Here is an 85,260-nt window from a genome sequence, read left to right on the forward strand (position 1 = left end):
CGGGGCTCCACCTGACGGCGCCCGCGCGCTGCAATGGACCGATGACCACCCGCGCACCCGCCCGCCACGAGCACCCCCCGGTCACGGTCGGCGCCGGGCCGCTCACCGTCGAGGACGTCGTCGCCGTCGCCCGGAAGGGTGCCCGCGTTCACCTCGACGAGGGCGCCCTCGCCGAGGTCCGCCGCACCCGGGAGGTCGTGCGCTCGCTCGCCGACGACGCGAAGCCGCACTACGGCATCTCCACCGGCTTCGGGGCGCTCGCGACCCGGCACATCCCGGTCGAGCTGCGCCACCGGCTCCAGCGCAGTCTCGTCCGCAGCCATGCCGGGGGCTCGGGCCCGCAGGTCGAGCGCGAGGTCGTCCGGGCGCTGATGTTGCTGCGCGCGGCGACGCTCGCGACGGGGCGCACCGGCATCCGCGAGGAGACCCTGCGGGCGTACGTCGCGATGCTCGATGCGGGCATCACCCCGGTGGTCCACGAGTACGGCTCGCTCGGCTGCTCCGGTGACCTCGCCCCGCTGGCGCACTGCGCGCTGGCGCTCATGGGGGAGGGGGACGTGCGCGACGCCACCGGCACCTCGATGCCCGCCGCCAAGGCCCTGGCCGCCGCAGGCATCGCCCCGGTCGAGCTCGAGGAGAAGGAGGGCCTCTCCCTCGTCAACGGCACCGACGGCATGCTCGGGATGCTCTGCCTCGCCGTGCACGACCTGCGCTCCCTGCTCGTCGTCGCCGACATCGCTGCCGGGATGTCCGTCGAGGGCCTGCTCGGGAGCGACGACGTGTTCGCGGCTGACCTCCAGTCGCTACGACCCCATCCCGGTGTGGCGGCGAGCGCACAGAACATCCGGACTGTGATGGCGCACAGCCCGATTCGTGCCTCGCACCGTACCGATGCGTGCACGCGCGTCCAGGACGCCTACTCGCTGCGCTGCGCGCCGCAGGTGGCCGGCGGCGCTCGGGACACGCTCGAGCACGCGGCCCGGGTCGCAGCCGCCGAGCTGGTTGCCGCCGTCGACAACCCGGTCGTCACGACCGACGGCAGGGTCGAGTCCAACGGCAGCTTCCACGGAGCGCCGGTGGCCTACGTCCTCGACTTCCTCGCCGTCGTCGCCGCCGACGTGGCCTCGATGTCCGAGCGACGCACCGACCGCTTCCTCGACCCCGCCCGCAGCCACGGCCTGCCGGCCTTCCTCGCCGACGACCCGGGCGTCGACAGCGGCCACATGATCGCCCAGTACACCCAGGCGGCCGTCGTGTCGGAGATGAAGCGCCTGGCCGCCCCCGCCAGCGTCGACTCGATCCCGAGCAGCGCGATGCAGGAGGACCACGTGTCGATGGGCTGGTCGGCGGCCCGCAAGCTGCGCCGGTCGGTCGACGGGCTCTCGCGCGTCCTTGCCGTCGAGGTGCTGACGGCCGCCCGCGGCATCGCCCTCCGTGCGCCGCTCGAGCCGGCCCCGGCGACCGGAGCCGTCGTCGCGGCGCTGCGGTCGGCCGGCGCCGGCGTGCCCGGTCCGGACCGCTTCCTCGCCCCCGAGATCGACGTCGCCAACCGGCTCGTCGTCGACGGCACGGTCCGGCGGGTCGTCGAAGGGGTCACCGGGCCCCTCGCCTGACTCCCCCTGCACTCGAACGTCTGTGTACCCGCCGCGCACCGTGCGGCGGGTACACACACGTTCCGGGGGAAGGTCGGCGCTCGCGTACCGATACGGTTACGTAACCGAGCGGGTACTTAAGGCCCATGGACGCCGTTCTCCAGGCCATCGCGGACCCGAGCCGTCGCACGATGCTCGACACCCTCCGGGACCGTCCGGCGTCGGCCGGCGAGCTGGCGGAGGCCCTACCCATCGCCCGGCCGGGCGTCTCACGGCACCCGCGGGTGCTCCGGGAGGCCGGCCTCGTCGACGTCCGGCAGGAGGCCCAGCGGCGGATCTACACCCTGCGTCCCGAGACCCCCGTCGAGGTCGACGACTGGCTCGAGGGCTACCGGGCGCTCTGGCGCACCCGGCTGGACGCGCTGCACACCGAGATCGCACGAGGAAAGAGGCAGCCATGAGCACGACGAGCACCACGGGGACGATGCACGCGCAGGACGACGAGCGCGGGCTCGTCCGCGTCGAGGACGTCTACGACACCGACGTCGAGGACCTCTGGCGGGCCTGCACCGACCCGGAGCGGCTCGCCCGGATCGACGTCTGCGAGGCGCCGCACCACCTCCTCCTCACTCAGATGCCCGGCACCGACGAGGAGACCGAGCTCGAGGCGTGGCTGACCCCGGAGGGCTCCGGGACGCGGCTCGTCGTCGAGGAGCGCGGGGTGCCGCGGGGTGCGCTGGACTTCTACGGCTCGGGGTGGCAGGTGCACCTCGAGGATCTCGGCCGGTCGCTCGCCGCCGACGGCTCGGCGCACCCCGAGGGCTGGTCCTCGGCGGAGGCGGCGCCGTCGTGGAAGCGCCGGTGGGAGGCGCTGGTGCCCGAATACGAGGCCCGCGAGGTCACCACGACCCCCTGAGCCGGCGCCGACGCGGGTTGCTTGCCTCCATCAGATGTGCAACAGTAATGTTGCACATCGGACGAAGGGGCAACGCATGGCACACGTCATCGAGAAGAGCATCGACATCGACACGAGCGCGGAAGACCTCTGGCCGCTGGTCAGCGAGCCGGGCTGGTGGATCAACGACGGCGAGTACGTCGACCACGTGCTCGACCGCCGCGATGACGGGATCGTCGTCGTCACCGATCCCGTGCACGGAGCGTTCCCGCTCGTCGTCGTCGAGGAGGAGGCGCCGCGCTACGTGGCCTTCCGCTGGCTGGCCCGCACCGACTCCCCGTCCATCGACGGGCCCGGCACCCTCACCGAGTTCCGGGTCGAGGACCGCGAGGGCGGCGTCACGCTGCGGGTGCGCGAGAGCGGGTTCGAGTCGCTCGACGAGTCGGGGGCCGATCTGCTGAAGACGGTCGCCGACAACACCGAGGGCTGGGAGACCGAGCTCGCCGTGGCCAAGCGCCACGCCGAGAGCCGTCGCGCGGCGTGAGCGCACCGATGGTCGGGGCCGCCGACGCCGTCCTCTTCGCGGCCCTCGGCGACCAGACGCGGCTCGGTCTCCTGGCCGCCCTCGGGACCGGCGGGGCGGCGACGGCGACCCGGCTCGCGGACCCGTTGCCCGTCACCCGGCAGGCGGTGAGCCGGCACCTGCGCGTGCTCGAGGACGCGGGCCTCGTCGTCACGTCCAAGGCCGGCCGGGACGTGCTCTACGAGGTCGACGTCGACGTCCTGCGCGAGCGGGCCGACTGGCTGGCGTCGGTCTCCCGGGCTTGGGACCGTCGCCTTGAGGACCTCAGGCAGCGGGCCGAGCGCCGCGACCGGTGAGTTCCGCCGCCGCCGCCGGTCGGGCGTCGAAACCCGGTGGGCCGGTTCCGGTCCGGGTGCCAGGGTGTGCGGCGACCTCACCTCGTGAGAGGACGTGCCACGACCCATGGCCCTGCGCTGGTACACCCTCGTCGTCGACAGTCACGACCCTCGGCACCAGGCGCGATGGTGGGCGCGAGCGCTCGACTGGTCCGTGCTGCACGAGTCGGACGCGCAGTGCGTCGTCGTCCGTCGTGGGAGGACGACGCCTACGTGGAGCGCACGCGCTGGCAAGAGATGGGCCCAGGCCTCGTCTTCGTTCCCGTGGGCGTCGGTCACCAGGTAGCGGGGCGGACGAAGGCCGCCGCCGGTCGCCCCAGCCACTGGGTGAGGCGCACGACGAGGTCGATGTCGGCGAGCCGCGCCGCCTTGAGGTTCGTGAGCCGGGCCGGGCTGCAGCCGACGACCTCGGCGAGCCCGGCCCAGGTGAGGTCCCGTTCCCGGCGGGCGTCGTTCAGGGCGGCGTGCAGGGCCGCCAGGTCGAACCGGAGCCGGTGGTCCGCGTCGGTCTTCGGGAGGTCGGTGTCGCCGACATCGACGACTGCGCCGGTGAGGAAGTCCTCCGGGGCGCGGCCGAGCCAGCGCAACATGAAGAGGACGTACTGGCAGGACGTCCGGCCGGGGTCCTTGACCCGCTGGACGGCGCCGCCGCAGATCGGGTGGTCCGTCGTGCGCGCCTCGTTGAGCCCGGCCGACTGCTGCCACAGCTCGTCGGCCAGGTCGTACCAGCCGAGGCCGCCCGCCTCCCGTCGCTCGTCGAGCGCGGCATACAGCGCCTCGCGGTCGAAGGTCGGCAGGGCGGTGTCCATCCACCCCACCGTACGCGGATCCGGTGGGCAGACCCGCTGGCCGGCCTCGCTCCTTGCCCTCGTGCACCACCGGACGTCGGGCAGCCGGTGGGCGCTGACGCCGGGCGAGCCGTCTGCCGGCCGTTGTCGCTCAGCCGCCGGGGACGGTGCGTACCGCGCGGACGACGAGGTCGTCGTGATGGCCGGCGCCGGCACCGCCGGCCACCCACCGTGGCCGCCGCTGCGGGCCGGTGACCGACCAGCCCTCCCCGAGCGCCTGCGCGGTGACGTCCCCGGGCGCGAGCAGCGCCTCGGGGTCGAAGCCGTGCTCGAGCGCCCGCTCGCGGTCGACGTCGGCGTGGTGGACGACGAGCAGCGTGCCGCCGGGGGCGACGAGCGACGCGAGCCGCCGGACCGGCCGGGTCTCCAGGTCCAGCGCCGGGTAGAACACCGAGACGAGGTCGAAGCTGCGGGCCGGCAGGTCGGCGTCGGCGAGCCCGCCGCGCACCCAGGTCACCTCGGCCCCGGCCGCCCCGGCGGCCGTGCGGGCCCGTTCGAGGGCCACGCCGGACGGGTCGAGGGCGGTCACGGTCCAGCCGCGGGTCGCGAGCCAGACGGCGTCGGCACCTTCCCCGCACCCGACGTCGAGGGCGCGGCCCGGGACGAGGTCGGCGACCTCGACCGTCAGAGCCTGGTTCGGGTCGCCGCTCCAGACCCGGTCCAGCTCGGCGTAGCGCGCGTCCCACACGCTCTCGTCGTCGCGCAGCTCGTAGCCGTGCTCGTGTCTCGTCATGCCCCGAGTGTGCGGTCCCGGTCCCGCGCGGCCCATCGCCCGTTGCCGTTCCGGCAAGGCGCTGCGTCTCGGATGCCAGACGGCGCCGCCCGGCGTCCTCTTCACGGCCGCGCCGCGCACCGCGACAGTGGGAGGACGCGACGAAGGAGACCCCGACATGGACGGCGCCCGCCCGGTCCGCGCACCTCGCGGCACGACCCTGACCGCCCGCCAGTGGAGCACCGAGGCCCCGCTGCGGATGCTCATGAACAACCTCGACCCGGATGTCGCCGAGCGCCCCGACGACCTCGTCGTCTACGGCGGGACGGGACGGGCCGCGCGCGACTGGCGCTCCTTCGACGCGATGGTCCGCACCCTCACCGACCTGCGCGCGGACGAGACGATGCTCGTCCAGTCCGGCCGCCCGGTCGGCGTCATGCGCACCCACGAGTGGGCGCCGCGGGTGCTCATCGCCAACTCCAACCTCGTCGGCGACTGGGCGACCTGGCCGGAGTTCCGCCGCCTGGAGCACCTCGGCCTGACGATGTACGGCCAGATGACCGCCGGCTCGTGGATCTACATCGGCACCCAGGGGATCGTCCAGGGAACCTACGAGACCTTCGCTGCGGTCGCCGAGAAGCGTTTCGGCGGAACGCTGTCCGGCACGCTGACGCTCACCGCCGGCTGCGGCGGGATGGGCGGCGCCCAGCCGCTCGCGGTGACGCTCAACGGGGGCGTGTGCCTCATCGTCGACGTCGACCCGGCCCGGCTGCACCGGCGCGTCGAGCATCGCTACCTCGACGAGGTCGCCGACTCCCTCGAGGACGCGGTCGAGCGGGCCGTGCGGGCCAAGGACGAGCGACGGGCCGTCTCGGTCGGCGTGGTCGGCAACGCCGCCGAGGTCTTCCCTGAGCTGCTGCGCCGCGGCGTCCCGATCGACATCGTCACCGACCAGACGAGCGCCCACGACCCCCTGAGCTACCTGCCCGAGGGCGTCGCCCTGGAGGAGTGGGCGGAGTACGCCGAGAAGAAGCCCGAGGAGCTCACCGACCGGGCCCGGGCGTCGATGGCACGGCACGTCGAGGCGATGGTGGGCTTCCTCGACGGCGGCGCCGAGGTCTTCGACTACGGCAACTCGATCCGCGACGAGGCGCGGCTCGGCGGGTTCGACCGCGCCTTCGCCTTCCCCGGCTTCGTCCCGGCGTACATCCGGCCGCTCTTCTGCGAGGGCAAGGGGCCCTTCCGCTGGGCGGCGCTCTCCGGTGACCCCGAGGACATCGCGGCCACCGACCGGGCGGTCCTCGACCTCTTCCCGGACGACGACCGCCTGCACCGCTGGATGCGTGGTGCCCGGGAGCGCATCTCCTTCCAGGGCCTGCCGGCGCGCATCTGCTGGCTCGGCTACGGCGAGCGCGACCGGGCCGGCCTGGCGTTCAACGACCTCGTCGCCTCCGGCGCGGTGCGCGCACCGCTCGTCATCGGTCGCGACCACCTCGACGCCGGCTCCGTCGCGAGCCCGTACCGCGAGACCGAGGCGATGGCCGACGGCTCGGACGCCATCGCCGACTGGCCGCTGCTCAACGCCCTCGTCAACACGGCCTCCGGTGCGAGCTGGGTGTCGGTTCACCACGGGGGCGGGGTCGGCATCGGGCGGTCCATCCACGCGGGGCAGGTGTGTCTCGCCGACGGGACGCCGCTGGCGGCGGAGAAGCTCTCGCGGGTGCTCACCAACGACCCCGCCCTCGGCGTGCTGCGGCACGTCGACGCCGGGTACGAGCGGGCCGAGGAGGTCGCGGCCGAGCGGGGCGTGCGCGTGCCGATGCAGGACCCCTGACCCCTGACCCACCCGCCTCGAGTGCGCTGGTGGTCGCCCCGGCGACCACCAGCGCACTCGAGGCGGAAAAGTCAGCGGGGGTCGGTGACGTCCGCGAGGTCGGCGTCGAGCACGGCGACGAGCGCGTCGGCCCCGACGGTCGCGGCCACGCCCGGGGCGCCGGCGCCGATGGACACCGTGCGCCCGGTGATCGTCGCGTCCGCGACCACCGGGAGGCGCCGCAGGGCCCCGAAGGGCGTGATCGTGCCGCGCGCGTAGCCGGTGACCTCGCGGGCCACCTCGGCCGAGGGCATCGAGAGACGGTTGACCCCGAGGTGCGCGCGCAGCTTGGGCCAGGAGATCTCCCGGTCACCCGGGACGAGGACGAACAGGTGGTCGCCCTCCCCGCGCCGGACGACGAGGGTCTTCAGGACCGAGCCCGGCTCCAGGCCCCGCAGCCGGGCCGCCTCCTCGAGCGACCCGACCGGCCCGTGCGCGGAGATCTCGTACGCGATCCCCGTCTCGGCGATGGCCCGTCGGGCGCGTTCGGCTCCGTCCACCGCACCAGGGTAGGACGCCCCCGACCGCTCGTCGCAGTGTCTGGCCGCCGAGACAACTGCCCCGCACCGCAGCCCCCGCCGCGGGGCGCGAGTTGGTCCAATGGGTGCCATGTCCACGAGGCCGGCATCCCCGGAGGCGGCGCTCGCCTTCCGCCGGATGTGGCTCGAGCTGGAGGGCGTGGGCCTGCACCCGACGACCGGCGGCTACCGCCGCTACGCCTGGACGCGCACCGACCACGACCTGCGCGAGTGGTTCGCCGGGGAGGCCCGCACGCGAGGACTGGACCTCACGACCGACCGGATGGGCAACCAGTGGGCCTGGTGGGGCGACCCGGACGCCGCGGTCGCCGCGGGCGACCCGGGCGTGGTCGTCGGCTCCCACCTGGACAGCGTCCCGGACGGCGGCGCCTTCGACGGCCCGCTCGGGGTCGTCAGCGCCCTCGCCGCGCTCGACGACCTGCGTGCCTCGGGCGTCCGGCCGAGGCGCCCGGTCGGCGTCGTCAGCTTCGCCGACGAGGAGGGCTCGCGCTTCGGCGTGGCCTGCGCCGGCTCCCGCGTCATCACCGGGGCGATGTCGCCCGAACGCGCCCGGGGGCTGCGCGACCTCGACGGCGTCACGATGGCCGAGGCGATCACCCGGGCCGGCGGCGACCCCGAGCACCTGGGCCGCGACGAGGAGACCCTGGCCCGGGTCGGCACGTTCGTCGAGCTGCACGTCGAGCAGGGTCGCGCCCTGGACCGCCTCGGGCGGGCCGTCGGGGTCGGGAGCGACATCTGGCCGCACGGCCGGTGGCGGATCGACGTCCCCGGTGAGGCCAACCACGCCGGCACGACCGCGCTCGAGGACCGCGAGGACGCGATGCTCGGGCTGGCCGCGGCGGTCATCTCGGCCCGCCGCGCGGCGCAGGAGCACGAGTGCCTCGCGACCGTGGGGAAGGTCGAGGTGGTGCCGGGCGGCGTCAACGCCGTCGCCAGCTGTGCCACCGCCTGGCTGGACGCGCGCGGGCCGGATGCCGAGGCCGTCCGGCGCGTCGTCGACGACGTCCGCGACGTCGTCGCCGACTTCGACGCCCTCGTCACCGAGGAGTCCTGGACGCGGGCGACCGACTTCGACCCGGTGCTCACCCGGCGCCTGGCGACGCTGCTCGGCGGGGCCCCGGTCATCGCCACCGGCGCCGGCCACGACGCCGGCATCCTCGCCAACGCCGGCATCCCCACCTCGATGCTGTTCGTGCGCAACCCCACGGGTGTCAGCCACAGCCCGGACGAGTGGGCCTCGGCCGACGACTGTCTCGCCGGCGTGGGCGCCCTCGCCGACGTCGTCGCCGACCTCGCCGGCGCGCCCGCGAGGTGAGCGCCTTCTGGTGCGAGCACGCCGTGCTCGCCGGTGGCCCGCGACGTCACGTCCGCGTGGTCACGGCCGGCGGCCGGCTCACCGAGGTGCGCCCCGGGGCCACCGCGCAGCCGGGCGACGTCGTGCTGCGCGGGCTCGTCCTGCCGGGGCTGGCCAACGCCCACAGCCACGTCTTCCACCGCGCCCTGCGCGGGCGCACGCAGGGCGACGGTGGCAACTTCTGGACCTGGCGCGAGGGCATGTACGCGCTCGCCGACCGGCTCGACCCGGACTCCTACCGGACCCTGGCGACCGCGGTCTTCGCCGAGATGGTGCTCGCCGGCTACACCGTCGTCGGCGAGTTCCACTACCTGCACCACGGCCCGGGCGGGAGGCCCTACGACGACCCCAACGCCATGGGCCGGGCGCTCGCCGAGGCGGCGCAGGCGGCCGGCATCCGGCTGACGCTGCTCGACACGCTCTACCTCGCCGGTGGGCTCACCGGAGGTGGGCACCGGCCGCTCGATGCCACCCAGGAGCGCTTCTCGGACGGCTCCGCGCAGGCGTGGGGCGAGCGCGCGAGCGTCCTGCGGGCCGACGACCGGTGCCGGGTGGGGGCGGCGGTGCACTCCGTGCGGGCCGTCCCCGCCGGCGACCTCGCGGTCCTCGCCGAGGTCGCCGGCGGTCACGGCTGGCCGGTGCACGCCCACGTGAGCGAGCAGCCGGGCGAGAACCTCGCCTGCCAGTCCTTCTACGGTCGCACCCCGGTGCGGCTGCTCGCCGACGAGGGCCTGCTCACGGCGGCGACGTCGCTCGTCCACGCGACCCACCTCGAGGACGAGGACGTCGGTCTCGTCGGCCGGGCGGGCGCGACCGCCGTGCTGTGCCCGACGACCGAACGCGACCTCGCCGACGGCATCGGCCCGGCCCGCCGCCTCGTGGATGCCGGTGCGCGGGTCGCCGTCGGCTCCGACGAGCACGCCGTCGTCGACCCCTTCGAGGAGCTGCGCGGCGTCGAGATGCACGAGCGGCTGGCGACCCTCGAGCGCGGCCGGTTCGCCCCGGGGGAGCTGCTGGCCGCCGGGGCGGCCGACGGCTACCGGTCGCTGGGCTGGCCGGAGGGCGGGCGCCTGGTCGAGGGAGGTCTCGCCGACCTCGTCGCGGTGCGCACCGACAGCCCCCGCACCGCCGGGTGTGCCCTCGACCAGCTGCTCTACGCCGCGACCGCCGCCGACGTCACGGACGTCGTCGTGGGTGGCGAGCACGTCGTCGCGGATGGACAGCATCGGGTGGGGGACGTGGGCCGGCTCCTCGCGGAGGCGATCTCGGCGGTGCGCCGGTGAGTGGGGGCGTGGCGCACCTCGTGACGGGCATCGGCCAGCTCGTCACCTGTGCCGGTCCGGACGGCGCGACGCCGGTCGCGGACCGCTCCCTCGGTGCCGCCGACCGGCTCGGGCTGCGCACGGACGCGGCTCTCGTCGTCGAGGACGGGGTGGTCGGCTGGGTCGGCGACGCCTCGGCGGCACCCGCCGCCGACACGATGACCGACCTCGCCGGGCGGGCCGTCCTGCCCGGGTTCGTCGACAGCCACAGCCATCTCGTCTACGCCGGCGACCGCTCCGCGGAGTTCACCGCGCGGATGGCCGGCGAGCCCTACGACGGCGGGGGCATCGGGGTCACGGTGGCGGCGACCCGCGCGGCCGGGGAGGCCGAGCTGCGCGCCCTCCTCGCGCGGCGCGTGGCGCAGGCCCGGGCGCTCGGGACGACGACGCTCGAGGTCAAGAGCGGCTACGGGCTGGACGTCGAGCACGAGGAGCGGGCCCTGCGCCTGGCCGCCGAGGTGACGTCGGAGACGACCTTCCTCGGGGCGCACGTCGTCCCGCCGGGGGCCGACCGTGGGCGCTACCTCGACCTCGTCACCGGCCCGATGCTCACCGCCTGCGCCCCGCACGCCCGCTGGGTCGACGTCTTCTGCGAGCCGACCAGCCCGCACGCCTTCACCGAGGAGGAGTCGCGCCGGGTCCTGCTCGCCGGCCGGCACGCCGGGCTGGGGCTGCGGGTGCACGGCAACCAGCTCGGTCCGGGCCCCGGCGCCCGGCTGGCCGTCGAGCTCGGCGCGGCCTCGGTCGACCACTGCACGTTCCTCACCGACGCGGACGTCGACGCCCTCGCGCAGGCGGCCGGCACCACGGTCGCCACGCTGCTGCCCGGGGTGGAGTTCTCGACCCGGATGCCCTACCCCGACGCGCGACGGCTGCTCGACGCCGGGGTCTCGCTCGCGCTCGCCTCGGACTGCAACCCGGGCACGTGCAACACGGCCTCGATGCCGTTCGTCGTCGCGCTCGCGGTGCGGGAGCTGGCGATGACGGCGGCCGAGGCGCTCGTGGCCGCGACGGTCGGCGGCGCCCGCGCCCTGCGCCGTGAGGACGTCGGGCGGGTGGCCGTCGGTGCCCGGGCCGACCTCGCGGTGCTCGACGCGCCGTCGCACGAGCACCTGGCCTACCGGCCCGGGATGCCCCTGGCGGCCGCCCTCGAGCTGCCCGGCGGGGGCGAGGGGGTCAGACCGGCTCGGCCTTGATGTCCTTGGGCAGGTGCCCGGCGGAGTGGCGGTAGTACTCGGCCGCCTTGCGCTCGGCGAGGGTGCGCGCGGCGCCGACGGCCAGGCCCATCGCGGCGGCGTACGCGAGCGCCTTGACCACCGGCGCGTCGGGGTTCTTCGGGTTGATCTCGTCCTGGCCGGTCTTGGCCCACACGAGGTTGACGACCTTGGTCGCGAGGATCCCCGCGAGGATCGGGCCGCCGGTCCCGAGGATCTTCCAGGCGATCGTTCCCACGAATGACTCCTTGGCATCGGCGCAGGTCAGGCGGTCGCCCGACCCGTCCTCGCCACTGTAACCCGCACGGCGCTATGCTCGGGAAGTCCAACGACAGGGGAGCGCCCAAGCGCTGAGAGTGCGGTTCGCCGCAGACCCTCGAACCTGAACCGGTTAGCACCGGCGGAGGGAGTCGGGAATCTCAGGCGTGCTCGTCACCGACCGGTGACGGCACGCCTCCTCCTGGTCATCGATGACAGGAGAGACCCAGCATGACCACCATCAGCACGCAGGCGCCGGCCCGCCGGCGCTCGATCACCGCGACCCGCCCGCTGCTCGGCTGGCGTACCGTCGACATCCTCACGATCGCCTTCCTCGGCGCGGCCCTCGGCGTCGCGTTCTGGGGGTGGGGGATCTTCTACAACGGGCCGATCACCGCCCTGAAGATCGGGTACGCCCCGGCCATGGGGCTGTTCACCGGCCCGTGGCTGCTCGCCGGCGTCATCGGCGGGCTCGTCGTGCGCCGCCCCGGTGCCGCACTGTTCTGCGAGGTCGTCGCGGCCCTCGTCTCGATGATCCCCGGGACGGAGTGGGGAGCCACCGTCCTCGTCTCCGGGGTCCTCGAGGGTCTCGGGGCCGAGATCGCCTTCGCGCTGCTCGGCTACCGCGCCTTCGGCCTGGCCGCCGCCGCCCTCGCCGGGCTGCTCAGCCAGCCGCTGGAGTGGGTGTTCGAGGTCTTCCGCTTCCCGTCCTCGTGGGCCGACGTCCCGATCCTGTCGGTGTTCGCCGACGGCGGGGGCTGGGCCGCCGAGTGGCTCATGCGTGACAAGCTCGCCTACCTCGGCTTCATGGCGGTCTCCGGCATCGTCCTCGCCGGTGCCGTGGGGTGGCTCGTCACCCGCGCGCTCGCCCGCGCCGGCGCGCTCGGCGCGTTCCCGCCGGGGCAGGAGGAGCGGGAGTCGCGGGCCGTGTGAGCCCGATGACCGTGACCACCACGACCCGGGGGCGGGTCGAGGTCTCCGGGCTGACGTGGCGTCCGTTCGGGCGCCGCGAGCCCGTCCTGCGCGACATCGACCTCACCCTGACGCCCGGCGAGCGGGTCCTGCTCGTCGGGCCGTCGGGGTCGGGCAAGTCGACGCTGCTGCGCGCCCTCACCGGGCTGCTCGGCTCGGCCGAGGCCGGTGAGCTCACCGGTGGGGTGACCCTCGACGGGGCCGCCCCCGGGGCGCGCCCCGGGGCCGTCGGCCTGGTCCTCCAGGAGCCCGGGGCCGGCGTCGTCGCGGCGACCGTGGGCCGCGACGTGGCGTTCGGGCTGGAGAACGTCGGCGCCCCGCCGGCGTCGATGCCGCCGGTCGTCGCGCGCTCGCTCGCCGCCGTCGGGCTCGGCGACCTCGACCTGGAGACCCCCACCTCGGCGCTCTCCGGCGGGCAGACCCAGCGCCTGGCGCTCGCAGGCACCCTGGCGCTCGACCCCGCGGTGGTCCTGCTCGACGAGCCCACGGCGATGCTCGACCCCGGGTGCGCGGCCGAGGTCCGGGCCGCCGTGGCCGCGGTGGCGGCGCAGGGCGGACGCACGCTCGTCGTCGTCGAGCACGTCCTCGCGCCGTGGGTCGACCTCGTCGAGCGGCTCGTCGTGCTCTCCGGGGACGGCCGGGTGGTCGCCGACGGCCCGGTCGGCGAGGTCCTCCACGCCCGCCGGGAGGAGCTGCTCGACATGGGCATCTGGGTGCCCGGGGCGCCGGCGCCGACGCCGCTCGAGGTCGACCCGGCGTTGTGCCGCCCCGAGCCCGCTGCCCTCGCTGGTGACGCGCCGCCGCTTCGGGCCGTGCCCTTCGCCGTGGAGCGCACGACCCGCCTGCTCGACGGGAGCGCCCGCACCGCGCGCGCCGCCGAGCTCGCCGAGCCGCTGACCGCCGAGCGGGGGAGCCTGACGACGCTCGTCGGGCCGAGCGGCTCGGGCAAGTCGACCCTCCTGGCGGCCCTCGCCGGCTTCCTCGACACCGCTCCGCAGGCGGCGGTGACCGTGCAGGGCCCCGGGGGCCCGGACGCGCCGGGTCGGCTCCGCCCGGCGCAGCTCGCGGCCGCGCTCGCCTGGGTGCCCCAGTGGGCCAGCTCGACGATCGTCGCCGACCGGGTCCTCGACGAGGTGTGCGCCACCTCGCGGGCCCTCGGCCGCGACGACCCGGCCACGACCGAGCGCGCCCGCGGGCTGCTCGAGGCCCTCGGCCTCGGGCCGCTCGCCGAGGCCGACCCGCGTGAGCTGTCCGGGGGAGAGCAGCGACGCCTCGCCGTGGCCGCGGCACTGCTGCACGGGCCGCCGGCGCTGCTCGCCGACGAGCCGACCGTCGGTCAGGACCGGCACACCTGGGCCGCGGTCGTCGGGCTCGTCGCGGCCTACCGGCGCGGCGGGGGCGCGGTCGTCGCCGCCACCCACGACGCGTCGGTCGTCGAGCGGGCCGACGCCGTCCACCGGGTCGAGGCACCGCCGCGCCCGGCCCGTCCGCCGGCCGGGCGCACGCCGCTCGCGGCCCGCTGCGGGCCGTTGGCGCTGCTCGCGGCGGCGGTGCTCGGCATCCCCGCGGGCGTGCTCTCGCCGCACTGGCACACCACGCTCGCCGTCCTCGCCAGCCAGGCCGTCCTGGCGGGGGTCGCCCTCGCGGCGCCGGGGGAGGGGCCGGCGCCGCGAGGGCGAGCCCGCACCGTGGGCCTGCGCCTCGTCCCCGGTGTGCTCGCCGCGCTCTCGGTCGGATGGTCGACCTGGTGGCTTGCCGGGCACGACGTCGACGCCGCGCTCACCGTGGCCCTGCGGGTGCTCGCCATCGTCGTGCCCTCGGCGGTGCTCGTCCCGTGGCTGGACCCCGACCGGCTCGGTGACCACCTGGCACAGCGCCTACGGCTGCCCGACCGCCCGGTCGTGGCGACGGCGGCGGCGCTGCAGCGGGTGAGCTCCTTCGGCGCCGTGTGGAGCGAGATCGCGCGTGCGCGCCGGGTGCGGGGCATCGGGGTGAGCTCCGCTCACCCGGCCTCGGTGCTCGCGCACGTCTCCGCCCTGACGATGGGCCTGCTCGTGCGGACCCTGCGGGCGGCCGCCGACCTCGCGGTCGCGATGGACGCCCGCGGCTTCGCCACCGCCCAGCGCCGGACGTGGTGGGCGCCTGCTCCGTGGCGCCGGGCGGACACCGCCCTGGTCGTGCTCGCCACCGTCCCGCTCGTCGTCGCCGTCGTGGCCCGCTGAGCGCGGCGGGCATACTGGTGGATCGTGTCCGCCGAGCCCGTGACGACCCCCGACGCACGGGTCCGCATCCCGCGCGAGATATGGGTCCTCATCGCGGCGGCCTTCGTCATCGCCCTGGGGTTCGGGCTGATCACGCCCGTCCTGCCGACCTTCGCGCAGAGCTTCGGCGTCGGCGCGACCGCGAGCAGCGTCGTCGTCAGCGCGTTCGCGGCCTTCCGCCTGCTCTTCGCCCCCGCGGGTGGGCGGCTGATCGCCCGGCTCGGGGAGCGCCCGGTCTACCTCGCGGGGCTCGTCATCGTCGCGGTCTCCACCGGGGCCACCGCGTTCGCGGGCAGCTACTGGCAGCTCCTGCTCTTCCGGGGCCTCGGTGGCGTCGGGTCGGTGATGTTCACCGTCTCGGCGGTCGCGCTCATCGTCCGGCTCGCGCCCCCCTCCATCCGAGCGCGGGTGTCCTCGGCGTACGCGTCTGCCTTCCTCATCGGCGGCGTCGGCGGGCCGGTCGTCGGTGGCCTGCTCGGCGGGCTGGGGCTGCGCGTGCCCTTCCTCGTCTACGCCGTCGCGCTGCTGCTCGCGGCCTCGATCGTCTTCGTGTTCCTCAAGGACGCGTCACTGCGCCCCCGGGAGGGGGCACCCGTGCTGCCGGCGATGACGGTGCGCGACGGCTGGCGGGACAGCGCCTACCGGGCGGCCGTCGGGTCGGCGTTCGCCAACGGCTGGGGCAACTTCGGGGTGCGCAACGCGATCCTCCCGCTGTTCGCGGCCGCCGTCATCGTCGACCGGAGCCTCGACGCCGCGACCCGCGAGACCCACCAGTCGCTCGTCGCCGGCGCGGCCCTGGCCGTCTTCGCGGTGGGCAATGCGGTCGGGCTGACCATCGCCGGGCGTACCTCGGACCGGCTGGGCCGCAAGCCGTTCGTCCTCGCCGGGCTGCTCGTCTCCGGGGTCTTCACCGCCGCGACCGGGCTGGCGAGCGACCTGCCGACGCTGCTCGCCTTCTCGGCCGCCGCCGGTCTCGGGGCCGGCTCGCTCAACCCGGCCCAGCAGGCGAGCCTCGCCGACGTCGTCGGCCGCGAGCGCAACGGCGGCCCGGCGCTCGCCGCCGTCCAGATGGCCCAGGACACCGGGGCGATCGTCGGGCCCGTGATCGCCGGCACGATGGTCGACCACGGCAGCTTCGGGCTCGCGTTCGGCGTCACCGGCGGCATCACGCTGCTCGCGGTGCTGCCGTGGCTGCGGGCCCGCGAGACCCACGAGGTGGTCCGGGCCCGCTGACGCAGCGGCCGGCGGCTCAGGGCTCGCGCGCCACCTCGTGCACCTCGCGGGGCATGACGAGCGCGGAGAGGAAGAGGGCCAGCGAGATCGCCGCCGCCACCACCCACACCGTGTCCAGGGCGGGGCCCAGCACGTCGGCGGGCAGCGACTCGAGGTCGCTCGGGGCGTGGCCGAGGCGGGCGCGCACGACCGTGTTGGCCACCGCCCCGAAGGCCGCCACCCCGACGGCGCTGCCGAGGGAGCGGGCGAAGATGGTCGCGCCGGTGGCGACCCCGCGGCGCGCCCAGGGCACCGAGGACTGGGCCGCGACGACCGACGGGCTCGCGACGAGGCCGAAACCCAGGCCGAGGACGAAGCACGGTGCCGCGAGGAGCAGGACCGGCCCGTCGGGACGCACGAGGAGCAGCCCCGCCCCGCCGAGGACGGCGACGCCGGCCCCGAGGAGCATCGTGCGGCGGAAGCCGACGCGCAGGTAGAGCCGACCGGCGGAGGCCGCGGCGATCGGCCAGCCGACGGTCATCCCCGCGAGTGTGAACCCGGCGACGACGGCCCCGGTCCCGAGCACCGCCTGGGCGTAGAGCGGGACGTACGAGGTGAGCCCGAGCAGCAGGACGCCGACGACGAGGGAGGCCGCCATGGCACCCGAGACCGCCCGCTGGGAGAACACCCACAGCGGCAGGACCGGCTCGGCCGCGCGCCGCTCCACCGCGACGAACGCGCCGAGCAGGACCACCGCGCCGGCGACCAGCGCCGCCGTCGCCACGGACCCCCAGGGCCACAGCACGCCGCCCTCGAGGAGGGCGACGAGCAGGGCCACCGTGCCCGTGAGCAGCAGAACGCTGCCGAGCACGTCGAACCGGGCCGGCCCGCTCGCGCTGCGCGGGCTCTCGGCGAAGCGCCGGGCGAGCATCCAGGCCGCGAGCGCACCGAGGGGGAGGTTGACGAGGAAGATCCAGCGCCACGAGAGGTAGTCGGCGAACACCCCGCCGAGGGTCGGGCCGACGAGCGAGGAGACGGCCCACACCGACGCGACGTACCCCTGGACGGTGGCCCGCTCGGCGACCGAGTAGATGTCACCGATGATCGTCATCCCGATCGGCTGGATGGCACCGGCGCCGAGGCCCTGGACGGCGCGGAACGCGACGAGCGCCCCCATCGACCAGGCGAGGCCGCACAGCAGCGAGCCCGTGAGGAAGAGGGCGATGCCGGCGAGCAGCATCGGCTTGCGCCCGACGAGGTCGGCGAGCTTGCCGTAGACCGGGATCGAGACCGCCTGGGCCAGGACGTAGACGGAGAACAGCCACGGGAACTGCGAGAGGCCCCCGAGGTCGCGGACGACCGCGGGGACGGCGGCGGCGAGGATCGTGGCGTCGATGGCCACGAGGCCGGTGCTGAGCATCACCGAGAGCAGCACCGGGCCCCGCTCGCTGCGCAGGCCGACGCTCGCCCGCGGGACGCGGGCCGTCGTGGGGGTCGTCACCGCAGGGCCAACCGGCACGTGCGGGGGCGCATTCCCCCAGGTCCGAGGGGTGGACGGCCCCCTACCAGCTCGTCTCGACGCACGAGCGGGCGCCCCGGGGCTCGACCTGGAGGGTGGCGTGGTCGATCCCGAACTCCTCGCGCAGCCGCGTACCGGCGTCGGCGAGGACGGTGCCGGGGTCGGCACCGTCGGCGCACACGAGGTGCGCGGTGGCGACGTGCATCCCCGAGGTGAGGGTCCACAGGTGCAGGTCGTGGACGTCGACGACGTCGGCCACCGACCGCAGCGTGGCCTCGGCCTGCTCGGGGTGGATGCCGGCCGGCGCGTGCTGGCCGAGGACGGCGAGCACCTCCCGGCCGAGCAGGACGGCCCGGACGGCGACGAAGATGGCGATGGCCAGCGCGATGACGGTGTCCCACACCGCGTTCCCCGTGACGCTGACGAGGATGCCTGCGGCGACCACGCCGACCGACCCGACGGTGTCGGCGACCACCTCGAGGTAGGCGCCCTTGACGTTGAGGCTCTCGCCGGCGCCACCGCGCAGCAGGGCCATCGCGGCGAGGTTGACGGCGAGCCCGAGGGCTCCGACGACGAGCATGGCGCCGGTCGCCACCGTCGGCTCCTCACCGGCCCGACCGACCGCCTCGAGGACGATGTACGCCGAGACCCCGAGCATGAGCAGGACCGCCAGTCCCGAGGCGAACACCTCCGCCCGGTAGGAGCCGAAGGTGCGTCGGCCCGTGGCGTCCGGACGGGTGGCGATCCGGGTGGCCACCAGCGCGGCACCGAGGGCGACGACGTCGGCGGCCATGTGGCCGGCGTCGCTGAGCAGCGCGAGCGAGCCGGCGACGAGCCCGGTGACCAGCTCGACGACGAAGAAGGCGGTGACGAGGACGACCGCGACCTGCAGCCGCCAGCGGTGGGCCCCGCCGGCGTGGCTCCCGGGCGACCCGGTGGGCCGAGGCGCGTGCCCGTGGCCGGCACCCATGGCTCCCCTCCTCCAGGCGGTGGACGTCGTCCCCCTCGACGCTACCCCCCGCGTTACCGTGCCGCGATGAGCGCTCCGCCGTCCGAGACCGAGCAGCGCGTCCTCGCCGCGCTCGACGAGGACGCCCTCGTGGAGACCCTCGCCGAGCTCGTCCGCGTCCCGAGCGTCACCGGCTCGGCCGAGGAGGGGGAGGTGCAGCACCTGCTCGCCGAGCGCTACCGGGCGGCGGGGCTCGAGGTCGACCTGTGGGCCGAGGACCTCGACGAGCTGCGCGCCGACCCGGCCTTCCCGGGCACGGAGGCGCCGCGGGAGGAGGCCTGGGGCCTCGTCGGGACGACCCCCGGGGAGGGGGAGCCCGCGCTCGTCCTCAACGGGCACGTCGACGTCGTCCCCGTCGGCGACCGGTGGTCGTGGGCGCACGACCCGTTCGCGGCCGAGGTGCAGGACGGCCGGCTGCACGGGCGCGGCGCGTGCGACATGAAGGCCGGGGTCGCGGTGAACCTCGCGGTGGCGCAGGCCCTGGCACGCTCCGGCGTGCGGACCGAGCGCCGCCTGGCCCTGCACTCGGTGGTCGGCGAGGAGGACGGTGGTCTCGGGGCCTTCGCGACGCTCCGGCGCGGCCACACGGGTGAGGCGGTCGTCATCACCGAGCCGACCGCCGGGCGGCTGCTCACGGCCAACGCCGGCGCCCTGACCTTCCGCATCGAGGTCCCCGGCCGGGCGGCCCACGGCAGCACGCGCCTCGAGGGGCAGTCGGCGCTCGAGTCCTTCCTCGTCGTCCACGAGGCGCTGCGCGCGCTCGAGACGGCGCGCAACGCCGACCCGGACCCGTTGTTCCAGCAGACGCCCCTGCCGTACGCGATCACCGTCGGCACGGTCCACGCGGGTGACTGGGCGAGCAGCGTGCCCGACCTGCTCACCGCCGAGGGACGGCTCGGCGTCGTGCTCGGCGAGAGCACGAGGACCGCCGCCGCGGAGCTCGAACGGGCGGTCGCCGAGGCGGCCGCCGGCGACCCGTGGCTGCGGGACCACCCGCCGCGGGTCACCTGGCCCGGTGGGCGGTTCGCCTCCGGCCGGCTGCCGGAGGGGCACCCGCTCGCCGACGAGGTGGCCGGAGCGGCGGCCGCGGTCGGGATGCCGCTCCCGAGCACCGGCGCGGCGCCGTACGGCTCCGACCTGCGCCTCTACGCCGGCGACGGGGTACCGACCCTCCAGTTCGGGCCGGGGGACGTCCGCCTGGCGCACTCGACCCGCGAGTCGGTCGACCTCGCGCAGGTCGTCGCGGTCGCGCGCGCTCTCACCGTGCTCGCGGTCCGCCGGCTCGAGGCGCACTGAGCCGGAGCACCCCACTGGCCCGGTCGGTCACCGCGGAGAATGGAAGAGTAGAGCCATGAGCGACGCCGAGGTGACGATCGACGGGCTGCCGGAGCACTACGCCACGAGCACGCCGCAGGCGGAGGACGCCGCGGACGTGGCGGCCCTGCTCGCCGACCACCAGCGGGCCGCCAAGGGCTCGGCCGCGGTCGACCCGCAGGCCGTGCTGGGCCAGCTCGTCGGCATCGGGTCGTGGACGCGGCGGCAGGTCCTCGTCCGCGACCTCGACCACCACCTGCTCGCGTGGCTGTCGGTCCACGACCGGGCGGGCGGGCGCACCCTCGTCGAGCTGACGGTCACGCCGTCGCTGGCGGAGCCGGAGGCCTCCGCGCTCGCCGGCCGGCTCTTCGCGTGTGCCGAGCGGTACGCGCAGGACATCGCGACGATGCGCGGGCTGCGGGCGACGCTGCTCGACTCCGGTGCGTACGCCGACGACCCGCGCCAGCAGCGCTGGCTGGCCGACGCCGGGTACGAGCAGACCCGCACCTGGCTGCAGATGACCCGCCCGGTGACGCCGGAGGAGGCGAGTGGGCTGCCCGGCCCCCGCGAGGGCGTGGAGATCCGGCCGGTCGACCGCCACGAGGACGGGCTCCCCGTGGCCCAGGACCTCCAGGCGGTCCACCGGGTGCTCGAGGAGTCCTTCCAGGACCACTTCAGCTCCTACCGCGAGAGCTTCCCCGAGTTCGTCATGCGGCTGCGCGAGGACCCCGGCCACCGGTGGGACCACTGGTGGCTCGCGACGGTGGAGACCGACGACGGGCCCCGCCCGGCCGGCGCGGTGGTCTCCTCGGTGCTGCGCGCCGACGCGGACGGCGTCGAGGGCAGCTACGTCGACTACATCGGGGTGCACCGCCGCGCCCGCGGGCGCGGGGTCGCGAAGTCGCTGCTGCGCACCGTCATCGCCGACGCTGCCCGCCGCGGGCGCAACCGGGTCGGCCTCGAGGTCGACGCGGACAGCCCGACGGGGGCCGACGGGCTCTACGCCTCGATGGGCTGGGTCACCGACTACCGCACCCAGTCCTGGCACCGCGACATCGGTCTGTGAGCGGCCGGGGGCTCAGTCGGCCTTCCCGTAGAGACCCGCGAGCGTCGACCCGTCGGCCCAGTGGATGTTCTTGATCGGGTTGACCGAGTCCCGGTAGGTGTAGGAGCCGCTCTCGTACACGGCCCACAGGTGGGCGTTGCCGTTGGAGGTGCCGTAGGCGAGGCCCTCGATCATCGACGGGGCGCGCATGCAGAACGACGTGCCGTCGGTGATGTCGGTCGTCAACGAGGTGGGGCGGACCCAGACGTTGCTGCGGTCCGAGCGACCCTCGGAGGTGCCGAAGACGAACTTCTTGCCGATGACGGCCATGCCCTGGGTCTTCCTCGGCACCCAGCGCTTGGTGTCGGTGTAGCGCAGCGAGCCGTCGTCCCTCGGCTTGTAGCGCCACATGTGCTGGTGGGAGTCGGAGTCGAAGTCGCCGATCCAGACGCTCCCGCCCTGCCGGCCGAGGAAGGAGGCCTTGCCGCGCACGCCGTGGCTGTCCTTCGGGGTGACGGTGCTGCTCGAGTTCGCTCCCTTGAGGTGGTTGCGCACGACCTTGGCCGACCAGTACCGCACGCGGCCCTCCCCACCGACGTAGACGTACCCGCCGGCCATGGCGATGCCGCCGGCGTGCGTCGTCGGGATGAGCATCCGGCCGAGGCCGGTGCCGCGGCGGTCACCGCTGAGGACGACACCGAAGATCGCGCTGGGGCCGTCGGGGTCCTTATTGCCGTTGCCGTCGTGGTAGGCGGAGATGAGCAGGATGTCCTCGCTCGTCCCGTTCCAGTTGTTCCAGTACGCGAGCCCCTGCGGCACGTACCGGCCCTCGAGCAGGCCGGCCGGGACCTCGACGCTGTTGTGGAACGTGCTGTCGTAGGTCGCGCTCGCCGAGGGCCCGGGGTAGAAGTCGGAGTCCCCCCGGGTGGTCCGGCACATCGCGTCCTCCGCGAAGGCGGCCTGCGGTGCCGCCACGGCGACGAGCCCGCCCAGCGTCGTCGCCGCCAGGGCCATGGCCAGCGTCCTGCGTCGTCCCATTCTCGTGCTCCCCTCGAGGTTGCCGGGCACCCCTGTGCCTCGGTCACGGTCGGCGCTCCCACGCCGCTGCGCCACCCTAGCGGGGGGCGGGGCCGAGGTGGGGGGGACGCCGCGGTCGGTTCTCGTGGCCCGGCCGGTGACGGGGACCGGAGGGTGTCGGTGGGCACCGGTAGCGTCGGGACATGGAGGGGAAGAGCACCGCGGTCGATGGCCGGCGCAGCGCCCGGTCCGCCGTGGCTTCTGCGCGAGTCTGCCTGGGGCAGATCGACATCGGCGAGCTGACCGATGCAGAGCGCCTGCAGCTGGTGGCCGAGCTGGAGCGCCTGAAGGGTGCCGCGGTGGCCGCCCAGGCGCGGGCCGTCGACGCGGTGCGCCGGTCCCGGGAGTCCTCGTGCCCGAGGGACGCTCTGCGCAGCGTCGGCTCGGAGGTGGCGCTTGCCCGTCGGGAGTCGCCCGCCCTCGGTGACCGCTTCGTCGGGCTCGCGCAGGCGGTGGTGCACGAGCTGCCGGGCGCGCTGGCCGCGCTCGAGGGCGGGGCGCTCGGTGAGCGTGGCGTGGTCGAGGTGGTCCGCGAGACGGCGACCCTCACCCGCGAGGACCGGCTCGAGGTCGACGCGCGTCTGCGGGGCCTCTACGAGCGGCTGGGCTGGCGCTCGCTGGGCCGCGCGGCACGTCGGGTGGCGGCCGAGCTGGACGCAGCCTCGGTCGTGCGGAGGATGGAGCGGGCGGTGGCCGCGCGCCGGGTCGGTGTGCGCCCGGCGCCCGACGGGATGGCCTACCTGAGCGTGCTGGGCCCGCTGCGTGAGGTCGTCGGCGCCTACGCCGCGCTGCAGTCCAGAGCGGCCGCCGTCGTCGGGGGTGGTTGCCCCGACGAGGGGCCCGAGGGCAGAGGGCGCGGGGCGGTCGCGGCCGACACGGCGCTGCGGCTGCTGTCGGGCCGCTCGCCCGGGCAGGTCCAACCGGTCGAGGTGCATCTCGTGATGACCGACCGGTCGCTGCTCGGCACCGGCGGTCCCGGTGGCTCGTCGATGACGCCGGCGCGGGTGCCGGGGCACGGCAGCGTGCCGGCTCCGCTCGCCCGCGCGTGGGTCCGGGGCGCCGGCCCGGCCTCGGTCTGGGTCCGGCGGCTGTACACGACCCCCGACGGCCGCGACCTGGTCGCGATGGACTCGCGCCGCCGCATCTTCGGGGGCCTCCTGCGCCGGATGCTCGTGCTGCGCGACGACGTCTGCTCGACCCCGTGGTGCGACGCGCCGATCGTGCACGCCGACCACGTCCGACCCGCCCGCGAGGGCGGGCCCACCTCGTTGGTCAACGGGGCCGGGCGGTGCGCCCGGTGCAACCAGGTCAAGGAGGCCCCCGGCTGGGCGGCCCGCGTCGCCCGCGCCTCGCCCCGCGTGCTGGAGCTGGCGACTCCCACGGGCATGCGGTTGTCCTCGCGCCCGCCGCCCGTGCTGGGGTGGGGGAGCGACCCGCCAGCGTCCGGGCCATCGGTCGGCGGGTCGGGTCCGGGTCAGGCGTCGCGGGGGAGGCCGCCGTCGAGGGGGCGGTGGTAGCGGTCGTGGCCGGTCAGCCGGGCGACGCGGACGAAGCCGTTGCGCTCGAGGACGGCCACGCTGCGCAGGTTCGTGGGGACCACCCCGGCGTACACGTCGGTGGCGGTGAGCGAGCGTGCCTGCTCCAGCGCCAGGGAGACCGCCCTGGTGGCGATGCCGCGGCCGGTGCTCGCCGACCCGACCCAGTAGCCGAGGGCGTACCGCGGCGGGTCGACGGGGTCGAGGTCGACGCGCCCCACGAGGCGCTCGCGGTCGAGGACGGCGAACCTCGTCGCCGCGGTCTCGCTCGAGCGCAGGGCCCGCGCGTACTGGGCGGCCGTGCGGCCCCGGTCTTCCTCGGCGAGGGAGAGGTGGTCTTCGTTGCCGGCGACGAGCGCTGCGTAGTCGACGGCGAGGTCCGGCGTCAGCGGGACGAGACGAACGGTGTCGGCGGGAGCTCGGCCCGGGTGGCGGAACCAGACGAGGTCGCCGTGCTCGTCGGTGGTGCGGCCCGCCGGGGTGAAGCCGGCGCGGACGGCCACCGCGACCGAGGCGTCGTTGTCCGGTGCGGCCCGCACGACGAACTCCTCGACGGGGCGGCGCATGGTCTCCAGCCGCATGGCCAGGGCCACGGCGCGACGCGCGTAGCCGCGCCCCCGAAACGGTGGGTAGATCGCGTAGGAGAGGTTGACCTGGCCTGCGCGCAGGTAGTCCAGGCCGCGCTGGATCCCGAGGGTCCCGGCCAGCTCTCCGCTGGCCCGCTCGACGACGCCGAGGTCGGCCAGCGGGCCGCCGTCGCTCCAGGCGCGTTCCGCCGCCGCGAGCCACGTACTCACCTGGCGCCGGGTGGGCCGCCGGCCGCCCCCCAGGGAGTCGATGATGCGTCGGTCGCACCCGGCGACGTGCGCCTCGAGGTCGCCGGCAGACAGCGCCCGCAGCCCGACCGCCTCGTCCTGGACGAGCATCACGCCCCCGTTCGACCCGGCAGGACCGCTTCCGGTGCGGCCGCCACCCCGCGCACGGTAGCGCTACCCGCTCCGTCCGGGCCGGATGGGCGACCGTGCCGTCGGTGGGAACACCGAGGGCCCCGACGGAGTTGAGTCAGGTGAACGCAAGTTTGCCCGGACGGATTTGCGCAGAGTGGACCGCCCGTCTAACTTGAGCCCGAAGCACTCAACTCAGTGTCCGTAGAGCAAGGAGACCCAGACATGGCACGAGCAGTCGGCATCGACCTCGGCACCACGAACAGTGCCGTCGCCGTCCTCGAAGGTGGCGAGCCCACGATCATCGCGAACGCCGAGGGCGGTCGCACCACCCCGTCGGTCGTCGCGTTCTCCAAGGGCGGTGAGGTGCTCGTCGGCGAGATCGCCAAGCGCCAGGCCGTGACGAACGCCGACCGCACGATCCGCTCGGTCAAGCGCCACATGGGCACCGACTGGAAGACCGACGAGATCGACGGTAAGGCCTACACGGCGCAGGAGATCAGCGCCCGCATCCTCCAGAAGCTCAAGCGCGACGCCGAGTCCTACCTCGGCGAGGACATCACCGACGCCGTCATCACCGTCCCGGCCTACTTCGACGACCACGAGCGCCAGGCCACCAAGGAGGCCGGCGAGATCGCCGGGCTCAACGTCCTGCGCATCGTCAACGAGCCGACCGCCGCGGCGCTGGCCTACGGGCTGGACAAGGGCAAGGAGGACGAGCTCATCCTCGTCTTCGACCTCGGCGGTGGCACCTTCGACGTCTCGCTCCTCGAGGTGGGCAAGGACCCCGAGGACGGCTTCTCGACCATCCAGGTGCGCGCCACGAGCGGTGATAACCAGCTCGGTGGCGACGACTGGGACGACCGCATCGTCCAGCACCTGCTGACCACGGTGAAGAACAACAGCGGCGTGGACCTGTCCAAGGACAAGATCGCCATGCAGCGGCTCAAGGACGCCGCCGAGCAGGCGAAGAAGGAGCTGTCCTCCGCGAGCAGCACGAACATCTCGCTGCAGTACCTCTCGATGTCCGAGAACGGCCCGATCCACCTCGACGAGACGCTGACCCGGGCCCAGTTCGAGCAGATGACCAAGGACCTGCTCGACCGCACTCGGCAGCCGTTCCAGAACGTCATCAAGGATGCGGGCATCGCGGTCGGCGACATCGACCACGTCGTCCTCGTCGGTGGCTCCACCCGGATGCCGGCGGTCAGCAGCCTCGTCAAGGAGATGACCGGCGGCAAGGAGCCGAACAAGGGCGTCAACCCCGACGAGGTCGTCGCGCTCGGCGCGTCGCTGCAGGCCGGCGTCCTCAAGGGCGAGCGCAAGGACGTCCTCCTGATCGACGTCACGCCGCTCAGCCTCGGCATCGAGACCAAGGGCGGGCTGTTCACCAAGCTCATCGAGCGCAACACGGCCATCCCGACCAAGCGCAGCGAGGTCTTCTCCACGGCCGAGGACAACCAGCCGTCCGTGCTCATCCAGGTCTTCCAGGGCGAGCGCGAGATCGCCCAGCAGAACAAGCCGCTCGGCACCTTCGAGCTGTCCGGCATCGCGCCGGCCCCGCGTGGGGTCCCGCAGATCGAGGTGACGTTCGACATCGACGCCAACGGCATCGTCAACGTCTCCGCCAAGGACCGGGGCACCGGCAAGGAGCAGAAGATCACCATCTCCGGCGGGTCCGCCCTGTCGAAGGAGGAGATCGAGCGCATGGTCAAGGACGCCGAGGCGCACGCCGACGAGGACAAGAAGCGCCGTGCCGAGACCGAGGCCCGCAACCTCGGCGAGAGCCTCGTGTTCTCGACCGAGAAGTTCCTCACCGACTCCGGCGACAAGGTCCCCGCGGAGCACCGCGCGCCGGTCGACGAGGCGCTCGCCGAGCTCAAGGAGGCCATCAAGCCCGAGAGCGCCGCGTCCGCCGAGGACATCCAGGCCAAGATCGACCGGCTCAACACCGTCTCCCAGGAGATGGGCGCGGCGGTCTACGCGGCGGCCGCCGAGCAGGACGAGTCCGCCGAGGGCGCGGGCACGGCCTCCGGCGAGGGCAGCCAGCAGTCGACCGGAGCGGACGACGACGAGGTCGTTGACGCCGAGGTCGTCGAGGACGACGAGGAGACCAAGTGACCGACCAGTCGATGGAGGGCTCGGTGAACACCGAGGCCGTCAACGACGAGCCCGTCACGGCGCAGCCGCCCGGCGAGGAGGAGGTGGCCCCGGGTCAGCCCGGGGCCACCGCCCCGGCGGCCGGGGAGACGGCCGGGGCCGAGGAGACGGCCGACGCACCGCAGCCGGCGGAGTCGCCCGAGGCGGAGTCGCCCGAGGCGGCGGCCCCCGCCGAGGACGCGTCGTCCGACGCCGTCCTCGCGGCGGAGCGCCTCGCGGACCTGCAGCGTCTCCAGGCGGAGTACGTCAACTACAAGCGACGGGTCGACCGTGACCGGGCGCTGGTCCAGGAGCGGGCCGTGCACGACGTCCTCGAGTCGCTGCTCGGCGTGCTCGACGACATCCACGCCGCCCGCGAGCACGGTGACCTCGGCGAGGGTCCCTTCGCCGCGATCGCGGACAAGCTCGAGAGCACCCTCGGGCGCTACGGGCTGAGCCGCTTCGGGGTAAAGGGCGAGCCGTTCGACCCCCAGGAGCACGAGGCGCTCATGCACGCCCCGTGGCCGGGCGAGGACGAGGAGCTGCCCTCGGACGCGACGGTCACGACGGTCGTCACCGTGCTCCAGCCCGGCTACCGTGCCGGTGAGCAGGTCCTGCGGCCCGCTCGTGTCGCGGTCGCCGACCCCGACTGACCCCCACCCACCCACCGCGCCCGAGAGGAGACGTCGATGGCCAGCCAGGACTGGTTCGAGAAGGACTTCTACGCCATCCTCGGCGTCCCCCGGGACGCCGACGCGGCGGCGATCAAGAAGGCCTACCGCAAGCTCGCCAAGCAGTACCACCCCGACCGCAACGAGGGTGACCCCTCGGCCGAGCAGCGCTTCAAGGACGTCGGGGAGGCGCACGCCGTGCTCTCCGACCCCAAGCAGCGCGAGGAGTACGACGCCGTGCGCTCGATGGCCGGTGGCGGTGCCCGCTTCCGGGCGGGCGCGGGCGGGCCCAGCGGGTCCGGCGGCTTCGAGGACATCTTCAGCGCCTTCGGCGGCGGAGCCGGTGGCGGCGGTACCCGCGTGCGCTTCTCGAACGGCCGGGGCGGCTACGACGCCGGCGGCGAGGACGTCAACGACATCCTCGCCCAGATGTTCGGCGGTGCCGCGGCCGGCGGCGCCCGGGGCGGCGACCCGTTCGGCGGGTTCGGCGCGCCCCGCGGGCCGCGGCGGGGCGCCGACGTGCAGGCCCGCACGACGCTCTCCTTCCGCGACGCCGTCGCCGGGTCCACCGTGACGCTGACGACGGCCGAGGGTCGGCGGATCACGACGAAGATCCCGGCCGGCGTGCGCGACGGCCAGAAGATCCGCCTGCGCGGCAAGGGAGCTCCGGGCGACCAGGGCGCGCCGGCGGGCGACCTCATCCTCACGGTGAGCGTCGAGAAGCACCCCGTCTTCGGCCGCGAGGGCGACAACATCACCGTCGACCTGCCGGTGACCTTCGCCGAGGCGGCGCTCGGCGCCACGGTGCCCGTCCCGACCCTCGACGGCAGCAGCGTCAAGGTCAAGGTCGCCCCCGGCACCCCGAGCGGGCGCGTCCTGCGCGTCAAGGGCCGCGGGGTGCACACCCGACACGGCACCGGCGACCTGCTCGCCCGGGTGCAGGTGGTCGTCCCCCAGCGACTCTCGGACGAGGCACGCCGGGCCGTCGAGACCCTCCGCGAGGCCGAGGGCGACGCCGACCCCCGGGCCGCGGTCTTCCAGCAGGCAGCCACCTAACGGGGAGGTGCCGTGATGGCCAGGTTCGACCCCTCGGCGTTCGCGCCCGACGACGACACCCCGGTGTTCGTCATCTCGGTCGCGGCCGAGCTCGCCGGAATGCACGCCCAGACGCTGCGGCAGTACGACCGGCTCGGTCTCGTCACGCCCTCCCGGACCCAGGGCGGTGGTCGCCGGTACAGCCAGCGTGACGTCGCCCTGCTGCGCGAAGTGCAGCGGCTCTCCCAGGAGGAGGGCGTCTCGCTCGCCGGCATCGCGCGGATCCTCGAGCTGGAGAACCAGGTCGAAGCCCTCCGCGCCCGCGTCGCCGAGCTGAGTGCCGAGGTCGAGGCGCTCGAGGCCGGCAGCGGCCGCACGACACGGGTGTTCTCGGTGAGCCCGGGCGGAGACGTCTACGCCGCCCGCCTCGGGGAGCGCCCGCGACACTCGGGCAGCCAGGCCCTCGTCGTGTGGCGGCCCACCCGCCGCTGAGACGGGTGTCCGGGCCCGCCGCGCCCGTGCGGTAGACACGGAGGGTGCACCACCGCACCGGTGCTCCCGCCCCGACCGAACGGACCCCACCACCGTGACCGACCCCCGCCACGACCCGGCCGCCCGCGGCTTCGCCAGCGACAACTACTCCGGTGTGCACCCCGAGGTGCTCGAGGCGCTCTCGCTCGTCAACGGTGGCCACCAGTCCTCCTACGGCGCCGACGTCTACACCGCAGCGCTCGAGGACCGGATGCGCCACCTGTTCGGCGAGCACGTCGAGACCTACCCGGTGCTCACCGGCACCGGTGCCAACGTCATCTGCCTCCAGGCGCTCACCGACCGGTGGGGTGCGGTGATCTGCGCGGAGACGGCGCACATCAACGTCGACGAGGGTGGGGCGCCGGAGCGGATGGCCGGGCTGAAGCTGCTCGGCGTCGACACCCCCGACGGCAAGCTGACCCCCGAGCTCGTCGACCTGCGCACCGCAGGGCGCGAGGACGAGCACCGGGCGATGCCCCAGGTCGTCTCGATCACCCAGTCCACCGAGCTCGGCACGCTCTACACCCCCGAGGAGGTCGCGGCGCTGTGCGAGCACGCGCACTCGCTCGGCCTGCGGGTGCACCTCGACGGTGCCCGGCTGGCCAACGCCACGGCCGCGCTCGGCGTCGACGTGCGGGAGTTCACGACCGACGCCGGGGTCGACCTGCTGACCTTCGGTGGCACGAAGAACGGCGCACTCGGGGCCGAGGCGGTCGTCGTGCTCGCGCCCGACGCCGTGAGCCACCTCAAGCACCTGCGCAAGCTGTCGATGCAGCTGGCCTCGAAGATGCGCTTCGTCTCCGCCCAGCTCGACGCACTGCTCACCGACGGGCTGTGGCTGCGCGCGGCGGGGCACGCCAACGCCATGGCCCGGCGGCTCGCCGACGGTGTCGCCGGCCTCGAGGGTGTCGAGGTGCTCTACCCGGTCCAGGCCAACGGCGTCTTCGCCCGCCTCCCGCAGGAGGTCAGCCGCCGCCTCATGCAGCGCTACCCGTTCTACTTCTGGGACGAGGGCGCGGGCGACGTCCGCTGGATGTGCTCCTTCGACACCACCGAGGACGACGTCGACGGCTTCCTCGACGCGCTGCGCGCCGAGCTGGCGCACTGACGCCGGCGCCCCGAGGGTCGCCGCTCAGCCCGCCACGCCGGTCGGCGTGCCGGCCGACGGTGCGCGCCTGCGGGCCAGCCGCTTCATCCCCTCGGCCGGGTGCACCGGCTCGGGCCACTTCGCCAGTGCGGTGTCCCCGTCGGTGCGCCCCGTCAGCCGTCGACGCACGAGGGGGAGCACCTCTCCACGCACGAAGCGGGCCTCCTCGCGGGCGGCCTCGCGCAGGGGTGGACGCCCGGGAGGGTCGCCGAGCGTGCGCAGCCGCAGGGTGTGCTCCAGCCCCACGGTCCGCAGGACGGCCGCCGCCATCCGCTTGTGCCCCCACCGGTTCATGTGCAGCCGGTCCGGGGCCCACAGCCGCCGGTCGTCGTACTCCCGCAGCCGGGCGTGGTCGACCAGGGCGGTGTCGTGGGCGTCGGCGATGTCGCGCACCCCGGCGTTGAACGCCCGCACCCGCCGGGCCAACGGCTCGAGCAGCGCGCTCATCCGCGGGTCGAAGGCGGTGAAGACGACGACGGTGGCGCCGGCGTCAACGAGCGCGCCCACCGCCTCGTCGTAGCGGCCCAGGACGTCGTCGACGTCGGCCCGCAGCGCGAGCAGGTCGTTGCCCCCGGCGAAGTACGTCGCGAGCGTGGGCCGCAGGGCGAGCGCGGAGGCCAGCTGCTCGTCGGCCACCTGGTCGATCCGCTTGCTGCGCAGCGCGAGGTTGGCGTACTCCCACCGCGGGTCGGCCCGCCCGAGCTGGCGCGCCATCCGGTCCGCCCAGCCGCGCAACCCGTTGGGGTAGTGCAGGTGGGGATCGCCGACCCCTTCGGTGAACGAGTCGCCGATCGCGACGAACCGCCCGGCCTGCACCCGCCCATCCGACCCCGCGCCCGCGGTGCGGGCAAGACCCGAGGGCGGCCGGCGCGCAGTGTTCACCCACCCGTCGCCGACGTGTCGTCGGGCGGTCGCCGCCGGCAGGACACACCCTCCCTAGCCTCCGGCACGTGGCACGGTTCGTGGCCCTGGGGGACTCCCTGACCGAGGGGGTCGGCGACCCGCATCCCGCCTACCCCAACGGCTGGCGCGGATGGGCCGAGCTGGTCGCCGACGCCCTGGCCGTCGACGACCCGAGCACCGAGTACGTCAACCTCGCCCTGCGTGGTCGCCGGGTGGCCCAGGTCCTGCAGCACCAGGTCGACCCTGCCGTCGCGCTGCGCCCCACGCTCGTCACCCTCTGGGCCGGCGGCAACGACCTCCTGCTGCCCCGGGTGTGCGTCGACACCGTCGCCGGCACCCTCGACGCGGCGCTGCGGCGGCTCGAGCCCACCGGGGCCCGGGTCCTGCTCTTCACGATCTTCGAGCTCGACCCCTCACCGGTACTGCGGGCGGCCCGGGCGCGCGCGAGCGCCCTCAACGACCGGGTGCGCGCCGTCGCCCGCGCCCGGGGTGCGGAGCTCGTCGACGTCGCCGACGTCGGTCACGACCGGGAGACGTTCTTCTGCCCGGACCGGGTGCACCCCAACGAGGCCGGGCACCTGGAGATCGCCCGACGGGTCGCCGGGGCGCTTCGGCTGGGGCCCGTCCTGCCCGCGGGCCCGGCCGCGGGGGCCGTCGTGCGACGGGTGCCGGGCTGGGCCGGGGAGTGGGGGTGGTGGTTCGGGAGCGTCGTCCCGCACGCGTGGCGGTGGGCCACCGCCGCCGGCAGCCGGGAACGGGTCGACCCCAAGTGGGCCCTGCCGGTGCGGCCGGCCGAGCGGCTCGCGTCCGCGGCCGAGCCGTGAGGGGGGCCGTCGGTCCGGGCGCGGACGGGCTCGGTCGTGGGTAGCGTGGCCCTGCCCGACCGGCCGACCGGCCACCCGCCACCTGCGAGAGAGCGACGATGACGTCACTGCCGAGCATCCTGTCCCACCTGCCCGCCGCGGACGAGGTGCAGCCCGCCTACTCCGCCGGGGTCCTCCTGCTCGTCGCGGTGGCCGCCGTCGCCGTCCTGCTGTTCCTCATCATGCGGCTGCGGCTGCACGCCTTCGTCGCCCTCGTGCTCGTCAGCCTCGTCACCGCTCTCGTGACGAAGATCCCGTTCGCGGAGGTCGTCCCCACCCTGCTCGACGGGTTCGGGTCCACGCTGGCGAGCGTCGCGCTGCTCGTCGGCCTCGGCGCGATGATCGGTCGGCTGCTCGAGGTGAGCGGTGGGGCGCAGGTGCTCGCGGACACCCTCGTCGCCCGCTTCGGGGAGCACCGCGCGCCGCTCGCCCTCGGCGTCGCGTCGCTCCTGTTCGGCTTCCCGATCTTCTTCGACGCCGGTCTCGTGGTCATGCTCCCGATCATCTTCAGCGTCGCCCGGCGCTTCGGGGGCTCGGTCCTGGTCTACGCCCTCCCGGCGGCGGGGGCCTTCGCCGTCATGCACGCCTTCGTCCCCCCGCACCCCGGCCCGGTCGCGGCCGGGCAGATCCTCGGCGCCGACATCGGGCTGCTCGTCCTCGTCGGGCTCGTCGTCGGCATCCCGACCTGGTTCGTCGCCGCCTACCTCTTCGGGACCTTCGTCGGCCGCCGGATCGACGTCGCCGTCCCCGAGCTGCTCTCCGGCGGTGCCCACGAGCCGGAGGGGTCCGAGGAGCATCCCGCACCGGCCTTCGGCACCGTCCTGGCCCTCCTCCTGCTACCGCTGGCCCTGATCTTCCTCAACACCGGGCTGAACACGCTCGGGACCTACGAGGTCGTCGACGCCGAGGCGACGTGGGTCGGCCTGCTGCGGATGCTCGGTGAGACCCCGGTCGCCCTGCTCGTCACCGTGCTCGTGGCCACCGTGGTCCTCGGCCGGGGGCGCTCGAAGGCGGACGTCGAGGAGCTGCTCAACGGCGCGCTGGCCCCGGTCTGCGCGATCATCCTCATCACCGGCGCCGGCGGGATGTTCGGGGGCGTGCTGCGGGCCAGCGGCATCGGCGAGGCCCTCGCCGGCTCGCTCGAGGACGTCGGGCTCCCGGTCATCGTCGCGGCCTTCCTCGTCGCGACGGCGCTGCGCGTCGCCCAGGGGTCGGCGACCGTGGCGCTGACGACCACCGCCGGGCTGCTCGCGCCGACCATCGAGGCGGTGGGAACCCTCTCGAGCATCGACCTGGCCTGCATCGTCGTCGCCATCGCGTGCGGCTCGACGGTGCTCTCGCACGTCAACGACTCCGGCTTCTGGCTCGTCGGCCGCTTCCTCGGGATGGACGTGCGCACGACGCTGCGCACGTGGACGGTCATGGAGACGCTCATCGGCGTCGTCGGCTTCGCGCTCGCGGCGACGGTGAGCGTGGTGCTGTGAGCACCGCACGGCTCGCGGGGCACGGGCGCACCCGGCACGTCGTCGTCATGGGGGTCTCCGGCTGCGGCAAGTCGACGGTGGCCGAGGGGATCTCCGAGGCGCTGGGCCTGCCCTTCGCCGAGGCCGACCGGTTCCACCCCGAGAGCAACATCGCCAAGATGTCCGCGGGCACGCCGCTGACCGACGCCGACCGGCGGCCCTGGCTGGCCGACCTCGCGGCCTGGATGGCGGCCCAGGCACGCGAGGGGCAGTCGACCGTCATGGCCTGCTCGGCGCTGCGCCGCTCCTACCGGGACATCCTGCGCTCGGGCCCCCCGCAGGTGCAGTTCGTCCACCTCGACGGCCCCAGCGAGCTGATCTCGGCGCGGATGTCGGCCCGGCCCGACCACTTCATGCCGGCCGCGCTCCTGCAGTCGCAGGTCGCGACGCTCGAGCCGCTCGAGCCCGACGAGGACGGCGTCGTCCTCGACCTGCGCCAGGACCCCGACACCCTCGTCGACGCCGCGGTGCGCTGGCTCGCCGCGCACTGACCGTCCGGCCGCCCCGCCCTTCCGTGCTTGAGTGGAATACACTCAAGTTTGCTGAGCGTTGAATCGAGCGACGCCCAGCCACCGCACGCGAAGGAGAGGACGGATGGAGCTCAAGCCGACGACGAAGGTCGCCGAGGCGCTCGCGCTCGCCCAGCGGGCCGCCCAGAGCGCCGGCCACGCCGAGATCACCCCCGACCACCTGACGAGCGCCGTCGTCCAGCTCGACACCGCGCAGGCCGACGCGCTGCTCCAGGCCGCCGGCACCGGGGCCGGGCACGTGCTCGCCCAGGCCGACGCCCGGCTGCGGTCCCTGCCGACGACGAGCGGCAGCACCGCCCAGCCCCCCGCCGTCGGCCGCGAGGCGCTCGCCGTCCTCCAGCAGGCCGACACCCTGATGCGCGCCAAGGGCGACTCCTTCCTCGCGCTCGACCTGCTCCTGCTCGCGCTCGCCGAGACCGGCCACCTCGCCGCCGTCGAGAAGCGCGGCGCGGCCGACATGGAGCGCCGGATCGAGGAGCTGCGCGGCGGGCGGACGGTCACCTCCGAGACGCCGGCGGAGGCCGGTGAGGCGCTGGCCCAGTACGGCACCGACCTGACCCAGGCCGCCCGTGACGGCCGCCTCGACCCGGTCATCGGCCGGGACGACGAGATCCGCCGGGTCGTCCAGGTCCTCTCCCGCCGGACGAAGAACAACCCCGTCCTCATCGGCGAGCCCGGCGTCGGCAAGACGGCGGTCGTCGAGGGCCTGGCCCAGCGCATCGTCGACGGCGACGTGCCCGAGAGCCTGCGGGACAAGCGGCTCGTCAGCCTCGACCTCGGCGCCATGGTCGCCGGCGCGAAGTACCGCGGGGAGTTCGAGGAGCGGTTCAAGGCGGTCCTCGAGGAGATCCGCGACAGCGACGGTCAGGTCGTCACCTTCATCGACGAGCTGCACACGGTCGTCGGTGCCGGCGCCACCGGCGACTCGGCGATGGACGCCGGCAACATGCTCAAGCCGATGCTCGCCCGGGGCGAGCTGCGCCTCGTCGGGGCCACGACGCTCGACGAGTACCGCGAGCACATCGAGAAGGACCCCGCGCTCGAGCGCCGCTTCCAGCAGGTGTTCGTCGGGGAGCCGAGCGTCGAGGACACGATCGCGATCCTGCGCGGCCTCAAGGAACGCTACGAGGCGCACCACAAGGTCGAGATCGAGGACTCCGCGCTCGTGGCGGCCGCGTCCCTCTCGGACCGGTACATCACCGGACGCCAGCTGCCGGACAAGGCGATCGACCTCGTCGACGAGGCGGCCTCCCGGCTGCGGATGGAGATCGACTCCAGCCCGGTCGAGATCGACGTCCTGCGCCGCCAGGTCGACCGGCTGAAGATGGAGGAGCTGCACCTCGCCCAGGAGACCGACGAGGCGAGCGTGGAGCGCCTCGAGCGCCTGCGCGCCGACCTCGCCGACAAGACCGAGGAGCTCGACGCGCTCAACGCGCGGTGGGCCGCGGAGAAGGAGGGCCTCAACCGGGTCGGCGACCTCAAGGCGCGCCTGGACGACCTGCGCACGCAGGCCGACCGGATGCAGCGCGAGGGCGACTACGAGGGCGCCTCGAGGCTGCTCTACGGCGAGATCCCCGCCCTCCAGGGCCAGCTCGAGGCGGCCCAGGCGGCCGAGTCCGAGGCCGAGGCCGACCTCATGGTCAAGGAGCGCGTCGGCGCCGACGACATCGCCGAGGTCATCGCGGCCTGGACCGGCATCCCGGCCGGCCGCCTCCTGCAGGGCGAGACCGAGAAGCTGCTCTCGATGGAGGCGATCATCGGGGCGCGCCTCATCGGCCAGGGCGAGGCGGTGCGCGCCGTCTCCGACGCGGTGCGCCGCAGCCGCGCGGGCCTGTCCGACCCCGACCGCCCGACCGGGTCCTTCCTCTTCCTCGGGCCGACCGGTGTCGGCAAGACCGAGCTGGCCAAGTCGCTCGCGGACTTCCTCTTCGACGACGAGCGGGCCATGGTCCGCATCGACATGTCCGAGTACTCCGAGCGGCACGCGGTGGCGCGGCTCATCGGCGCTCCGCCCGGGTACGTCGGCTACGAGGAGGGCGGCCAGCTCACCGAGGCGGTGCGCCGCCGGCCCTACTCCGTCGTGCTCCTCGACGAGGTCGAGAAGGCCCACCCGGAGACCTTCGACATCCTCCTGCAGGTGCTCGACGACGGGCGGCTCACCGACGGTCAGGGGCGCACGGTCGACTTCCGCAACGTCATCCTCGTGATGACCTCGAACCTCGGCTCGCAGTACCTGCTCGACGTCACCCTCGACCGGGAGGCCCGCCGGGAGGCGGTCATGGCCGCGGTGCGCGGTGCCTTCAAGCCCGAGTTCCTCAACCGGCTCGACGAGGTCGTCGTCTTCGACCCGCTGAGCACCGAGGAGCTGGCCCGGATCGTCGACCTCCAGGTGCACGAGCTGGGTGCCCGCCTGCACGACCGCAGGATCACCCTCGAGGTCACCGACGAGGCCAAGGCCTGGCTCGCGCGCACCGGATACGACCCCGCCTTCGGTGCCCGGCCGCTGCGGCGGCTGGTCCAGCGCGAGATCGGCGACCGGCTCGCGAGTGCCCTGCTCGCGGGAGAGATCCGCGACGGCGACACCGTCACGGTCGACCGGGACGCCGAGAACGACACGCTGACCCTGGCGTGAGGCCGGGTGGGGCGGCGCCCGCGCGACGCCGTCCCACCCCGGAGGTAGCGTCGTGTGCATGGCCACCGTGAGCGACATCCTCCTCGACGCCCTGGACCGGGTCCGCGAGACCGTGCACGGTCTGCTCGACGACACCCCGGCCGACCGGCTCGCCGAGCCGCCGGCCGAGGGCGCGAACACGGTCGCGTGGCTCGTGTGGCACCTGACCCGGGTGCTCGACACCCACGTCGCCGACGCGTTCGACCGGGACGTCGTGTGGACGACCGGTGGGTGGTACGAGCGGTTCGACCTGCCCTTCCCGGCGAGTGCTCACGGGTACGGGATGTCCTACGAGGACGTGCTCGCGGTGCGTCCCTCGGCGCAGGACCTGCGGGGGTACTTCGAGGCCACGTACGAGCTCGTCGCGGACGCCCTGCGCGGCGTCACCGAGCGCGACCTCGACCGGGTCGTCGACGACAGCTGGGACCCGCCGGTCACCCTGGCCGTGCGGCTGGTGAGCGCGCTCAACGACGCCACCCAGCACGTCGGGCAGGCCTCCTACGCCGCCGGTGTGCTCGCCCGCGGCTAGCCGCGCGACGACGCAGGCTCAGCCGCGCCGGGTCGTGCGAGGGCTGGCGCCCTGGCCGTCGGGGCCGACCGGCACCCGCAGCGGCGGCACTCCCGTCAGCCACTTGCGGTAGTGCACGTGGCCGCTCCAGCGCGCCAGTTCCTCCCACAGCGCGGCGTGCGCGGCCCACGGCAGGGGCTCCTCCCCCTCCCGCCACGAGGCGCCGAAGGAGACCCACACCGGAACCCAGTGTGCCGCGTGGTCCCAGGCCCCGCGACGGGCCTCGAGCATCCGCCGGCGGTACTGGAACGCCTGCCGTGGGCCGTCCGCGCAGATCGGCGCGGTCGCCATCGGCCACACCCGCAGGTCGAGGTGCATCAGGGACACCTCGAGCGCGGCGAGCACCGCGGGGTCGACGAGGACCGTCGCGACGTTCTCGTGGGGCGGGCGGGTCATCACGGCACGGTAACCCGCGCCCCGGGGGTGCGTCAGCCCCCGGTCCGCCCCGCGTTCCTCAGCCGTCGAGCTCGACGAGGACCGGTGCGTGGTCGCTCGCGCCGGTGCCCTTGCGCTCCTCGCGGTCGATGACGGCGCCGGCCACCCGCTCGGCGAACGCGGCCGACCCGAGGACGAAGTCGATCCGCATGCCCCGCTTCTTGGGGAACGCGAGCCGCTGGTAGTCCCAGTACGTGTAGACCCCCGGCCCCGGCGCGTGCGGGCGGACGACGTCGACGAAGCCGGCCTCGAGGAAGGCGGAGAACGCGGCCCGCTCCGGCGGGCTCACGTGCGACTTGTCCGCGTAGTACTCCATCGACCACACGTCCTCGTCGCGGGGCGCGATGTTCCAGTCGCCGCAGAGCGCGACGGGGGTGCCGTCGGCCGCCCACTCCACCGCGCGCTCGCGCAGCCGCGCGAGCCACTCGAGCTTGTAGACCATGTGCGGGTCCTCGAGGGAGCGCCCGTTGGGGACGTAGAGCGACCACAGCCGCACGCCACCGCAGGTCGCGCCGATGGAGCGGGCCTCGGCCGCGAGGGGCTCGCCCCAGCCCGGGGCGCCGTCGAACCCGACCTGGACGTCCTCGAGGCCGACGCGCGAGAGGATGGCGACGCCGTTCCACTGGTTGAGCCCGTGGTGGGCCACCTCGTAGCCGAGGTCGCGCAGCCGGTCGTGCGGGAACTGGTCGTCGCGGGCCTTGGTCTCCTGCATGGCGAGGACGTCGACGTCGGCGCGCTCCAGCCAGGCCGCGACGCGGTCGATGCGGGAGCGGATGGAGTTGACGTTCCAGGTCGCGATGCGCACGTGGCCACCCTAACGACGGCCGCGGACGCCGGCGCCGGGTCTGCGGACCGGCGGCCCGCGCCCGGCAAGGTCGTACGGTGGGCGGGTGACCACCTCCCTCGTCACCGGCGCCTCCTCGGGCATCGGGCGCGCCTTCGCCGAACGGCTCGCCCGTGAAGGGCACGACCTCGTCGTCGTCGCCCGCGACCGGGCGCGCCTGGAGCGCCTGGCCGGCGAGCTGCACGACCGGCACGGCGTCTCGGTCGACGTCCTCGTCGCCGACCTCGCCGACCGCGAGCAGACCGAGGAGGTGTGCCTGCGCCTCGCCGACCGCGACCGGCCCGTCGACCTCCTGGTGAACAACGCCGGGTTCGGGCTGCGCGGGCGCTTCCTCGACAACGACGTCGTCCAGGAGGAGGCGGCGCTCGACGTCATGGTGCGCGCGGTGCTGCTCACCTCGCACGCCGCCGGCCGGGCCATGCGCGAGCGCGGGCGGGGGCGGATCGTCAACGTCAGCTCGGTCGCCTCGTTCCTCGCCGGCGACACCTACTCGGCGGAGAAGTCGTTCGTCACGGTGTTCTCGGAGGGTCTCGCCGGCCAGCTCGCGGGCACCGGGGTCACCGTCACCGCCGTGTGCCCGGGCCTGACCCGCAGCGAGTTCCACGAGCGGGCCCGGATGTCGCTCGCGGGAGTCCCCCGCTCGCTGTGGCTGGATGCCGACGAGGTGGCCCGTCAGGGGCTCGCCGACGCCGCGGCCGGCCGGGTCGTCTCGGTGCCGGGGGTCCAGTGGCGCGCCCTCTCCCTCCTCGTGCGCGCGCTGCCCCGGCCGGCGCTGCGGCGGGTCTCGCGGCTGGTCTCCGGGCCGCGCCGCCGGTAAAGCACCTACGGTGGAGCCGTGACCGACCTCGCCGCCGACCGCGCCCGCCTCCTGCAGATCATCCGCGACCAGGCCGTCGTCCACGGCCGGGTGACCCTCTCCTCGGGCGCGCAGGCCGACTACTACGTCGACCTGCGGCGGGTCACGCTCGACGGGGTGGCGAGCCCGCTCGTCGGCCGCGTCATGCTCGACCTCGTCGCGGACCTCGAGTTCGACGCGGCCGGAGGCCTCACCCTCGGCGCCGACCCCGTCGCGACGGCGATGCTCCACGCGCGGGCGGCCGCCGGGGGCCGGCTCGACGCGTTCGTCGTCCGCAAGGCCGGCAAGGCCCACGGACTCCAGCAGCGGATCGAGGGCCCGGGCATCGAGGGCCGCCGGGTGCTCGTCGTCGAGGACACCTCGACGACCGGCGCGTCGCCGCTCGAGGCCTCCCGGGCCTGCCAGGAGGCGGGGGCCACGGTCGTCGCGGTCGCGACGATCGCCGACCGCGCGACGGGCGCCGCGGAGCGGTTCGCGCAGGCCGGCCTCGAGTACCGTCACGTGTTCGGTCTCGAGGACCTCGGGCTGGGCTGAGCCTGTCGCGCCGGCGCGGCCGGCCGTCTCAGGCCCGGCTGCCCACCTGCGCGACCTCCCCGCTGCGGACCCGCCGGAAGTAGCCGTGGATCACCGCGCGCACCGGGCCGGCCATGAGGTAGAGGCCGACGAGGTTCGGGACGCTCATGAGGAAGATCGCCGAGTCCGAGAACTCGATGACCGGCTCGAGGGCGGCCGCGGACCCGATGACGGTGAAGCAGAGGAAGAGGACTTTGAAGGCGTTCTCGGCGACCGGGTTGTCGCCGAAGAGGAAGCCGGTGGCCTTCATGCCGTAGTAGGACCAGCTGATCATCGTCGAGAACGCGAAGAGGACGACCGCCAGGGCGAGGACCAGGGGGAACCAGGGCAGCACGGTCTCGAAGGAGCGTGAGGTGAGGCCCACCCCGCCGAGCTTGCTGGCGTCGCCGTCGTCCCAGGTGCCGGTGATGATGATGGTCAGGGCGGTCATCGTGCAGATGACGACCGTGTCGATGAACGGCTCGAGCATCGCGACGAAGCCCTCGGTCGCCGGCTCCCGGGTCTTGACCGCCGAGTGCGCGACCGACGCCGAGCCCAGGCCGGCCTCGTTGGAGAAGGCCGCCCGCTGGAAGCCGACGATCAGGGCTCCGACGACGCCGCCGGCGATGCCCTCGGGCCGGAAGGCACCGCCGATGATCTCGCCGACGGCGGCGGGGACCGAGGTGACGTTCCACACGAGCACGACGAGACAGGCCGCGAGGTAGAGCACCGCCATGAACGGCACGACCTTCTCGGTGACCCGGGCGATGCTCTTGATCCCCCCGAGGATGACCGCCCCCGCCAGGGCTGCGAACACCAGCCCGACGACCCAGGGCACGTCGGCGAGGAAGGAGCTCTCGCCGCCGGTGACGTCGATGATCTGGGCGGTGGCCTGGTTGGACTGGAACATGTTCCCGCCGCCCACGGCCCCCCCGATCATGCACAGGGCGAAGAAGGCGGCGAGGACCTGCCCGAGGGGGCGCATCCCGCGCTCGGCGAGGCCGTCGCGCAGGTAGTACATCGGACCGCCGGACACCGACCCGTCGGGGTGCTCCCGGCGGTACTTCACCCCCATCATGCACTCGGCCATCTTCGTGGCCATGCCGAGCAGGCCGGCGACGATCATCCACAGCGTCGCCCCCGGCCCCCCGAGGGAGATGGCCACCGCCACACCGGCGATGTTGCCGAGCCCCACCGTGCCGGACACCGCGGTCGCGAGCGCCTGGAAGTGCGACACCTCGCCCTCGTCGTCCGGGCTGGAGTACTTGCCCCGCACGAGGTCGATGGACAGCTTGGGCCCGCGCACCTGCATGAACCCGAGCCAGACCGTGAAGAAGGCCCCGGCGAGGACGAGCCAGAGCACGATGAGCGGCATCTTGGTGTCGAAGACCGGGACGGCGTAGAAGACCTTGTCGCTGATCCACGTCGAGACGTCGGTGAAGATCTCCACGGGGTTCATCAGGGCACCACCGTCACGGGCAGATGGGCATGCTGGACCAGGCGGCTCGCGACCGACCCGAACACGGCCTCGCGCAGGCCGCCGTCGCCGGTGCGCCCGACGATGATGTGGACGGCGCCGGTCTCGGCGGCGACGTCGGTGATCGTCTCCGAGGGCTTGCCGTGGTGGACCAGCTCCTCGTGCGACACACCGGCCCGCTCGGCGATGTCGGCCATGGGCGCGAGGATCTGCTCGGTCGCGGCCGCCACCTCGCGGGCCTTCTCCCGGTGGCGGTGCTCGTTCTCGCTCGGGGTCTGGAACGAGTAGGGCGTCCAGGGGATGACGTGGACGAGGACGACCCGCCAGTCGTTGTGCTGGGCGCGCTCGACGGCGAACTCCACGGCGCGGGTGGACGCGTCGCTGTTGTCGACTCCGACGACGACGGTCTCCATGGGGCCTCCCGGTCTGGCGATCGGTGCGGTCCCGGAGAACCCTAGCGGTGCGGTGTGATGTGCGCCACAGGGCGGGTTCCGTAGGATCGCCGTAGTCCACGTCCGGGAGGATCGTCGTCGTGATCGTGCTCATCGTCATCGTCGTGCTCGTGCTCGCTGTCCTGCTGTGGGGGGTCGCGGCGTACAACGGCCTGATCCGGCTGCGCAACCTCGCCCAGGAGGCCTGGCGCCAGATCGACGTCGAGCTCACCCGGCGGCACGACCTCATCGGCAACCTCGTCGAGACGGTCAAGGGCTACGCGGCGCACGAGCGCAGCACGCTCGAGGAGGTGATCGCGGCGCGCGCCACGGCGATGGCCCCGGGCCAGTCCCCGGCGCAGCAGGCCGAGAGCGAGAACCTCCTCAGCCAGGCCCTCGGCCGGCTCATCGCCGTCGCCGAGGCCTACCCCGACCTGAAGGCCAACGAGAACTTCCTCGCCCTGCAGGGCGAGCTCACCTCGACCGAGGACCGGATCGCCTCGGCCCGCCGGTACTACAACGCGACGGTGCGCGACCTGAACACCCGCGTCGAGACGGTGCCGACGAACGTCGTGGCCAACCTCTTCTCGGTCCGACGGGCGGAGTACTTCGAGGCCGCCGGGGAGGAGCGGGTGGCGCCCAGGGTCGACTTCGACCAGCGTGGTGAGGCGGCCCCGCCGGCCGGTGAGGGCCAGGCCTAGGAGCGCATCGCGGCGAGTCGTTCGCGGGCGCGGCCGAGCCCACGTGCCCTGCGGCGTAGGCCGGCCCACGGGTCGGCCCGCTGTGCCAGGCGCCGCCGCACCCTCGCCAGGTCGTAGCCGTCCGGCTCCACCGACGACAGCTCCTCCCACTCGAGCGGGGTCGACACCGGCGCGCCGGGCCGGGCGCGGGGGGCGTACGGCGCGACGACGGTCTGCCCGTAGCCGTTGCGCAGGACGTCGAGGTAGACCAGGTCGCCGCGGTCGGCGACCCGGGCCGCCCGGGTGAACAGCCCGGGCTCGCGCTCGACGAGCAGGTCGGCGGCCTCCGCCGCGACCGCGCGGACCTCGTCGAAGCCAGCCTCGGGCCGCAGCGGCACCGTGACGTGGTAGCCCCGCGAGCCGGTGGTGCGCAGGAACGGGACGAGCCCGAGCCCGTCGAGCAGCTCGCCGACGAGGCGGGTGGCCCGGCGCAGGGCCGGCAGGTCCCGTCCGCTCGGGTCGAGGTCGACGACGAGCAGGTCGGGCTGGTGCAGGTGCCGGCGCCGGCTGAGCCACACATGGGGTGTGACGCAGGCCTGCTGGGCGAGATAGACGAGGCTACGGGCGTTCGAGACGACGACCTGCTCCTGTTCGCCGTCCGCAGTCGGCACCGTGACCCGGTCGACCCACTCCGGGAAGTGCGCCGGGATCCGCTTCTCGTAGAAGCCGTGGCCGCCGATGCCGTCAGGGAAGCGCTGCATGCTCACCGGGCGGTCTCGCAGGTGGGGGAGCATGACGTCGGCGACGTCGTCGTAGTAGTGCGCGAGGTCGGTCTTGGTCACCCCCCGCCACAGCTCCTTGTCCGGGTGGGTGACCTCCACGTCGTGGACGGTCTCGGTGGATGCCATCGCTCAGCCCTCCCGGACGACCTCGGCGGGGTCCTTGTCGGTGCGCAGGCCCAGGAAGCGCGGATGCCGCAGCTGGCCCCCGGAGGTCCACTCGGTGAAGGCCAGCTGCGCGACCAGCTCGGGGCGCACCCAGTGCGCGCCGGCCGTCGGCAGCCGGCCGCGGGTGCACGGAGAAGAGCTGCGCGCCAGACCCTCGAGTCGCGCTCGCAGGTCACGAAGGACCCTCTCGGAGAAGCCGGTCCCGACCTTGCCCGCGTAGACGACCTCATCGCTCCCGGCCGTCTCGTGGTAGCCGAGGAGCAGCGCACCGAGGCCGCGGCGCGATCCCTCCGGGTCGGTCCAGCCGACGACGAGCAGCTCCTGGCCGGCCTCGCACTTGAACTTCAACCAGTCCGTGGTCCGTCCGCGGCCATAGGGGGCGTCGGCCCGCTTGGCGACGAGGCCCTCCCAGCCCCGGGCGCAGACCTCGCCGAGGTACGTGGCGTCGGCGTGCACCCGGTGCGGCGTCAGCCGTAGCGGGTCACCGGTGCGCACGGTGGCCCGGAGCAGCCGCTGGCGTGCGGTGAGCGGTTCGTCCCGCACGTCTGCCCCGTCGGCGCGGAGGACATCGAAGAGGTAGTAGAAGACCGGCGTGCGCCGCGCCCTGGCCGCCGCCCCCCGGGCGTGGATGCGTGGCTGGAGGCGGGCGAAGCTCGTGTGCGGCCCGTCGAAGGCGACGACCTCACCGTCGAGCAGCACCTCGCCCACGGCCCGGGTCGTGATCGCCTCGGCGACCTCGGGGAAGCTCTCCGTGACGTCCCGGCCGGAGCGAGACCACAGCGTGGTCGACGTACCACGTCGCTCGGCCAGCACCCGCATGCCGTCCAGCTTGCGCTCGTAGAGCCACCCGTCGGCGAAGAACGGCTCGTGGCAGAGCGTGGCGAGCGCCGGCGCGGGCAGGTCACGTGCAGGCACGGTCGGCTCCTTCCCTGGCACGGGCGGGCGCTACCCCGTCGGCGAGCGTGCCACACGTGGGGCGCACCCGGCCAGGGCGCTCAGCTCCCGTGAGCCTCGCCGGGAAGGATGAGGGCGTAGACGTTCCAGGGGCGGGCGCCCTCGGGGTGGTCGCGGCTCGTCCGACCGCGGTAGGAGCTCACGACCTCCCCGAGCCGGGCCTGCAGCTCGCGCTCCTCGGCGTCGGTCATCCACAGCCGGCCGCGGGAGGTCATGCCATGGGTCTCGCCCTCGCCGACCGCGGACGCCATCCGCTCCAGGTCGGCGTCGAGGTCGCCGAACCACTGGCGGATCGACGTCCGGCTGGTCGCGCCCCCCGCCCCGCGGTGGGCCTCGGGCGTGATGGTGATGCTGTCGGCCGTCGCCCGCCAGGGCCGCTCGCGAGCGTCGGCGCTCGGCTCGCGCTCGACGATCCCCCAGCGCTCGAGGGCGCGTAGGTGGTAGCTCATCGCCGACGCGCTCAGCCCGCACAGCCGCCCGGCCTGGGTCGCCGTGAGCACCTCCCCCGAGAAGAGTTCGGTGATGACCCGCTGTCGCGCAGGGTGGGCGAGGGCCCGCAGCGCGCGCGGGTCGGTGATCCGCAGCTCGCGCTCGTCGGGGTCGGGCATGAGGGGGATGCTAGTTGACCCGTCGGTTGTGAAGTAGTACCTTCACAAATGTGAAGCAGATCCTTCGTAACTATGCCGAGGTGCTTCGCGTCGGTGCGGTCCGCACCGTCCTGGGGGCTGCCGCGGTGAGCGTCGCCGGCGACTCGGCGGCGATGGTCGCGCTCGTCCTGCGGGTGCACGAGACGGGGCTGGGCCCCTGGGCGGTCGCGGTACTCCTCGGCCTCCTCGGGCTCCCCGTGGTCCTCACGATGGGCCTCGCGGGGGAGCTCGCCGACCGTGCCGACCCCCGCCGGCTGCTCGTCGTCACCGCCCTCGTCCAGAGCGCTGCCGCCGTCGCGCTCGCCGCCGTCGACGGGACGGCGGCGACCTTCGTCCTCGTCCTCGTCCTCCAGACCGGCTTCGCCCTGGGCAACCCCACCTGGTCGGCGGTCGTCCCGCATCTCGTGCCGGAGGGGAGCGCCGGTCGGGTCGTCGCCCTCCAGCAGGCCCTGCGCGGGGTCGCCGGACCGCTCGGTGCCGGCGTGGGCGGCGTCCTCGTCCAGTGGCGGGGCCCGTCGGCGGCGCTGCTGCTCGACGCCGCGACCTTCCTCGCGCTCGCGGCGGCCGCGCTCACCCTCGGGCGGTCGCTGCGTGGCGAGACCACGGCGCAGGACCCCGCGCCCGCGCCCCGGCGCGGGTGGCTCGGCGCGGTCCTCCCGCGCAACGGCGCGGCCGCCCTGCGTGCCGACCCGGTTCTCGGGGTGCTCGTCCTGGCACTGCTGCCCCTCGTGGTCACCCTGGAGTCGGTCAACGCCGTCGAGGTCTTCCTCGTCCGGGACGTTCTCGGCGCCGGTGCCGCCCAGTACGGCCTGGCCGAGGCGGTGCACGGCGGGGCGGCGGTGGTCGGTGCCGTGGCCTCCGGTGCCGCGACCACGCGCACGGCACGGGTGCGCACGGTGCTCGCCGCCTTCGGGCTCGTCGCGCTCGGCCAGGTCGGACAGGGTCTGGCGCCGGGGTACCTCGTCTACCTCGCCTTCGGCGCCGGTGTCGGGCTGCTCCTCGGGGTCGTCAACGCGCTCGTCATGGGGCTGGTCCTCGACGAGCTGGGAGCGGCACACCGCGGGGCCGTCGTGGCCCTGGTCAGCGGGCTCTCCCGGGCCGCCGGTGCGCTCGCGCTTCTCCTCGGCGGGGTCGTCGGCACGCTCGGGGGCCCGCGGGTGGCCTTCGTCGTCGCGGGTGCCGGCAGCCTGCTCGTCGCCGCCGTGGCGGCCGCGGCCGTCCACCGGTCGGTGGACGCCACGTCCACCGGGTGACCGTCGCGCCGCACACCGGCCGGGAGCAGGCTGGGGCCATGAGCGAACCGGCGATCCGCATCCGCGGGCTGAGCAAGACCTACGGGCAGCACCGGGCCGTCGACGGCCTCGACCTCGACGTGCGGTGTGGGGAGGTCTTCGCCCTCCTCGGCCCCAACGGGGCGGGCAAGACGACGACGGTGGAGGTCCTCGAGGGCTTCCGGGACCGCGACGCCGGCGAGGTGTCGGTGCTCGGGACCGACCCGCAGGGGGCGCCGCTCGCCTGGCGGGAGCGGATCGGCATCGTCCTGCAGAGCTCCGGCGGGCTCGACCTGCTCACGCCGCGGGAGGTGCTGCGGACCACGGCACGCTGCTACCGGCAGCCCAGGGAGGTCGACGAGGTCCTCACCCGGACCGGGCTGCAGGAGAAGGCCGACGAGCGCATCTCCGGTCTCTCCGGCGGCCAGCGGCGCCGGCTCGACGTGGCGCTCGGCATCGTCGGCCGGCCCGAGCTGCTCTTCCTCGACGAGCCGACGACCGGCTTCGACCCGCAGGCACGGCGCGACTTCTGGGGGCTCATCCGAGACCTCGCCTCCGACGGGACGACCATCCTGCTCACGACGCACTACCTCGACGAGGCCGAGCACCTGGCCGACCGGGTCGGGGTCATCGCGGCGGGCCGGCTGCTCGCCCTCGACACGCCCGCGGCGCTCGGTGGCCGGCAGAGCCAGGAGGCCACGGTCTCCTGGGAGGAGGACGGCGTCCGCCGCTCGCTGCGCACGGCGACCCCGACCGCCGAGCTGCTCGCGCTCGCCGCCCGCTTCCCCGGCGAGGTGCCCGAGCTGACCGTGACCCGCCCCTCCCTCGAGGACACCTACCTCGCGCTCATCGCGCCCCACGTGAGCGGCGAGAGCGCGCAGGTGCCGGCATGAACACCCTCGCGCTCGGCCTGGACCGCACCGTCGTCGAGCTGAAGATGTACTCCCGCGAGAAGGAGGCCGTCTTCTTCTCCTTCCTCTTCCCGATCCTCCTGCTGTCGCTGTTCGCGGTGATCTTCTCCGGGCAGTTCGAGGACGCGGACGCGATGAGCGCCGGCCGGTTCTTCATGCCCGGCATGGTCGCCGCCGGCGTGCTGCTCACGAGCTTCCAGACGATGGCCCTCTCGGTCGCGACCGAGCGCGACGACGGCACCCTCAAGCGCCTGCGCTCGACCCCGATGCCCCCGGTGGCCTACTTCCTCGGCAAGGTCGGGCTCGTCGCCGTCACCTCCGTCGTCCAGCTGGTGACCCTCCTGGTCGTCGGCCGGCTCGGGTTCGACGTGCCGCTGCCCGACGGTGGACGCCGCTGGCTCGTGCTCGCCGCCGTCTTCGCCCTCGGTGTCGTCGCCGGCACCGTGCTCGGTATCGCCTACTCGTCGCTGTCGACCGCCCGGTCCATCGGCGCCGTCGTCATCGGCCCGATGCTCGTGCTGCAGTTCATCTCCGGGGTGTACATCGGCTGGCAGGACGTCCCCGACTGGCTCCGGCAGGTCGCCGCCCTCTTCCCGCTGAAGTGGATCGCCCAGGGCATGCGCTCGGTGTTCTACCCGCAGGAGATGGCCTCCCTCGAGATGGCGGGGTCCTGGGAGACCGGCCGGACCCTCCTCGTGCTCGCCGCCTGGGCGGCCGGCGGGCTGGTCCTGTGCGTGAGCACCTTCCGGTGGTTCAAGCGCGGGACGGTCTGAGGCGGCGGGCGGGAGGATGGTGCCGTGAGCGACGAGGGCTGCCCACCCCGGGCCGGGGACTCCCGTGCCGCCCTGGAGGCGATGTGGCGGCGCCAGGAGCCGTACTGGCACTCGGTCTTCGCCGCGGTGTGGGTGGCCTCGGTCGTCGTCGCGCTCCTCGACGGCCCGGGGACGTTCGGGCGCTGGCCGTCACTGCTGCTGCTCGCCGTCATCGCGGCCGCCTACGGCCTCGTCGGTCTCCGGGCCCTGCGGCAGGAGACCCGCGCCGGGCTCGTCTACCACGGCATCGCCTGGCCGGCGCTGCTGCTCATCCAGGTGCTCGACCCCGGCACCGAGTCGTGGATGCTCTTCTTCGTCCTCTACCCCCAGATGTGGGCGATGCTCCGGGTCCGCACGGCCGCCGTCGGGACCCTCGTCACCCTCGCGGGCTTCGGGCTCGTCCGGTTCGTCCAGAGCGGGTTCGACCGGGGCGCGGTCGGCGCCATCCTCGTCACCTCGGTCATCTCGCTCGCCCTCTCACTCGCGCTCGGCCTGTTCATCAACCGGATCGTCGCCGAGGCCGCCTCGCGGGCCCGCACCATCGACGAGCTGCGTGCCACCCAGGCCCGCCTGGCGGCGGTCGAGCGGGACCGCGGCGTCCAGGAGGAGCGCGAGCGGATCTCCCGGGAGATCCACGACACGCTGGCGCAGGGGTTCACCTCGGTCGTCGCGCTGGCCCGGGCGGCGGAGTCGGCGCTCGCGCGGGGCGACGTCGACACCGCGCTGGAGCGCCTGGGGCTCATCGAGCGCACCGCGGTCGACAACCTCGCCGAGGCCCGGCTCATCGTCGCCGAGCTGACTCCCGGCCACCTGCAGTCACGCACCCTCGCCGAGGCGATGCAGCGGCTCGGCACGGCGGTGAGCCGGGAGGCCGGGCTACGGGCCGAGGTCTCGGTCGTCGGCGACCCGGCGCCCCTCGGCGGAGCCTGCGAGGTCGTCCTGCTACGCACGGCGCAGGAGGCGCTGTCCAACGTGCGCCGGCACGCCGCGGCGGCTCGGGTGCGGCTCGGCCTGGAGTACGAGCCGGCGCGGGTCGTGCTCACGGTGACCGACGACGGGCAGGGCTTCGACCCACGGGCCGGGGCGGGCGGGTTCGGCCTCGACGGGATCCGGGCCCGGGCGGCCGAGGTCGGTGGCGAGGTCTCGGTGACGAGCGCGCCGGGGGCGGGCACCGCCCTGCGCCTCGAGGTGCCCCGGTGATCCGGCTGCTCGTCGTCGACGACCACCCGGTCGTGCGTGCCGGCATGGTCGCCGTCCTCGGCGAGGAGGCCGACCTGGAGGTCGTCGGCGAGGCCGCGAACGGCGCCGAGGCGCTGGCGGTCGTGCCGCGGCTGGAGCCGGACGTCGTCCTCATGGACCTGCGGATGCCCGTCATGGACGGCACCGAGGCCACCGCCCGGCTGCGCGCCCTGCCGCAGCCGCCGCAGGTCCTCGTCCTGACCACCTACGACACCGACGCCGACATCGTCCGCGCCGTCGAGGCCGGCGCCCGTGGCTACCTGCTCAAGGACACCCCGACGGCGCTCCTCACCGACGCGATCCGCCGAGCAGCGCGGGGGGAGACGGTGCTCGCGCCACCGGTCGCCGCCCGGCTGGCCGACCGCCTCCGGGCTCCCGCGGTGCCGGAGCTGACCGCGCGCGAGGTGCAGGTGCTCGGTCTCGTCGCGCGGGGGCTGTCCAACGCCGAGATCGGGCGCGAGCTGTTCATCGGCGAGGCGACGGTCAAGACGCACCTGCTGCGGGCCTTCGCCAAGCTCGGGGTGCAGGACCGCACCGCCGCGGTCACCGAGGCGCACCGGCGGGGGCTGGTCGACCTCGGCGGCTGAGCCTTGTGCGGGAGGAAGACCTCCTCAGCGCGGCTCGACGTCCTCGACGGCCTCGGACGCCTGGGGGGCGACCTGCGCGGCGGCCACCCGCGCCGAACGGCGGTGGCGGAGGTACTCGATGACCATGGGGAGGACGGAGAGCGCGACGATGAGCAGGATCGCGGCCTCGAGGTTGTCCCGGACCAGCGGGACCCCACCGAGGAAGTAGCCGGCGAGGGTGACCACGAGCACCCACAGCGCGGCGCCGACCGCCGACCAGGTGAAGAAGTGCCGCCGCTGCATCCGGCCGATGCCGGCGACGACGGTGATGTAGGTGCGCACGATGGGGACGAACCGGCCGATGACCAGGGCCCGCGCGCCGTACCTGTCGAAGAACTCCGTCGTCTTCTCGAAGTACTCCCGCCGGATGACCTTGCCGTCGCGCTCGCGCAGCGGGGCGCCGACGGCGCGGCCGATCTCGTAGCCGACGACGTTGCCCGCGAACGCGGCCACGAAGAGGGCCGCCATGGCCAGGACGATGTTGACGTGCAGCTGGCCACCGGCGACGAAGATGCCGATCGCGAAGAGCAGCGAGTCCCCGGGGAGGATGGGGAAGAACAGGCCGCACTCGACGAACACGATGGCCAGGGAGAGCCAGAAGAAGGCCGACCCGTAGGTGTCGAAGAGGTACTGGGGGTCCATCCAGTCCGGTCCGAGGGCATGCATCACCGCTTCAGGGTAGGCGGTCACGGGCGGTACGGGGCTGGGCGCGCGCTGGGTGGGCCCTGTGGGGGAGCCTTCCGTAGGCTCGCGGACGTGGAGCAGGAGCAGACGGTCGGCGTCGGCCCGTGGGAGGGGCCGTGGCCGGAGGGCGAGCACTGGGACCCCGAGCTGCTGCGGCACGGCGACCGGCGCAACGTCGTCGACCGCTACCGGTACTGGCGGATGGCGGCCATCGTCGCCGACCTCGACACCCGGCGGCAGCCGGTGCACGTCGCGATCGAGAACTGGCGGCACGACCTCAACATCGGCTCGGTCGTCCGTACGGCGAACGCGATGAACGTCGCCGCCTTCCACGTCGTCGGTCGGCGCCGGTGGAACCGCCGGGGGGCGATGGTCACCGACCGCTACCAGCACGAGCTGCACCATCCGGACGCGACTGCCCTCGCGCGCTGGGCGGCCACCGGCGGCGAGGACGGCGCTGCGCTCCCGCTCGTCGGGGTCGACAACGTGCCGGGCTCGGTGCCCCTGGAGACCTCCGACCTGCCGCGGGCGTGCGTCCTCGTGTTCGGCCAGGAGGGCTCGGGGCTGACCCCGCAGCTGCAGCAGGTGTGCGACGTCGTCGTGCACATCACCCAGCTCGGGTCGACCCGCTCGCTCAACGCCGGGGCCGCGGCGGCGGTCGCGATGCACGCCTGGAGCCGCCGCCACGTCTTCGGCCAGCTGCCGCGGGCGACCTAGTCGGCCGCAGCCTCGGCCGGTGCGGTGGCGGACAGGTCGAGCCGCAGTGAGCGGACCGAGCGGGTGAGCATGGGCGCGGCCGACAGCGCGATCCCGACCCCGCCGAGGAGCACCCCGACCCGGGTGCCGAGGGTCTCGCCGACGAGGCCGCCGAGGGCCGAGCCGAGTGGGATGGACCCGTACATCACCTGCGTGTACGCCCCCGCCGAGCGGGAGAGCTGGGTGGGCGGGATGAGCGTCTGGCGGAGGGTCAGGGAGTAGACGTTCGCGTTGCCGAGCCCGGCGCCGGAGACCAGCATGACCAGGCCGAGGGCGACGGCGAGGGCCACGCCGTGCAGCGGCCACCCGGCGACGAGCACGGGCACACCGCAGCTGAGGACGAGCGAGGCCGCGAAGGCGCGGCCGAAGCCGAGCCGGTCGGCGAGGCGCAGGGCGCTCAGGGTGCCGACGAGGCCCCCCACGCCCGCCATCGCCAGGGCCAGGCCGTACGCGCTCGCGGGCACGTCCTGGTCCTGGACCGCCCAGAGGACCAGGTTGATGAGGAAGACCTCCTCGGCGAGGTTGTACGCGGCCGCGTGCACGGTGAGGGCGCGCAGGTGCCGGTCCCGGAAGAGGATCCGCAGGCCGGTGGTCACCCGCACGCGCTCCTCGCCCGCCCCCTCCCCGGGGTCCTCCGCCCGCGCCGGGGGACGGGCGGGGCGTCCCATCGCGACCCCCAGCGCCGAGGCGAGGTAGCTCAGGGCGTCCACGGCCATGGCGGCCGCCGGGCCGAGGGCGCCCACGAGCAGGCCGGCGAGCCCCGGGCCGGCGACCTCGGTGACCGTGCGCGAGCCCTGGACCGCCCGGTTGGCCGCCGCGAGGTCGCGGCGCTCGACGAGCGAGGGCACGTAGGCGAACGCGCTGACGCCGAAGACGAGCGCGGCGGTGCCGGCGAGGAAGGCGATGACGGCGAGCAGCGGGACCGTGAGCCACCCGGTGGCGGCGGCGAGCGGCACGAGCGCGAGCAGGACGGCCTGGGCGAGGTCGGCGGGAACCATCGTCTGCCGGCCCTGGCGGCCCTCGAGCAGGTGCCCGGCGACGAGCGAGAAGAGCAGGTAGGGGAGCATCGCGGCGGTCGCGACGGCGCCGACGTCCGCGGGGGAGCCGTCGAGGGCGAGGGCCGTGACGAGCGGGAGGGCCAGGACCGTCACCTGGCTGCCGGCGCTGGAGATGCTCTGCCCGAGCCAGTACCACCGGAAGCTGCGGTGGGTGCGGACGAGGGCGACGCTCGGGTCCATCTCGGGCCACTCTCATGGGTACTAGAACGATTACCCATGAGAGTGGCACGGGGTATGCTCATGGTCAACAGGGCATACACCCATGAGGTAGGAGTCATGGCTCGCGCGACGTTCGGACAGGTGACCGGGGACCCCGGCCTCGAGCTGCTCAACACCGTCAGCTGGCGCCTGCGCGGCCCGGGCCGTGAGGAGCTCCTCGGCGACTCCGCCCGGGTGCTCGACTGGGCGCTCCAGACCGGCTTCCTCGACGAGACCGAGCACGCCCGGCTCGCGGCGACGCTCGCCGGCGACGCCGCCGCGGCCGAGGCCCTCGTGGCCGACGCCCGCGGGCTGCGGGAGGACGCCTACGCGATGCTCGTCGAGGGCGACGCCGCCGCAGCCGAGCGTGTCGCGTCCCGCTACCGGGTGGCCCTGGGCCGCGCCCGCCTCGAGGAGGGCGGGCCGGAGCAGGGTGGCCGGTGGCGGTGGGTCGACTCCGCCGTCGCGGCGACCACGCCGGTGGACCGCGCGGTGCGCGCCGTGCTCGACCTCGCCGGCAGCGACCGGCTGCGCCTGCTGCACCAGTGCGAGGACGACGAGTGCGGCTGGGTCTACCTGGACACCAGCCCGCGGCACAACCGGCGCTGGTGCTCGGCCTCGGACTGCGGCGACCGCAACCGCGCCCGCGCCTACTACCGGCGCCACCGGGTCGCGGAATAGCCGGCTGCGCGCCGCCGCTGCACCGGGGGTGAGCGCCACCCCGAGCCGGCCCCCGGCCCCCGCCCTGTCCGTCCTCGACCTCGTGCCGGTCCGCAGCGACCAGGGCAGCACGCAGGCCCTGCGGGCCACCGAGGCCCTGGCCGCGACCGCCGACGCCCTGGGCTACCGGCGCTACTGGCTCGCCGAGCACCACAACATGCCCTCGGTCGCGGCGACGAACCCTCCGGTGCTCGCCGCGATGGTCGCCGGGGCCACCGAGCGCATCCGGGTCGGCTCCGGGGGTGTCATGCTGCCCAACCACGCCCCGCTCGTGGTCGCCGAGCAGTTCGCCCTCCTCGAGGCCGCCTTCCCCGGGCGCATCGACCTCGGCATCGGCCGCGCGCCTGGCACCGACCCGGTGACCTCGTGGGCCCTGCGCAGCGGCGGTGGTGGGGTCGAGGCCGACGCCGTCGAGCGCTTCCCCGACCACGTCGACGCCGTCCTGGCGATGATGTCCCCGCAGGGGGTGCCGCTCCGGCTCGCCGAGGGCGAGCACGTCCTGCGCGCCACGCCGCGGGCCACGTCGGTGCCTACGGTGTGGCTGCTCGGGTCCTCGGACTACTCGGCCCGGCTCGCGGCCTCGCGCGGGCTGCCCTACGTCTTCGCCCACCACTTCTCCGGGCGCGGGACGGCGCAGGCCCTCGCGCTCTACCGCGAGACCTACCGGCCCTCCCCCGAGCACCCGCTGCCACGTACCTTCCTCACGGTCAACGCCGTGGTCGCGCCGACGGCCGAGGAGGCGCGGGCACTGGCGCTGCCGAACCTGCACGCCATGGTGGCGTTGCGGACCGGCCAGCCGCTGCGCGCCCAGCCGCTCGTGGAGGAGGCCGAGGCGGCGCCCCTGGCCCCGCAGCACGAGGCGCTCGCCCAGGAGATGCTCGGCCGCTGGGTGGTGGGGGCCCCGGAGGAGGCCGCGCGCACCATCGCCCGGCTGGCCGACACCTTCGGTGTCGAGGAGGTCATGGTCCACCCGGTCGCCGGTGCCACCGCGGGCACCCCGGCCGACCGGGCCCCGGCGCGGGAGGAGACCCTGCGCCTGCTCGCCGAGGCCCTGCGCTGACCGGTCCCGCAGCGGCTCGCGCCCGCCCTGTCACCGTTGTCACATCCGTCGCGTCCGTCACTGATTCCGGTGTCGACAACGTTGTCGAGACGCGAACTCCTAGGCACCGGGCGGCTGGCCCCCACATGATGAGCACTGATCAGGCACGGGCAGCGACGGCAGCGCGTGACCCTGAGGGCAGCCGGTCCACGGACCACAGGCTGGGCGACTCCCCACGGTGCAGGGGCCTGGGCGGCCGCCGGACGGGGCGGTGCGCTGCACCGCCCCGTTCCCGTCCCCCGCGGCCGGCACCGAGGCCGCCGCACGGCCCGAGGGCGATGGTGGAAAGATCGGTGGCGTAGGGCCACCACCACGTCACGAGGAGAACACCGTGCCCATCGCAACGCCCGAGGTCTACGCCGACATGCTCGACCGGGCCAAGAACGGCTCCTTCGCCTACCCCGCCATCAACATCACCTCGAGCCAGACGGTGACCGCGGCCATCCGCGGGTTCGCCGAGGCCGGCTCGGACGGCATCATCCAGGTCTCGACCGGCGGTGCGGAGTACGCCTCCGGGTCCACCGTCAAGGACATGGTCACCGGCTCGATCGCGCTGGCCGCGTACGCGGAGGAGGTCGCGAAGAACTACCCGGTGAACATCGCCCTCCACACCGACCACTGCCCCAAGAACAAGCTCGACGGCTTCGTGCGCCCGCTGCTCGCGGCCTCGGCCGAGCGGGTCAAGGCCGGCGGGCTGCCGATCTTCCAGAGCCACATGTGGGACGGCTCCGCGGTGCCGCTCGAGGAGAACCTCGTCATCGCCGAGGAGCTCCTCGCCCGCTGCCGTGAGGCCCGCGTCATCCTCGAGATCGAGGTCGGGGTCGTCGGTGGCGAGGAGGACGGCGTCGCCAACGCGATCAACGACAAGCTCTACTCGACCCCCGAGGACGCCATCGCCACCGCGAAGGCGCTCGGGACCGGTGAGAACGGCTACTACATGACGGCGCTCACCTTCGGCAACGTCCACGGGGTCTACAAGCCGGGCAACGTCAAGCTGCGCCCGGACGTGCTCAAGGCGGCGCAGGACGCCGTGCACCGCGAGTTCGGCACCGCCGACGACAAGCCCTTCCACCTCGTCTTCCACGGCGGCTCCGGCTCGCTGCCCGAGGAGATCGCCGCCGCCGTCGACTACGGCGTCGTGAAGATGAACGTCGACACCGACACCCAGTACGCCTTCACCCGCCCGGTCGCCGACTGGATGTACCGGCACTACGACGGCGTGCTCAAGGTCGACGGCGAGGTCGGCAACAAGAAGCAGTACGACCCCCGCGCGTGGGGCAAGGAGGCCGAGGGCGGGATGGCGGCCCGCGTCGTCGAGGCCTGCGAGAACCTCCGCTCCGCCGGCACCCACCAGGGCTGACCCGCGCCACCGTCCCGAGGCCCCACGCCCTCGAGTGAACAGGACCCGCCGCCCGCGCACCGTCGCCGGCGGCGTGTCCTGTTCACTCGAGAGGGGCAGCGGGCGGGCTAGCGTGGCCGGCATGACGACGAACGACCTACTCGGCATCCCGCCCACCCACCTGCCCGAGGACCCGTGCGCCACGGCGCTGCAGGACGGGCTCGCCCCGGACGCGGCGGCCGCGAGGTACCCCGCGTCCTCGCTGGCCTGGGCGGTCCTCGCCGAGCAGGCCCTGGCGGCCGGTCGAGCGGTCGAGGCGTACGCGTTCGCCCGGACGGGCTACCACCGAGGGCTCGACGCGCTGCGCCGCAACGGCTGGCGCGGCCAGGGACCGGTGCCCTGGGAGCACGAGCCGAACCGCGGCTTCCTGCGCGCCCTCGCCGCCTTAGCCCGTGCGGCGGGCGAGATCGCCGAGGAGGAGGAGCGCCGCCGCTGCGCCGAGCTCCTGCGAGCCTCGAGCGCGACCGCCGCGCGCGCGCTCGGCCTCTGAGCCCGCGGGACCCGCAGGTGGCCGACACCTCGCCCGAGCCGGACGCCGGGGTACTGCTCGCCCTCGAGGAGCACGTGCGCCTCGAGCGCGAGCGCACCGAGCAGCGGCAGCGCGAGCTCGAGGAGGCCGCCCGGCTGCTCGCCTCGGCCACGAGCCGCTCGCTCGGCGCCCGGGACACCCGGGGCGAGCCCCTCCCGGACACGGCCACCCCCTCGGTCGTCAACCGGCTGCTCGCCGAGAGCCGGGGGATGGTCCGCAACTTCGTCCTCACCGTCGACCAGGGGCCCGCGCTCGACGAGGCCACCGTGCGCGCGAACCGGGAGCGGATGGAGCGCGGCGACCCGCAGCGCGCCGTCTACCCGGCCGACGTCCTGACCACGCCGAGCGGCCAGCGGTGGCTCGCGATGTGGGCCGAGGCCGGTGAGGACCAGCGCGTCCTGCCGGACACCTCGACCGAGTTCGCCGTCTTCGGCGAGAGTGCCGTCGTCGCGCTCGGGGGGTGGGACGACCTCGCCGGCGGCTACGTGCTGTTGCGGGACCCGCTGGTCATCCGGCTCTACGCCGCCTACTTCGACCTCGCCTGGCGGCACGCGGCACCCGTCCCGACGGGGGACGGCGCCGGCGAGGGCGACCCGCGGCTCGTGGAGCTGCTCGAGCTCGGGGTCAAGGACGAGGCGATCGCCCGGCACCTCGGCGTGAGCCTGCGCACGGTCCGTCGCCGGGTCGCCCGGCTCATGGCGACCCACGGTGTCGACACCCGCTTCCAGCTCGGGTGGGCCCTGGCGAGCCGCCGCCGCTGACCGCGGGCGCCGTCGCCGGCGCGGTACAGTGGGGCGGACCAGGCCTCGCCCTCGACCCGGGTGGGGCCTTCGTCACGCCGGGGCACCGACGGCCCCGGTGCCGCTGTGTCGGAAGGAGCCGGGGATGCCGGCGATCGTGCTGGTCGGAGCCCAGTGGGGCGACGAGGGCAAGGGCAAGGCGACCGACCTCATGGGCGAGGACGTCGACTACGTCGTGAAGTTCAACGGGGGCAACAACGCCGGGCACACCGTGGTCATCGAGGGGCCGGACGGTGGTCGCGAGAAGTACGCGCTGCACCTGCTGCCCTCGGGGATCCTCACCCCGTCGGTGACGCCGGTCATCGGCAACGGCGTCGTCATCGACCTCGAGGTGCTCTTCGAGGAGCTCGACGGTCTGCAGGCCCGCGGCGTCGACACCTCCAAGCTGCTCGTCTCCGCCAACGCCCACGTCATCGCCTCCTACAACCGCACCCTCGACAAGGTCACCGAGCGCTTCCTCGGCAAGCGGCGCATCGGGACGACCGGGCGCGGCATCGGCCCGACGTACGCCGACAAGATGAACCGGGTCGGCATCCGCGTCCAGGACCTCTTCGACGAGGGGATCCTGCGGCAGAAGGTCGAGGGCGCGCTCGGGTTCAAGAACCAGGTGCTCGTGAAGATCTACAACACGCGCGCGGTGGAGGTCGACCTCGTCGTCGAGGAGCTGCTCGGCTACGCCGAGCGGCTGCGCCCCATGGTGGCCGACACCTCGCGGGTGCTGGAGAAGGCGCTCGACGCGGGGGCCAACGTGCTGCTCGAGGCCGGCCAGGCGACCCTGCTCGACGTCGACCACGGCACCTACCCGTTCGTCACGTCCTCGTCGGCGACCGCCGGCGGCGCGTGCACCGGGTCGGGCATCCCGCCGACGCGGGTCTCCCGGGTGATCGCCGTCCTCAAGGCCTACACGACCCGGGTCGGGGAGGGTCCCTTCCCGACCGAGCTGCTCGACGACGACGGCGAGACCCTGCGCAAGACGGGCGCCGAGTACGGCACGACGACCGGGCGGCCGCGCCGCTGCGGCTGGATGGACACGGTCGTGGGGCGCTACGCCACCCGGGTCAACGGCGTGACCGACTTTGTCATGACCAAGCTCGACGTGCTCACCGGGTTCGACCGGGTGCCCGTCTGCGTGGCCTACGAGGTCGACGGTGTCCGCCACGACGAGATGCCCGTCTCGCAGACCGACATCCACCACGCCCGCCCGGTGTACGAGATGCTCGACGGCTGGTGGGAGGACATCTCGGGGTGCCGCACCTTCGAGGAGCTGCCGGCGGCCGCCCAGCGCTACGTCCTGCGGGTCGAGGAGCTCGTCGGGGCCCGGGTCTCGGCCATCGGGGTGGGTGCCGGCCGGCAAGAGATCATCCAGCGCCACCCCCTCCTCGACTGATCCTGCACTTTCTCTCCGGTTGCCGGAAGCTTCAGCGACCGGCCTCGTGCAAGCGGCAGCCGAGTGAACGTTCTCTCCGGCTGCCGGAAGCTTCAGCGACCGGCCTCGTGCAAGCGGCAGCCGAGTGAACGTTCTCTCCGGTTGCCGGAACCTTCGGGGGGCCTCAGGCGGGGCGCAGGACGTGCATCCGGTGTGCTGCCCGGGTGAGCACGACGTAGAGCACCCGCACGCCGCCCGGTGACTCCTCGGTGATCGCGTCGGGGTCGACGACGACCGTGGCGTCCCACTCCAGCCCCTTGGTCGAGAGCGGGTCGACGACCTGCACCCGGCCCTCGCCGGCCCCGTCGAGCGCGCCGAGCCGGTCCGCCCACCGGCGGGGCGTGACGACGGCCACCGAGCCGTCGACCTCCTCGAGCACGGTCTCGACGGCGTCGGCGGCGGCGGCCACGAGCGAGCCGTCGACCGCGACGTCGACGGGCCGGACCCCGGTCTCGCGCACCGCCTCCGGGATGTCGGCGTCCGGCACCAGGGGGAGGACGACCTCGCGGGCGTGGTCGAAGATCTCCCGCGCGTTGCGGTAGTTGGTGTCCATGTGGAACGTGCGGCGCTCGAGGCCGGTGAAGGCCTCCTCGCGAGCGCGCGCGGCCTCTGCGGTGTCGGGCCAGGAGGACTGCGCCGCGTCCCCGACGACGGTCCACGAGGCCGTCCGGCCCCGCCGGGCGACCATCCGCCACTGCATCGGCGAGAGGTCCTGGGCCTCGTCGACGAGCACGTGGGCGTACCCCGAGGCCCGTTCGAGCCGCCCGGCGAGCAGCCGCTCGCGCGCGTCGGCCGGGGTGACCACCGCGCCCGAGCCGGGCCGGCCCGGGCCACCGGAGCCGGCGCGGACGTCCTGGACCCCGTAGGCGGTGAGGTCGTCGAGCTCCTCGATGTCGTAGAAACCCGCGTCCTCCTCCACCGCCTCGGGGACCGGCCCGAGCCGCGCCAGCAGGTCGTCGGCGAGCGCGACGTCGGCGACCGACCACTGCCCGGTCTCGAGCGCTTCGCGGTAGGACCAGGCCAGGGCCGCGGCCTCCTCCTGGTCGAGAACGCCGCGCGAGAGCCCGTAGGCCTCGTCGGTGTCGGCGAGCGCGAGGAGCAGCTCGCGCGGGTCGACCGGCCGCCACCACGACGCGAGGAACTCGTCCACGTCGCGAGAGGAGTCGAAGGCGTCGAGGAAGTCCGAGCGCTCCCCCTGGCGCACCGAGCGCCAGGCGGCCTCGGCGAGCGCCGCGCGGGCCGCGTCCGCGGCGAGGTTGTGCTGGTGGCCGCGCAGCACCTCGGCGCGCACCCGCCGCAGGGCCTCCTCCTCGAGGCGGACGGCGTGCCCGGCGACGAAGGCACGCAGGACCCGGGGGGCACCGAGCGGGGGACGGGCCACGAGCCGGGCGAGCAGCCGCCGGACCCGCAGGGAGCCCTTGACCTCGGCGACCTCGGGGGTGTCCAGGCGCAGCGCGGTGACGCCGTCGACGACGTCGCCGAGGGCGCGCAGCGCGACCGACTCCTCGCCGAGCGAGGGCAGCACCCGCTCGATGTAGGCCGTGTACGCCGCCGAGGGCCCGATGACGAGGATGCCACCGTGCTCGAAGCGTCGGCGCTCGGCGTAGAGCAGGTAGGCCGCACGGTGCAGCGCGACGACGGTCTTGCCCGTGCCGGGGCCTCCGGTGATCTCGGTGACGCCGCGCGCGGGAGCCCGGATGGCCTCGTCCTGGTGGCGCTGGATGGTCGCGACGATGTCGCGCATCTGGCGTCCCCGGCTGCGGGTGAGCGCCGCCATGAGGGCGCCGTCGCCGACGACGACGATGTCCTCGGGCGCCTCGGGCACCATGAGGTCGTCCTCGACGCCGACGACGCGGTCCCCGCGGCAGCGCAGCACCCGGCGGCGGACCACGCCCATCGGGTCGACGGGGGTGGCCCGGTAGAACGCGGCGGCGGCCGGCGCGCGCCAGTCGACGACCAGCGGCTCGTAGTCGTCGTCGCGGACGCCGAGCCGCCCGATGTGCCGGACCTCCCGCTCGGCGGCGCTCGAGCCCTCCTCGCCGAGGTCGAGGCGGCCGAAGACGAGGCCCTCGTACTGGGTGTCGATCGCCGCGCGCCGCCGGGCCGCGGCGTGCACGAGGGCGTCCCGCTCGAAGAGGCCGGTCATCTCCTCGTCACGGACGTCACCGGTGCGGTCGGTGCGCCCACGGGCCAGGCCGTCGGCCTCGACGTCCCGGGCCCGCAGCGTCGCCTTCTCGAGCTCGGCGTACACCCGGTCGACGTGCGCCTGCTCGCGGGCGACCTCGCGCTCGACGTCGGCGGAGGTGTCGGGCTGGCCCCGGTGGTGGGTCGTCACGAAGCCACGCTCTCCTGTCGTCTCGGGGGCCGGAACACGGAACTCACCAGTCTAGTCCGCGGCCTCCGGAGGGCCTCGGGACGGGGCGCGCAGCGGGTCACGGCCCGGACACGGGTGCCCCGCGACCGGTGACGCACCGGGGCCGGGTCTGATAGGAAGGAGAGCCCGGCCGCGCTTGCGCGCACGGTGTGGTCGGTCCTCGACCCCGACGGAAGGACCCCGTGGACGGCATCCTCAGCTGGTTCGACTACATCTCCGGTCGCCCCGACGAGATCCTCGAGGAGACCTGGGCGCACGCCCTCATCGTGCTTACCGCCATCCTCGCCGCAGCGGTCTTCTCGGTCCTGCTCGGCATCCTCGTCCAGCGCCGGCCCGTCCTGCGGGCAGCGGCCCTGAGCATCACGGGCATCTTCCTGACGATCCCCTCGCTCGCGCTCTTCGCGATCTTCATCCCCATCGTCGGCGTCGGCAACCGGCCCGCCATCTACGCGCTCTTCCTGTACTCGTTGCTGCCCATCCTGCGCAACACGGTGACCGGCCTGGACGCCGTGCCGCCGGCCGTCGTGGAGTCGGCCCGGGGGATGGGCATGGGCCCGCTGCGCCAGCTGCTCCAGGTCCGGCTGCCGCTCGCCTGGCCGATCATGATGACCGGCATCCGGATCGCGACGCTGATGACCGTCGGCATCGCCGCGATCGCGGTCCTCGTCGGCGGCGACGGTCTCGGCTCCTACATCCAGGGCGGGCTGACCCGGCTCGGGCTGCCGAACAGCCTGGAGTCGGTGTGGACCGGGACGGTCTTCACCGTCCTGCTCGGGCTCGTCCTCGACATCGTCCTCGCCGCGGTGCAACGCGCCACGACCTCCAGGGGGCAGCGCATCTAGCCCGCGGGCCGCGGCCCGGCAGCCATCGACGACTCGCACACGAGCGCCCTCCGGGGCAGGGAACGAGAAGACATGAGCCACGACGCGAAGATCCGCCTCGAAGAGGTCGAGAAGAGGTACCTCGGGACGAAGACGCCCGCGGTCGCCAGCCTCTCCCTCGAGGTCAAGGAGGGCGAGATCCTCGTCCTCGTCGGCCCCTCGGGCTGCGGCAAGAGCACGACGCTGCGCCTGATCAACCGGATGATCGAGCCGACGGGCGGGCGGATCATCCTCGACGACGAGGACGTCACCAAGGTCAACCCGGACGCCCTGCGCCGACGTATCGGCTACGTCATCCAGCAGATCGGGCTCTTCCCGCACCAGACCATCGCCCAGAACATCGCGACCGTCCCGAAGATGCTCGGGTGGGACAAGGCCCGGATCGGCGAGCGGGTCGACGAGCTGCTCTCGGTCGTCGGCCTCGACCCTGAGACCTACCGGGACCGCTACCCCAAGGAGCTCTCCGGTGGCCAGGCGCAGCGCGTCGGGGTCGCCCGGGCGCTCGGCGCGGACCCCGAGATCATGCTCATGGACGAGCCCTTCGGCGCGATCGACCCGATCACCCGCGACCGGCTGCAGAACGAGTTCCTCCGGGTCCAGGAGACCCTGCGCAAGACGATCGTCTTCGTCACCCACGACGTCGACGAGGCGATCAAGATGGGCGACCGGATCGCCATCCTCGGCGACCAGAGCCACATCCGCCAGATCGACACCCCCGAGCGGATCCTCGCCTTCCCCGTCGACGACTTCGTCGCGGACTTCATCGGAAGCGGCTCGACGCTCAAGGGCCTGCACTTCGAGGTCGTCGACGACAACGTCGACCTCGACCCCTACCCGACGATGACCGTCGGCGACGACCCGGCCGAGGCCCTCGAGCGGGCGCACGCCGTCCACGCCACCTGGGTGCTCGTCCTCGACGACGAGCAGCGGCCGCTGCGCTGGGTCTCGACCGAGGAGCTCGGCCAGGGCACCCCGGTGACCGCCGAGTCGGGGACCGAGGTGCTCGCCAAGGTCCAGCTCGGGGCGACGCTGTTCGAGGCGCTGGAGCAGATGCTCATCAGCGAGGCCGCGGTCGCGGTGGTCGTCCGCGAGGACGGCTCGTACTACGGGGTCGTGCGGCTCACCTACCTCAACCAGCAGATCCGTCGGGCACGGCTCGAGGCGCGCGAGCACTACGAGCGCATGGAGGCGTCCTCGTGAGCCAGATCGCCCCGGCCCACCTGCGCACCGGGGACCACGGGACGACCACCGACGGCCGCGACCCCGCGCCGAGCGGCCAGGGAGGCCCCGAGACCACCGGGGGGCCGGGCTGGCTGACCCGCGCGCGCCGCAACCACCTCGGGCTCAAGCTCGCGCCCGTGGGCATCCTCGGGCTGGTCCTCGCCGTCTACCTCTACTACCGCAGCCTGGGGCTCGGCGACTCCGTCATCCAGCAGGCCTCGCCGCTGGAGTGGGGGACGAAGCTGTGGCCGCAGCTCGTCCAGCACCTGAAGATCTCCTTCTGGTCCACGCTGCTCGTCGTGCTCGTCGCCATCCCCCTGGGTATCGCGCTGACCCGCCCGCCGATGCGCCGCTTCGCACCGGCCATCGTCACGGTCGCCAACTCCGGCCAGGCGCTGCCGGCCTACGGCCTGCTGATCCTCTTCCTCTCCCTTCTCGGCCAGGGGCTGTGGACCACCGTCGTCGCGCTCGTCATCTACGCGATCCTGCCGGTGCTGCGCAACACGATGGTCGGCCTCGACGGCGTCGACCGTGCGGTCATCGAGGCCGGCCGCGGCATGGGGATGACCCGGCTGCGGGTGCTCACCCGCATCGAGCTGCCGCTGGCCGTGCCCGTCATCCTCGCCGGCGTGCGCGTCGCGATGATCCTCAACATCGGGATGGCCACGCTCGCCTACCTCATCGGCGGCGGCGGTCTCGGCGTGACGATCTCCGTCGGCCTGAAGCTGCAGCAGGACGCCGTCCTGATCATCGGGGCCGCCATGGTCGCCATCGTCGCGCTGACCTTCGACTGGATCGGCGCGCTCGCCGAGACCTACCTGCGCCCCCGGGGCGTGTGAGGCGCTACGAGGTCGACGACGAGGGTGGCCGTCTCGTCGTCCGCCCCCGGCGGCCCCTGTGGGCGCTGCCGCTGCGGGTCCTCGTGCGGTCGGCCTACGTCGCCGACGCGTTCGGTGTGGACCTGCGCCGCCGCGGGCGCCGGGTCTCCTGGGGCCAGGTGGACCACGTCGAGAAGCCGGGGCCGTTCGACGACGTCGTCACCCTGCGCCTGGCGAGCGGGCCGCGCTGCCGGACCGGGCTGCCCGCGCACCTGGCGGCCCGGGTCGCCGACCTGGCCCGGGTACCACTGCGGGACTGACGCCGACGGCGGCGGCCCCCGAAGGGACCGCCGCCGCCGGTGTGCTCGGGCGAGGTGCCGGCCTCAGCCGAGCCCGATCTCGTCGATGTAGTCCTCCGCGACCTTGTCCGCGGAGTCGCCCTCGACGTCGACCTGGGCGTTCAGCTCGGCCATCTTGTCGTTGTCGAGCGGCTCGAGGATCGCGTCCGCGACCTCGTCGTAGACGTCCGAGTTCTTGCTGTACACCTCGTTCTGGAAGACGTAGGAGACGTTGTAGAGGATGAAGACGCCCGGGTCCTCGACGAGGTCGAGGTTGAGCGCGGTGATCCGGCCGTCGGTCGTGAAGACCTCACCGAACTGGCAGGAGCCCTTGGCGGTCTCGGTGTAGATCAGCCCGGTGTCGAGGATCTTGATCTGGTTCTGCGGCACCGTGTAGCCGGTGGCGTCCTCGAAGAGGACGAGACCGTCGGGCCGGTCGGGGAACTCGGTCTCGAGGCACAGCGTGGCGTCCTGGTTGGCCTTGAGGTAGTCGGCCATCGCCTGCAGGTCGAAGCCGCCCTCCTGCTCGGCGAGGTCGCCGTTGGCCGCGAAGCCGTAGGTGTCGTTGAACGGCGAGGTCCCGACCCAGGCGAGGTCGTTCTTCTCCAGGTCCTCGTCCTTGACCTTCTGGTAGAGCTCGGCCGGGTCCTTGCTCGGGTCCTCGTGGCCCAGGTAGACCGTCCACCCCGTCCCGTTGTACTCGGGAGAGACGTTGACCTCGCCGGCGAGCAGGGCCTTCCGGTTGACCGCCGAGCCGCCGAGGTTGGTCTTGTCGGTGACGTCGGCGCCCTTGGCCTCGAGCGCCTTGACGAGGATCTTGCCGAGGAGGATGTTCTCGGTGAAGTCCTTGGAGCCGACGGTGATGCTGACACCGTCGAGCGCGTCGTCGCTGCCGCCGGCCGAGCCCGAGCCGCCGCCGTCGTCGCTCCCGCAGGCCGAGAGCGTCAGGCCGGCCGTCAGGCCCATCGCCGCCAGGGCGAGAGAAGTCCTGCGCAGTCGCATGTGTACGTACCACCTTCGTGTTGTCGCGAGTTGTCCGTGTCGAACGTGTTCGGTTCCGTACGCGGTCACCTCGGGCCCCCGCGACCACGGGCCGCGCTGGGCTCACGACGACGTGGCCGGGCCGTCCGAGGCAACCGGCTACCGAACACCCTGGGCGGTCGACCCCTCCTGAGCCAATTTCCGAGGCAGGTCGTGACCCAACCGTGACCTCGTGCCCGGGGCCACCCGCGTGCCCTCACCCCGCCGCGGGCACGCCGCGGGGGGCGTCGACGGCCCCCTAGGCTGGGCGCCGTGAACGTCCTCGTCATCGGCTCCGGCGCCCGCGAGCACGCCCTCGTGCGGGCGCTCTCCCTCGACCCCTCCGTCGACGCCGTGCATGCCGCACCGGGGAACCCGGGGATCGCGCAGCTGGCCCGGTGCGAGCCCCTCCCCGGCGGGGTCACCGACGCCGACGCGGTGCTCGACCTCGCCCGCCGGGTCGAGGCCGGGCTCGTCGTCGTCGGGCCGGAGGCCCCCCTCGTCGAGGGCGTCGCCGACGTCCTGCGGGGCGCCGGCATCCCGTGTTTCGGGCCGTCGTCGGCCGCCGCCAGGCTCGAGGGGAGCAAGTCGTTCGCCAAGGAGGTCATGTCCGCCGCGGACGTGCCCACCGGCATGGCCCACGTGTGCACCACCGACGAGCAGGTGCGGGAGGCGCTCGACGCGCTCGGGGCCCCGCACGTCGTCAAGGACGACGGCCTGGCCGGCGGCAAGGGCGTGGTCGTCACCGGCGACCGGGAGAGCGCGCTCGAGCACGCTCGGGGTTGCCTGGCCCGCTCGGGCGGCCGGGTCGTGGTCGAGGAGTTCCTCGACGGCCCGGAGGTCTCGCTCTTCTGCGTGTGTGACGGCCGGACGGTCCTACCGCTGGCCCCCGCGCAGGACTTCAAGCGGGTCGGGGCGGGCGACTCCGGGCCCAACACCGGGGGGATGGGCGCCTACAGCCCACTGGACTGGGCCCCCGACGGGCTCGCCGCGGACGTGACCGAGCGCATCGCCCGCCCGGTGCTCGAGGAGATGGCCCGGCGCGGCACGCCCTTCGTCGGGGTGCTCTACGTGGGGCTCGCGCTCACCGCGCGCGGCCCGCGGGTCATCGAGTTCAACGTCCGCTTCGGCGACCCCGAGACCCAGGTCGTCCTCGACCGGCTCCGCACCCCCCTCGGGGGCCTGCTGCTCGCCGCGGCCACCGGCACCCTCGCCGAGGTGCCCCCGCTGCGTTGGGCCGACGAGCACGCCGTGACCGTCGTCGTCGCCGCGGACGGCTACCCCGCCGCACCCCGCACCGGCGACCCGGTGACCGGCCTCGAGCACGCCCCGGATGCGTCCGAGGAGGCCTACGTCCTCCATGCGGGCACCGCCCTGGACGCCGACGGGCGGCTCGTCTCCGCCGGGGGGCGGGTGCTGTCGGTCGTGGGCCGGGGGCGGACCCTCGCCCAGGCCCGGGCGCGGGCCTACGCGGCGGTGGCCGCCGTCGACCTGCCCGGCTCGCACCACCGGCCGGACATCGCCGAGCGGGCCGAGCGCGGTGAGGTGACGCTCCCGGGCTGAGCGTGGTGGAGGGCGCTCAGCCGGCGAGGGCCGCGCGCGCGTCGGCCAGGTGGTCGAGGTCGTGCAGGTCGAGGACCTGCAGGTAGAGCCGCTCGACGCCCGCGTCGGCGAGCCGCCCGACGCGCTCGCGCGCCTCCTCCGGGCTGCCGGCGACCCCGTTGGCCCGCAGCTCCTGCGGATCCCGACCGATGGCCTCCGCCCGTCGGCGCACCGTCGCGTCGTCCGCGCCGACGCACACGACCTGGGCGGCGGAGTGCACGAGGCTGCGCGGGTCGCGCCCGTGCTCCTCGCACACGGCGTCGACCCGCTCGAGCAGCTCGCGGGTCTCCTTCACCGAGGCGAAGGGGACGTTGAGCTCGGCGGCGTAGCGGGCAGCGAGCGCGGGGGTCCGGCGCTTCCCGGCGCCCCCGACGATGATCGGCACCCCGCCGGGCTGGACGGGCTTGGCGAGCGCGGGGGAGGCACTGACCGGGTAGTGGGACCCGTCGTGCTCGTAGGTCGACCCGACCGGGGTGGACCACAGCCCGGTGACGACGGCGAGCTGCTCCTCGAGCCGGTCGAAGCGCTCGCGCAGCGGCGGGAACGGGATGCCGTAGGCCTGGTGCTCGGCCTCGAACCAGCCGGCGCCGAGGCCGAGCTCGACCCGGCCCCCGCTCATCTGGTCCACGCCGGCGACGGCCACCGCGAGCGGCCCGGGGAGCCGGAAGGTGGCCGAGGTGACGAGCGTCCCGAGGCGGATGCGGGAGGTCTCGCGGGCCAGCCCGGCGAGCGTGGTCCAGGCGTCGGTCGGCCCGGGCAGGCCGTCCCCGGACATGTGCAGATAGTGGTCGGACCGGAAGAACGCGTCGTAGCCGAGGTCCTCGGCCGCCCGGGCCACCGCGAGGAGGTCGTCGTAGGTCGCGCCCTGCTGCGGCTCGGTGAAGATGCGAAGGTCCATGCCCCCCACGCTACGCAGTGGGGGCCGTCCCTCCCGCCCGGGATCGCCCTCAGGCGTCGCCGACGGTGAGCGCCTCGGCCTCGGTCTCGGAGTCGATCCGCTCGGCGCCGTGGCCCGGCTGGGCGTCGATGCTCCGGACGAACGAGTGGCCCGTGGAGAGGACGAGGACGCCGAGCACGACGGCCCCGGCGCCGACCCAGAACGGGATGTGTACCGACTCCTCGCCGAGCCGCCCCGCGAGCCACGGCGCGACCGCGCCGCCGCTGAAGCGCACGAAGCTGTAGGCCGCGCTCGCGACGCCGCGCTCGACGGGCGCCACCTTCATGACCGTCTCGGTGATCAGGGTGTTGTTGATGCCGAGGAAGCCACCGGCGAGCACGACACCGACGACGAGGACGGCCTTGTGGTCGGTGAGCACCGCCATGACGGCGAGGATCACGGCGAAGCCGAGGAGCGCGCCGACCATCCCGGTGAAGGTGCCGAGGTGACGCTGCACCCACGGGGCGACGACGACGGAGGTCAGGGCCAGCAACAGCCCCCACCCGAAGAAGACCAGCCCGGTGCCGTGGGCGGACATGTCGAGGGGGAAGGGGGTGAAGGCGAGCAGGGTGAAGAAGCCGAAGTTGTACAGCAGCGCGGTGACCCCGACGGTGAGCAGCCCGCGGTGGCGCAGGGCCTTCAGCGGAGCGGTGATCGGCGTCGGGTGCGGACGCTCGTCACCGGCGGGGAGGGTGGCCCAGGTCGCGACGAGGGCGACGAGCATGAGCACGCTGACGCCGAAGAACGGCCCGCGCCAGGAGATCCCGCCGAGGACACCGCCGACGAGCGGCCCGGCGGCGATGCCGAGCCCGAGCGCGGCCTCGTAGAGGATGATCGCCTGGGCGACCGAGCCACGTGCGGCCCCGACGATCGTCGCCAGGGCCGTGGCGATGAACAGGGCGTTGCCGAGGCCCCAGACCGCCCGGAAGCCGACGATGGCGCCGACCGAGTCCTGGAGGCCGGCGAGCCCCGCGCCGACGATGATCACGGCGAGGCCGAGCAGCAGGGTCCGCTTGGCCCCGATGCGGCTCGAGACCCAGCCGGTGACGAGCATCGCCACCCCCATGACGGCCATGTAGCTCGTGAAGAGCAGCGAGACCTGCGAGGGGGTCGCGCCGAGGGTGTCGGCGATCGGCTTGAGGATGGGGTCGACGAGGCCGATCCCCATGAACGCGACGACGCAGGCGAACGCGACGCTCCAGACGGTCTTCGGCTGACGCCACATGGGCGGTGTCCTTCCGGGGTGGGTGGTCGGGGACGGGTGGAAATTCAGGCGGCCGGGTCGCCGCGGCGACGGGCCGCCTCGACCAGCTCGGTGAGCAGGCTCGCGACCGCGTGGAGCCGCTGCGGGTCGGCGCCGACGTCCTCCAGGACGGGGCGCAGGGCCGCGGTCCGGGCCCGGCGGGCGCCGGCCAGGGCCTCGTGCCCCGCGTCGGTGAGGGACACGAGGCTGGCCCGGCCGTCGGCCGGGTCCGGGGTGCGGGCGGCCAGGCCCTGGGCCTCGAGCCGCTGCAGCTGGCAGGTCATCGTCGGCTGGCTCGTGTCGTCGGCGGCGGCGAGGGCGGTGACCCGGGCCGGCCCCAGCTCCTCGATCAGGGACAGCACGCGGGCCTGGGCCCACGGCAGCTCGAGGTCGGCATGCCGGCTGGCCCACCGGGAGAGCCCGGCCGCCGAGCGCAGCAGCTCCTCGAGCACGTCGTCCGTCCGCACCCGAGCACGCTACATAGGAAACCTATCTATTTCAAGCGGTGAGCCCCGTCCTCGTGGCCCGGCGTGCCGGGGCCCTGCCAGGATGGGCCCATGACCGACGGCTCCCCGCCCTCCGCCGCTGCGAGCGCCCCCGACCTGCCGGGGTACGCACACCTGTACTCCGGGAAGGTCCGCGACCTCTACGCGCCTCTCGACGACGCGGGGCACCCGCGGACCGACCGGCTGCTCCTCGTCGCCTCGGACCGGATCTCCGCCTTCGACTTCGTCCTGGAGACCCCGGTCCCCGACAAGGGGGAGGTGCTCACCCGGATGTCGCTGTGGTGGTTCGAGCAGCTCGCCGACCTCGTCCCGAACCACGTCGTGAGCACCGACGTGCCGGACGCCGTGCGCGGCCGGGCCGTGCTCGTGCGCCGGCTCGACATGCTGCCGGTCGAGTGCGTCGCCCGGGCGTACCTCACCGGTGGGGGGCTGCGCGAGTACCGCGCCGACGGCACGGTGAGTGGCATCGCGCTCCCGGACGGCCTCACCGACGGCTCGCGCCTGCCCGAGCCGCTCTTCACGCCGTCGACGAAGGCGCCGAGCGGCCAGCACGACGAGCCGATGTCGTACGCGCAGGTCGAGGCTGCCGTCGGCCCCGACCTCGCCGCCCGGGCTCGCGACCTGACGACGCGGATCCTCGTCCGGGGCAACGAGCTCGCCGCCGAGCGGGGCATCATCATCGCCGACACGAAGGTCGAGTTCGGCGTCGTCGACGGCGGCCTCGTCCTCGCCGACGAGGTGCTCACCCCGGACTCCTCGCGCTTCTGGCCGGCCGAGGAGTGGGAACCCGGCCACCCGCAGCCCAGCGTCGACAAGGAGTTCGTCCGGGAGTGGCTGTTGTCCCCGGCGAGTGGCTGGGACAAGGCGTCCGGCGAGGCTCCACCACCCCTGCCCGACGACGTCATCGAGCGCACCCGCGCCAAGTACGTCGAGGCCTACGAGCGGCTCACCGGCCGCTCCTTCACCGCCCGGGGCGCAGCATGAGCGGCGACCAGCCGACGGGCCGGGCGGACTGGCGAACCGCAGGGTGGGCCATCCCCGTGACGACCGGGACGGAGTTCGCGCAGCTCCGCGTCGCGACCGGTCGCGACTGACCCTCGGCCCGCGAGGGGCGCCGACGCCGGTAGCCTGGGACCGGCACAACGCCGCCGCGCCGCACCCCCTCGGGAGACCCCGCACCATGGCCTCGCCGCACGACCTCGTGCTGACCACCGTCCCCGGGGGCAGCGCCCTCTCCGCCTTCCGGGCCGCCGGCGTGCTCGCCCGCCTGCGCGTCGTCGCCCCCCAGGTCAGGGCGGTGTCCGCCCAGCACGTGCACTGGGTCGCGAGCGACGGTGCGCTCGACCCCGCGACGACCGCGACCGTCCGGCGCCTGCTCTCCTACGGCGAGCCGTTCGGGGGCACGCCGGAGTCGGACCACCCCGCCACCGTCGTCGTCGCCCCGCGGCTCGGCACCCTCTCGCCCTGGGCCTCGAAGGCCACCGACATCGCGCACAGCTGTGGGGTGCAGGTCCGGCGCGTTGAGCGGGTCACCGAGTACCACCTGGCGTGCGAGACGCCGCTGAGCGAGCAGCAGTGGGCCGGGTGCGCCGAGGTGCTCCACGACCGGATGACCGAGTCGGCCCTCGCGAGCCGGGAGGCCGCCGCGGCCCTCTTCGAGGAGCGCGACCCCGAGGCGATGGTCCGCGTCGACGTCCTCGGCCGGGGGCGCGAGGCAATCCTGGAGGCCGACCGCGACTTCGGGCTCGCGCTCTCCCCCGACGAGGTCGACTACCTCGTGGACGCCTTCACCGGGCTGCGCCGCAACCCGAGCGACGTCGAGCTGATGATGTTCGCGCAGGCCAACTCCGAGCACTGCCGGCACAAGATCTTCAACGCCGACTTCGTCGTCGACGGCGAGCCGCAGGCGCGCTCGCTCTTCGGCATGGTCCGGCACACCGAGGAGGTCGCCGGGCAGGGCGCCGTCGTGGCCTACACCGACAACGCCTCCGTCATGGAGGGCGGCCTGCGTACCCGGTGGCTGCCCGAGTCGGCCGACGGCCCCAGTGCCTACGGGCCGCGTGCCGACGAGGTGCACGTCCTGATGAAGGTCGAGACCCACAACCACCCGACCGCCATCAGCCCCTTCCCCGGCGCCGCGACCGGCGCCGGTGGTGAGATCCGCGACGAGGGCGCCACCGGCCGGGGCTCGCAGCCCAAGGCCGGGCTCACCGGCTTCGCGGTCTCCAACCTCCACCTCCCCGGCACCCAGGAGCCCTGGGAGCGTGAGGAGTACGGCGCCCCCCGGCACATCGCCAGCCCGCTCGACATCATGATCGAGGGCCCGATCGGGGCGGCGGCGTTCAACAACGAGTTCGGCCGGCCCGGCCTGGGCGGCTTCTTCCGGGTGTACGAGCAGACCGTCGACGGCGTGCGCCGGGGCTTCCACAAGCCGATCATGAGCGCGGGCGGCATGGGCACGATCAGCGCCGACCTCACCGAGAAGGTGGCCTTCCCGGCCGGCACGCTGCTCGTCCAGCTCGGGGGCCCGGGCATGCGCATCGGCATGGGCGGTGGCGCGGCCTCGTCGATGGCCGCCGGCGCCAACGCCGCCGACCTCGACTTCGACTCCGTCCAGCGCGGCAACCCCGAGATCGAGCGGCGGGCCCAGGAGGTCGTCAACCACTGCTGGAGCCTCGGGCCGCAGGACAACCCCATCCTCGCCATCCACGACGTCGGCGCCGGGGGGCTGTCCAACGCCTTCCCCGAGCTCGTCGACGGCGCCGGCCTCGGTGCCCGGTTCGACCTCGGCGCGGTCCCGGTCGAGGAGTCCGGCCTGGCCCCGAAGGAGGTGTGGTGCAACGAGTCCCAGGAACGGTACGTCGTGGCCCTCGCCCCCGGCTCGCTCGACCGGTTCGCCGCGCTGTGCGAGCGCGAGCGGTGCCCCTACGCGGTGGTCGGGGTGGCCCGCGACGACGGCCGGCTGGTCCTCGCCGAGGGCCTGGAGGACCTCCCGGACGAGGACCGGCCGATCGACATGCCGATGGAGACCCTGCTCGGCAAGCCCCCGCGGATGACCCGCGACGTGGCCCGGGTCGCCCGCCACGGCGACGACCTCGACATCGACGGGATCGACGTGCGCTCGGCCGCGTACGCGGTGCTGCGGCATCCGACGGTGGCGAGCAAGCGCTTCCTCGTGACCATCGCCGACCGGACCGTCGGCGGGCTCACCCACCGCGACCAGCTCGTCGGACCGTGGCAGGTGCCGGTGGCCGACGTCGCCGTGACCCTGGCCGACCACGTCGGCTTCGCCGGCGAGGCGATGGCCAGTGGCGAGCGGATGCCGCTCGCGGCGGTCGACGCCCCCGCCTCGGGGCGGATGGCGGTCGCCGAGGCGCTGACCAACGTGCTTGCCGCCCCGGTCCCGGCGCTCTCGCGAGTGAAGCTCTCCTGCAACTGGATGGCCGCCTGCGGCGAGCCCGGTGAGGACGCCGCGCTCTACGACACCGTCCGAGCCGTCGCGATGGAGCTCTGCCCGGCGCTCGGGGTGTCCGTCCCGGTCGGCAAGGACTCGCTCTCGATGCGGACCCGGTGGACCGACCCCATGGGCGACACCCGGCAGGTGACCTCACCGGTCTCGCTGGTCGTCACTGCCTTCGCCTCGCTGCCCGACGTCCGCGGCACGTGGACCCCGCAGCTGCGCGACGGCTCCTCGCTCGTCCTCGTCGACCTGGGTGCCGGCCGCGACCGGCTCGGCGGGTCGGTCCTGGCCCAGGTGTCGGGGGCCTTCGGCCGCGAGGTGCCCGACCTCGACGACCCGCAGCGTCTCGTGGCGCTCGCCGAGGCGCTCACCGACCTGCGCGAGCGTGGCCTCGTTACCGCCTACCACGACCGCTCCGACGGCGGGCTGTGGGCCGCGGTGTGCGAGATGGCTTTCGCCGGCGGGATGGGCCTCGACATCGACGTGCCGTCGGTGGGCGCGTTGTTCGCGGAGGAGCTCGGTGTCGTCCTCGGCGTCCCCATGTCTGCCCTGGACACGGTGTGCGAGGTCTTCGACGCGCACGGCCTCGGCGAGGTCGTCACGACCGTCGGCCACACGGTCTCCGAGCGCCGCGTGCGGGTGCGGGTCGGTGGCGAGCAGGTGCTCCAGGAGCGGGTGCGCGACCTCGCCCAGGCGTGGGACGAGGTGTCCTGGCGCGTCTCGGTGCTGCGCGACAACCCCGGGTGTGCCGACGAGGAGCACGCCGCGGTCGGTGCCGACGACGACCCCGGCCTCGTCGTGGAGCCGACCTTCGACCCGGCCGAGGACATCGCCGCGCCCTACCTCTCGCTCGGCGTGCGACCCCGGGTCGCGGTCCTGCGCGAGCAGGGCGTCAACAGCCACGTCGAGACCGCGTTCATGCTCGACCGGGCCGGCTTCGAGGCGCTCGACGTCCACATGACCGACCTGCAGACGGGACGGATTGCGCTCTCCGAGGTCCAGGGCCTCGTCGCCGCTGGCGGCTTCTCCTACGGCGACACCCTGGGGGCGGGCGAGGGCTGGGCCCGCTCGGTGCTGTTCTCACCGCGGCTGACCGAGCAGTTCCACGACTTCTTCCACCGCGAGGACACCTTCGGTCTCGGCATCTGCAACGGGTGCCAGATGTTCGCCGCCCTCGCCGACCTCATCCCCGGGGCGCAGGCCTGGCCGCGCTTCACCCGCAACCGCTCCGAGCAGTACGAGGCGCGCCTGACCCTCGTCGAGGTTCTCGACTCGCCGTCGGTGCTCACCGCCGGGATGGCCGGCAGCCGGCTGCCGATCGCCGTCGCCCACGGCGAGGGTCTCGCCGACTTCTCGGCGCGCGGCGACCAGGCCGCGGTCGCGCGGGTGGCCCGCTTCGTCGACCATCGGGGGCGGCCGGCGACGACCCACCCGTTCAACCCCAACGGCTCCCCCGGGGGGCTCACCGCGGTGACGAACGTCGACGGCCGGTTCACGGCGATGATGCCGCACCCCGAGCGGGTGTCCCGCAACATCCAGATGTCGTGGACCTCCGGCGACGTCGAGCAGGACAGCCCCTGGCTGCGGATGTTCCGCAACGCCCGGGTCTTCCTCGGCTGAGGGCGGGCGCCGGGCCCCGCTCGTGGGGCTCAGCGGCGCCGCCACGCCCTCGGGTCCGGCGGCGGCGGCGAGGGCATCCCGCCCTCACCGGCTAGCAGGGGCCGCGCTCCGGGAGCGCGGCGCACCAGCTCGGCCCGGGACAGCACGCCGGTGGGCAGCGGGGCGGAGGCCGCCGCCCGGCGCAACGTGTAGAGGTCCAGGGGTGTGGACGACGCGAGCAGGACGACGTTGCCGAACCGGCGCCCCTTGAGGACCTCCTGGAGGCCGAGGAGGGCACTGTGCCCGAACGCCTCGTGGGCGCCGGCGGCCACCCGGGCCAGGTAGCGCAGCCCGGGCTCGTCGGGGACGTTGGCGAGCAGCAGGCCCGTGGGCCCGAGGACGCGGCGGGCGCCGGAGAGCCACTCGAGCGTGGACAGCTCCGCCGGCAGCCGGCCGTCGACGAACGCGTCGAGGACGACGACGTCGGCGCTCGCGTCGCGGAGCGCGGCCATTCCCTCCGCACCGCCGACCGGCCGGACCCGGATGCGGTGCCCCCGTGGCAGCGGCAGCCGGCGCCGCACGAGCTCGGTCAGGGCGGCGTCGGGCTCGAGGACGACCTGCGGCGACCCGGGGCGGGTGAGCGCCACCCAGCGGGGCAGGGACAGGGCCCCGCCGCCGACGTGCGTGACCCGCAGGCTGCGCCCGGGTCGGAGCACGTCGAGGGCGAGGGCCAGGTGCTGCACGTACTCGAAGTGCAGCACCGTCTCGTCCTCGAGGTCGACCGCGGACTGGGGGAACCCGTCGAGCAGCAGGGTGGCCACCCCCTCCTCGGTCTCCACCCGCGCCTCGCCCACGGCGGCAGGCTACGGCCTCGCCGTTGTAGCGTCTGGCCATGCCGCCCCGCCGCCGCACCGACCCCGAGCTCGGCCGCTCGGCGCTGCGCGCCTGGCACGCCGACCCCGAGGGCACCGACCGGGCCACCCGGGCGACCGCCGTGCGCTACACGCTCGAGGAGCTCGCGGCCCGGGCGCCCGGGCGCAGTGTCGAGGTGCGCGTCCCGCCCTTCGGGGTCGTCCAGTGCGTCGAGGGCCCCCGGCACACCCGCGGGACGCCGCCCAACGTCGTCGAGACCGACGGCGAGACCTGGCTGTACCTCGTCCTCGGCTCCACGACGTGGGCCCAGGCGCTCGCGGAGGGCGTGCTGCGCGTCAGCGGGACGCGGGCCGACCTGTCGGCCCTCCTGCCGCTCGTGCGCCAGGCGCCGCGGTGAGCCGACCACTGCGGCACGGGGTCGTCCTGCTCACCGACGAGCCCTGGCGGGAGAGCGCCCCGCGGTGGCGGGCCGTCGAGGAGCTCGGATTCGACCACGCCTGGACCTACGACCACCTCGTCTGGGGCGGCCTGCCGGACAGTCCGTGGCGCAGCGCGATGCCCACCCTGGCCGCCGCGGCAGGGGTCACCGAGCGGATCGGGCTGGGAACCTTCGTCTCCTCGCCGAACCAGAACCACCCCTACGCGTACGCCCGGGACGTCATCACCCTCGAGGACCTGACCGGGGGCCGCTTCCGGTGCGGCGTGGGAGCCGGCGGCGACCTGGACGCGCGGCTGCTCGGCGCGGATCTCGGCCTGCGCGAGCGGGTCGACCGGTTCCACGAGTTCGTCCCCCTGCTGGACCGGCTGCTGCGTGAGGACCACGTCGAGCACACCGGGCGCTGGTACACCACCCGCGACGCGCGCACGCTGCCCGGACCGGTCCGCCACCGCGTCCCGCTGCTCGTCGCGGCGAACGGGCCCCGGTCGATCGCGCTGGCGGCGAGGTACGGGGACGCGTGGGTGACCTACGGCGGCCGGGGTGAGACCCTCGCGGAGTGGTTCGCGCACGTCGCCGAGCTCGCCGAACGCTTCGGCGAGGCCGCCGACGCCGCCGGGCGCCCCGCCCTGGACCGCTACCTCTCGCTGGACTCCTCGCCGCGCTTCTCGCTGGAGTCGGCCGCCCTGTACGCGGAGATGTCCGGGCGGGCCGTGGAGCTCGGCTTCACCGACGTCGTCTGCCACTGGCCGCGGCAGGACTCCCCGTACCGCGGGGACCCGGCCGTGCTCGAGGAGGTCGCCGGCACGCTCAGGTCAGGGACATGACCATGAGGGGGTCGGTCGTCGGCTCGGGCGAGCCGCCGGCCGGCTCGAGCGTGACACCGACGGCCTTGGCTCCACGCAGGCTGCCGCGCAGGACGCTCTCGCCCTCCCCGTCGTCGGCGGGGACGAGGAACCCCGCACCCCGGGCGGACTCGTCGGCCCCGATGTACCACAGCTGGTAGGTCTTCCCCTCGGGGGCGGAGGGCAGGCCGGACACCGCGATCGCCGAGCGGTCCAGCTCGTGGCTGTAGGCGAGCGTCGCCGTGACCTCGCCGCTACGGCTCGTCACCGTCGCGGCGTCGGTGGCCCGCTCGACCTGCTCGAGCGCCGTGCGCGCCGGCTCCTCGCGTGACCACGGGCTCCACGCGAGGCCGCCCGCCACGAGCAGCACGACGGCCGCCGCGGCGGCGAGCCAGGATGCCGCCCGGGCCCGGCGTCGGCGCCGGAGGGGGAGCACCGAGTCGGCCTCGTCCCGAGGTGGCAGCGGGCGAACCGTGGAGACTCCGCCGAGGACCGCGGCTCGCAGCCCGACCGGCGGGGTCGCCTCGGTGAGCGCCCCGAGGGTCTGGGCCGCGGCACGCAGCTCGGCCACCTCGTCGCGGCAGGCGGCGCACCCGGGCAGGTGGCGCTCGAACGCGGCCCGTTCCTCGGCGTCGAGGGCGTCGACCGCGTACGCACCGGTGAGGTGGTGCAGGTCGGGGCTCATGCCGGTCCTCCCAACGTGTCCCGGAGGCGGATGAGCCCGTCCCGGATCCTGGTCTTGGCGGTGCCGAGCGGAAGGTCGAGCAGCCGGGCGACCTCGGTGTGCGTGTACCCGCCGAGGAAGGCCAGCTCGACGGCGCTGCGCTGGACCTCGGTCAGCGTGCCCAGCGCCCGCCGGACCCGCTGTGCCTCGAGGGCGCCGTGCGCGGCCTCGGCCGTCTCGTCGAAGGCGACGCCGCGGGTGGCCGCTGCGTGGGCGTCCTCGCGCCGGCGCGAGGCCTCGCTGGAGCGGACCCGGTCCACGGCCGCGCGGTGGGCGATCGTCAGCAGCCAGGACAGCGCGCTCCCGCGGTCCGGGTCGAAGCGGGAGCTGGTGCGCCACACGTCGAGGTACACCTCCTGGGTCACCTCCTCGGACATCGCCGGGTCGCGCACGACCCGCAGGACGAGCCCGTAGACGCGGCGCGCGGTCGCGTCGTACAGCTGCCCGAACGCCTCCTCCTCGCCCCGGGCCGACCGACGCAGCAGGTCGCTCAGGTCGGGGGCGGGCGCAGCCGCCCCCGAGGGCCGGCGCGCACGCGGACCCTCGGGGGCGGCTGGCATGCGGTCCATCATCGCCGACGGGTCAGCCTTCCGGGACGAGGACCTGGTCGATGATGTAGACCGTGGCGTTCGCGGTCTGGACGTTCCCGCAGACGACGGTCGCGTCGCCGGGGTCGACGGTGAAGTCCTCCCCGGAGCCCATGACCTCGATCGTGCCGCCACCGAGGGTCTGGTGCTCACCGGGGAGCTCGTCCGGCGAGAGCCGGCCCTCGACGACGTGGTTGGTCAGGACGTCGGTGAGCAGGCCCTTCGGGTCGGCCATCGCGGCGTCCATCGTGTCCTTGGGCAGGGCCTCGAAGGCGCTGTTCGCCGGGGCGAAGACCGTGATGTCCTCGGCCGAGTTCAGCGTGTCGCCGAGCCCCGCCTTGCCGACGGCGGTGACGAGGGTGGACAGGACGGGGTTGTTGCTCGCGGCGGTGGCGACCGGCTCCTCGGCCATCCCGTCGAAGGAGCCGGCACCGTCCTGCGGGACGTCGGCGCAGGCCGCACCGAAGGGCTCGCCCATCGCGTCCGAGCCCATGGACTCCGATGAGCTGGTCGAGGGAGCGGCGGAGCTGCTCGTGGGGTCGCCGGCGCCGGAACCGCTCGTCGAGTCGTCCGAGCCGCAGGCGGCGAGCGCGAGCGGGAGGGCGAGCGCCACGGCGGCGAGGGTGGTTCGGGTGGTACGCATCGGGGTCTCCTGGTGGTCGGTGACGTTCGTGCACCAGGGGTTCGGCACCACGGCGGCGGCGGATGGGTTGCGGGCCAACGGTTCCGCCGGGCGGGAGGCGTTCTACTCGACGGTGACGACGACCGTGTGCCATCCCGTCGCGCCCCGAGGGAAGGGCTCCTGCCGCTCGGGTGTCTGGGTCGACCCGTCCTCGTCGGTGGCACGCGACTGCAGGGTGTGTCGCCCGGGCGTCGCGTCCCACTCGAGGTACCACTGCCGCCAGTAGTCCACCCCGGCGTCCGGCCCGAGCGTGGCACGGCGCCACTCGCCCTCGTCGACCCGGACCTCGACGCGTGCGATGCCGCGCTGCTGCGCCCAGGCCACCCCGCCGACGAGCGTCCGGCCGGCCGGGAGGGTCGTGAGCGACCGCGGGGTGTCGATCCGGCTCTGGGTGTAGATCGTCCCGCGCGTGGCCCAGCCGCGCTCGGTCCAGTAGGCGGTGTCCTGCGCGTAGGTGGACGCGGTCATCCGGGTGAGCCACTTGGTCGCCCCGACGAAGCCGTAGAGACCCGGGGTGACGAGCCGGGCGGGGAAGCCGTGCGGGCGCGGCAGCGGCGACCCGTTCATGCCGACGGCCACGAGCGCGTCCCGGTCGTCGGTGAGCGCCTGCACCGGGGTCGAGATCGTCATCCCGTCGGTCGAGGTGCTGAAGACCTGCTCGACCCCGTCGCGCAGGCCGGCCCGCTCGAGCAGGTCGCGCACCCGGACGCCGAGCCACCGGGCACCGCCGACGTACGGCCCGCCGACCTCGTTGGAGACACACGTGAGCGTGACGTCCTTCTCGACCATGGGCATCGCGAGCAGCTCCTCCCAGGAGAGGGTGTAGGGCCGCTCGACCATGCCGTCGACACGCAGCTCCCAGCCGTCGGGGTCGACCCGGGGCACGACGAGCGCGGTGTCGATCCGGTAGAAGTCCGAGGCCGGGGTCCGCAGGGAGCTCACCCCGCGCACCGTCCGCTCCAGACCCGCCGGCAGGGCGGGCAGCGGCTCGGCGGGCGCGGGGAGCACGACCTCGGTGCTCCCGCCCCGGCGGACCAGCGCCTGGCCGAGGCCGCCTCCGGCCGCGGCGAGGACCCCGAGGCCGCCGGCAGCCAGCAGCACCGACCGACGAGCGCCCGTCCCGTCCGCGCGCGGGGCGGGTGCCGCCTGCCCGTCCGCGGCCGGGTCGCCCGCCGCGACGCCGAGGGCGTCGAGCCGGCCCATGAGCCAGCCGGCGCCGAGCAGGCCCACGGCGGCGGTGACGAAGCCCGGGAGGATGACGAGAGCCTCGGCGGCCGGCCGGCTCGCCGCCGCGACGAGGCCGAGGAGGGCCAGCAGTGCGAGCAGCGAGAGCCCGAGGGCCCGCCGGGTGCGCGCGAGCGCGCCCACCCCGGCGGCGAGCAGGAGGGTCACGACGGCCACCGTGGAGACGAGCACGGGCTTGTCCGCCGTGCCGAGGGTGGCGACGGCCCACTCCTTGACCGGGGTCGGGGTGAGGTCGACGACCGTGGACCCGACGGCGAGCACCGGGGAGGCCTCGGGGGCGACGAGACCCGCGACGAGGTGGCCGACTCCCGCTCCGGCAGCGGTCGCGAGCAGGGCGGCTGCCGCGTACCACCGCGCGCGCGGGCGGTGGCGGGTCGGGGAGGTCGTCGTCATGTCAGGTGTTCGGACCGGCGCCGGGCGCCGGATGGCGGGAGCAGCTCACGCCCCCATCCTCGAGGGTCCGCCGGCGTGCGGGCGACCGGGAGTCGCCTACCGTAAGGATCGTGACACCAGCGCATCGCCCCCGCTTCCTCCCGTTCATCCTCACGGGGGCGGCCCTCGGGTTCCTCCTCGGCGCCGCCGTCGCCGACTTCGGCTGGTTCGAGGACCCCGACTCCGTCCTCGTCCAGGGCCAGTACTCCCCGACGGCCGCCGTCGGCTACCTCGGTCTGCTCGGCGCCTGCCTCCTCGGGCTGCTCGCGGCCCTGCTCGCCCTGCTCGTCGACCGGCGTGCCGACCGTCCCTGAGCGTCCCGGCCGCCGGGACCCGGCCCCGCGGGGCCGCGGCGTGAGAGGATGAGGCCCGTGCCACGCGGAGACGGACGCCTCAGCCACGACCTCCTGCCCGGCGAGAAGGGGCCCCAGGACGCGTGCGGCGTCTTCGGGGTGTGGGCGCCCGGTGAGGAGGTCGCCAAGCTCGCCTACTACGGGCTCTACGCCCTCCAGCACCGCGGCCAGGAGTCGGCGGGCATCGCCACCTCCGACGGCCAGCGCCTGCTCGTCTACAAGGACATGGGCCTGGTCTCCCAGGTCTTCGACGAGCGCTCGCTCGCCTCCCTCGTCGGCCACCTCGCGGTCGGGCACTGCCGGTACTCGACGACCGGCGGGTCGACGTGGGAGAACGCCCAGCCCACCCTCGACGGGCACTCCGGCGGCACGGTCGCCCTCGCGCACAACGGCAACCTCATCAACTCCGCCGAGCTGCGCGACCTCATCGCCGGGGGGCGGGTCGAGGCGCACCGGGGGGAGATGGCCCGGGGGAACACGACCGACACCGCCCTGGTGACCGCGCTGCTCACCGCCGACCCCGACCGCACCGTGGAGGCGGCCGCCCTCGAGGTGCTGCCCATGCTCCGGGGCGCCTTCTGTCTCGTCTTCATGGACGAGCACACCCTCTACGCGGCCCGCGACCCCCAGGGCATCCGGCCGCTCGTCATCGGCCGCCTCGAGCGGGGCTGGGTCGTGGCCTCGGAGACGGCCGGGCTCGACATCGTCGGTGCGTCGTTCGTGCGCGAGGTCGAGCCCGGGGAGCTCGTCGCCATCGACGAGGACGGCCTGCGCTCGCAGCGCTTCGCCGAGCTCCGGCCCAAGGGCTGCGTCTTCGAGTACGTCTACCTCGCCCGGCCGGACACGACGATCGCCGGGCGGGTCGTGCACGAGTCGCGCGTCGACATGGGTCGTGCCCTCGCGCGGGAGCACCCCGTCGACGCCGACCTGGTGATGCCGACCCCCGAGTCCGGCACGCCGGCGGCGATCGGCTACGCCCAGGAGTCGGGCATCCCCTACGGCCAGGGGCTGGTCAAGAACTCCTACGTGGGGCGGACGTTCATCGCCCCCTCGCAGACCATCCGCCAGCTGGGCATCCGCCTCAAGCTCAACCCGCTGCGGGACGTCATCAAGGGCAAGCGCCTCGTCGTCGTCGACGACTCGATCGTCCGGGGCAACACGCAGCGGGCCCTGGTGCGGATGCTGCGCGAGGCGGGCGCCGCCGAGGTGCACGTGCGCATCTCCTCGCCGCCGGTGCGGTGGCCGTGCTTCTACGGGATCGACTTCGCGACGCGCGCCGAGCTCATCGCGACCGGGCTCGGGGTCGAGGAGGTGTGCACCTCGATCGGCGCCGACAGCCTCGGGTACATCTCCGAGGACGGGATGGTCGAGGCCACCGGCCAACCGCGCGAGCGCCTGTGCACGGCGTGCTTCAGCGGCCAGTACCCCGTGCCGCTGCCCGAGGACGGGCGGCTCGGCAAGGGCGTTCTCGAGCTCGAGCTCCCCCTGGGCCACGACGAGGCGCCCGAGGGGCGCGCGGTCGGCCAGCGCCACCCCAGCCGTCAGGTCACGGCGCTCGAGGCGCCCGTGCTCGACGTCGACGGTGTGCAGACCTCCGCCGCCGGCGGCGCCTCGGAGGCGGTCCTGCGGCCCTGAGGCCGTGGACGGCCGGCCCTCAGGCCCGGTCCACCCACTCCGGTGGCGGGTAGAGGGGGATCTCGCGGGCCTGCCCGTCGGTGTCCTCCGCCGCCCACGCGTCCTGGTCGGCCGGGTCCTCACCCGCGCGGACCACGGGGATCTCACCGGTGTCGCCCAGCCGGCCCGTCGGGCGCCGGCCCGAGCTGCGGTACCACGTCTCGGGCTCGCTCGGGGGGGCGGGCGGGCGGGCGCGGCCGCCACCGCCGGGGTCCTCGCCGCCGGGGCCACCCCGGGGCTGCCCTCCGTCGCCCGGCGGGTCCGGTGGCGGGTCGCGGCGCACGAGGCGGGACCACGGCCGCGGCCGCCCCGGGCGGCGTCGCCGGGGGCGTTCGCCGAAGATCTCCGAGTTCAGCGCGGCGTTGACCTCGTCCGGGTCGGGGATGTAGCGCAGCTCGCGGATGGCCTGCTGCTGCCCGGCGCTCTCGATGACGATCGTCCCGTAGTTCCAGATCTCACCGCCCACGGTGCGGTGGTAGGTCATGTCGGTGACCTTGGTCAGCCGCATCATCGGCACCGTGCGGGTGAGGATCCCCTCGTGCTTGAGGATGCGCTTGTTCGTCGCGACGAACCACGTGTAGCGCCGCCCGAGCTCCTTCCACGCCAGCCGCGCGAGGCCGACGAGGAACACGAGCAGGACCAGGTCGATCAGCCGCGGGGCGGCCTCGACGTCGACGACCAGCCACCACCAGGCCCAGGCGGCGAGCAGGGGCCACAGCGCGTGCCGGGCGAGCACGAGCGGGTGCTGGCGGGTGCGGATGACGATGCGCTCGCCCTCGGCGAGCTGGGCGAGCAGGCTCTCGCGGACCCGCCGGGGCATCACCCCCAGGTCGACCTCGACGCTGTCCGGGGTCCCGTCCGCGACGGCGTGAACCCGCGGCACGGGTCAGCCCTGGAGCAGGCTGTCGAAGAACCGCCCGATGTTGCGGACCCCGTTGGCTACGACCTCCCACGCCGAGCCGAAGATGTCGGCCGCCGAGTCGGGGGAGGTAAGGATCGCGTAGAGGAGGAAGACGACGACGAGCCACAGCACGATCCTCTTGACCGGTGGCATGGCGACGTCCTCCTGCGGTGGGCGTGCGGGGGCTGCACGCTGCCCCCGATGCTCCCAGATGTGACGGGTGGGACTGGAGAGGTCGTCGGTCGGGCGTGTCGCCCGGTGCCGCTACTGGGCGAGGCCGTAGAGCCGGTCGCCGGCGTCGCCGAGCCCGGGGACGATGTAGCCCACCTCGTTGAGCCGCTCGTCGATGGCTCCCGTGACGAGGGTGACCGGGCAGGCGGCCGTGCCCACCGACTCCTCGAGGTGGGCGATGCCCTCCGGGGCCGCGAGCAGGCACACGGCGGTGATGTCGTCCGCGCCACGCTCGAGCAGGTAGTGGATGGCGTCGGCCATGGACCCGCCGGTCGCGAGCATGGGGTCCAGGACGTACACCTGGCGGCCCGAGAGGTCCTCGGGCAGGCGGTTGGCGTAGGTGACCGGCTCGAGGGTCTCCTCGTCGCGCTGCATCCCGAGGAACCCCACCTCGGCGCTCGGCAGGAGGCGCACCATCCCCTCGAGCATCCCGAGGCCGGCGCGCAGGATGGGCACGACGAGCGGCTTGGGGTTGGACAGCTTGATGCCGGTCGTCGGGGCCACCGGGGTGCGGATGGCGAACGGCTCCACGCGCACCTCGCGGGTGGCCTCGTAGGCGAGGAGGGTCATCAGCTCCTCGGCGAGCCGCCGGAAGGTCGGCGAGTCGGTCCGCTCGTCCCGGAGGTAGGTCAGCTTGTGGGCGATGAGCCTGTGGTCCGGGTTGATCACGCGCATGGGTGAAACTTAGCGCGTGACGACACCGGCGGACGGGCGCGACCTCGCCCTGATGGACCGTGCCCTGGCGCTCGCCCGGCGGGCGGCCGCGGCGGGGGACGTCCCCGTCGGCGCGGTGGTCGCGGGGCCGGACGGCACCGTCCTCGGCGAGGGGTGGAACGTCCGCGAGGCGCACGGTGACCCGACCGGTCATGCCGAGGTCGTCGCCCTGCGGGCGGCGGCCGGCGTTCTCGGCTCCTGGCGGCTGGAGGGCTGCGACCTCGTCGTGACGATGGAGCCGTGCCCGATGTGCGCCGGCGCGCTCGTGCTCGCGCGGGTGGCGCGGGTGGTCTTCGGCGGCTGGGACCCCAAGCTCGGGGCCTGCGGGTCGGTGTGGGACGTGCCCCGCGACCGGCGGGTCACCCACCGGGTGGAGGTCCTCGGTGGGGTCCGTGAGCAGGAGTGCGCCCGGCTCGTGCGCGGCTTCTTCGCCGGCCACCGGGACTGACCCGGTGGGGTCTCGCAGGGGGCTCGGCGCCGGCGAGGTCGGATTTCGGTCCCGTGCGGCCCTCCGGTAGCCTCTGCGGCGGTGGCGTGTCCGAGCGGCCTAAGGAGCACGCCTCGAAAGCGTGTGAGGGTTTACGCCCTCCGTGGGTTCAAATCCCACCGCCACCGCGCGGGGCTCCCGACGAAAGTCGTGAGAACTACCGACGAAAGTCGGATGAGACCGCCCGCTGGCCCTGACCGGGGCCAGCGGGCGGCTTCTTTTGCGTCAAGTGGGTCGCGCCGGGCGGGTGGAGTGGCCAATCCGGCCGCCTGGTTCGGCGCCGAGGCACGACGTGCGCCCCCTGCAGCGTGGCTGAGGGGGTCTCGGTTCGGCGTTCGGTTGTGGCTCGTGGTCGGGACTGCTGCACCGATAGGTGACCGGTGGGGTTAGGCGGCCTGAGTGGCCGGTGTGGTCTTGATGGTCTCGTACTCGATGGGGGTCAATCCGCCGAGGGCGTCCTGCCGCCGGCGTCGGGGGTAGGTGCGGTCGATCCAGGTGACGATCGCGATGCGGAGCTGCTCGCGGGTGGCCCAGGGGCGGCGGTCGAGGACGTTCTTCTGGAGGAGGGAGAAGAAGCTCTCCATGGCGGCGTTGTCGCCGCAGGCTCCGACCCGTCCCATCGACCTGACCATGCCGTGACGGTGCAGCGCCAGGACGTGCTTGCGGCTTCGGAATTGGCTGGGTTCAATCGATCGTTGCACCACCGGCTTGTGGGATGGACTGTAGTTGCTC

Annotated in this window: 84 protein-coding genes, 1 tRNA gene and 1 riboswitch; of the genes, 53 read left to right on the forward strand and 32 right to left on the reverse strand. The window is 74.4% G+C overall.

From position 1 onward, the window contains the following. Positions 1 to 41 precede the first annotated feature (41 nt). The 5 genes from hutH to G8D98_RS11060 all read left to right on the forward strand — a co-directional run bounded on the left by hutH (position 42) and on the right by G8D98_RS11060 (position 3,366). Positions 42 to 1,613 (forward strand): histidine ammonia-lyase, encoded by a 1,572-nt coding sequence (gene hutH, locus G8D98_RS11040; protein WP_166102999.1) that lies wholly within the window; start codon positions 42 to 44, stop codon positions 1,611 to 1,613. A gap of 125 nt (positions 1,614 to 1,738) precedes the next feature. After that, a complete protein-coding gene (locus G8D98_RS11045) occupies positions 1,739 to 2,053 on the forward strand; it encodes an ArsR/SmtB family transcription factor (RefSeq protein ID WP_166103002.1) in 315 nt (104 codons plus the stop codon). After that, positions 2,050 to 2,508 (forward strand): SRPBCC family protein, encoded by a 459-nt coding sequence (locus G8D98_RS11050; protein WP_166103004.1) that lies wholly within the window; start codon positions 2,050 to 2,052, stop codon positions 2,506 to 2,508. Before G8D98_RS11045 ends, G8D98_RS11050 begins: the two co-directional genes overlap by 4 nt. Positions 2,509 to 2,584: 76 nt before the next feature. Next, the gene (locus tag G8D98_RS11055; RefSeq protein WP_166103007.1) at positions 2,585 to 3,031 is read left to right on the forward strand and encodes an SRPBCC family protein; all 447 of its coding nucleotides are present in this window, start codon (positions 2,585 to 2,587) and stop codon (positions 3,029 to 3,031) included. Continuing rightward, a complete protein-coding gene (locus tag G8D98_RS11060) occupies positions 3,028 to 3,366 on the forward strand; it encodes an ArsR/SmtB family transcription factor (protein WP_229661884.1) in 339 nt (112 codons plus the stop codon). The genes G8D98_RS11055 and G8D98_RS11060 overlap by 4 nt, the downstream gene beginning before the upstream one ends. Positions 3,367 to 3,680: 314 nt before the next feature. Here G8D98_RS11060 and G8D98_RS11065 read toward each other — a convergent pair whose 3' ends face one another. Next, the gene (locus G8D98_RS11065; protein ID WP_166103010.1) at positions 3,681 to 4,214 is read right to left on the reverse strand and encodes a hypothetical protein; all 534 of its coding nucleotides are present in this window, start codon (positions 4,212 to 4,214) and stop codon (positions 3,681 to 3,683) included. A gap of 130 nt (positions 4,215 to 4,344) precedes the next feature. Further along, positions 4,345 to 4,986 (reverse strand): class I SAM-dependent methyltransferase, encoded by a 642-nt coding sequence (locus G8D98_RS11070; RefSeq protein ID WP_166103013.1) that lies wholly within the window; start codon positions 4,984 to 4,986, stop codon positions 4,345 to 4,347. A gap of 157 nt (positions 4,987 to 5,143) precedes the next feature. Here G8D98_RS11070 and hutU point away from each other — a divergent pair, with 157 nt between their 5' ends. After that, positions 5,144 to 6,799 carry a urocanate hydratase gene (gene hutU, locus G8D98_RS11075; RefSeq protein ID WP_166103016.1) on the forward strand — a complete coding sequence of 552 codons (1,656 nt, stop codon included), beginning with the start codon at positions 5,144 to 5,146 and terminating at the stop codon, positions 6,797 to 6,799. A 71-nt stretch (positions 6,800 to 6,870) separates the two neighbouring features. On the opposite strand, the gene G8D98_RS11080 is transcribed toward hutU, so the two are convergent. After that, positions 6,871 to 7,338, reverse strand: a complete 468-nt coding sequence (locus G8D98_RS11080; RefSeq protein ID WP_229661883.1) for an aminoacyl-tRNA deacylase — start codon at positions 7,336 to 7,338, stop codon at positions 6,871 to 6,873. A 109-nt stretch (positions 7,339 to 7,447) separates the two neighbouring features. Here G8D98_RS11080 and G8D98_RS11085 point away from each other — a divergent pair, with 109 nt between their 5' ends. Genes G8D98_RS11085 through hutI form a run of 3 tightly spaced genes read left to right on the forward strand, consistent with a single transcriptional unit; the run spans position 7,448 to position 11,249 of the window. Then, positions 7,448 to 8,692, forward strand: a complete 1,245-nt coding sequence (locus G8D98_RS11085) for an allantoate amidohydrolase (RefSeq protein ID WP_229661882.1) — start codon at positions 7,448 to 7,450, stop codon at positions 8,690 to 8,692. After that, entirely contained in the window at positions 8,689 to 10,014 is a 1,326-nt protein-coding gene (locus G8D98_RS11090) for a formimidoylglutamate deiminase (RefSeq protein ID WP_166103022.1), read from the forward strand. Before G8D98_RS11085 ends, G8D98_RS11090 begins: the two co-directional genes overlap by 4 nt. Positions 10,015 to 10,022: 8 nt before the next feature. Next, positions 10,023 to 11,249, forward strand: coding sequence for an imidazolonepropionase (hutI, locus tag G8D98_RS11095; protein WP_166103025.1), 1,227 nt, complete (start codon positions 10,023 to 10,025; stop codon positions 11,247 to 11,249). Here the strand turns inward: hutI and G8D98_RS11100 are convergent. Next, entirely contained in the window at positions 11,230 to 11,505 is a 276-nt protein-coding gene (locus tag G8D98_RS11100) for a DUF4235 domain-containing protein (RefSeq protein WP_166103028.1), read from the reverse strand. The two genes, hutI and G8D98_RS11100, sit on opposite strands and share 20 nt — an antisense overlap. A gap of 85 nt (positions 11,506 to 11,590) precedes the next feature. After that, positions 11,591 to 11,693, forward strand: a riboswitch (TPP riboswitch). Between the two features lie 63 nt (positions 11,694 to 11,756). Between G8D98_RS11100 and G8D98_RS11105 the strand changes: the two genes are divergently transcribed. Genes G8D98_RS11105 through G8D98_RS11115 form a run of 3 tightly spaced genes read left to right on the forward strand, consistent with a single transcriptional unit; the run spans position 11,757 to position 15,991 of the window. Continuing rightward, positions 11,757 to 12,458, forward strand: a complete 702-nt coding sequence (locus tag G8D98_RS11105; protein WP_166103032.1) for an ECF transporter S component — start codon at positions 11,757 to 11,759, stop codon at positions 12,456 to 12,458. Between the two features lie 5 nt (positions 12,459 to 12,463). Then, positions 12,464 to 14,719, forward strand: coding sequence for an ATP-binding cassette domain-containing protein (locus G8D98_RS11110; protein ID WP_420813544.1), 2,256 nt, complete (start codon positions 12,464 to 12,466; stop codon positions 14,717 to 14,719). Between the two features lie 24 nt (positions 14,720 to 14,743). Beyond that, positions 14,744 to 15,991, forward strand: a complete 1,248-nt coding sequence (locus G8D98_RS11115) for an MFS transporter (protein ID WP_229661969.1) — start codon at positions 14,744 to 14,746, stop codon at positions 15,989 to 15,991. A 16-nt stretch (positions 15,992 to 16,007) separates the two neighbouring features. Here the strand turns inward: G8D98_RS11115 and G8D98_RS11120 are convergent, their stop codons facing one another. Continuing rightward, the gene (locus tag G8D98_RS11120) at positions 16,008 to 17,471 is read right to left on the reverse strand and encodes an MDR family MFS transporter (RefSeq protein ID WP_229661968.1); all 1,464 of its coding nucleotides are present in this window, start codon (positions 17,469 to 17,471) and stop codon (positions 16,008 to 16,010) included. Between the two features lie 61 nt (positions 17,472 to 17,532). Then, complete coding sequence (locus G8D98_RS11125; protein WP_166103034.1) at positions 17,533 to 18,459, reverse strand: cation diffusion facilitator family transporter; 927 nt, start codon at positions 18,457 to 18,459, stop codon at positions 17,533 to 17,535. A gap of 66 nt (positions 18,460 to 18,525) precedes the next feature. On the opposite strand from G8D98_RS11125, the gene G8D98_RS11130 reads away from it, so the two are divergent. Then, entirely contained in the window at positions 18,526 to 19,794 is a 1,269-nt protein-coding gene (locus G8D98_RS11130) for an ArgE/DapE family deacylase (RefSeq protein ID WP_166103037.1), read from the forward strand. 55 nt (positions 19,795 to 19,849) lie between these two features. Continuing rightward, entirely contained in the window at positions 19,850 to 20,878 is a 1,029-nt protein-coding gene (locus tag G8D98_RS11135; protein ID WP_166103039.1) for a GNAT family N-acetyltransferase, read from the forward strand. A 12-nt stretch (positions 20,879 to 20,890) separates the two neighbouring features. On the opposite strand, the gene G8D98_RS11140 is transcribed toward G8D98_RS11135, so the two are convergent. After that, positions 20,891 to 21,895, reverse strand: coding sequence for a hypothetical protein (locus G8D98_RS11140; RefSeq protein ID WP_166103042.1), 1,005 nt, complete (start codon positions 21,893 to 21,895; stop codon positions 20,891 to 20,893). A gap of 182 nt (positions 21,896 to 22,077) precedes the next feature. On the opposite strand from G8D98_RS11140, the gene G8D98_RS11145 reads away from it, so the two are divergent. After that, positions 22,078 to 23,451 (forward strand): HNH endonuclease, encoded by a 1,374-nt coding sequence (locus G8D98_RS11145; RefSeq protein WP_166103045.1) that lies wholly within the window; start codon positions 22,078 to 22,080, stop codon positions 23,449 to 23,451. Here the strand turns inward: G8D98_RS11145 and G8D98_RS11150 are convergent. Further along, the gene (locus tag G8D98_RS11150) at positions 23,409 to 24,395 is read right to left on the reverse strand and encodes a GNAT family N-acetyltransferase (RefSeq protein ID WP_166103047.1); all 987 of its coding nucleotides are present in this window, start codon (positions 24,393 to 24,395) and stop codon (positions 23,409 to 23,411) included. The genes G8D98_RS11145 and G8D98_RS11150 overlap by 43 nt on opposite strands. A 243-nt stretch (positions 24,396 to 24,638) precedes the next feature. Here G8D98_RS11150 and dnaK point away from each other — a divergent pair, with 243 nt between their 5' ends. From dnaK to G8D98_RS11175, 5 genes are all read left to right on the forward strand, one after another. Continuing rightward, a complete protein-coding gene (gene dnaK / locus G8D98_RS11155; protein WP_166103050.1) occupies positions 24,639 to 26,534 on the forward strand; it encodes a molecular chaperone DnaK in 1,896 nt (631 codons plus the stop codon). Next, positions 26,531 to 27,205 (forward strand): nucleotide exchange factor GrpE, encoded by a 675-nt coding sequence (gene grpE, locus G8D98_RS11160; RefSeq protein WP_229661967.1) that lies wholly within the window; start codon positions 26,531 to 26,533, stop codon positions 27,203 to 27,205. Before dnaK ends, grpE begins: the two co-directional genes overlap by 4 nt. Positions 27,206 to 27,241: 36 nt before the next feature. Further along, on the forward strand, positions 27,242 to 28,279 hold the full coding sequence (locus G8D98_RS11165; protein ID WP_166103052.1) for a DnaJ C-terminal domain-containing protein: 1,038 nt from the start codon (positions 27,242 to 27,244) through the stop codon (positions 28,277 to 28,279). A gap of 15 nt (positions 28,280 to 28,294) precedes the next feature. After that, on the forward strand, positions 28,295 to 28,750 hold the full coding sequence (locus G8D98_RS11170; RefSeq protein ID WP_166103055.1) for a heat shock protein transcriptional repressor HspR: 456 nt from the start codon (positions 28,295 to 28,297) through the stop codon (positions 28,748 to 28,750). Positions 28,751 to 28,844: 94 nt separating this feature from the next. After that, positions 28,845 to 29,897 carry a threonine aldolase family protein gene (locus G8D98_RS11175; RefSeq protein ID WP_166103058.1) on the forward strand — a complete coding sequence of 351 codons (1,053 nt, stop codon included), beginning with the start codon at positions 28,845 to 28,847 and terminating at the stop codon, positions 29,895 to 29,897. A gap of 24 nt (positions 29,898 to 29,921) precedes the next feature. Here the strand turns inward: G8D98_RS11175 and G8D98_RS11180 are convergent, their stop codons facing one another. Next, positions 29,922 to 30,752, reverse strand: coding sequence for an SGNH/GDSL hydrolase family protein (locus G8D98_RS11180; RefSeq protein ID WP_166103061.1), 831 nt, complete (start codon positions 30,750 to 30,752; stop codon positions 29,922 to 29,924). Between the two features lie 134 nt (positions 30,753 to 30,886). Between G8D98_RS11180 and G8D98_RS11185 the strand changes: the two genes are divergently transcribed. From G8D98_RS11185 to G8D98_RS11205, 5 genes are all read left to right on the forward strand, one after another. After that, positions 30,887 to 31,663, forward strand: coding sequence for an SGNH/GDSL hydrolase family protein (locus G8D98_RS11185; protein WP_166103063.1), 777 nt, complete (start codon positions 30,887 to 30,889; stop codon positions 31,661 to 31,663). A gap of 98 nt (positions 31,664 to 31,761) precedes the next feature. After that, positions 31,762 to 33,186 (forward strand): GntP family permease, encoded by a 1,425-nt coding sequence (locus G8D98_RS11190; protein WP_166103066.1) that lies wholly within the window; start codon positions 31,762 to 31,764, stop codon positions 33,184 to 33,186. After that, positions 33,183 to 33,716, forward strand: a complete 534-nt coding sequence (locus tag G8D98_RS11195) for a gluconokinase (protein WP_229661966.1) — start codon at positions 33,183 to 33,185, stop codon at positions 33,714 to 33,716. Before G8D98_RS11190 ends, G8D98_RS11195 begins: the two co-directional genes overlap by 4 nt. A gap of 103 nt (positions 33,717 to 33,819) precedes the next feature. Further along, positions 33,820 to 36,387, forward strand: a complete 2,568-nt coding sequence (gene clpB, locus G8D98_RS11200; RefSeq protein ID WP_166103069.1) for an ATP-dependent chaperone ClpB — start codon at positions 33,820 to 33,822, stop codon at positions 36,385 to 36,387. Between the two features lie 58 nt (positions 36,388 to 36,445). After that, positions 36,446 to 36,955: a mycothiol transferase gene (locus tag G8D98_RS11205; protein WP_166103071.1), complete on the forward strand. Its 510-nt coding sequence runs from the start codon at positions 36,446 to 36,448 to the stop codon at positions 36,953 to 36,955. 18 nt (positions 36,956 to 36,973) lie between these two features. On the opposite strand, the gene G8D98_RS11210 is transcribed toward G8D98_RS11205, so the two are convergent. After that, positions 36,974 to 37,390 carry a hypothetical protein gene (locus tag G8D98_RS11210; RefSeq protein ID WP_166103074.1) on the reverse strand — a complete coding sequence of 139 codons (417 nt, stop codon included), beginning with the start codon at positions 37,388 to 37,390 and terminating at the stop codon, positions 36,974 to 36,976. Between the two features lie 58 nt (positions 37,391 to 37,448). Beyond that, positions 37,449 to 38,234 carry an exodeoxyribonuclease III gene (locus G8D98_RS11215; protein ID WP_166103076.1) on the reverse strand — a complete coding sequence of 262 codons (786 nt, stop codon included), beginning with the start codon at positions 38,232 to 38,234 and terminating at the stop codon, positions 37,449 to 37,451. A gap of 85 nt (positions 38,235 to 38,319) precedes the next feature. Between G8D98_RS11215 and G8D98_RS11220 the strand changes: the two genes are divergently transcribed. Both G8D98_RS11220 and pyrE read left to right on the forward strand, forming a co-directional pair. Further along, a complete protein-coding gene (locus G8D98_RS11220; protein ID WP_166103079.1) occupies positions 38,320 to 39,090 on the forward strand; it encodes an SDR family NAD(P)-dependent oxidoreductase in 771 nt (256 codons plus the stop codon). Between the two features lie 18 nt (positions 39,091 to 39,108). Continuing rightward, positions 39,109 to 39,663, forward strand: a complete 555-nt coding sequence (pyrE, locus tag G8D98_RS11225; RefSeq protein WP_166103082.1) for an orotate phosphoribosyltransferase — start codon at positions 39,109 to 39,111, stop codon at positions 39,661 to 39,663. 28 nt (positions 39,664 to 39,691) lie between these two features. Here the strand turns inward: pyrE and G8D98_RS11230 are convergent, their stop codons facing one another. After that, positions 39,692 to 41,140 carry an alanine/glycine:cation symporter family protein gene (locus G8D98_RS11230; RefSeq protein ID WP_166103084.1) on the reverse strand — a complete coding sequence of 483 codons (1,449 nt, stop codon included), beginning with the start codon at positions 41,138 to 41,140 and terminating at the stop codon, positions 39,692 to 39,694. Further along, complete coding sequence (locus G8D98_RS11235) at positions 41,140 to 41,571, reverse strand: universal stress protein (RefSeq protein ID WP_166103087.1); 432 nt, start codon at positions 41,569 to 41,571, stop codon at positions 41,140 to 41,142. Before G8D98_RS11235 ends, G8D98_RS11230 begins: the two co-directional genes overlap by 1 nt. A 119-nt stretch (positions 41,572 to 41,690) precedes the next feature. On the opposite strand from G8D98_RS11235, the gene G8D98_RS11240 reads away from it, so the two are divergent. Then, entirely contained in the window at positions 41,691 to 42,290 is a 600-nt protein-coding gene (locus tag G8D98_RS11240) for a LemA family protein (protein WP_308788834.1), read from the forward strand. On the opposite strand, the gene ligD (G8D98_RS11245) is transcribed toward G8D98_RS11240, so the two are convergent. From ligD (G8D98_RS11245) to G8D98_RS11255, 3 genes are all read right to left on the reverse strand, one after another. Then, entirely contained in the window at positions 42,287 to 43,177 is an 891-nt protein-coding gene (gene ligD / locus G8D98_RS11245; RefSeq protein ID WP_166103090.1) for a non-homologous end-joining DNA ligase, read from the reverse strand. The two genes, G8D98_RS11240 and ligD (G8D98_RS11245), sit on opposite strands and share 4 nt — an antisense overlap. 3 nt (positions 43,178 to 43,180) lie before the next feature. Further along, a complete protein-coding gene (gene ligD / locus G8D98_RS11250; protein ID WP_166103093.1) occupies positions 43,181 to 44,131 on the reverse strand; it encodes a non-homologous end-joining DNA ligase in 951 nt (316 codons plus the stop codon). 80 nt (positions 44,132 to 44,211) lie between these two features. Beyond that, positions 44,212 to 44,778 carry an ArsR/SmtB family transcription factor gene (locus G8D98_RS11255; protein ID WP_166103095.1) on the reverse strand — a complete coding sequence of 189 codons (567 nt, stop codon included), beginning with the start codon at positions 44,776 to 44,778 and terminating at the stop codon, positions 44,212 to 44,214. Between the two features lie 50 nt (positions 44,779 to 44,828). On the opposite strand from G8D98_RS11255, the gene G8D98_RS11260 reads away from it, so the two are divergent. The 5 genes from G8D98_RS11260 to G8D98_RS11280 are packed head-to-tail and all read left to right on the forward strand — an operon-like array spanning position 44,829 to position 49,637. Continuing rightward, a complete protein-coding gene (locus G8D98_RS11260) occupies positions 44,829 to 46,070 on the forward strand; it encodes an MFS transporter (RefSeq protein ID WP_166103097.1) in 1,242 nt (413 codons plus the stop codon). Positions 46,071 to 46,108: 38 nt separating this feature from the next. Beyond that, a complete protein-coding gene (locus G8D98_RS11265) occupies positions 46,109 to 46,981 on the forward strand; it encodes an ABC transporter ATP-binding protein (protein WP_166103100.1) in 873 nt (290 codons plus the stop codon). Further along, positions 46,978 to 47,772, forward strand: coding sequence for an ABC transporter permease (locus G8D98_RS11270; RefSeq protein ID WP_166103103.1), 795 nt, complete (start codon positions 46,978 to 46,980; stop codon positions 47,770 to 47,772). The genes G8D98_RS11265 and G8D98_RS11270 overlap by 4 nt, the downstream gene beginning before the upstream one ends. Before the next feature lie 24 nt (positions 47,773 to 47,796). Further along, positions 47,797 to 49,011: a sensor histidine kinase gene (locus G8D98_RS11275; protein ID WP_166103106.1), complete on the forward strand. Its 1,215-nt coding sequence runs from the start codon at positions 47,797 to 47,799 to the stop codon at positions 49,009 to 49,011. Next, positions 49,008 to 49,637, forward strand: coding sequence for a response regulator (locus G8D98_RS11280; RefSeq protein WP_166103109.1), 630 nt, complete (start codon positions 49,008 to 49,010; stop codon positions 49,635 to 49,637). The genes G8D98_RS11275 and G8D98_RS11280 overlap by 4 nt, the downstream gene beginning before the upstream one ends. A gap of 24 nt (positions 49,638 to 49,661) precedes the next feature. Here the strand turns inward: G8D98_RS11280 and G8D98_RS11285 are convergent, their stop codons facing one another. Next, positions 49,662 to 50,342, reverse strand: coding sequence for a VTT domain-containing protein (locus G8D98_RS11285; protein WP_166103224.1), 681 nt, complete (start codon positions 50,340 to 50,342; stop codon positions 49,662 to 49,664). A gap of 90 nt (positions 50,343 to 50,432) precedes the next feature. On the opposite strand from G8D98_RS11285, the gene G8D98_RS11290 reads away from it, so the two are divergent. After that, on the forward strand, positions 50,433 to 51,077 hold the full coding sequence (locus G8D98_RS11290; RefSeq protein WP_229661965.1) for a TrmH family RNA methyltransferase: 645 nt from the start codon (positions 50,433 to 50,435) through the stop codon (positions 51,075 to 51,077). On the opposite strand, the gene G8D98_RS11295 is transcribed toward G8D98_RS11290, so the two are convergent. After that, a complete protein-coding gene (locus G8D98_RS11295) occupies positions 51,074 to 52,354 on the reverse strand; it encodes an MFS transporter (protein ID WP_166103112.1) in 1,281 nt (426 codons plus the stop codon). The two genes, G8D98_RS11290 and G8D98_RS11295, sit on opposite strands and share 4 nt — an antisense overlap. 96 nt (positions 52,355 to 52,450) lie before the next feature. Between G8D98_RS11295 and G8D98_RS11300 the strand changes: the two genes are divergently transcribed. The 6 genes from G8D98_RS11300 (at position 52,451) to G8D98_RS11325 (ending at position 58,306) form a co-directional block, all read left to right on the forward strand. Beyond that, positions 52,451 to 53,053 (forward strand): CGNR zinc finger domain-containing protein, encoded by a 603-nt coding sequence (locus G8D98_RS11300; protein WP_166103115.1) that lies wholly within the window; start codon positions 52,451 to 52,453, stop codon positions 53,051 to 53,053. 28 nt (positions 53,054 to 53,081) lie between these two features. After that, entirely contained in the window at positions 53,082 to 54,152 is a 1,071-nt protein-coding gene (locus G8D98_RS11305) for an LLM class flavin-dependent oxidoreductase (protein WP_205859767.1), read from the forward strand. A gap of 370 nt (positions 54,153 to 54,522) precedes the next feature. After that, positions 54,523 to 55,551, forward strand: a complete 1,029-nt coding sequence (gene fbaA, locus G8D98_RS11310) for a class II fructose-bisphosphate aldolase (RefSeq protein WP_166103117.1) — start codon at positions 54,523 to 54,525, stop codon at positions 55,549 to 55,551. 121 nt (positions 55,552 to 55,672) lie between these two features. Beyond that, positions 55,673 to 56,080 (forward strand): DUF3151 domain-containing protein, encoded by a 408-nt coding sequence (locus tag G8D98_RS11315; protein WP_166103120.1) that lies wholly within the window; start codon positions 55,673 to 55,675, stop codon positions 56,078 to 56,080. A gap of 17 nt (positions 56,081 to 56,097) precedes the next feature. Beyond that, positions 56,098 to 56,880: a helix-turn-helix domain-containing protein gene (locus tag G8D98_RS11320; RefSeq protein ID WP_166103123.1), complete on the forward strand. Its 783-nt coding sequence runs from the start codon at positions 56,098 to 56,100 to the stop codon at positions 56,878 to 56,880. 124 nt (positions 56,881 to 57,004) lie between these two features. Then, on the forward strand, positions 57,005 to 58,306 hold the full coding sequence (locus G8D98_RS11325; RefSeq protein ID WP_166103126.1) for an adenylosuccinate synthase: 1,302 nt from the start codon (positions 57,005 to 57,007) through the stop codon (positions 58,304 to 58,306). Between the two features lie 163 nt (positions 58,307 to 58,469). On the opposite strand, the gene G8D98_RS11330 is transcribed toward G8D98_RS11325, so the two are convergent. After that, positions 58,470 to 60,680 (reverse strand): HelD family protein, encoded by a 2,211-nt coding sequence (locus G8D98_RS11330; protein ID WP_166103128.1) that lies wholly within the window; start codon positions 60,678 to 60,680, stop codon positions 58,470 to 58,472. Positions 60,681 to 60,901: 221 nt separating this feature from the next. On the opposite strand from G8D98_RS11330, the gene G8D98_RS11335 reads away from it, so the two are divergent. The 4 genes from G8D98_RS11335 to G8D98_RS11350 all read left to right on the forward strand — a co-directional run bounded on the left by G8D98_RS11335 (position 60,902) and on the right by G8D98_RS11350 (position 63,959). After that, on the forward strand, positions 60,902 to 61,561 hold the full coding sequence (locus tag G8D98_RS11335; protein ID WP_166103131.1) for an ABC transporter permease: 660 nt from the start codon (positions 60,902 to 60,904) through the stop codon (positions 61,559 to 61,561). A gap of 72 nt (positions 61,562 to 61,633) precedes the next feature. Beyond that, entirely contained in the window at positions 61,634 to 62,800 is a 1,167-nt protein-coding gene (locus tag G8D98_RS11340) for an ABC transporter ATP-binding protein (protein ID WP_166103133.1), read from the forward strand. Beyond that, the gene (locus G8D98_RS15520) at positions 62,797 to 63,660 is read left to right on the forward strand and encodes an ABC transporter permease (protein ID WP_229661964.1); all 864 of its coding nucleotides are present in this window, start codon (positions 62,797 to 62,799) and stop codon (positions 63,658 to 63,660) included. The genes G8D98_RS11340 and G8D98_RS15520 overlap by 4 nt, the downstream gene beginning before the upstream one ends. Next, positions 63,657 to 63,959: a hypothetical protein gene (locus G8D98_RS11350; RefSeq protein WP_166103136.1), complete on the forward strand. Its 303-nt coding sequence runs from the start codon at positions 63,657 to 63,659 to the stop codon at positions 63,957 to 63,959. Before G8D98_RS15520 ends, G8D98_RS11350 begins: the two co-directional genes overlap by 4 nt. Before the next feature lie 63 nt (positions 63,960 to 64,022). On the opposite strand, the gene G8D98_RS11355 is transcribed toward G8D98_RS11350, so the two are convergent. Further along, entirely contained in the window at positions 64,023 to 64,979 is a 957-nt protein-coding gene (locus tag G8D98_RS11355) for a glycine betaine ABC transporter substrate-binding protein (protein WP_166103139.1), read from the reverse strand. 291 nt (positions 64,980 to 65,270) lie between these two features. Between G8D98_RS11355 and purD the strand changes: the two genes are divergently transcribed. Then, positions 65,271 to 66,560 (forward strand): phosphoribosylamine--glycine ligase, encoded by a 1,290-nt coding sequence (gene purD / locus G8D98_RS11360; RefSeq protein ID WP_166103141.1) that lies wholly within the window; start codon positions 65,271 to 65,273, stop codon positions 66,558 to 66,560. A gap of 16 nt (positions 66,561 to 66,576) precedes the next feature. Here purD and G8D98_RS11365 read toward each other — a convergent pair whose 3' ends face one another. Genes G8D98_RS11365 through G8D98_RS11375 form a run of 3 tightly spaced genes read right to left on the reverse strand, consistent with a single transcriptional unit; the run spans position 66,577 to position 69,246 of the window. Continuing rightward, entirely contained in the window at positions 66,577 to 67,497 is a 921-nt protein-coding gene (locus tag G8D98_RS11365; protein WP_166103143.1) for an LLM class F420-dependent oxidoreductase, read from the reverse strand. 49 nt (positions 67,498 to 67,546) lie between these two features. Beyond that, on the reverse strand, positions 67,547 to 68,761 hold the full coding sequence (locus G8D98_RS11370; protein ID WP_166103146.1) for an MFS transporter: 1,215 nt from the start codon (positions 68,759 to 68,761) through the stop codon (positions 67,547 to 67,549). Between the two features lie 44 nt (positions 68,762 to 68,805). Further along, a complete protein-coding gene (locus G8D98_RS11375; protein WP_166103148.1) occupies positions 68,806 to 69,246 on the reverse strand; it encodes a MarR family winged helix-turn-helix transcriptional regulator in 441 nt (146 codons plus the stop codon). A gap of 90 nt (positions 69,247 to 69,336) precedes the next feature. Between G8D98_RS11375 and G8D98_RS11380 the strand changes: the two genes are divergently transcribed. Next, entirely contained in the window at positions 69,337 to 70,269 is a 933-nt protein-coding gene (locus G8D98_RS11380) for a phosphoribosylaminoimidazolesuccinocarboxamide synthase (protein WP_166103150.1), read from the forward strand. A 196-nt stretch (positions 70,270 to 70,465) separates the two neighbouring features. Next, entirely contained in the window at positions 70,466 to 74,365 is a 3,900-nt protein-coding gene (gene purL, locus G8D98_RS11385; RefSeq protein WP_166103152.1) for a phosphoribosylformylglycinamidine synthase, read from the forward strand. Between the two features lie 29 nt (positions 74,366 to 74,394). On the opposite strand, the gene G8D98_RS11390 is transcribed toward purL, so the two are convergent. Further along, positions 74,395 to 75,198 (reverse strand): spermidine synthase, encoded by an 804-nt coding sequence (locus G8D98_RS11390; protein WP_166103155.1) that lies wholly within the window; start codon positions 75,196 to 75,198, stop codon positions 74,395 to 74,397. A 38-nt stretch (positions 75,199 to 75,236) separates the two neighbouring features. On the opposite strand from G8D98_RS11390, the gene G8D98_RS11395 reads away from it, so the two are divergent. Beyond that, entirely contained in the window at positions 75,237 to 75,614 is a 378-nt protein-coding gene (locus G8D98_RS11395) for a sterol carrier family protein (RefSeq protein ID WP_166103157.1), read from the forward strand. Further along, complete coding sequence (locus G8D98_RS11400; RefSeq protein WP_308788833.1) at positions 75,611 to 76,480, forward strand: LLM class flavin-dependent oxidoreductase; 870 nt, start codon at positions 75,611 to 75,613, stop codon at positions 76,478 to 76,480. The genes G8D98_RS11395 and G8D98_RS11400 overlap by 4 nt, the downstream gene beginning before the upstream one ends. Here the strand turns inward: G8D98_RS11400 and G8D98_RS11405 are convergent. From G8D98_RS11405 to G8D98_RS11420, 4 genes are all read right to left on the reverse strand, one after another. Beyond that, positions 76,464 to 77,183 carry an anti-sigma factor gene (locus tag G8D98_RS11405; protein WP_166103160.1) on the reverse strand — a complete coding sequence of 240 codons (720 nt, stop codon included), beginning with the start codon at positions 77,181 to 77,183 and terminating at the stop codon, positions 76,464 to 76,466. The genes G8D98_RS11400 and G8D98_RS11405 overlap by 17 nt on opposite strands. Then, a complete protein-coding gene (gene sigK / locus G8D98_RS11410) occupies positions 77,180 to 77,782 on the reverse strand; it encodes an ECF RNA polymerase sigma factor SigK (protein ID WP_205859768.1) in 603 nt (200 codons plus the stop codon). Before sigK ends, G8D98_RS11405 begins: the two co-directional genes overlap by 4 nt. Before the next feature lie 22 nt (positions 77,783 to 77,804). Beyond that, positions 77,805 to 78,452: a fasciclin domain-containing protein gene (locus G8D98_RS11415; protein WP_166103163.1), complete on the reverse strand. Its 648-nt coding sequence runs from the start codon at positions 78,450 to 78,452 to the stop codon at positions 77,805 to 77,807. 102 nt (positions 78,453 to 78,554) lie between these two features. Then, positions 78,555 to 80,129, reverse strand: a complete 1,575-nt coding sequence (locus tag G8D98_RS11420) for a molybdopterin-dependent oxidoreductase (protein WP_166103166.1) — start codon at positions 80,127 to 80,129, stop codon at positions 78,555 to 78,557. Between the two features lie 110 nt (positions 80,130 to 80,239). On the opposite strand from G8D98_RS11420, the gene G8D98_RS11425 reads away from it, so the two are divergent. After that, positions 80,240 to 80,482, forward strand: a complete 243-nt coding sequence (locus G8D98_RS11425) for a hypothetical protein (RefSeq protein ID WP_166103169.1) — start codon at positions 80,240 to 80,242, stop codon at positions 80,480 to 80,482. Between the two features lie 57 nt (positions 80,483 to 80,539). Then, a complete protein-coding gene (gene purF, locus G8D98_RS11430) occupies positions 80,540 to 82,156 on the forward strand; it encodes an amidophosphoribosyltransferase (RefSeq protein WP_166103171.1) in 1,617 nt (538 codons plus the stop codon). A 19-nt stretch (positions 82,157 to 82,175) separates the two neighbouring features. Here the strand turns inward: purF and G8D98_RS11435 are convergent, their stop codons facing one another. The 3 genes from G8D98_RS11435 to upp all read right to left on the reverse strand — a co-directional run bounded on the left by G8D98_RS11435 (position 82,176) and on the right by upp (position 84,002). Beyond that, complete coding sequence (locus G8D98_RS11435) at positions 82,176 to 83,078, reverse strand: PH domain-containing protein (RefSeq protein ID WP_166103174.1); 903 nt, start codon at positions 83,076 to 83,078, stop codon at positions 82,176 to 82,178. A 3-nt stretch (positions 83,079 to 83,081) separates the two neighbouring features. Then, positions 83,082 to 83,249, reverse strand: a complete 168-nt coding sequence (locus G8D98_RS11440; protein ID WP_166103177.1) for a hypothetical protein — start codon at positions 83,247 to 83,249, stop codon at positions 83,082 to 83,084. 111 nt (positions 83,250 to 83,360) lie between these two features. Continuing rightward, positions 83,361 to 84,002 (reverse strand): uracil phosphoribosyltransferase, encoded by a 642-nt coding sequence (gene upp / locus G8D98_RS11445; RefSeq protein ID WP_166103179.1) that lies wholly within the window; start codon positions 84,000 to 84,002, stop codon positions 83,361 to 83,363. A 16-nt stretch (positions 84,003 to 84,018) separates the two neighbouring features. Here upp and G8D98_RS11450 point away from each other — a divergent pair, with 16 nt between their 5' ends. Further along, positions 84,019 to 84,489 carry a nucleoside deaminase gene (locus tag G8D98_RS11450; RefSeq protein ID WP_373868506.1) on the forward strand — a complete coding sequence of 157 codons (471 nt, stop codon included), beginning with the start codon at positions 84,019 to 84,021 and terminating at the stop codon, positions 84,487 to 84,489. A gap of 80 nt (positions 84,490 to 84,569) precedes the next feature. Continuing rightward, positions 84,570 to 84,656, forward strand: a tRNA-Ser gene (locus G8D98_RS11455). A 258-nt stretch (positions 84,657 to 84,914) separates the two neighbouring features. Here the strand turns inward: G8D98_RS11455 and G8D98_RS11460 are convergent. After that, the coding region (locus G8D98_RS11460; protein WP_166103182.1) for an integrase core domain-containing protein at positions 84,915 to 85,260 on the reverse strand (346 nt) is incomplete at its 5' end.

It is taken from the genome of Phycicoccus endophyticus, assembly GCF_011326735.1.
GTDB classification, from domain to species: Bacteria; Actinomycetota; Actinomycetes; order Actinomycetales; family Dermatophilaceae; genus Phycicoccus; species Phycicoccus endophyticus.

Bases quoted from the DNA above. Each gene is read 5' to 3' on its own strand.
- G8D98_RS11045 (WP_166103002.1), top strand. From the start codon at position 1,739: ATGGACGCCGTTCTCCAGGCCATCGCGGACCCGAGCCGTCGCACGATG.
- purL (WP_166103152.1), top strand. From the start codon at position 70,466: ATGGCCTCGCCGCACGACCTCGTGCTGACCACCGTCCCCGGGGGCAGC.
- G8D98_RS11190 (WP_166103066.1), top strand. From the start codon at position 31,762: ATGACGTCACTGCCGAGCATCCTGTCCCACCTGCCCGCCGCGGACGAG.
- G8D98_RS11395 (WP_166103157.1), top strand. From the start codon at position 75,237: ATGCCGCCCCGCCGCCGCACCGACCCCGAGCTCGGCCGCTCGGCGCTG.
- G8D98_RS11380 (WP_166103150.1), top strand. From the start codon at position 69,337: ATGACCGACGGCTCCCCGCCCTCCGCCGCTGCGAGCGCCCCCGACCTG.
- G8D98_RS11135 (WP_166103039.1), top strand. From the start codon at position 19,850: ATGAGCGACGCCGAGGTGACGATCGACGGGCTGCCGGAGCACTACGCC.
- G8D98_RS11405 (WP_166103160.1), bottom strand. From the start codon at position 77,183: ATGAGCCCCGACCTGCACCACCTCACCGGTGCGTACGCGGTCGACGCC.
- G8D98_RS11235 (WP_166103087.1), bottom strand. From the start codon at position 41,571: ATGGAGACCGTCGTCGTCGGAGTCGACAACAGCGACGCGTCCACCCGC.
- ligD (WP_166103090.1), bottom strand. From the start codon at position 43,177: ATGGCATCCACCGAGACCGTCCACGACGTGGAGGTCACCCACCCGGAC.
- G8D98_RS11085 (WP_229661882.1), top strand. From the start codon at position 7,448: ATGTCCACGAGGCCGGCATCCCCGGAGGCGGCGCTCGCCTTCCGCCGG.
- G8D98_RS11165 (WP_166103052.1), top strand. From the start codon at position 27,242: ATGGCCAGCCAGGACTGGTTCGAGAAGGACTTCTACGCCATCCTCGGC.
- G8D98_RS11170 (WP_166103055.1), top strand. From the start codon at position 28,295: ATGGCCAGGTTCGACCCCTCGGCGTTCGCGCCCGACGACGACACCCCG.
- G8D98_RS11140 (WP_166103042.1), bottom strand. From the start codon at position 21,895: ATGGGACGACGCAGGACGCTGGCCATGGCCCTGGCGGCGACGACGCTG.
- G8D98_RS11130 (WP_166103037.1), top strand. From the start codon at position 18,526: ATGAGCGCTCCGCCGTCCGAGACCGAGCAGCGCGTCCTCGCCGCGCTC.
- dnaK (WP_166103050.1), top strand. From the start codon at position 24,639: ATGGCACGAGCAGTCGGCATCGACCTCGGCACCACGAACAGTGCCGTC.
- G8D98_RS11370 (WP_166103146.1), bottom strand. From the start codon at position 68,761: ATGTGGCGTCAGCCGAAGACCGTCTGGAGCGTCGCGTTCGCCTGCGTC.
- G8D98_RS11300 (WP_166103115.1), top strand. From the start codon at position 52,451: ATGGCTCGCGCGACGTTCGGACAGGTGACCGGGGACCCCGGCCTCGAG.
- G8D98_RS11230 (WP_166103084.1), bottom strand. From the start codon at position 41,140: ATGAACCCCGTGGAGATCTTCACCGACGTCTCGACGTGGATCAGCGAC.
- sigK (WP_205859768.1), bottom strand. From the start codon at position 77,782: ATGCCAGCCGCCCCCGAGGGTCCGCGTGCGCGCCGGCCCTCGGGGGCG.
- G8D98_RS11255 (WP_166103095.1), bottom strand. From the start codon at position 44,778: ATGCCCGACCCCGACGAGCGCGAGCTGCGGATCACCGACCCGCGCGCG.
- G8D98_RS11415 (WP_166103163.1), bottom strand. From the start codon at position 78,452: ATGCGTACCACCCGAACCACCCTCGCCGCCGTGGCGCTCGCCCTCCCG.
- upp (WP_166103179.1), bottom strand. From the start codon at position 84,002: ATGCGCGTGATCAACCCGGACCACAGGCTCATCGCCCACAAGCTGACC.
- G8D98_RS11055 (WP_166103007.1), top strand. From the start codon at position 2,585: ATGGCACACGTCATCGAGAAGAGCATCGACATCGACACGAGCGCGGAA.
- G8D98_RS11340 (WP_166103133.1), top strand. From the start codon at position 61,634: ATGAGCCACGACGCGAAGATCCGCCTCGAAGAGGTCGAGAAGAGGTAC.
- hutU (WP_166103016.1), top strand. From the start codon at position 5,144: ATGGACGGCGCCCGCCCGGTCCGCGCACCTCGCGGCACGACCCTGACC.
- G8D98_RS11440 (WP_166103177.1), bottom strand. From the start codon at position 83,249: ATGCCACCGGTCAAGAGGATCGTGCTGTGGCTCGTCGTCGTCTTCCTC.
- clpB (WP_166103069.1), top strand. From the start codon at position 33,820: ATGGAGCTCAAGCCGACGACGAAGGTCGCCGAGGCGCTCGCGCTCGCC.
- G8D98_RS11285 (WP_166103224.1), bottom strand. From the start codon at position 50,342: ATGCATGCCCTCGGACCGGACTGGATGGACCCCCAGTACCTCTTCGAC.
- G8D98_RS11365 (WP_166103143.1), bottom strand. From the start codon at position 67,497: ATGGACCTTCGCATCTTCACCGAGCCGCAGCAGGGCGCGACCTACGAC.
- G8D98_RS11420 (WP_166103166.1), bottom strand. From the start codon at position 80,129: ATGACGACGACCTCCCCGACCCGCCACCGCCCGCGCGCGCGGTGGTAC.
- G8D98_RS11210 (WP_166103074.1), bottom strand. From the start codon at position 37,390: ATGACCCGCCCGCCCCACGAGAACGTCGCGACGGTCCTCGTCGACCCC.
- G8D98_RS11295 (WP_166103112.1), bottom strand. From the start codon at position 52,354: ATGGACCCGAGCGTCGCCCTCGTCCGCACCCACCGCAGCTTCCGGTGG.
- G8D98_RS11150 (WP_166103047.1), bottom strand. From the start codon at position 24,395: ATGCTCGTCCAGGACGAGGCGGTCGGGCTGCGGGCGCTGTCTGCCGGC.
- G8D98_RS11050 (WP_166103004.1), top strand. From the start codon at position 2,050: ATGAGCACGACGAGCACCACGGGGACGATGCACGCGCAGGACGACGAG.
- G8D98_RS11315 (WP_166103120.1), top strand. From the start codon at position 55,673: ATGACGACGAACGACCTACTCGGCATCCCGCCCACCCACCTGCCCGAG.
- G8D98_RS11355 (WP_166103139.1), bottom strand. From the start codon at position 64,979: ATGCGACTGCGCAGGACTTCTCTCGCCCTGGCGGCGATGGGCCTGACG.
- G8D98_RS11070 (WP_166103013.1), bottom strand. From the start codon at position 4,986: ATGACGAGACACGAGCACGGCTACGAGCTGCGCGACGACGAGAGCGTG.
- G8D98_RS11205 (WP_166103071.1), top strand. From the start codon at position 36,446: ATGGCCACCGTGAGCGACATCCTCCTCGACGCCCTGGACCGGGTCCGC.
- G8D98_RS11325 (WP_166103126.1), top strand. From the start codon at position 57,005: ATGCCGGCGATCGTGCTGGTCGGAGCCCAGTGGGGCGACGAGGGCAAG.
- G8D98_RS11265 (WP_166103100.1), top strand. From the start codon at position 46,109: ATGAGCGAACCGGCGATCCGCATCCGCGGGCTGAGCAAGACCTACGGG.
- G8D98_RS11105 (WP_166103032.1), top strand. From the start codon at position 11,757: ATGACCACCATCAGCACGCAGGCGCCGGCCCGCCGGCGCTCGATCACC.
- G8D98_RS11270 (WP_166103103.1), top strand. From the start codon at position 46,978: ATGAACACCCTCGCGCTCGGCCTGGACCGCACCGTCGTCGAGCTGAAG.
- G8D98_RS11125 (WP_166103034.1), bottom strand. From the start codon at position 18,459: ATGGGTGCCGGCCACGGGCACGCGCCTCGGCCCACCGGGTCGCCCGGG.
- G8D98_RS11110 (WP_420813544.1), top strand. From the start codon at position 12,464: ATGACCGTGACCACCACGACCCGGGGGCGGGTCGAGGTCTCCGGGCTG.
- G8D98_RS11145 (WP_166103045.1), top strand. From the start codon at position 22,078: ATGGAGGGGAAGAGCACCGCGGTCGATGGCCGGCGCAGCGCCCGGTCC.
- G8D98_RS11065 (WP_166103010.1), bottom strand. From the start codon at position 4,214: ATGGACACCGCCCTGCCGACCTTCGACCGCGAGGCGCTGTATGCCGCG.
- hutH (WP_166102999.1), top strand. From the start codon at position 42: ATGACCACCCGCGCACCCGCCCGCCACGAGCACCCCCCGGTCACGGTC.